78 protein-coding genes and 1 pseudogene (2 of these 79 only partly in view) are annotated in these 115,343 nt (G+C 47.6%); 48 read left to right on the plus strand and 31 right to left on the minus strand.

Annotated features, from left to right (window positions below):
* Positions 1-566: the 3' portion of an SDR family NAD(P)-dependent oxidoreductase gene (locus tag FSB84_RS17575; protein WP_192909875.1), read on the plus strand. Its footprint begins 184 nt before the window's first position; 566 of the gene's 750 nt are visible here — the last part of the coding sequence; the start codon falls outside the window, past its left edge; it ends in the stop codon at positions 564-566.
* A gap of 7 nt (positions 567-573) precedes the next feature.
* Here FSB84_RS17575 and FSB84_RS17580 read toward each other — a convergent pair whose 3' ends face one another.
* The 10 genes from FSB84_RS17580 to FSB84_RS17625 all read right to left on the minus strand — a co-directional run bounded on the left by FSB84_RS17580 (position 574) and on the right by FSB84_RS17625 (position 9,407).
* The gene (locus FSB84_RS17580) at positions 574-1,380 is read right to left on the minus strand and encodes a DUF4350 domain-containing protein (RefSeq protein WP_207234178.1); all 807 of its coding nucleotides are present in this window, start codon (positions 1,378-1,380) and stop codon (positions 574-576) included.
* 10 nt (positions 1,381-1,390) lie between these two features.
* Positions 1,391-2,440, minus strand: coding sequence for a Gfo/Idh/MocA family oxidoreductase (locus tag FSB84_RS17585; RefSeq protein WP_130539230.1), 1,050 nt, complete (start codon positions 2,438-2,440; stop codon positions 1,391-1,393).
* 41 nt (positions 2,441-2,481) lie between these two features.
* Positions 2,482-3,261, minus strand: a complete 780-nt coding sequence (locus tag FSB84_RS17590) for an L-fucose dehydrogenase (RefSeq protein ID WP_130539231.1) — start codon at positions 3,259-3,261, stop codon at positions 2,482-2,484.
* A 35-nt stretch (positions 3,262-3,296) separates the two neighbouring features.
* The gene (locus tag FSB84_RS17595) at positions 3,297-4,154 is read right to left on the minus strand and encodes a fumarylacetoacetate hydrolase family protein (protein WP_130539232.1); all 858 of its coding nucleotides are present in this window, start codon (positions 4,152-4,154) and stop codon (positions 3,297-3,299) included.
* Positions 4,155-4,190: 36 nt separating this feature from the next.
* A complete protein-coding gene (locus FSB84_RS17600) occupies positions 4,191-4,757 on the minus strand; it encodes a LutC/YkgG family protein (protein WP_130539233.1) in 567 nt (188 codons plus the stop codon).
* Positions 4,754-6,145: a LutB/LldF family L-lactate oxidation iron-sulfur protein gene (locus tag FSB84_RS17605; protein WP_130539234.1), complete on the minus strand. Its 1,392-nt coding sequence runs from the start codon at positions 6,143-6,145 to the stop codon at positions 4,754-4,756. Before FSB84_RS17605 ends, FSB84_RS17600 begins: the two co-directional genes overlap by 4 nt.
* A 48-nt stretch (positions 6,146-6,193) precedes the next feature.
* Positions 6,194-6,934 carry a (Fe-S)-binding protein gene (locus FSB84_RS17610; RefSeq protein WP_130539235.1) on the minus strand — a complete coding sequence of 247 codons (741 nt, stop codon included), beginning with the start codon at positions 6,932-6,934 and terminating at the stop codon, positions 6,194-6,196.
* A complete protein-coding gene (locus FSB84_RS17615) occupies positions 6,934-7,698 on the minus strand; it encodes an SDR family NAD(P)-dependent oxidoreductase (protein ID WP_130539236.1) in 765 nt (254 codons plus the stop codon). The genes FSB84_RS17610 and FSB84_RS17615 overlap by 1 nt, the downstream gene beginning before the upstream one ends.
* 78 nt (positions 7,699-7,776) lie before the next feature.
* Positions 7,777-9,063 (minus strand): L-fucose:H+ symporter permease, encoded by a 1,287-nt coding sequence (gene fucP / locus FSB84_RS17620; RefSeq protein WP_130539237.1) that lies wholly within the window; start codon positions 9,061-9,063, stop codon positions 7,777-7,779.
* An 11-nt stretch (positions 9,064-9,074) separates the two neighbouring features.
* Complete coding sequence (locus FSB84_RS17625) at positions 9,075-9,407, minus strand: L-rhamnose mutarotase (RefSeq protein ID WP_130539238.1); 333 nt, start codon at positions 9,405-9,407, stop codon at positions 9,075-9,077.
* Between the two features lie 273 nt (positions 9,408-9,680).
* Between FSB84_RS17625 and FSB84_RS17630 the strand changes: the two genes are divergently transcribed.
* The 14 genes from FSB84_RS17630 to FSB84_RS17690 all read left to right on the plus strand — a co-directional run bounded on the left by FSB84_RS17630 (position 9,681) and on the right by FSB84_RS17690 (position 37,137).
* Positions 9,681-12,791, plus strand: a complete 3,111-nt coding sequence (locus FSB84_RS17630; protein ID WP_207234179.1) for a SusC/RagA family TonB-linked outer membrane protein — start codon at positions 9,681-9,683, stop codon at positions 12,789-12,791.
* A gap of 11 nt (positions 12,792-12,802) precedes the next feature.
* Positions 12,803-14,317, plus strand: a complete 1,515-nt coding sequence (locus FSB84_RS17635) for a RagB/SusD family nutrient uptake outer membrane protein (RefSeq protein WP_130539239.1) — start codon at positions 12,803-12,805, stop codon at positions 14,315-14,317.
* A 10-nt stretch (positions 14,318-14,327) separates the two neighbouring features.
* Positions 14,328-15,062, plus strand: a complete 735-nt coding sequence (locus tag FSB84_RS17640; protein WP_130539240.1) for a hypothetical protein — start codon at positions 14,328-14,330, stop codon at positions 15,060-15,062.
* A 147-nt stretch (positions 15,063-15,209) separates the two neighbouring features.
* Positions 15,210-16,565: a glycoside hydrolase family 2 protein gene (locus FSB84_RS31120; RefSeq protein ID WP_225979809.1), complete on the plus strand. Its 1,356-nt coding sequence runs from the start codon at positions 15,210-15,212 to the stop codon at positions 16,563-16,565.
* Positions 16,562-17,692, plus strand: a complete 1,131-nt coding sequence (locus FSB84_RS31125; protein ID WP_225979810.1) for a DUF4982 domain-containing protein — start codon at positions 16,562-16,564, stop codon at positions 17,690-17,692. The genes FSB84_RS31120 and FSB84_RS31125 overlap by 4 nt, the downstream gene beginning before the upstream one ends.
* Positions 17,693-17,816: 124 nt before the next feature.
* Positions 17,817-20,369, plus strand: a complete 2,553-nt coding sequence (locus FSB84_RS17650; RefSeq protein WP_130539241.1) for a glycoside hydrolase family 95 protein — start codon at positions 17,817-17,819, stop codon at positions 20,367-20,369.
* Between the two features lie 5 nt (positions 20,370-20,374).
* Positions 20,375-23,638: an alginate lyase family protein gene (locus FSB84_RS17655; protein WP_225979811.1), complete on the plus strand. Its 3,264-nt coding sequence runs from the start codon at positions 20,375-20,377 to the stop codon at positions 23,636-23,638.
* Positions 23,638-25,491 (plus strand): alpha-L-fucosidase, encoded by a 1,854-nt coding sequence (locus FSB84_RS17660; RefSeq protein WP_130539242.1) that lies wholly within the window; start codon positions 23,638-23,640, stop codon positions 25,489-25,491. The genes FSB84_RS17655 and FSB84_RS17660 overlap by 1 nt, the downstream gene beginning before the upstream one ends.
* A gap of 10 nt (positions 25,492-25,501) precedes the next feature.
* Positions 25,502-28,051 (plus strand): sialate O-acetylesterase, encoded by a 2,550-nt coding sequence (locus tag FSB84_RS30675; protein ID WP_158643982.1) that lies wholly within the window; start codon positions 25,502-25,504, stop codon positions 28,049-28,051.
* Between the two features lie 210 nt (positions 28,052-28,261).
* Positions 28,262-29,827 carry a glycoside hydrolase family 28 protein gene (locus tag FSB84_RS17670; RefSeq protein WP_130539243.1) on the plus strand — a complete coding sequence of 522 codons (1,566 nt, stop codon included), beginning with the start codon at positions 28,262-28,264 and terminating at the stop codon, positions 29,825-29,827.
* A gap of 127 nt (positions 29,828-29,954) precedes the next feature.
* Positions 29,955-33,062 carry a SusC/RagA family TonB-linked outer membrane protein gene (locus FSB84_RS17675; RefSeq protein ID WP_130539244.1) on the plus strand — a complete coding sequence of 1,036 codons (3,108 nt, stop codon included), beginning with the start codon at positions 29,955-29,957 and terminating at the stop codon, positions 33,060-33,062.
* Positions 33,063-33,085: 23 nt separating this feature from the next.
* On the plus strand, positions 33,086-34,807 hold the full coding sequence (locus FSB84_RS17680; protein ID WP_130539245.1) for a RagB/SusD family nutrient uptake outer membrane protein: 1,722 nt from the start codon (positions 33,086-33,088) through the stop codon (positions 34,805-34,807).
* Between the two features lie 23 nt (positions 34,808-34,830).
* Positions 34,831-35,973: a glycoside hydrolase family 88/105 protein gene (locus FSB84_RS17685; protein ID WP_225979812.1), complete on the plus strand. Its 1,143-nt coding sequence runs from the start codon at positions 34,831-34,833 to the stop codon at positions 35,971-35,973.
* 150 nt (positions 35,974-36,123) lie between these two features.
* Positions 36,124-37,137: a LacI family DNA-binding transcriptional regulator gene (locus FSB84_RS17690; protein ID WP_130539246.1), complete on the plus strand. Its 1,014-nt coding sequence runs from the start codon at positions 36,124-36,126 to the stop codon at positions 37,135-37,137.
* On the opposite strand, the gene FSB84_RS17695 is transcribed toward FSB84_RS17690, so the two are convergent.
* Both FSB84_RS17695 and FSB84_RS17700 read right to left on the minus strand, forming a co-directional pair.
* The gene (locus FSB84_RS17695) at positions 37,138-38,394 is read right to left on the minus strand and encodes a glycoside hydrolase family 88/105 protein (protein WP_130539247.1); all 1,257 of its coding nucleotides are present in this window, start codon (positions 38,392-38,394) and stop codon (positions 37,138-37,140) included.
* 18 nt (positions 38,395-38,412) lie between these two features.
* Positions 38,413-39,957, minus strand: coding sequence for a hypothetical protein (locus tag FSB84_RS17700; RefSeq protein WP_207234181.1), 1,545 nt, complete (start codon positions 39,955-39,957; stop codon positions 38,413-38,415).
* 177 nt (positions 39,958-40,134) lie between these two features.
* Between FSB84_RS17700 and FSB84_RS17705 the strand changes: the two genes are divergently transcribed.
* A complete protein-coding gene (locus FSB84_RS17705) occupies positions 40,135-42,189 on the plus strand; it encodes a glucosidase family protein (RefSeq protein ID WP_130539248.1) in 2,055 nt (684 codons plus the stop codon).
* Between the two features lie 227 nt (positions 42,190-42,416).
* On the opposite strand, the gene FSB84_RS17710 is transcribed toward FSB84_RS17705, so the two are convergent.
* From FSB84_RS17710 to FSB84_RS17730, 5 genes are all read right to left on the minus strand, one after another.
* The gene (locus FSB84_RS17710; protein ID WP_130539249.1) at positions 42,417-43,457 is read right to left on the minus strand and encodes an alkene reductase; all 1,041 of its coding nucleotides are present in this window, start codon (positions 43,455-43,457) and stop codon (positions 42,417-42,419) included.
* A 90-nt stretch (positions 43,458-43,547) separates the two neighbouring features.
* Positions 43,548-45,953, minus strand: a complete 2,406-nt coding sequence (locus tag FSB84_RS17715; RefSeq protein WP_225979813.1) for a glycoside hydrolase family 3 N-terminal domain-containing protein — start codon at positions 45,951-45,953, stop codon at positions 43,548-43,550.
* Between the two features lie 20 nt (positions 45,954-45,973).
* Complete coding sequence (locus tag FSB84_RS17720; RefSeq protein WP_130539250.1) at positions 45,974-46,789, minus strand: SMP-30/gluconolactonase/LRE family protein; 816 nt, start codon at positions 46,787-46,789, stop codon at positions 45,974-45,976.
* Between the two features lie 29 nt (positions 46,790-46,818).
* Positions 46,819-48,969 carry an alpha-galactosidase gene (locus FSB84_RS17725; protein ID WP_192909876.1) on the minus strand — a complete coding sequence of 717 codons (2,151 nt, stop codon included), beginning with the start codon at positions 48,967-48,969 and terminating at the stop codon, positions 46,819-46,821.
* Positions 48,970-48,983: 14 nt separating this feature from the next.
* A complete protein-coding gene (locus FSB84_RS17730) occupies positions 48,984-49,850 on the minus strand; it encodes an AraC family transcriptional regulator (RefSeq protein WP_130539251.1) in 867 nt (288 codons plus the stop codon).
* 688 nt (positions 49,851-50,538) lie between these two features.
* On the opposite strand from FSB84_RS17730, the gene FSB84_RS17735 reads away from it, so the two are divergent.
* Entirely contained in the window at positions 50,539-52,197 is a 1,659-nt protein-coding gene (locus FSB84_RS17735; protein WP_130539252.1) for a UxaA family hydrolase, read from the plus strand.
* A gap of 38 nt (positions 52,198-52,235) precedes the next feature.
* Positions 52,236-53,417 (plus strand): mannonate dehydratase, encoded by a 1,182-nt coding sequence (uxuA, locus tag FSB84_RS17740; protein WP_130539253.1) that lies wholly within the window; start codon positions 52,236-52,238, stop codon positions 53,415-53,417.
* Between the two features lie 74 nt (positions 53,418-53,491).
* Here the strand turns inward: uxuA and FSB84_RS17745 are convergent, their stop codons facing one another.
* On the minus strand, positions 53,492-53,884 hold the full coding sequence (locus FSB84_RS17745) for a winged helix-turn-helix transcriptional regulator (RefSeq protein WP_130539254.1): 393 nt from the start codon (positions 53,882-53,884) through the stop codon (positions 53,492-53,494).
* Between the two features lie 74 nt (positions 53,885-53,958).
* Here FSB84_RS17745 and FSB84_RS17750 point away from each other — a divergent pair, with 74 nt between their 5' ends.
* A complete protein-coding gene (locus tag FSB84_RS17750) occupies positions 53,959-54,699 on the plus strand; it encodes an SDR family NAD(P)-dependent oxidoreductase (protein WP_130539255.1) in 741 nt (246 codons plus the stop codon).
* Between the two features lie 72 nt (positions 54,700-54,771).
* On the opposite strand, the gene FSB84_RS17755 is transcribed toward FSB84_RS17750, so the two are convergent.
* The 3 genes and pseudogenes from FSB84_RS17755 to FSB84_RS17765 all read right to left on the minus strand — a co-directional run bounded on the left by FSB84_RS17755 (position 54,772) and on the right by FSB84_RS17765 (position 59,889).
* The gene (locus tag FSB84_RS17755; protein ID WP_130539256.1) at positions 54,772-57,102 is read right to left on the minus strand and encodes a TonB-dependent receptor; all 2,331 of its coding nucleotides are present in this window, start codon (positions 57,100-57,102) and stop codon (positions 54,772-54,774) included.
* 172 nt (positions 57,103-57,274) lie between these two features.
* Positions 57,275-59,179, minus strand: a pseudogene (nagB, locus tag FSB84_RS17760) (glucosamine-6-phosphate deaminase); the annotation flags it as partial.
* A 125-nt stretch (positions 59,180-59,304) separates the two neighbouring features.
* Positions 59,305-59,889, minus strand: a complete 585-nt coding sequence (locus FSB84_RS17765; RefSeq protein ID WP_130539258.1) for an RNA polymerase sigma factor — start codon at positions 59,887-59,889, stop codon at positions 59,305-59,307.
* Between the two features lie 134 nt (positions 59,890-60,023).
* On the opposite strand from FSB84_RS17765, the gene FSB84_RS17770 reads away from it, so the two are divergent.
* From FSB84_RS17770 to FSB84_RS17780, 3 genes are all read left to right on the plus strand, one after another.
* Positions 60,024-61,025 carry a FecR family protein gene (locus FSB84_RS17770; RefSeq protein WP_130539259.1) on the plus strand — a complete coding sequence of 334 codons (1,002 nt, stop codon included), beginning with the start codon at positions 60,024-60,026 and terminating at the stop codon, positions 61,023-61,025.
* Between the two features lie 280 nt (positions 61,026-61,305).
* On the plus strand, positions 61,306-64,818 hold the full coding sequence (locus FSB84_RS17775) for a SusC/RagA family TonB-linked outer membrane protein (protein ID WP_158643983.1): 3,513 nt from the start codon (positions 61,306-61,308) through the stop codon (positions 64,816-64,818).
* Positions 64,819-64,843: 25 nt separating this feature from the next.
* Positions 64,844-66,454, plus strand: coding sequence for a SusD/RagB family nutrient-binding outer membrane lipoprotein (locus FSB84_RS17780; RefSeq protein ID WP_130539261.1), 1,611 nt, complete (start codon positions 64,844-64,846; stop codon positions 66,452-66,454).
* Between the two features lie 170 nt (positions 66,455-66,624).
* Here FSB84_RS17780 and FSB84_RS17785 read toward each other — a convergent pair whose 3' ends face one another.
* Both FSB84_RS17785 and FSB84_RS17790 read right to left on the minus strand, forming a co-directional pair.
* Positions 66,625-67,176 (minus strand): ORF6N domain-containing protein, encoded by a 552-nt coding sequence (locus FSB84_RS17785; RefSeq protein WP_225980106.1) that lies wholly within the window; start codon positions 67,174-67,176, stop codon positions 66,625-66,627.
* 263 nt (positions 67,177-67,439) lie between these two features.
* Positions 67,440-69,344, minus strand: a complete 1,905-nt coding sequence (locus FSB84_RS17790; RefSeq protein WP_130539262.1) for a CocE/NonD family hydrolase — start codon at positions 69,342-69,344, stop codon at positions 67,440-67,442.
* 63 nt (positions 69,345-69,407) lie between these two features.
* On the opposite strand from FSB84_RS17790, the gene FSB84_RS17795 reads away from it, so the two are divergent.
* The 3 genes from FSB84_RS17795 to FSB84_RS17805 are packed head-to-tail and all read left to right on the plus strand — an operon-like array spanning position 69,408 to position 71,647.
* On the plus strand, positions 69,408-69,884 hold the full coding sequence (locus tag FSB84_RS17795) for a nuclear transport factor 2 family protein (protein WP_130539263.1): 477 nt from the start codon (positions 69,408-69,410) through the stop codon (positions 69,882-69,884).
* 27 nt (positions 69,885-69,911) lie between these two features.
* A complete protein-coding gene (locus FSB84_RS17800; protein WP_130539264.1) occupies positions 69,912-70,913 on the plus strand; it encodes a N(4)-(beta-N-acetylglucosaminyl)-L-asparaginase in 1,002 nt (333 codons plus the stop codon).
* Between the two features lie 14 nt (positions 70,914-70,927).
* The gene (locus tag FSB84_RS17805; RefSeq protein ID WP_130539265.1) at positions 70,928-71,647 is read left to right on the plus strand and encodes a copper homeostasis protein CutC; all 720 of its coding nucleotides are present in this window, start codon (positions 70,928-70,930) and stop codon (positions 71,645-71,647) included.
* A 94-nt stretch (positions 71,648-71,741) separates the two neighbouring features.
* Here FSB84_RS17805 and pyk read toward each other — a convergent pair whose 3' ends face one another.
* The 5 genes from pyk to FSB84_RS17830 all read right to left on the minus strand — a co-directional run bounded on the left by pyk (position 71,742) and on the right by FSB84_RS17830 (position 77,295).
* Complete coding sequence (gene pyk, locus FSB84_RS17810; RefSeq protein WP_130539266.1) at positions 71,742-73,235, minus strand: pyruvate kinase; 1,494 nt, start codon at positions 73,233-73,235, stop codon at positions 71,742-71,744.
* Positions 73,236-73,286: 51 nt separating this feature from the next.
* The gene (gene pfkA / locus FSB84_RS17815; protein WP_130539267.1) at positions 73,287-74,270 is read right to left on the minus strand and encodes a 6-phosphofructokinase; all 984 of its coding nucleotides are present in this window, start codon (positions 74,268-74,270) and stop codon (positions 73,287-73,289) included.
* Positions 74,271-74,675: 405 nt separating this feature from the next.
* Positions 74,676-75,785, minus strand: coding sequence for a DUF2911 domain-containing protein (locus tag FSB84_RS17820; protein WP_130539268.1), 1,110 nt, complete (start codon positions 75,783-75,785; stop codon positions 74,676-74,678).
* Positions 75,786-76,073: 288 nt separating this feature from the next.
* The gene (locus FSB84_RS17825) at positions 76,074-76,649 is read right to left on the minus strand and encodes a hypothetical protein (RefSeq protein WP_130539269.1); all 576 of its coding nucleotides are present in this window, start codon (positions 76,647-76,649) and stop codon (positions 76,074-76,076) included.
* 70 nt (positions 76,650-76,719) lie between these two features.
* Positions 76,720-77,295, minus strand: coding sequence for a hypothetical protein (locus FSB84_RS17830; RefSeq protein WP_130539270.1), 576 nt, complete (start codon positions 77,293-77,295; stop codon positions 76,720-76,722).
* Positions 77,296-77,547: 252 nt separating this feature from the next.
* On the opposite strand from FSB84_RS17830, the gene FSB84_RS17835 reads away from it, so the two are divergent.
* The 14 genes from FSB84_RS17835 to FSB84_RS17900 all read left to right on the plus strand — a co-directional run bounded on the left by FSB84_RS17835 (position 77,548) and on the right by FSB84_RS17900 (position 100,631).
* Positions 77,548-78,147 carry an RNA polymerase sigma factor gene (locus tag FSB84_RS17835; protein WP_130539271.1) on the plus strand — a complete coding sequence of 200 codons (600 nt, stop codon included), beginning with the start codon at positions 77,548-77,550 and terminating at the stop codon, positions 78,145-78,147.
* Positions 78,148-78,229: 82 nt separating this feature from the next.
* Positions 78,230-79,384, plus strand: a complete 1,155-nt coding sequence (locus FSB84_RS17840; RefSeq protein WP_158643984.1) for a FecR family protein — start codon at positions 78,230-78,232, stop codon at positions 79,382-79,384.
* 277 nt (positions 79,385-79,661) lie between these two features.
* Positions 79,662-83,147 (plus strand): SusC/RagA family TonB-linked outer membrane protein, encoded by a 3,486-nt coding sequence (locus FSB84_RS17845; RefSeq protein WP_158643985.1) that lies wholly within the window; start codon positions 79,662-79,664, stop codon positions 83,145-83,147.
* A gap of 17 nt (positions 83,148-83,164) precedes the next feature.
* On the plus strand, positions 83,165-84,547 hold the full coding sequence (locus FSB84_RS17850; protein WP_158643986.1) for a RagB/SusD family nutrient uptake outer membrane protein: 1,383 nt from the start codon (positions 83,165-83,167) through the stop codon (positions 84,545-84,547).
* A gap of 88 nt (positions 84,548-84,635) precedes the next feature.
* Positions 84,636-85,586 (plus strand): ABC transporter ATP-binding protein, encoded by a 951-nt coding sequence (locus FSB84_RS17855; protein WP_130539275.1) that lies wholly within the window; start codon positions 84,636-84,638, stop codon positions 85,584-85,586.
* Positions 85,587-85,604: 18 nt separating this feature from the next.
* Positions 85,605-87,908, plus strand: a complete 2,304-nt coding sequence (locus FSB84_RS17860; RefSeq protein WP_130539276.1) for a Gldg family protein — start codon at positions 85,605-85,607, stop codon at positions 87,906-87,908.
* Between the two features lie 20 nt (positions 87,909-87,928).
* Positions 87,929-89,251 (plus strand): thioredoxin family protein, encoded by a 1,323-nt coding sequence (locus FSB84_RS17865; RefSeq protein WP_130539277.1) that lies wholly within the window; start codon positions 87,929-87,931, stop codon positions 89,249-89,251.
* A gap of 32 nt (positions 89,252-89,283) precedes the next feature.
* Positions 89,284-90,639 (plus strand): MutS-related protein, encoded by a 1,356-nt coding sequence (locus FSB84_RS17870; protein ID WP_130539278.1) that lies wholly within the window; start codon positions 89,284-89,286, stop codon positions 90,637-90,639.
* Complete coding sequence (locus FSB84_RS17875; RefSeq protein ID WP_225979814.1) at positions 90,636-91,913, plus strand: MutS-related protein; 1,278 nt, start codon at positions 90,636-90,638, stop codon at positions 91,911-91,913. Before FSB84_RS17870 ends, FSB84_RS17875 begins: the two co-directional genes overlap by 4 nt.
* 337 nt (positions 91,914-92,250) lie before the next feature.
* Entirely contained in the window at positions 92,251-92,847 is a 597-nt protein-coding gene (locus FSB84_RS17880) for an RNA polymerase sigma factor (protein WP_130539280.1), read from the plus strand.
* A 36-nt stretch (positions 92,848-92,883) separates the two neighbouring features.
* Positions 92,884-94,164 carry a FecR family protein gene (locus tag FSB84_RS17885; protein WP_130539281.1) on the plus strand — a complete coding sequence of 427 codons (1,281 nt, stop codon included), beginning with the start codon at positions 92,884-92,886 and terminating at the stop codon, positions 94,162-94,164.
* 259 nt (positions 94,165-94,423) lie between these two features.
* Positions 94,424-97,726 carry a SusC/RagA family TonB-linked outer membrane protein gene (locus FSB84_RS17890; RefSeq protein ID WP_158643987.1) on the plus strand — a complete coding sequence of 1,101 codons (3,303 nt, stop codon included), beginning with the start codon at positions 94,424-94,426 and terminating at the stop codon, positions 97,724-97,726.
* Between the two features lie 73 nt (positions 97,727-97,799).
* Entirely contained in the window at positions 97,800-99,254 is a 1,455-nt protein-coding gene (locus FSB84_RS17895) for a RagB/SusD family nutrient uptake outer membrane protein (RefSeq protein WP_130539283.1), read from the plus strand.
* Positions 99,255-99,281: 27 nt separating this feature from the next.
* Entirely contained in the window at positions 99,282-100,631 is a 1,350-nt protein-coding gene (locus FSB84_RS17900) for a TlpA family protein disulfide reductase (RefSeq protein ID WP_130539284.1), read from the plus strand.
* Between the two features lie 126 nt (positions 100,632-100,757).
* On the opposite strand, the gene FSB84_RS17905 is transcribed toward FSB84_RS17900, so the two are convergent.
* The 3 genes from FSB84_RS17905 to porW form a co-directional block, all read right to left on the minus strand.
* Positions 100,758-103,166, minus strand: coding sequence for a transglycosylase domain-containing protein (locus FSB84_RS17905; protein ID WP_130539285.1), 2,409 nt, complete (start codon positions 103,164-103,166; stop codon positions 100,758-100,760).
* A gap of 177 nt (positions 103,167-103,343) precedes the next feature.
* Positions 103,344-104,132 carry a hypothetical protein gene (locus FSB84_RS17910; protein WP_147122253.1) on the minus strand — a complete coding sequence of 263 codons (789 nt, stop codon included), beginning with the start codon at positions 104,130-104,132 and terminating at the stop codon, positions 103,344-103,346.
* Between the two features lie 275 nt (positions 104,133-104,407).
* Positions 104,408-106,459: a type IX secretion system periplasmic lipoprotein PorW/SprE gene (gene porW, locus FSB84_RS17915; protein ID WP_147122255.1), complete on the minus strand. Its 2,052-nt coding sequence runs from the start codon at positions 106,457-106,459 to the stop codon at positions 104,408-104,410.
* 138 nt (positions 106,460-106,597) lie between these two features.
* On the opposite strand from porW, the gene FSB84_RS17920 reads away from it, so the two are divergent.
* The 9 genes from FSB84_RS17920 to FSB84_RS17960 all read left to right on the plus strand — a co-directional run.
* Positions 106,598-106,993 carry a hypothetical protein gene (locus FSB84_RS17920; protein WP_130539287.1) on the plus strand — a complete coding sequence of 132 codons (396 nt, stop codon included), beginning with the start codon at positions 106,598-106,600 and terminating at the stop codon, positions 106,991-106,993.
* Between the two features lie 12 nt (positions 106,994-107,005).
* The gene (locus FSB84_RS17925; RefSeq protein ID WP_130539288.1) at positions 107,006-107,455 is read left to right on the plus strand and encodes a bactofilin family protein; all 450 of its coding nucleotides are present in this window, start codon (positions 107,006-107,008) and stop codon (positions 107,453-107,455) included.
* 123 nt (positions 107,456-107,578) lie between these two features.
* Positions 107,579-107,986, plus strand: a complete 408-nt coding sequence (locus FSB84_RS17930) for a hypothetical protein (protein WP_127124657.1) — start codon at positions 107,579-107,581, stop codon at positions 107,984-107,986.
* A complete protein-coding gene (locus tag FSB84_RS17935) occupies positions 107,979-108,608 on the plus strand; it encodes a SprT-like domain-containing protein (RefSeq protein ID WP_130539289.1) in 630 nt (209 codons plus the stop codon). The genes FSB84_RS17930 and FSB84_RS17935 overlap by 8 nt, the downstream gene beginning before the upstream one ends.
* A gap of 31 nt (positions 108,609-108,639) precedes the next feature.
* Positions 108,640-109,140, plus strand: coding sequence for a hypothetical protein (locus tag FSB84_RS17940; RefSeq protein ID WP_130539290.1), 501 nt, complete (start codon positions 108,640-108,642; stop codon positions 109,138-109,140).
* Positions 109,141-109,202: 62 nt separating this feature from the next.
* Complete coding sequence (locus FSB84_RS17945) at positions 109,203-109,781, plus strand: RNA polymerase sigma factor (protein WP_130539291.1); 579 nt, start codon at positions 109,203-109,205, stop codon at positions 109,779-109,781.
* 52 nt (positions 109,782-109,833) lie between these two features.
* Positions 109,834-111,012: a FecR family protein gene (locus tag FSB84_RS17950; RefSeq protein ID WP_130539292.1), complete on the plus strand. Its 1,179-nt coding sequence runs from the start codon at positions 109,834-109,836 to the stop codon at positions 111,010-111,012.
* A gap of 182 nt (positions 111,013-111,194) precedes the next feature.
* Positions 111,195-114,587 carry a SusC/RagA family TonB-linked outer membrane protein gene (locus tag FSB84_RS17955; RefSeq protein WP_130539293.1) on the plus strand — a complete coding sequence of 1,131 codons (3,393 nt, stop codon included), beginning with the start codon at positions 111,195-111,197 and terminating at the stop codon, positions 114,585-114,587.
* A gap of 11 nt (positions 114,588-114,598) precedes the next feature.
* On the plus strand, positions 114,599-115,343 hold the 5' portion of the coding sequence (locus FSB84_RS17960) for a RagB/SusD family nutrient uptake outer membrane protein (protein WP_130539294.1). The gene runs 692 nt beyond the window's last position; only the first 745 of its 1,437 coding nucleotides appear in the window; the start codon lies at positions 114,599-114,601; the stop codon falls past the right edge of the window.

Here is a 115,343-nt window from a genome sequence, read left to right on the forward strand (position 1 = left end):
CGGATTCTTCCAAACCTGCAGACAATGAAATGCTGGTGAAGGAAGCCGTTAATACATTCGGTGGTTTGCATATCGCGTGTAACAATGCGGGTATCGGCGGTCCGTCTGCGCCTACCGGTGAGTATCCTGTGGATGGTTGGGACAAAGTGATTGCCATCAATCTGAGTGGTGTATTCTATGGAATGCGGTATCAGATCCCGGCCATGCTGCAATCCAATGGTGGCGTGATCGTGAATATGGCCAGTATTCTGGGTTCGGTTGGTTTTGCAGGATCACCTGCATACGTAGCTGCCAAGCATGGCGTGGTGGGCCTCACCAAGGCCGCCGCTATCGAATACTCAGCCAAAGGGATCCGCGTAGTGTCCGTTGGTCCGGGATTCATCGAAACACCGCTGCTGGCAAAGATGTCTGAGGAACAAATGAAAGGTCTGGTAGCCCTGCATCCGATCGGAAGGCTGGGCAAGCCGGAAGAAGTGGCCGAACTGGTGCTCTGGCTCAGTTCTCCCAAAGCCAGTTTTGTTACGGGAGCTTACTATCCTGTAGACGGCGCTTACCTTGCTCCATAAACGAAATTTATTTAGCCTGCTTCAACAACCAATTGGCAAGGTCGGTGGCGGCCTGCGGGTTCTCATATTCCGCGGGCAGTCTTTTGCCATCGATATACTCATTGTAGATCCAGGGATCGCCAATGGCCAGTACTTTCCCTTTTCCATATTCCGAAACAGCCATGATCACATGGCCATTGTCTGTGAATACTGACCTGGCGGGCTTTTCAACGGTAAGCGTGCTCAGCTCTTTCAGGAAGATCTTCTTTGCATTGGGAAGCAAAGGATGATTGGCAGGAACATTGAATGCGCCCTGTTCGTATTTGTTGTTGAATACGAGATGATACCTGTCTTCATTGAAATGGATACCGAATTTATTGGCAAGCTGATTGAAATGTTTGAACTCCGCGTTGCCTGAATCATTGGCCAGCATCACCAGAACGCCTCCTTTCTTCACCCAGTCTGTGATGGCAGTGATATGCTCCGGCTGGATATAATTCGGTTGTGTAGTTTCTTTCTCCGTATCGGCATCCACAATGATATAAACGCTGGCCTTTGCCAGGTTCTCCCTGGTGGGAGCCACAGGAAGCGAGTCCGTAATGGCGCCTGCAGCGCGAAACCTTTCGCCCCACATACTGAAGCCGCTGTTGGCGGGATCTTCCCATGTGTAATGGAAGCGCACCATATTACCGGACGCATCCTTTTTGTATTCATTGTTGAAATAATAATCGAGCAATACCGTTTTTGCCTGCGCGCCTTTGGGCTGTGCTACTGAACAGGATTGCATCGCCAGCAGTGAAGCTGCTGCAAGGAGGAGATTGCGAAAAGATTTCATACTAGCTGTTTTATAATGCGATGATTCTTTTTTCATCCCGGCTTTTGTAAGCCGCTTCAATGATTCGGATCACATTGGTGCCTGCGCTGGCAGGAACGAATTTGTCTTCGAAGATGTTGTTCTGAATGGCGTCGTACAGGCCTTCATAGAAAGCGCCATAATTTCCCGCTTCCGATCTTATCATCAGTTTTTTCGGCTGTCCGTCTATGTTAGTATGCAGTAATCCTGCTGATGCGGGATCTTCCACACCCCAGGTATCGTCTTCAGGAAGCAGTCCGGCATTGAGCTTTATTTCCTGCGGATCAGCCCTGGGTTTGAGGAAGGAGCCGCTGGTGCCATGAATGGCGTAGGCCGGCACAGGTTCCATCACTACATAACCGCTCTTCAATCTTACCCTTAACTGAGGATAGAAGAAGATGATCTCGAAATAATCATCCACCTGCGATCCGGGGCGTTGATGGGTGATGTCTGCAAAAAGCGCATCGGGCATCCCGAAGAGCACGAGTGCCTGGTCAATCACATGGGGGCCGAGATCATAGAGCACACCTGTGCCCTGTACGGCAATCTCCTTGTGTGGCTTGGGGCTAAGCACCAGGTTGTAGCGGTCATAATGGATCTCCGCTTCCACTATTTGTCCGAGTGAGCCTTCTTCGATCACACGGCGCACGGTTCTGATATCACTGTCGAAGCGTCGGTTCTGGTATACCGATAGTATCCTGTCCTGCTTCACTGCCAGCTCTTCCAGTTCGATGGCTTCGGCAACGGTAACGGTGAAAGGTTTTTCCACCACTACATGTTTGCCGGCGAGCAATGCTCTTTTTGTATAATCGAAATGGGTGATATTGGGCGTGTTCACCACCACCAGGTCGATATCAGGATCGGCCAGGATGGCTTCATAATTATCGTAACTGATGATGCCGGGATAGAGATCGGCAGCGATCTTTTTGCTCCTTTCCCATACTGCACAGAGCTGGTAATGGGGGTTACGATGGATAAAGGGCGCATGGAAGATCTTGCCCGACATACCGAATGAACAGAGTGCTGTACGAATTGGTTGCATACGACTGCTTTTGAATGAAGTTGCAATATAACGGAATCCGTTTAGAGCGATCTGTCGAGATGCACATAACCTCCATCCACATAGAGCAGTTGCCCGGTGGTATGACTGCTTCTTTCAGACAAAAGGAAGGCTGTGGTATTGGCGATCTCCTCGGCCGTGGTCATGCGGTTGCCTAACGGAATGTTCTGAACGATGGAGGCCAGTTTTTCTTCCGGATTGGGCAGACTGTTGATCCATGTCTGGTAGAGCGGGGTAAAACATTCCGCCACCACGATGGCATTCACACGGATGCCGAAGGGGAGCAGCTCCACGGCCCATTCGCGGGTGAGTGCGTTGCGGCCTCCGTTGGAAGCGGCATAGGCAGAAGTGCCGCCCTGACCGGTATCGGCAGTTTTGGAACTGATATTGACGATTGCTCCTTTGCTTTCCTTAAGTGCCGGCAAAGCATAATGCGCCATGAGGAAATAATGTACGAGGTTCTTGTGCAGCGATGCCATGAAAGCCTCATAGCTGCCGTTTTCAAGACTAACGCCGTCATTAACACCTGCATTATTCACCAGGCCGTCGATGCGGCCAAACTGGTCTAAAATGGCTTTTACGGCCTGCTCGCTGGAAGCAGGATCGGTGAGCTCGGCTTCTACCTGCCAGGCTTTGCCGCCACTGGCGGTGATGGCGTCCACCACTTTCTGGTTATCGGCGGACTTGCGTCCGATGATCACAGGTATGGCGCCTTCCTTTGCCAGCACCAGTGCGATGCCTTCGCCAATGCCTTTGGCGCCGCCGGTAACGGGAATTATTTTATCGGTCAGTTGAAGATCCATATTCATTTTTTGTAGGGCTGGGGTAAGCAGCCCTGTTAGTATTTCTTCCAGGCTACCGCCGTTTGTTTACTCGTTCCCAATCCATCAATTCCCAGTTCCATCACATCGCCTTCTTTGATATAAACAGGATTTGGTTTTTGTCCGAGTCCTACACCTGCGGGTGTACCGGTAGAGATCACATCTCCCGGCAGCAGGGTCATGAACTGGCTGAGATAGTGCACTAAAAATGGAACTTTGAAAATGAGGTTGCTGGTATTGCCGTCCTGCATCATCTTCCCATTCACGGAGAGCCACAAACGAAGATTGTTCACATCCTTTACTTCATCTTTGGTGGCAATCCATGGACCGAGTGGAGCAAAGGTATCGCAGCTTTTTCCTTTCACCCACTGACCGCCGCGCTCCAGCTGGAATTCGCGCTCACTGTAATCGTTATGCAGGCAGTAACCGGCAACATAATCCATTGCTTCGGTTTCTTCCACATAGCTTGCTTTTTTCCCGATCACCACACTGAGCTCCACTTCCCAGTCGGTCTTCACACTGTTGCGCGGTATCATCACATCATCATTGGGGCCGCAGAGGGCGGTGGTTGCTTTGAAGAAGACCACGGGTTCGGCAGGTGCTGCCATATTGCTTTCAGCGGCGTGGTCGGCATAGTTCAGCCCGATGCAAATGATCTTGGATGGTCTGGAAACGGGGCTTGCCCAGCGAACTTCGGCAGCTACTTCAGGCAGGCTGGGATTCTTGTCCAGCGCAGTTTTCAGGTTGGCGATACCATTGCCTGCAAAGAAGTCTTCATCAAAGTCTCCCACAATCTGGCTTACATCGTACCGTTTGTTATCGATCACAACGCCGGGTTTTTCCTGGCCGGGATTTCCAAAGCGGATCAGTTTCATTGTTCTATCTGTTTAGTAGTGTTTGATTCAAATTTTTTATCCGATGAGCAGTACCAGCAGGCTTTTTGCCCCGTGTGCGCCGATGACGAGGGATTGCTCGATATCGGCGGTCTTTGACGGGCCGGCGATGAAAACGCCGAAACCTTCTCTGGTGGTATCGATCTGCGCACAGGCTGTATGCATTGTGTTCACTATTTTACTTTTTTCAAGCACCAGTACAAGATGCTGGGTGATAAAGGGAAGGGCTCTGCTGATACAATCCGATTCCTGCAGCCAGATGGCGCCATTCTCGGCCACGCCCAGTCTGCCTTCCAGCACAGCCACTTCAATACCCGCGGCATCATGCAGCAAAGCCTGATTGCTGTTGCGCGAATGGTTCACAAAATCGGCGATGCGCGTCATATGCAGGTATTGCTCCTGTACAGTGGCTGCTATCGGATTTCTATCTTTTAATCCGATCACAGCGCCACCAACACGTTCCAGCGATCCAATAAATTCTGGTACCAGGTCCTCCGCAGATGGAAGGTACTGAAAGGAGGCGGGCGCAGCAACCGATGCCGGCTTGTTTTTCCTGATAGCGTCCAGTATCTGTTGCCTGCTCACTTTTGTTGTTTTTTATTTTGTTGTTGCTGGTACCATTCGCGGAAACTTTGTTCCGGTACTTCCGGCAGTTCCCTTTGTTTGCCCCAGGGGTTGATCCGTCCATTTACAGACAATCGGGGGAACCATTTGAGGAACTTACGGGCCAGCTTACCCGAAATGGAATATTTTTTAGGCGATGCCAGAACATTGCCCATGATCTTCATCGCTGCTTTTTTGGCAAGGGGTGCATGGCCTTCGCGGGTAAGTACCTGCCGCCACTGGTAGAGCTGGTTATGGATATCGATCTTCACCGGGCATACATCCGTGCAGCTGCCACAGAGTGTGCTGGCGAAGGGGAGATCGGCATATTGTTTCATATTGATGTTCGGGGCCAGTATCGCGCCGATTGGTCCTGCTACTGCATTGTGATAACTATGACCTCCGCTTCTGCGGTAAACGGGACAGGTATTCATGCAGGCTCCGCAACGGATGCATTTCAGTGAATTGCGGAAGGCTTCGCGGCCCAGTTGGGTGGTGCGGCCATTGTCTACGATGATGATATGCAATTCCGCGCCGGGCGCAGCTTTTCGGAAATGACTATTGTAAGTGGTGATGGCCTGGCCCGTGGCGCTTCTGGCCAGCAGTCGCAGGAACACACCGAGATCATTCGTTTTCGGGATCACTTTCTCGATGCCCATACAGGCGATATGTACTTTGGCGAGATGTGCGCCCAGATCTGCATTGCCTTCATTGGTGCAAACCACGAAAGCGCCGGTTTCCGCTACTGCAAAATTCACTCCTGTGATGGCGGCATCGGCTGCCAGGAATTTCTGACGGAGATGCTCACGCGCAGCACTGGTGAGATACTGCGGATCGGAAGCGCCTGCTTCCGTACCGAGATGTTCATGGAACAATTCGCCCACTTCCTCTTTTTTGATATGGATGGCGGGCAGCACGATATGGCTGGGCGGTTCTTTTCTGAGCTGAACGATGCGTTCGCCGAGATCGGTATCCACCACTTCGATGCCATGTTCCTCCAGGTATGGATTAAGATGACATTCCTCCGTGAGCATGCTCTTGCTCTTCACGATCTTCTTTGCATGGTGCTTGTTCAGCAATTGCAGCACGATCTCGTTATGCGCTTTTCCATCGGCTGCCCAGTGCACCTGTACGCCATTGGCGATGGCCTGCTCTTCGAACTGTTGCAGGTATACATCCAGGTTAGAGAGGGTATGGTTTTTGATGGCGGAAGCCTGGTTACGCAGCTCTTCCCAATCGGCAACAGTATGCGCAATGCGGTCCCTCCTGGCTCTCACGAACCAGAGCGCTTCATCGTGCCATTGCATCCGCTCCGTGTTTTTGACGAAGTCCTTCGCTGCATCGGGATGTGAGTGATGGGTGAAACTCATTCTCTTTATAATTTCATTTCAGTGTATTCAGTGACTGGCCACAGCTTATTATTTTTCTTCGCCTGCAAGTATTTCAGCAATATGCATTACCCTGATGGGTAGTTGCTGCCGCCTGATCAAACCTTCCTGGTGCATGAGGCAGCTCATATCCGTTCCGGTGAGTACTTCAGCACCGTTCAGCCGATAGTCGTTCAGTTTTGAATTGCCCATTGCAACGGAAACAGCTTCTTCGGTAACACAGAAAGTGCCGCCGAAACCGCAGCATTCATCGCCCCTGTTCAATGGCACCATTTCAATTCCCTGTACCAGTTGCAACAGTTGCAATGGCTTGGAAAAGCAGGGGAGCATTCTTTCGCTGGACGAGCCGAGCTGCAATCCGCGCTGTCCGTGACAACCCTGATGCAGCGCCACTTTTCCTGAAAAGCAGCTGTTCAGTGCCGTTACTTTCAGCACATCGGTCAGGAATTCGCAGAGCTCGTACACGCGCTGGCGTATAGTGGTGGCCGTTGCTTCAACTTTCTCATCGTGCAAATGGTCTTTCACATGCAGAACACAACTGCCGGAGGGGCTTACAATATAATCGTACCCCGAAAAATTCTCCACGAAATTCCTGTTGCATCCTTTTGTATAATCTTCAAACCCTCCATTGGCCATTGGCTGACCGCAGCAGGTTTGACCGGATGGGAATTCAATATCCACGCCCAGTTCTGTGAGCAGCCGGAATGTGGCAATGGCTACATTGGGGTAGAACTGGTCAACATAGCAGGGTACGAATAAAGCTACGCGCATCAGCTGTTCAGTTTTATGAAGCCGCCATCGATAGGGTAGTCGCAACCGGTGATGAATCCGGCTTCGTCACTGGCGAGGTATAGCACCAGGCCTGCGATCTCATCGGGAGAAGCCATGCGTCCGATGGGCTGTGTCCTGGACAGCTTCTCAAACATCTCTGCTTCCTGGCCGGGGTAATTGTTTTTGAGGAACCCGTCAACAAATGGCGTGTGCACACGGGCGGGCGATACGGAATTGCAGCGGATATTATCTTTCACATAATCCTTGGCAACGGAAAGTGTCATGGCCATTACAGCGCCTTTGGCGGTGGAGTATACGAAACGATCACTCAGTCCCACCCAGGCCGCAATGCTGGCCATATTGATGATCACACCGCCCCCGGCTTCTTTTATCAGCGGGATGGAGGAGTACAGGCAATTGTACACGCCTTTCACATTCACGTTCATCACGCGGTCGAAGTCGGCTTCCTTTGTATTGTCGGCCTTCCCGATATGCGCAATACCTGCATTGTTCACCAGGATCTGGTGCGGGCCGATGACCTGGAAAGTATCGATCACCTCCTGTTGATTGGTTACATTACAGGCATGTACATGCGCTTTTCCTCCTGCGTCGGTAATGGCCTTCAGTGCATCGGCGCCACTGTCTTCACTGAGCTCTATGATATGCACGGTGGCGCCCTGCTTTGCAAAGAGAGTGGCGATGGCTTTACCGATTCCGCTTCCTCCGCCTGTAACTACTGCCTTTTTGTTTTTTAATGAGAACATGTTTTTCGATTGAAAAATGAGCCTGAAATTAATATGATAACATAATAGAACTGTCCTGTTGCGTCCTGTGACGGACTGTTATGCTTTTTTGATCTGGTGGCCTTTCCAGCCGAAATACGCTACCACAATGAAACAGATCAGCGGAACACTGTATCCATACTGGATATTCTTTGTAATATCAGCAATACGCGCCAGTCCCAATGGCAATAATGCGCCCCCCACGATACTCATAACAATCAGTGAGGACCCAAGCTTGGTATCTTTTCCCAGGTCTTTGATGCCCAGGGAAAAGATAGTAGGGAACATGATGCTCATGAAGAAGGCGATACCGATCAATGCATATACGGTGATCATGCCTTCTGCAAAGATGGCGACCAGGGAAAGCAATACATTGATGATGGAGTAGATGGTAAGCAGCTTTGCGGGCGTAATAAAACGCATAAAGAATGTGCCTGCAAAACGACCACCCATGAAAGCGAGACCATAACCCAGTCCCAGATAATTGGCGGCAGCTGTTTCAGAGATATTGGCAGCTTTTGTGGCGATCACGATGAAGAAACTGCTTACGCAAACCTGTGCGCCTACATAGAAGAATTGCGCCACTACAGCCCATGTGAGATGACGGTGACGGAAAGCATGTAACGGATTGCCGCTTCCATCTTCATTCCCTTCTTCTTTATTGTCCGGCATTTTGGTGAAGAAGATCAGAACGGTCACCAGCACAATCAATATTCCCAATATCAGGTAAGGCAATTTCACACTGTCGGCTTCCGATTGAAGGTAGGCGTTCCTGGCTTGTTCGGTCATGGAGGCCAGTTGTGCATCTGTATATTCAGTGCCGGAGAGTATCATTTTCCCGCCAACGATTGGGGCAACCATCGCCGCCAGTCCATTGAAAGATTGGGCGAGATTCAGTCTTTGAGTAGCCGATTCGGGAGGTCCCAATACCGTAGCGTATGGGTTGGCGGCAGTTTCAAGGAAAGTGAGTCCGCAGGCGATCACAAAAAGTGCACCGAGGAAGAACCCATATTCACGTGTGTTTGCAGCGGGGATGAAAAGGAAAGAACCGATGGCGAAAAGTATCAGCCCAAGTAATATCCCTGACTTATAGCCATACTTGCGCATCACGTAACCGGCAGGCAATGCCATTACGAAGTAGGCGATAAATACCGAAAAATCAACGAGGGATGATTGAAGATTATTAAGTCTGAATGCTTTTCGCAAATGCGGGATCAGTATGGGATCGAGATTATGCACAAATCCCCAGAAAAAGAAAAGGCTGGTGACCAGGATAAAAGGCAGCAGCATTTTCTTACCGGCGGATGCGGCAGTAGTTTTTACAGTTGATAAGGAAGCAATCGCCATGTATGTACAGTTTAGAGTTGAAATATTTTATTCATCTTCATCCATTTCTCCCCCGCTTTTGCAGTGGGCAATGCCTGCTGGTAGGTCCACATCAGTTCTTCCCAGCGTTGCACTTCCGGGTTGGTTGCATCGGCAGCATTCTTCTTTTCAAAGGAGAACTGCTCATTCACTTCCATGATCATGAATAAACGATTCTCTACCCTGTAGATCTGAAGATCATTAATGCCAGCTTCTTTGATGGATTGGATAATGGCAGGCCATACTGACTGGTGGTAAGTTTCATATTCGGCGATGAGACCGGGATCGTTTTTGAGGTCGAGTGCAAAGCAATGTCTATGGCTCATTTGGATGCAGTGTTTCGATGAATTATAAACTCAATATTCATCTATTTTGGTAAATATTCCACCCCAATGCCAAAATAGCTTACTAGTATGGCAATTCCAGCAAATTGACCCTGTTGCCAAAATAGATTACTACTATGTCAATTGCCTCAATTCTGCTCATTTGGTTCCTGACTTATATTGCAATCGTTTAAAACTAAACATTTTCCGGGGAGTGTGTTTACTGGTTACCCCCCGGATAAAGGATTACCACTTCAATCAAAATGTGACTGCTGTATGAAAAAGACCTGCCATGCTTCAACCCCGGCATGCTCCAACCTTCGCCGGGCTGTTATGCTGCTATTTATTCAGTTGCTCTGGATGTTGCCATTGATGGCGCAACAGATCACCCTTACCGGAGTTGTGAGAAACTCCAAAGGGGATGCCCTGAAAGGAGTCAGCGTTAACGTAAAAGGATCTTCAACAGGTACCACCACCAACGATGATGGCGCCTTTTCTCTCCATGTTTCAAAAGACAATGTAACGCTTGTTTTCTCATTTGTTGGCCACGCCACCCAGGAAGTATCAGTGGGTAAGGACCGCGTCTTCAATATCGAATTGAAGGAAGGTAGCGGTAACCCGCTTGACGAAGTGGTGGTGATCGGTTACGGAGGCACCATGCGCAAACGCGACCTGGGCGGCTCCATTGCTTCTGTTGGCAAGAAGCAGATTGCCGAGCGTCAGCCGGTAACACTGTTCGATGCCTTGCAGGGACAGGCTGCCGGTGTACTGGTTACCAATGATAACGGCGATCCTGCCGGTCAGGGTACCATCCAGATCCGCGGCGCCTCTACCATCAACTCTGGTAATGGTCCGCTATATGTGATCGATGGCGTACTCAATGAGAACGCCAACTTCGTGAACCCCGCCGATATGGAGTCCATCGAAATACTTAAAGATGGAGCTTCCATTTCCATTTACGGTGCCCGCGGCGCCAACGGTGTGATCATCATCACTACCAAAAAAGGTAAGGAGGGTAAACCCATGGTGAATGTGGCTTTCAATCACGTGATGGGTAAACTGGCGCATAAGCTTCGTACCACTTCTGCCGATGAGCTGAGGGAATACCGGAAGCTCCGTGGTGATGGTAACCCTACCAACCTGGATTCCGTAAACCCTTACCTCAATTCAGATAATGACTATCAGGACCTCCTTTTCCGTACAGCCAATAAGGATGTACTGTCTCTGAGTATCTCAGGTGCACAAAAGGGAGGAGCCAATTATTATGGAAGTATCAACTATACAGATGACCGTTCCATCGTGATCAATAGCTGGATGAAACGTCTCCAGGCAAAAGTGAATGTGGGATATTCCGCCAATAAAAGATTTACCATTTCGCATAGCCTCGCCTTTTCATACCAGACCGGTAACAATATCCCGGTAGGAACTTCGGCAAGGCAGGTTTGGGAGCGAAACCCCTGGACCAGTATCTACAAACCAAATGGCGAACTGGCCAGCTACGTGGAATCGAAAAGGAACCCCGTGGCCTATGCACTGATCAATAAGGATAACGATAATGATTATACGATGCAGCTCAACAATACGCTGAGCTACCAGATCATGCCTGATCTGAAGTTCACCATCTTGCTGAACGCCATCCTGGAAAATGAGACCAATAAAAGTTTCATGTCTGCCTTCCTCACATCCGGAGGTACTGGCGATGCAACAGGGAGCAACTATTTCCGAAAAAGATTTTACTGGGAAGCGCAGGCTTACCTGAATTATAAGAAAACGCTTGGTGATCACGAATTCACCGGTTTGCTGGGTGTAAGCACCAACAGGAATAAATGGGACAGCTATCTCATTTCCATGTACCGCTATCTCAGTGAAGAGATCAATGTATCCAATGCCGGTATTGTAGACCTGACCAAAACCAGGACTCTCGCTTCTGCCAATGCCGATGCATCTGTCTTCGGCCGTATCGGTTACAACTATCTTGGTAAATATATCTTACAGGGTTCTTTCCGCCGTGATGGTTCTTCACGTTTCGGTGAGAGGAACAAATGGGGCAATTTCTTCTCCGGATCAGTTGCATGGCGCTTTTCACAGGAGAAATGGATGGACTGGGCTGCTGGCTTTGTGCAGGATGCCAAACTCCGCCTCGCGGTTGGCCAGGCGGGTAACGACCGTATCGGCGACTATGCATCTTTTTCCAATATGGTGTTTGGTCAGCAATATTATGCCGGACAAAGTGCCGCTTCTGAATCTACAGTACTTGGAAACAAGGAAATCCAATGGGAGAAGACCACTTCCTACAATCTCGGCCTCGAAGTCACTATGTTGAAGAACAGGTTGAACCTGACTGCTGAATATTATATCAAGAGAACTACCGACCTGCTCTGGCAAAAAGAACTGGCGAAAGAAACCGGCAAGTACACCGTGCCTACCAACCTGGGAACCATCAGTAATAAAGGCCTGGAGTTTGTGTTGAGCGGCACCCCTGTATCTACAAAGAATTTCAGCTGGGATATCAGCGGTAATATCTCCTTTACAGATGGTTTCATCGATAAACTCGTCGGTAGTTCCTCTGTGATTGAAGACCAGTGGTTGCTGGTGGAAGGCGGAAGGATCGGTGATTTCTTCCTCTGGAAAAATCTTGGCGTTTACCAGTGGAATGAATCCAATGCATATAATGAAAAAGGAGAAAGACTAAATGTAGTGCTGGGCTCCAATGGCATGCCCAATGGATCTTATACCGATGCTACCGGTAAAGCATATTCGGGAACTATTTACAGCAAATCCCGCAATGGCAACAAACTGGTGGGTGGCGATACTGAATGGCTTGATGTGAATAATGACGGAGAGATCGATGACCTGGACAAAGTGATCGCTGGCAATGGTATACCCGATTATTTCTTCGGCTTCAACACCACTTTCCGTTATAAGAATTTCAGCCTGAACGTACTGTTCAATGGACAGATCGGTAACGAGATCTACAACTATGTGCGTAACGACCAGAACCGTAACAATTCCACTTATTCTCCTCCTATCTGGGATGCGATCAAAAATGCCTGGTGGAAACCCGGTGATGTGGCTATCTATCCACGTTTTGCTGCAAAGGATGAGAGAGGTGGTATGAGCCTTGGCTACAACAGCCTTTACCTGGAAGATGGTTCTTTTATCCGTCTTACCAGCGCTCGTCTCAATTATGCACTGCCTTCGCAGATTGCCAAAAAATGGAGGATGAACAACGCGAACATTTTCATTTACGGTTCCAACCTGTTGACATGGACCAACTACTCCTGGTATGATCCGGAATTCTCTTCCGATGGTTTGAAGATCGGTGTTGACAATGGTAAGTATCCAAAGAGAAGGGAAGTAGGTATGGGCCTCAATGTTAACTTCTAAACTACAGTAAAATGAAAAGATTATTTCTCAATATATCAATGTTGGCAACCATCGCAATTGGCGGAAATGGTTGTGCCAAGTTCCTGGATGAAAAACCACTTACGGAAGTGGAAACAAACAAATATTTCAAATCTGCCAAAGATATCACTGCTGCGATGGCCGGAGTATATGCATCTTTCCAGCAGGAGATGACTGGCGCAGGTAGCGGTAGCACCTGGGGTAAATATGTGTTTTGGGGAGAAGCCCGCGGCGATAACTATGATCGCACGCAATATAATTTCGCACATGCGGTGGAGATAGCTTCCAATGGTCTTAGCTCCAGCAATGCAGCTGCCAACTGGTCCGGGCTCTACAGGACCATTGGCCGCGCCAACAACTGTATCAAGTATATTCCGCAGGTCCCTCAATTTGACCGTACCGCTACCAAGCAGGTCATAGACGGAAACCTGGCGCAGAGCTATGCGATGCGCGCCATGTGTTATTTCTGGATCGTAAGGATCTGGGGCGATGCACCCATCTGGCTGGAGCCCTACACTGATGTGGCAGAAGAACCCAACAGGGCCAGGGAAAAAGCAGAAGACATTTACACGAAAGTGATCATTCCCGATCTTCTGAAAGCGTATGATCTTATTCCCAAGACTGCAACTCCGTCTCAATGGCATATTGGTGAAGGCGCCATCTGTGCAATGCTGGCTGATGTTTATATGACCAGGAAAGATCCGGACAATGCAATGGTCTGGTTCAATAATCTCTTCAAGGCAAAAGCGCCTTCCGGAAAAGTATTCACCGGTCAGAGTGCGGCTGATCTTGTTCCGCAGGCCGACTGGAAAAAGGTTTTCCTCAATGCAAATACCAACGAGAATATCTGGAGCATTCACTGGGATTTCACCGTGAATGGTTGCGCTTGTTTGCCCAACTCCCTCTATCACAGCAATAGCCCGCTGCAGATAGATTCTGCTGTGATGACTGACTGGCAGGCGATCCAGGCAACAGACTTCCGTGCAAGGCAGACGGTGGATTTTGCAGCCTCTTTGCGCGACAGGATGCAGAAATATTATGCAGTACCTGCAACAGGCACCATCGATTGGGGAGCAGCCAAAACAAAAGAATTGCCTGTATACCTGGTGATGTATCGTCTTACCGATATGATGTTACTGTACGCAGAAGCAGCCAATCAGAAAGATGATATGGCCACTGCACTCAAATGGCTGAATATTGTTCGCACACGTGCCGGTCTTCCTGCATTTTTAGAAGGTGCGGATACATTATCAACAAAGGCAAAAATGGAAAACCTGCTCCTGAACGAACGTCGCTGGGAACTGTTCGGCGAAGGAAAACGCTGGTTCGACCTTGTTCGTACAGGAAAAGCGATCGAGGTGATGGACCCTGTTCTCAGACGCAGGCAAACAAGGCAGTGGGTGCCCATCGTTGGATGGGAAGGTGGTACTGATAAACTTCTCTGGCCGATCCACCGCACACTGATCGAGAACAATCCTTTGCTGAAACAAAATTTCCCTTACAATTAATTGTGCCGTTATGAAATTCACCAAGCTCAATATACTCATCGCGGGCTGTCTGGTAATGGCTATGACCACCAGCTGCAAAAAGCTCAGCCTGCAAAAAGATTATGACCGTGATCCGCACACACTGGATCCCAAGCTCTATAAATCGGCAGGACTTTACCTGACGGAACGCGCCACAGGTGTGAAAGCCGCCAACGATACCATCTTCGCATGGATGCTCAGAGGAATACAATATGCAGAGATCGATCTGGCGGAATACGAGAAAACAGGAAAAACTTTTGTGCTGATGCATAACGATGCTATCCGCAGGGTTTCTTCAGGCACTGTACAGAAGGATTGTTTCTTCGGAGCCAACCTGGTCAATGGCGCACCTGCACAACGCTGGTCAGATTATCCGAAAGAGTTCGTCAGGAATTATCTCCTCTATCTTATCGCTAATTCAGTACAGGACCATTACACTATTATCCATCCGGACGAGAACCAGGAAGTAGCTACCATGGCGCCGGAAGGAGCTTTCAATACTTTACCCGCAGGTATTACCAGGCATACGGATTTTCCATTCACGCCGGACAATAATCCAAAATCAGTACTGCGTTTTAAAGTACTCAACTCTTCACCAAGCAATACATCGGATTATCCCATTGTATTGAACGATATCAGGAACGTACGCACCGGCAGCCTGCAGGCTACCAACGGGGCTGTACATGTGATTGACAGGTTCCTGCCCATGACATTGGTTGCGCAATAAAGGCAATGTAAATGCAGGCCTGTAAGCATATAGAAGGCATTGACAACAAAACCAGGTTTCTCGTAAAGAGATCCTGGTTTTGCTGCTGATCCGGGTAATCGTATTTTCAAGGGCAGAATGTATTCAATGAAAACAGTTGTATCAATAATGAAAAGGACCCTGGTTGTTTTTTTAGTGATGGCCATGCTGACCGGCAGCACGAAAGTGAAAGCGCAACAGTCGGTAAGACTGAACCATAACTGGGAATTCCTGAAACAGGACCTCGGCGGTATCTGGGAAGCCATCCGCCCCGTTGGTAAAGGCAATCCTGAAAGCGTTCCCCTTTGGACATCCGTAACATTGCCGCATTGCGTGAATGCCTCTGATGGCGTAGACCCGGATCAGAACTATTACCAGGGACCCGCCTGGTACCGAACACAATTGACTATCGCTAATCCATACCCGAAAGGAAGAACGATCCTTCATTTTGAAGGCTCTGGTCAGAAAACTTCTGTATATGTATATGATCAGCTGGTGAAAACACATGTAGGAGGATATGATGAATTCAAAGTGGACATCACCGATGCTGTGGAAGCATTCAGAAAAAATCCTGCTTACCAGAAACAATTCAGCGGAAAGATCCCGGTGAGTATCAGAACAGATAATTCCCGCGATCTGGAAATGATCCCGAGCAGCTTGTCTGATTTCAATATTTATGGAGGGATCTACAGGTATTTGAACCTGGTATATTTGCCGGCTGTGTCTTTTGATAAAGTGCATGTAAAGGCAGAAGTGGATAAGGAAGGGAAGATGGGAAAATTGACCATCAACACTAACTTGTATGAACCAACGAAATCTACGGGGAATAGTAAAATTCTGATCCGCCTGATGGACCCATCGGGTAAGGCAGTCAGTCTTAAAACTGCCGTTGAAACCTCTGCATCGGATCGCGATGCCGGACTGGGCGGCCCAAAAGAGATGGTTTTTGAATTTAAGAAACCACGTTTATGGTCAACCGATAACCCGGAACTGTACACTGTGGAAGTCATCCTTCAAACGGCTTCTGCAGAAATAAAGGAAACTGTAAAGACTGGTTTCCGGAATTTCGAATTTGTGGAGCAGGGCCCCTTCCTGCTCAATGGAAAAAGATTACTGCTGCGTGGTACCCATCGCCATGAAGACCATGCCGGTGTGGGAGCGGCCATGACGGAAGAGATTATGCGCAAGGAAATGATCATGATGAAAGAGATGGGCGTCAATTTCATCAGGCTTGGCCATTACCAGCAGAGCCGCATCATCCTGCAACTCTGCGATAGTCTCGGTATTGTTGTATGGGAAGAAATTCCCTGGTGCCGCGGCGGTCTCGGTGGTGAAGTATACAAAGAACAGGCGAGAAGGATGTTGAAGAATATGATAGCACAGCATTACAATCATCCTTCTGTGATCATCTGGGGCTGGGCAATGAGAACGACTGGCCCGGCGATTTCCCGGAGTTCAATAAAGATTCTATCCGCGCCTTCATGAAGGAACTGAATGATCTCAGTCATAGATTAGATCCTTCCCGGAAAACGGCCATCCGCCGCTGCGATTTCTGTAAAGATATCGTGGATGTTTATTCTCCTTCCATCTGGGCAGGATGGTACCGCGGCATTTATACGGAATACAAAAGCGTATCCGAAATGGAAATGAAACGTGTGAAGCATTTCCTGCATGTGGAGTGGGGAGGTGATTCACATGCCGGAAGACATTCCGAAAGTCCGGATAACGCATTGATCAAAGTAAAAGCCGGTGGCGGCGCAGATGAACGCGCTGGCGATGCATCGCTCTACGGTGGCGCAGCGCGCGTAAGCAAGGATGGCGACTGGAGCGAGTCCTATATCTGCAATCTGATCGACTGGCACCTGAAAGAACAGGAGACCATGCCCTGGCTCACCGGAACCGCGCAATGGCCTTTCAAGGATTTCTCCACGCCCGTTCGTCCTGATAATCCTGTTCCCTACATGAACCAGAAAGGAGTAGTGGAGCGCGATTTCACGAAGAAAGAATCTTACTACGTCTTCCAGTCTTACTGGGCTTCAAATCCAATGGTCCATATCTACGGTCATAACTGGCCGGTGAGATGGGGCGATGAAGGAGAAGAAAAAATGATCAAGGTATATTCAAATTGCGATGAAGCAGAAGCCTGGCTCAACGGTAAGAGCCTGGGTGTGAAAAAAAGGAACAACCAGGATTTTCCTGCTGCAGGATTGAGATGGAATACCACTTTCAATAAAGGCATCAACACAGTGAAAGTTGTAGCGAAAAAAGGGAAAACGATATTGTACGATTCCATTTCTTTCCAATATCAAACAGAAAAGTGGAACAAGCCGGCGCAGGTAAAACTGGAAAAGCTGGAAGAGTCCAATGGCATCATTACCATTCAGGCAACATTGCAGGACGCCAATGGCGTTCAATGCCTGGATGCCGCCAACTGGATCCGTTTCAAACTCGCCGGGGATGGACAGCTGATCGATAACCAGGGCACCAGCTCAGGATCGAATTATGTACAAATGTACAATGGCCGTGCCATCATCCGGGTGAATACCAACAAAGGAAAATCAGTGCTCAGTGCTACAGTTCCAACTGTGCCTTCGGCATTTATCGAATTATAAATTTACGCGGGGTGTCTACAGTCGCTCGCCTACCGGCGAGTGACTTTTATTCAGTCGCCTCCGGCGATGCGGTCTTCGCCGGAGGCGAGCGACTGGGCACGCCAAGATCAATACTCATTTGCCAATGAAACGCATTATCATCTTTTCGCTCATCTTTCTTCAGTCTTGGCTTGCATCTGCGCAGTATGATCCTGCCCTGAAACTCTGGTACAATACACCTGCCACCATCTGGGAAGAAGCTTTGCCACTCGGTAATGGAAAAACAGGCGCCATGGTTTTCGGCAGTGTTCAGAAAGAAAGATTTCAGCTCAATGATAACACGCTCTGGAGCGGATTTCCCGAGCCCGGCAATAATCCAAACGGCCCAACAGTTTTGCCACAGGTTCGCGAAGCCGTGTTCACAGGAGACTATGAACTGGCCGCCAAACTCTGGAAGAAAATGCAGGGACCTTATTCCGCCCGCTACCTGCCGCTCGGAGATCTCTGGCTTACATTCGATCACAAGGATTCGGTCACTGAAAAATATCATCGTGAGCTTGATCTCAACAATGCCATCTCTACCGTCCGTTACACAAAAGATGGCGTGGAATATACACGCGAAACTTTCACCAGCTTCCCCGCAAAGGCAATGGTGGTTAGACTGACAGCGAACAAGAAAAATGCATTGAACTTCAGGGTTGATCTCAGCAGCAAACTTCGCTTCACTACCAAAGCTGAAGCAAACAATTTGCTGGTGCTGAAAGGGAAGGCGCCGAAGTTTGTGGCCAACCGGCCATCTGAACCTAAACAGGTTGAATATGATGATGAGAAAGGAGAGGGCATGACTTTCGAGATCCAGGTGAAACTGGTGAATGAAGGTGGTAAGCTTAGTGCAACAGGCGATCAACTGACAGTGAGCAATGCCAGCAGCGTTACCATTTATCTCACGGAAGCCACCAGCTTCAATGGACTCAACCGCTCTGCTGCATTTCAGGGAAAGAACCCTTCTATTGAGGCAATGAGCAAGATGGGAAAGGTTTCTTCCATCTCATATGATGTGTTGAAGAAAGCGCATATAGCCGATTATCAATCACTGTTCAATCGTGTAAAATTGAATTTAGGTGTTGATGCCGAATCTCTGAAACTGCCTACCGATCTGCGTTTGAAAACATTCAGCAAGCGTGGTGGCGATAATCCGCTGGTGAGCCTCTACTATCAGTTCGGTCGTTACCTGATGATCGCTGCATCGCGTACGGGTTCCAGGCCCACCAACCTGCAGGGCATCTGGAACGATCATGTACAACCGCCATGGGGTAGTAACTATACCACCAATATCAATACGGAAATGAATTACTGGCTGGCGGAGAATACCAATCTCTCTGAATGTCACCAGCCATTATTCGATTTCATGAAAGAGCTGGCCGTGAACGGTGCCGTTACTGCCAAAGTGAATTACAATATCGATGAAGGATGGGTGGTTCACCACAATACCGATCTCTGGGCCAAAACATCACCGCCCGGTGGTTATGAGTGGGACGAGAAAGGCATGCCGCGCTGGAGCTGCTGGCCCATGGCCGGTGTATGGTTTGCCACGCATTGCTGGGAACATTATCTCTTCACCGGCGACCTGAAATTCCTCCGCGAACAGGCATACCCGTTAATGAAAGGCGCGGCGCAATTCCAGTTGCACTGGCTGATCAAAGACCCTGCGAGTAATTATCTTATCACCAATCCCAGCACATCACCGGAGAATACATTGAAGAAAGATGGAAAAGAATACCAGGTGAGTATGGCCACTACCATGGACATGAGCCTGCTCCGGGAGCTCTTCACTGCATTGATCAACGCAGCCGATCTGCTGAAGACTGATGCAGCCTTCAAAGCAGAACTGGAAAAAGCGAAAGCGCAATTATATCCTTACCATATTGGCCAGTACGGCCAGTTACAGGAATGGTTCAAAGACTGGGATCAGCCAACTGATAAGCATCGTCACTTATCCCATTTGTTCGGATTATATCCCGGCAGCCAGATCACTCCTTTGCAAACGCCAGAGCTGGCGGCGGCGGCCAAACAATCGCTGATCCACCGGGGGGATGTAAGCACCGGATGGTCCATGGCCTGGAAAGTGAACTGGTGGGCCAGGTTGCAGGATGGGGAACATGCATACAAGATCCTGAGCGATGCTTTTACGTATATCAATCCCCGTGAGATCCGTGAGACCATGGGTGGGGGCGGCACTTATCCGAATCTCTTCGATGCGCATCCTCCTTTCCAGATAGACGGAAATTTCGGCGCTACTGCCGGTATCACGGAAATGCTGCTGCAAAGCCACGATGGCCGCATCAGTCTCCTCCCGGCACTGCCTGCTGCATGGCCTGCCGGATCTGTACGCGGCATCAAAGCCCGCGGCAATTTCACTGTGAGCCTGCAATGGAAAAATCAAAAACTGGAAAAAGCGATCATTTATTCCGGCTCCGGCGGTAATTGCCGTATCCGTACATCCATCCCTGTTAGAGTAGTTGAAGTACACGCCAAATCAGCCAGTGGCAATAATCCCAATAAGCTGAATGTATCCTACGGTATTCCGCCTTATGAGGTGGTAAATAAATCAGCTATCACACCACTGCCTGCTTCCACGGAGTTTGTTATCGATTTCAATACTGTAAAAGGAAAAACCTATACGATCCTTCCTAAATAAGTTGTATGAAACATTTGTTGAAAAATATGATTGCGGCGCTTTCCCTGTTCTTACTGGCACTGGCTGTACATGCCCAGCAGCCTGTATTTCAGCAGGTAGGGCCGGGTGTATGGAAAGCCGTGATAGGTAAGCCTGAAGCCTATAACCTGATAACTGCCTCCGGTGCTTTACCAAACAAAACAGCACTCGGAAAAATGGAAAAGGTAAATTTCCCCTTACCGCTTTCAGAGATCAGCGCAACTGTACGTGATGGAAAGACCTATCTCCGTTTCCCGCTGGCAAAGCAGGAACAACTCTTTGGTTTCGGATTGAATTTCCAGACCGTGCACCAGCGGGGAAAGATCCTGCAATTGCATGTTGATCATTTTGGAGGAAAGGACAATGGCCGCAATCATGCGCCTACACCATTCTACGTTTCCGGCAACGGATATGGCGTGTTCATCAACAGCGCCCGCTACCTCACGGTATATGCAGGTTCAGGCGTGCGAAAAGACAGTAAGCATTTTCCCGAAGCGCGCGACAGGAACACGGATAAGAACTGGCAGGCGCGTCCCTATTCCGATGCAGTGGAGATCCTGGTGCCTGCTGCCGGTGTGGAAATATATATATTCGGTGGCCCCAAATCCATCGATGCAGTGCGCCGTTTCAATCTCTTCAATGGAGGTGGTTGTCTGCCTCCAAGATGGGGACTGGGTTTCACGCAACGCGTGCAAAGACTCTACAACGAAAAAGATGTAAAGAAGGAAGCAGATGAATTTGAAGCGAAAGGATATCCCCTGGATTTTATCGGCCTGGAACCGGGATGGCAGAGTAAATCCTATCCCTGTACCTTCGAGTGGGACAGTACGCGCTTTCCGCGCCCTGCTCAGTTTGTGGCAGATATGGGCAAACAGAATATCCGCGTCAACCTCTGGCTCAATCCATATGTGAGCCCCGAGGCCGGTATCTATGAATCCATTCGTCCATATACCGGTTCTCATACCGTTTGGGTAGGAGCTGTGCCCGATCTTAATACGCAACAGGGCAGGAGCATCCTTTTCAATCAGCTCAAAAAAGATCAGGTAGACATTGGTGTTAGTGGTTACAAAATAGACGAAGTGGATGGCTATGATCATTATCTCTGGCCTGATATTGCCACTTTCCCTTCCGGTATTTCGGCTGAACAGCAAAGACAGACCTATGGCCTGCTGATGCAGCGCTACAGTACCGATCTATACCGTAAAAAGAATGAACGCACATTCGGATTGGTGCGTGCTTCCAATGGCGGCGGCGCATCTTTCCCGTATGTTATCTACAATGATTATTACAACCACGAGGATTTTATCACGGCCCTCATCAACAGCGGATTTGCCGGCGTACTCTGGACGCCTGAAGTGCGCGCCAGCAAAACCGGTGAAGAATGGCTGCGCCGATTCCAGACAGTAGTGTTCTCGCCCATGGCCATGATCAATGCATGGGCCAGCGGCACCAAGCCCTGGTCTTATCCCGAAGTGGCGGAACAGGTGAAAACTTACGCTACGCTGCGCATGCAGATGATGCCTTACTGGTACTCTGAATTTGCGCGATATCATTTCGAGGGTACGCCCGTGTTTCGCGCCATGAACCTGGAAGAAGGATTTTCACAGGAGATCAAAGAAGAGAAGATCGACTATAACCTCGAGCATAACCCTTACGCAGAAGCGCTTTCCAAGGAATGTAAAGACCAGTACATGGCAGGCGAATACCTGCTGGTAGCACCGCTCTTTGCCGGGCAAACCACCCGCAAAGTGATCCTGCCACGCGGTAAATGGTATGATTTCTACACAGGAGATTTTGTGGGTGATGGTCAGGTGATCACTGTTTCTCCCGGTTTGGATAAGATCCCGGTCTTTGTAAAAGATGGTGGTATCATCCCCATGATGCCTGCACGCTTACATACGCCTGCCAAAGGAGAAAAGGTGAATATCGAAGTCAGGCATTATGGTACAAAACCCGGCAGCTTCAAACTCTATGATGATGATGGGGAAACCTTCGATTATGAGAAAGGAGCTTACTCCTGGAGAACAATCTCCATTCAGAAAAATGGAAAGGGAGAATTGTCAGGCTCCGTCTCCGGCCCAGAAAAAAGTAAACCCAATACCATTGGAGAGGTAAGCTTTAAATTCATGACGCATGCTTTCGATGCTGTATCTCTCAAAGAAAAAGCTATCGAAACACTGCGTGAACAGGTGATCCGTGAGGCTGACAAAGCACTGGATGAAAAGCCTGTGACTGTTACTTCATCCCGTTCTTCCCGCAGTGCAGGCGGGCCGCATGATTTTTTTTCTGAAGGGGATTACTGGTGGCCGAACGAAAAATTTCCTGACAGTCCATATGTACAGAAAGATGGTATGACCAACCCCGATAATTTCACCGCGCACCGTCATGCGATGATCCGTCTCAGCAGGCTGGTGGGCTCACTCGCATCTGCCTGGCTCATTACCGGAAAGGAAGCTTATCGTCAACAGGCATTGCTGCATTGCAAAGCCTGGTTTGTGGATCCTGCCACGCGCATGAATCCCAACCTGCTCTTTGCGCAGGCCATCAAAGGACGCGCAACTGGAAGGGGCATCGGCATCATAGACACCATCCAGCTGATGGAAGTGGTACAGGCGCTGATGCGCATGGATACCGTTGCCGGCGAAGACCGCGAACTGATCAATCAGATCAGGAAATGGTTTGAAGCCTACCTGCAATGGCTGACCACGCATCAATATGGAAAAGATGAAATGAATGCAGCCAATAACCACGGCACCTGCTGGGTGATGCAGGTAGCAGCCTTCGCGCGTTTTACCAATAACCAGCCATTATTGAATTTCTGTTCTGAAAGATATAAAACAGTACTGCTCCCCAACCAGATGGCAAACGATGGCAGCTTCCCCCTGGAGCTGAAGCGTACCAAACCTTATGGTTATGCGCTTTTTAATCTCGATGCCATGACAATGACCTGCGAGATCCTCAGCACAGAGAAGAATGATCTCTGGAACTATACAACATCCGATGGCCGCAATATCAAAAAAGGGATTGAATACATGTATCCCTTCATTGCAGATAAAAGCAAATGGCCTTTCAAACAGGATGTGATGCACTGGAATGAATGGCCGGTTGCGCAGCCTGCACTGCTGTTTGGTGCGCAGGCATTCCATCAGACTGCCTGGTTCAATACCTGGCGCGGCCTGGATCATGCACCCACAGTAGATGAAGTGATCCGTAACCTGCCAGTACGTAACCCGATAATCTGGTTGAACTGATGAAGAAATTATTGTCCATAGCTGCCATCATGGCCACTACCGCCATCTCTGCACAAACCGCCGGAGATGAAGATGCCGAAATGTTCAATCGTGCAAAGGTCCGTGATCAGAAAGCCATCGAAGAAGCCAAAGCAGGCTGGTGGACGAAAAGCATGAAGACCCATGATCAACGCATTGCCTGGTGGCAGGAAGCGCGCTTCGGGATGTTCATCCACTGGGGCGTTTATTCATTGCCGGCAGGAGAGTGGGAAGGGCGCAAAGTGAGCGGCTATGCCGAACACCTCATGCGTAAGGAAAAGATCAGTCGTGCTGATTATCTTCAACTGGCCCATCGTTTCAATCCTCTATTGTTCAATGCGGCCGAATGGGTGAAACAGGCGCAGGATGCAGGAATGAAATACCTTATCATCACCGCCAAGCACCACGATGGGTTTGCTATGTATGATTCTGAAATTGGTGATTTCACCATCACACAACAATCAGCATTCAAACGTGATCCCATGGCTGAACTGGCCGCAGCCTGCAAAAAAGCAGGACTGAAATTCGGGTTCTATTATTCGCATGCTTTCGATTGGGAGCATCCCGATGCGCCGGGAAACGATTGGGAGTACAATAATCCCGGTGGCGATAAACTCCTGCACGGCGGCAGCAACTGGTATGATGTTCATCCCGAACTCTTGCCGAAAGCGCAGCAATACGTAGATCAGAAAGCGATCCCGCAGATCAATGAACTGCTGACGAAATATCATCCTGATATTCTTTGGTTCGATACACCGCATAAATTGCCGCTCTCTGAAAATATCCGCATCCTCAAAGCCATCCGCGAAACAGATCCCAATGTGGTTGTGAATGGCAGACTGGTGCGTGCAGCAGGCGCAGTGCTTGGAGATTATAGGAACACAGCCGATCGCCCGGCTGAATTCTTCCCTGTTACCGGCAACTGGGAAGCCATTCCCACTACCAATGAATCCTACGGTTACCATCAATTCGACAGCTCGCATAAACCGGTGGCGCATTTCATCAGATTGCTGGCCAGCGCTACAAGCCGTGGAGGTAACCTGCTCATGAATATCGGACCAAAAGGTGATGGCGCATTCGATACAAAAGATCAAAACATATTAGAGGGAATTGGAAAATGGATGAAGGTAAACAGCGAGTCCATTTACGGAACTGCTGCATCTGCTTTGCCATTGCAGAACTGGGGAGTGATCACACAAAAACAGCAAAAGCTTTATTTGCATGTGTTCAACTGGCCTGCTGATAAAATGTTGTACCTCGGCGGTTTCAAAGGCCAGGTGAGCAAAGCATACCTGCTGAGTGATGCATCAAAAAAAACTTTACCGTTCCAGCAGAAAAATAAACAGCTTCGTATCAGTCTGCCTGTTAGTGCACCGGACAAAACAGATGCAGTGATCGTACTGGAAACAAATGGAAAAATAGAAGGCGATGAAGGATTTTATATTGCGCCAAACATAGCGTTATCAAGGCTCCTGGCCTTCGATGCCAAACAGGAAGGCAAGGGATTCAAATTCGGTGATGGAAAAACAGACAAATATTATGTGGAAGGATGGAAGAAGAAAGATCAGGCCCTGAGTTGGGATATTACCACTTCAGAAAAATCATCGTACAAAATTCTCGTTAAGTATATTGCAGGGAAAGGCAGTTACCTGTTGACGCTGGGTAAATCCATTTTCGAAAAAGAGATAAGTGAAAAGAAAGGGGTGGTAACAGACGAAATTGGAACGGTCACCATTCAGCCCGGATGGCATCAGCTCAGGATCAGCCCGAAGCAGACAGAAGGAAATGAGTTGATGAAATTACTGGAAGCACAACTGATAAAAGTAACACAATAAATCCCGAACCATGAAGCAAGTTAGTAGCCTGGTTGTATTCTGTATCCTTAGCTTGACAATGCAGGCACAGCAGATCGATCTTCCTTATGTGATGTCTGATGCTGAAAAACAAACGGAAGTAATGCTCAAAGAAGCTGCCGCCGCCAGGAAAATAAAACCTGAGCTGGTTTCTCCCAGGACCCTGGAAAACGGACAGCTTAAAATGGTAGCGAGCCGCGACTGGACCAGTGGTTTCTTCCCCGGTGTTCTCTGGTTCCTCTATGAGTACACAGGTAAACCTGAATGGAAAGAAAAAGCGCATGCTTATACAGCTTTCATCGAAAAGGAAAAACAGAACGCAGTTACCCACGATATGGGCTTCAAAGTGTATTGCTCATTTGGAACAGGCTACCGCCTTACCAACGATCCGAAATACAAAGCAGTGATCATGGAATCGGCGCGCACACTGGCCAGCCGCTTCAACCCGACGGTAGGCTGTCTCCGCTCCTGGGACCATAGCAAAGACAAATGGGATTTCCCCGTGATCATCGATAATATGATGAATCTGGAGCTGCTTTTCGCGGCCACTGAGCTGAGCGGTGATTCAGCCTATTACAGGATTGCCGTTTCGCATGCCAATACTACCATGAAAAATCATTTTCGCCCTGATTACAGTTCTTATCACGTAGTGGCTTACGATTCACTTACAGGAAAAGTGGAAAAGAAACAGACACACCAGGGCTATAGTCATGAATCCGCCTGGAGCCGCGGACAGGCATGGGCCTTATATGGCTACACCATGTGTTATCGATTTACAAGAGATAAAAAATACCTGGAGCAGGCTGAGCATGTTGCTAAATTCATCCTGGACCATCCGAGGCTGCCGAAAGATAAAGTACCGTATTATGATTTCGATGCGCCCGGCATTCCCAATGAGCCACGCGACGCGTCGGCTGCAGCCTGCATTGCATCCGGTTTGTATGAGCTGGCGCAATACAGCAAAAAAGCTCCTGTGTATACCGCAGCTGCCAATACGATGGTGGAGAGCCTGACTAAATCCTATCGTTCACCAATAGGTGAGAATAAAGGATTCCTGTTGTTGCACAGCACAGGTTCCAAACCCGGCAACAGTGAAATAGATGTGCCATTGAGTTATGCTGATTATTATTATATGGAAGCATTGCTCCGCAGCAAACATATGCACAATAAAATGTTTGCACTGCCTAAACCTGTTTTGAAATTACCAGCCATCATAGCCAGCAATATGGTTTTGCAGCAGCAGACCAATACACCGCTCTGGGGCAGTGCTGCGCCCAATGCCACCATTGCTGTTCAGACCAGCTGGAATATGAAAAAATATACAAGCCGGGCCGATGCAAAAGGAAACTGGAAACTGATGGTGTCCACTCCCAAAGCCGGAGGACCTTACAGCATTACTATCAGTGATGGTAAGCCGGTAATGCTTAAGAATGTAATGATCGGAGAAGTATGGCTTTGTTCCGGTCAGTCGAATATGGAGATGCCGGTGAAGGGATTCAGGAACCAACCGATCCTGGCTGCGGAAGAAACCATCCTGGAAGGAAAGAATAATAATATCCGTCTCTTCCGTGTGGAAAGAACTACTGCACTTGAGCCTGTGAAAGATGTTACTGCTGAATGGGAAGTATCGTCGCCAAAAGGTGTGAGGGATTTCAGCGCAGTGGGATACGGTTTTGCAAAGATCCTGCAGCAGCAGCTGGATGTTCCCGTTGGGATCATCCAGGCCACCTGGGGCGGAACGCCCATCCAGGGCTGGATGAGCGAAAGCAACCTGAAAGAATTTCCTGAGTCGCCGCTTCCTGCTCATCGTACGGTGATCAATAAGAACCATCCTGAGGTTTTGTACAATGGGATGATCCATCCTTTGATCGGTTTCGCCATCAAAGGCGTGCTCTGGTACCAGGGGGAGACTAACAGAGCCGAATATGCGCTCTATGAAAGAATGATGCCTTCGATGGTTCAGCGCTGGCGTGAAGGATGGGGGAAAGAATGGGCCTTCTATTATGTGCAACTGGCTCCCTACAAATATCCCAGCTATGCAGTGGAAGCTCCTTATATGCGTGAAGCACAGGAGAAAGCGGGAGCACAGATCCCCAACTCAGGCATGGCTGTTTGTATGGATGCAGGCGATTCCCTCACTATCCATCCTGCCAACAAAACTGTGGTAAGCCGCAGGCTCGCGTACCTGGCGTTGGGTAAGACCTATGGCGTGGAAGGGATCAGTTATCAAAATCCATCTTTCAAATCCATGAAGCTGGTGAACGATACTGTACGCATTGCATTCGACAATGCTTCCAATGGATTGACAAGTTTCGGAAAAGAGCTGAATGGTTTTGAAATAGCAGGCGATGATCAGGTGTTCCATCCTGCCAGGGCATGGATCACAAATGATGGCGTGTATACCCTCTGCGATCGGGTGAAGATGCCTGTAGCAGTTCGTTACGCATTCAGGGATTATATCATTACTAACCTCTACAATACAGATGGATTGCCCGTTGCGCCTTTCAGAACAGACAACTGGCAACCGGCAGGTAAGAAATAATAGCTAACGTGTTAGCATACCTGTCAAGGTAAGTTTCTCGCAGTCAGCAATCATTCAACCAGTGGCTGTTCCCGTTCCCGGGAGCAGCCCTTTTTTTTTCTGCTAATAAAGCTTAATACGTGGTTAATTCCCTGCTACCGGGGCCGCGTATAATTGTGTTAGTTACATCCTGAACCAGCTCCATTTCATCTGGAAAAATTGATTGCGCTCATGAAGCACGTTTTTTTATTGCTTGCTGTACTGTTCCAGGGTATGATCTTACATGCCCGTCAGCATGATCTTAACATCACCGATTATGGCGCCAAATCAGATGGCGTTACCCTCAATTCTCCTTTTATCCAGGCTGCTATCGATGCCTGCGCTGCCAAAGGCGGTGGCAGGGTGATAGTGCCGGCAGGCAGATTCCTTACAGGCACCATTGCCCTGAAAAGCAATGTGACACTGGTTTTACAAAAGAACGCATTCATTGTAGGCAGTACCAATGTAAACGATTACCTAAACCTGGATCCTTTCACTGATGGATTGGGCGTAGATGTCGGTTATGCATTGGTGGTAGCTGTTGACCAGCAGAATATCGGCATAGAAGGGGAAGGCGCTATCGATGGTCAGGGTAAGCAATTGAAAGAAATCCAGATCGCAACAGATAAACGACCCGAGGGAGAGCGCTGGGGCAGGAGACCTTTCCTGCTTCGCGTGGTGCGTTGCAGCAACGTGAGAGTGCAGGGTGTAAAATTATTGTTCGCGGCAGCCTGGACTTCTCATTACTTTCAATGTAATCGATTGCACATTGAAGGAGTGAAAATCATTTCCCATGGCGTTGCACACAACGATGGAATGGATATCGATGGTTGTCAGCATGTGACCATTGCCAATTGTGATATTGAGAGTGGCGATGATGCCCTTTGCTTCAAAACCACCAGCAGCACCATGGCCTGCAGGGATATCGTTGTGTCAAACATGAGGCTTAAGAGCGGTCATGGCGCTATCAAAATGGGCACGGAATCCATGGCGCCTTTCGAGAATATCAAAATTTCCAATTGCTATATCTACAACACCAATAATGGAGGCATCAAATTGCTGACCGTGGATGGAGCGCATCTCCGCAATATCGAGATCAGCGATATCACTATGGTGGATGTGAAAACGCCCATTCTCCTCCGCCTGGGATCGCGCCTCAGCGTATTCAGGAAAGGGAAGGATACACAACAACCTACAGGCATATTCGAAAACGTGGTCATTCGAAATGTGAAGGCGGAAGCTTCCGCCAATGCACAGCTCAAACCACCATCGGGTATACTCATCACCGGTGTGCCGGGACATTATATCACCAATGTTACCCTGGAAAATATTTCCATCCGCCTCGCCGGTGGCGGCACTGCCGAACATGCAAGACAGGTGGTTCCGGAAGCGATCGACAAATACCCGGAAGTGAAAACATTCGGCCCCCTGGTGCCTGCCTATGGAATATGGGCCCGTCATGTGAAAGGGTTGAAGCTGAACAATGTTTCGTTTACACTTGACAGTAATGATGTACGTCCTGCCTTCATTTGTGAAGACGGCGAAGCTATCACCGTCACCAACTGGAATATCCCCGCCACTACCGGTGCTGAAGCCGTGATCCGGCTGGAGCAGGTAGGTAGTGCACAGATCCGCAACAATAAAGTACAAGGTAAAGCTGCCGCCTTTGTGCGCGTAGAAAGATCCAATGGCTCCAATATCAAAGTAGGAAAGAACCGTCTCAATGGAATTGAACCTGCCCGATATATTCACCATTAATGATTGCTGTATGCGCAAAAATCAAACTAATCAACAACATGATGCTCCGCCTTAGCGGAACCCATCTCTGCATGATGCAGAAAGAGATTGCCTAAAAACTATTGATCCAGTAAAAACTTGCCAAGCTATGAGTTTTAAAAATCTTATTCCATTTTCCTGTATGATATTGGCGATGCTGTTGTGGCAGCCTTTGTCGGCACAGGATGCCGCAACGGTGGCAGTAAAAGGATTTGTCACCAACGAACGCGGGGAGCCGCTCCAGGGTGTTACCGTCCAGGGGGCGGGAAAATCCGTACAATCCGGTACAGACGGAGCTTTCACCCTGGAAGTGCCCGCAGGTACCGTTATCAGTTTGTCTTATACAGGATATGCAGATCAGAAGGTTACTGTCCGTAATGGTCAAACGAACCTGAAGATACAATTGCAAAACAAAAAGGACCTCGATGAAGTAGTGGTAGTAGGATATGGAACCAGGAGGAAATCCGAAGTAACGGGCTCCATGGTATCTGTAACGGAACAATCCATCCGTGATATTCCCACACCCAACCTGGCTTCGGCTATGCAGGGCCGTGCGGCGGGTGTGGATATTCAGAAAGTGAATGGTAACAGCAAACCCGGCGCCGGCGTTTCCATTCTCATCCGTGGCTCGCGTTCAGTACGTGCGGGCAACGATCCACTCATTGTAGTGGATGGAATTCCCTTCAGCGGCAATTTCAATGATCTCAATCCGGATGATGTTACTTCGGTGGAGATCCTGAAAGATGCCTCTGCCACTGCCATTTACGGTTCCCGTGGCGCCAACGGCGTGATCCTGGTCAGCACCAAACGTGGTAAGGCCGGCAAAGCAGTGATCACTTACAGCGGTTATGGCGGCACTGTGAAGCCACTCGGCAAATACAAGATGATGGATGCAAAGGAATTCTTTGAATTCAAGAAATGGGCTTACTACAATGGAAGATTCATCAGCGGCAACAACAGGAAATATACCGGACCGGACGATCCCAATATCCTGACTTCAGAATTCAGTGCCGAGGAACTGGAAAATATCGAGAGCGGAAAATCCACTGACTGGCAGGACCTGGTATACAAAAATGGTTTCATCACTGATCACCAGTTGGGTGTTTCCGGAGGATCTGAAAACACACAGTATGCCATGTCTGGCGGGTACTACAAAGAAACAGGCGTGTATCCCACACAGGCTTTCGAGCGCTTCTCCCTCAAAATGAGCATCGATCATCAGTTCAACAAAATGTTCAAGATCGGATTGAGCTCACTCAATACATTTGCAACAACCAATGGTGAGAATTTCAACCCGATGGGTCAGGCGCTTCGCGCATCTCCATTGGTATCTCCCTATGACGCGGATGGCAAGCTCCGAAATGATTTCGTGCCGGGCAGCGCTTCACAGGTATGGAACCCGCTGGCGGATTTTCTTCCGGGAGCCAGGCAGGAAAGGAAAAAAAGGAATAGTTCCTTCAACGTTCTCTACCTGGATGTGAACCTCGGTAAATGGGTGAATGGATTGAAGTACCGTTTGAATGGCGGGGTGGAGCTGAGGTCTGAGAACTATGGCAACTTCTATGCAAGCAAAACCACCAACAATAGTGGCGCCCCTTCAACATCGCGCAACAGGAATGCACAGTTGAGCAACTGGACCATGGAGCATTTGCTGAACTACGACCGCACTTTCGCCGATAAACACAAACTAAGTCTTACAGGCCTCTTCAGTGTGCAGGAACAAAAGAATCAGACATCCACCTTCGACAACAACGATATCCTGGACGATGCGCTGGAATACTTCAATCCCGTATATGGCTCCAACCTCACCGGCTCCGGTAACATGGAGAAATGGGCGCTGGTTTCTTACATGGGACGATTGAACTACACTTATGATGACCGTTACATGCTCACAGGAACTGTGCGTACCGATGGTTCTTCCAGGCTGGCGCCGGGCAATAAATACAAGACCTTCCTATCCGGAGCTGTTGGCTGGAATATCCATAACGAAGAGTGGTTCAATGTTAAACCCATCAGTAACCTGCGTTTGCGCGCATCTTACGGAGAAGTGGGCAACGCATCCATTGCGCCTTACCAGACGCTGGCGCGCCTGAGTGCCCTCCGTATGAACTTCGGTGAATATACCTCTACAGGTGTTTATCTCACCGATGTAGCCAATGCCAACCTGAGCTGGGAATATACAGCCACCACTGAACTGGGCCTCGACTTCGGTTTACTCAATAACCGCATCACCGGTACTTTCGGCGTTTACAAACAACAGACAAGGGACCTCCTGCTGCCACAGACTCTGCCGCATACTTCCGGGATCCTGAATACGGCGCTCGCCAATGTTGGCGCTACAGAGAACAAGGGTATCGAGTTGCAGGTGAGTGCAGCTATCCTCGTTCCAAAATCAAGGAACGAATTCGGATGGACTATCGATGCCAACGCCACCATCAACCGCGGTAAGATCACCAAACTCAGCGAAGGCGCCACGCAGGATATCAGTAACAACTGGTTCGTAGGCAAACCTATCGGCGTGATCTACGACAAGGTGAAAGATGGGATCTGGCAGAACACGAAAGAAGATACTGCCCTGGCCCAAAAATATAAACAAACCCTCTCCGGTTCAGGTTCCGTGATCGGCACTATCCGTTACCGTGATATCAACGACGATGGAAAAATGGACGATAATGACCGGGTGATCCTCGGATCAAGCCAACCTAAATGGACAGGTGGTATGACCAACCGCTTCAGTTACGGCGGCTTCGATCTCACCGTTGTAGCCTTTGCGAGAATGGGCAGCACCTTCCGCAGTACCCTTACAGGCGGCGGCTTTGCCAATACTTACCAGGGAACTTACAATAACGTAAAGACACGTTTCTGGACCCCTGATAATCATGAGAACGAATTCCCCAAACCTAATGCCGACAGAACAAATACCCAGAACAACAGTCTCATGGGTATCTTCGACGGGTCTTTCCTGAAAATCAGAACTATCAGTCTCGCTTACACGCTTCCGCCCAATATGCTGAAAAAACTGGGCGTAAGGAACCTTCGTTTTTACTCCACCGTGGAGAATCCATTCATCTTCTTCTCTCCATTTGTTGACCATCCTTTCGGAGGACTTGATCCCGAAACAGGTGGTGATGCAGACAGTCCGTCTGTAAGTGGACAATTGAACGTGGATACACCTCCCAACTGGAAACTGATATTTGGTCTTAGCCTGTCATTCTAATTCAACCCAAAATGTTTGATTGTATGAAAAAATATATCATCTGCGGCTGTCTGCTGGGTTCCCTGCTGGGTGGCGGCTGTAATAAAATGCTGGAGGAAGAGCCCAAAGCGATCCTCACTCCGGAATTCCTCAAAACTGAAAAAGGTGTAAAGAAAGGGCTCGATGCTGCATATGCTGGTACCCGTTATGTGTGGGGCAGCCAGGACCTTTTTGTATACGTAACCGGTGGCACAGACGAGTTCATCAAGGGCACTGACGGAAATACCGATCTCAATAGTTATACCAGCAACTTCACACCCGGACAGAGCAATGGCAACCAGGTATGGATGCAGTGCTACCGTTGGATCAATGCCTGCAACGGGATCATAGAAAATGCTCCGCAGGCCACTATGCCACAGGCCGACCAGGACAAGGCAGTGGCTGAAGCAAAGTTCCTTCGCGCCATGTTCTATTCTGCATTGGTGCAATTCTGGAGGGATGTGACTGTGAGCACTACCTATATCACCACATCTGTTACTACCGCCAAACGTAATACGCTGGCAGAAGCAATGACCCTGATCATCCAGGATCTGAAAGACGCTATTGCCGTTCTGCCCGCCGGCCCTAAATCTGCGGGTGTGCTTCCCGGTAAGGCCAATGCCGCAGCTGCCCGTCACCTGCTGGGAAGGATGTACCTGTTCCGGGCCTCCACGCCTGCTGCCCAGGCATCTGACAAGGAAGATGCATATCAGACATTGAAATCGCTGATCGATGAACGGAATACGGTGGGAATAAGCCTCCTGCCTGATTTCGGCGATATATTCAGGGAAGGCAATGAAGCCAATGCGGAAGTGCTGTTTGCCGTACAACATACCAGCAACTATGCTTTCAATGGCCCGAACAACAGTACGGTGGGCGACAATGTGATGAATCATATGTTCATTGGTCAGTACGATAAGCGCAGCACCATGGTGAGAAGTATGGATTATGGCCGCCCTTATATCCGCGTAGTGCCCACTTTCTGGGTTACCGATACTGTTTTCAAGGAAAGAGTGAACGATACACGTTATGGCAAAACATTCCAGACCGTCTGGTATGCCAACTCCAACAATGCCGGTGATTACGATAAATTCGCATGGCCCAACCCGTTACCTCCCGGCGCTCCGGCCGATGCAGTGCCCGGTGGCAGAAGGATCAAAAAGAAAGGGGATACATCCATCTATATGCCAGGCGTGCCTGTAACGTCAGCACAACGCAATGCTGCGCCTTATTTGTTGTATGGCAACAAGAACTGGGACAATACCCTGGCGCCAACTGTGAAGAAATATTTCGATAACAAGCGCGCCGATCTCAACGATCAGTCGGTCAGGCCATTGATCGTATGGAGGCTGGCAGAAACCTATTTGCTCGCTGCGGAAGCTGCCATCGGCACCAGCCGTCCTCAGGAAGCTGCGGATTATATCAATGCGATCAGGAGAAGAGCTGCTTATCCCTCCGGTGATCCTGCACTAATGGAAATCACCGCTGCAGATGCTACCATTGATTTCCTGCTGGAAGAACGCACACGGGAACTCCTGGGTGAGAACACCCGCTGGTGGGACCTGGTCCGCACCGGCACGCTCATAGAACGCGTAAAAAAACACAACGCAGAAGCTACTCCCAATATCCAGGACAGACATACACTTCGTCCCATTCCGCAATTACAATTAGACAATACAAGAGGGGAGAAGTATAATAACAGCGTATACTTCCCCAACTGGAACTAATGAACAGAATAAACACCATGACTATGCGAAAAAGTATTTTTAAATACATGCTGATCATTTGCGTGGGCGCATGCGCTGCTTTCAATGCAAGCGCACAGGGCAAAGAAGAAACGGATCTGAAGAACTGGCCGAAAGGGAGCTCTCCGAAAGAGATCGGAAAGAAAGTGGCGGAACTATTTGTTGTTACGCCTCATCCGAATTTCGGTCGAACTACTCCTCCGGCCAGGATCACCTACCCTGAGATCTGCGCCTGGTATGGTTCGCTCACCTTCGCAAAAGCAAGCAAGGATAAAGAGCTCACCAAAAAGCTCGCAGTCCGTTTCGAGCCATTGTTCGGAAAGGAAGATACACTGGTGCCTTTGCCGGACCATGTGGACCATACCGTGTTTGGTGCTGTGCCATTTGAACTGTACATGCAAACCAAAGAGCCGCGCTATCTCGCCATGGGTAAGCATTTTGCTGACAAGCAATGGGGACCGCCCGAAGGATTCAGGGTAAAACCGGAGAGCCATGTTTATCATGCAAAAGGCCTCACCTGGCAAACGCGTATGTGGATAGACGATATGTTCATGATCACCGCTGTTCAAAGTCAGGCCTATCGGGCTACAGGCAATAAAGTATATATCGAAAGAGCTGCAAGGGAAATGGTAGTGTACCTGGATTCTTTGCAAAAGCCAAATGGCCTCTTCTATCATGCTCCCGATGTTCCTTTCTACTGGAGCCGTGGCAACGGCTGGATGGCTGTAGGCATGGCGGAGTTGTTGCGCTCATTGCCGAAAGACAATCCCAATCGTGAGCGCATCATGCAGGGGTACAAGACCATGATGGCTTCCCTGCTCAAATACCAGGCGCCCAATGGGACCTGGAGGCAATTGATAGACGGCGAGGACTCCTGGAATGAAACTTCCGGAACAGGTATGTTCGCTTTTGCCATGATCACCGGTGTGAAAGAAGGCTGGCTCTCAGACCCCGCTTACAAGGCTGCGGCCCGCAAAGCCTGGCTGGGGCTCGTCAGTTATCTCAATGAAAAAGGAGAGATCACCGAAGTATGCGAAGGCACCAATAAGAAGAACGACCGTCAATACTATCTGGACCGTAAAAGGATCACAGGCGATATGCACGGACAGGCGCCGGTTCTCTGGTGCGCTACGGCATTGCTCAGATAGAATTTATTGAGAATCATAACATGCAGCTTGTCAGAAACTTATAGTTTCCGACAGGCTGCTTTTTTGCTGACCCACCGGAAATTCTCCGGAAACGTTTCCGGAATCGGTACATTATTTATATTTGGCTGGCCCATCTTATAAAACTGTACTATGGCAACCGTAGATCTGAAAAGGCTGGCTAAGGAACTGAACCTGGCGGTATCCACCGTCAGCCGTGCATTGCGTGATAGTTATGAGATCAGTGCAGAAACCAAACAAAGGGTTTTTGAACTGGCGCGTAAGCTCAATTACGTGCCCAACCCCTATGCCAGCAGTCTGCGGAAACACAAGAGCAAGACCATCGCGGTGGTGATCCCCGAGATCGCCAATAATTTCTTCGCCCTTGCCATCAATGGCATCGAAAGCATCGCACAGGAAAAAGGCTATCATGTACTGATCTATCTTACCCACGAGCAATACGCAAGGGAACTGAGCATCTCACGTCACCTGCAAAGCGGCAGGGTGGATGGATTGCTGGTGAGCCTGTCCGGAGAGACTAACAACTATGATCACCTGCAGGAACTGAAACAGACCGGCGTTCCCATCGTGTTCTTCGACAGGATCTGCGAAAGCCTCAACAGTGCCAGGGTGATCACCAATGATTTCGAGAGTGGCATGAAAGCCGCTGACCACCTCATCGAGCGGGGATGCAGGCGCATCGCTTATCTTTCCATTTCCCATAATCTCAGTATCGCCAATAAAAGAATGGACGGTTATATCAGGGCGCATGAAAAACACGGGCTTCCTTTCGATCCAAAACTGGTACTGCAATGCAGCGCCAATGATAATGATGGAAATTACAAAGCCATTCTCAACCTGCTGAAAAAGAAGAACAGGCCCGATGGTATTTTCGCTTCAGTTGAAAAGCTCGCTATCCTGAGCTATCAGGCCTGCGATGAACTGAAACTGAGGATACCGGAAGATGTGAAAGTATTGGGCTTCTCCAACCTGGAAACAGCGGCCTGGCTGAATCCTTCACTCACTACCATTACACAGCCTGCTTTCGAGATAGGAAAAGAAGCGGCTGCTTTATTGTTCAAGACAATAGAAAAAAAGAGCATGAATTTCTCGGAAGAAAAACTCGTGCTCAATTCCACTTTAATTGTGCGTAATTCAACAAAATAGTTAGCGGCGTTTGCCAATGTCTACCAGCTTATCTTTAGCGCGGACCATTTCAGCTCCTGCCATGAGAAAGGCGCCGAGGCCATGTGTATCGTTGGTCTCTTTTGGTCTTGTGTAGTAATACCTGATGTCTTCTTCCACTGAAGTGCCGATGCAGATATCTTCCACCTCGCCGTCTGCCGTTACTTTTTTAGCGAGCGCTTCCCATCCGTTCTGTGCAATGGAGATGAATCTTTTGTTGATCCATCCTTCATTCACGGCTTTCGCTGCCGCATACACGAACATGGCGGTAACGGATGCTTCTGCGTAGGAATCTGGTTTGTCGATCAGTTGATGCCACATGCCATTGAGATCCTGGTAGCGGCTGTAGCCAAGGATCTGTCTTTGCAGGAGGCGGATCAGTTCTGCTCTTTCGGGGTGATTGGCGGGCAGGTTGTTCAGCAGTTCCACCTGCGCCAGCGCAACCCATCCGTTGCAGCGTCCCCAGTGTGCCACACCATTCATGTTCTCATCGTTGTAGAAAGTATGGAAGTAAAGGCCTGTGGTGGAATCATAGATATACTTGTTGTAGAGTTTTACCTGCTGGATGGCGAAATCAAAATACTTCTTATCGCCTGTGAGCTTGCCCATGCGCGCGAGATAGGGAACGCTCATATAGAGATCGTCTGCCCAGAGTGTCATCTTGCGGGGACCGTTGCGGGCCAGTGTGCCGTCTGGGAATTTCGATTGTACATCGATGATATGATGGCCAACACGGTTGAGGTAGGTGAGGAAATCAGGACGTTTATCGAAAGCATATACATCGATGAGGCCGGCAGCCATGGAGCCGCAATCATCCAGCGAGCCCATCCGGAACACGGGACGGTACTCAACACTGGTGGTGCCGGCATCATATTGCTTTTTGAAATAGTCCAGGTTATCGAATATGAAGTTGAAATTCCTGCGGGGATAATCGCTGTATGTTTTATCGTTAAGAACTTCTGACATGCGCACCATGCCCACGGCCAGCACGCCATTCACGTATTGCCACTTGTTGAATTTGCTCTCAGCCTTCACGTTGATGCTGGTGTCTTTCCCTTTGGTGCTGGTGAAGGTTTCACCGGTTTTGCCATTGACAAACTTAAAGCTGGTGCTGCGGATGATATTGTCTGCCACCTTTCGCAAAATGCTTTCAGTTTCAGCATTGGATGGTTTGGGTTGGGCCATAACAGCGCCGCTAAGGCAGCAGAGTGCGAGGCAGAACAATGCAATTCGTTTCATGTAAGATGCTTGATTGTATTATTTCTTTTTTTGTCTGGCTTCCAGTTGCGCTTTGTAAAGAGAAGGCGGTTGCAGTCCATCCTTGTTCAAGCCTTCCCATTCGCCATCCATCCTGTCTTTGAAGCGGCCCGCTCTTTTTTCTCCATTGAGACCGATGCAATAGTTCTTGCCTGAGGCCCAGGGATTCTGCACGGCGGCACCGCGTACTTTACAGTTCCAGAGCACCTGTGTTACACCTGCCCAGCCATGACCACTCCCGTAATTGCCGCGGTCCTGCACATTGATCTCTCCGTCCGTGGTGATATTATCGTACAGCGTTCCAACGGCCCAGCGATGGTGTGGTCCGATGTCTGCGTGCGTAATAGTGGAACTGCAATTGTAGAATACATTCGGGCCAAGTGTTTTGGCGCCGGTCACATAATCGTGACGGCCATCGGCAGTAACGCAGTTGAGGAACAGGTTCTGTTGTCCATCGTTGTTGAAGCTATATCGTCTTCCTCCTGTTACTTTCGATTTATGATCGAAACAGCGGCTGTTGGTAACCGTGATATTCTTTGCAGCTGGACTGAGGTTCACACAGGCGTAAGAGAAATAGCGGGCAGTTACTTTCGATACCCATCCGTTCTCTATCTTATCCATATGTATCGCATCCCAGGAATGATCTTCAGCAGTGTCGCTGCTGGCGGGGGATTCGCAGTAAAGATTCTCGATGCCGATATGTTGTATCCTGCCATTGAATGTGTATTTGAAGAGCGCGCCGCCGCCGTAATCCGCATCGATGGGCATCATTACCGGATTGTCCAGTTCTACGGTGTTTCCATTCACACTGAGGATGGTCCTTTCGAAACTCAGGTTGTATTCCTCGCTTCTCCATTGTTTGGTACCGTTGCGGGCCACGATCTGGTCCATTTTCAGGTCGCTGATCCAATGGTCATTGGCTGCGGAGAAAAGGATCACATGATCTCCTGCCTTGAAGGCTGATGCATCTGTTACATTGAAGCTGGTAGCGCCGGTGGGCACATATTTATCAGCAATGTTTACGCGTGTGCCCTGAACTTCGGTGATCTTTCCATTGCCCTGTACATCTATCAGTGGTTTTTGATTGGCTGCAGTAGCGATAAGTCGCGTACCATTTTCTGTATTGCCTTCACCCCGCAATACAATGCCGCTGGCTTTGATTAAGATAGAGCCGGGGATCCTGTACTCTCCGCGTTTCAGGAGGATGGCGCCGCGGAATCCATTGACATCAGGTTTTTGGGCAGACAGTTTATCGATGGCTGCCTGAATTTGTTCCATCGCATTTGCTGATGGCGATACAGTGGCTACTGCCGGTATTTCCGGAATAGGCTTATCGCCATGATAATAGCCTACGGCGCTGAAATCAGGAATGAAATTGCCCTGTTTATCCGCTTTGTATTGAAGGGATCCGTCTTTTTGTTGTTTAACGAATTTCGATTCCCAGGCAGGCATGCGGGATGCTGCAATGGAAAATGCGATAGCGGATACGGAAGCTGCTATGGCAACTGTAACAACAATGCGCTTTTTGTACGGTGATGAGGTCATGCAATCGGGTTTACTTTCTTGTATAATATTCCAACAAAAAATGAACAAATGAACACCGATGCCAGAATTGTTGAATAATTGGCCAATTACGGACCGAAGGAAGGGCTGAGAAACGAATGCAATCCGATAATTTAGCAAAACCTATTCAATCAGATTTAGCACTGCAACGAAAAATATATGACAAAAAAACAAACGATACAATTGCTTGTAGTTAGCCTGTTATCTCCTTTTGCCCTGCTGGCGCAACCGGCTCCTGTGACTGAACAGCAGGACAGGTGGGAGATCCGCTCCGATGGCAGCATTACCTGGCAGGTGAACGGACGTTTGCCGCACAACGATCATGTGGAAATGAGCGGAGAAAAAGTATCGCTCTGGTTAAGATATGGCGTGGATGCAGAAGGCCGTCCTTCACTGGATCGCACCATGGTATTCCCAACTTTCCGGATGTTGCCGGTAAGGACCATTGCCAGCATGACCTACAATGTAACCGACAATGATCTTCCCCGTGTATTGATCAATGATAAACTGCTGCGCCCCGGTGTGTACAATGCTTCCGTGATGGAAGCGCTTCCGGAACAAGTGACTTCCGTACGGATGCTGAAAGGTATTTTATCAATCGAAAGCAGGGTGGGGAAAGATAAGAACCTGCTGCTTCGCCGTACCATTTTCCCTTCCGCGAAAAAAGCGATGGTAGTAGAAAACTGGAGTTTCATCAATCTCGGCAACCAGCCTGTGAAAATTGAGATGGAATATTTGCGCAGGGAAGTGAAGCCTGCCAAAGAGCGCAGCACGCCGGCACAACATAGCTTTTTGGTGACCACGCAGAATGCCGGACAGATCACGCTGCAGCCAAACCAGGAAGATATTTTCAGCCTGATGTACCAGGCCATAACGCCAGGGAAATCGGAAGAGAAATATGTTCTGGAAGAATACAGTCAGCGTGCGAAAAGAGTGGATGAGATCCAATCCAAACTGCAACTGGAAACACCCGATAATCTTCTGAACACCGCTTTCAATTTTGCCAAGCTCCGCGCAACGGAAAGTATCTATCTCACCAAAGGCGGCTATATGCACGGTCCTGGCGGACTTCGCTACTATGCTGCTATCTGGGCCAATGATCAGGCAGAGTATGTGAATCCATTTTTCGCTTTTCTGGGAGATGATATCGGTAACAAATCCGCCATGAATTCCTATCACTGGTTTGCGAAATACATGAACCCGGAATACAAACCCATTCCCAGTTCCATCATTGCGGAAGGGGATGCTTTCTGGCATGGGGCAAAAGACAGGGGGGATATGGCGATGATAGCATATGGGGCTGGCCGTTATGCACTTGCCAATGGCAATGTTGATTCTGCCAAAGCACTCTGGCCGCTGATCGGGTGGTGCCTTGAATATCTCAACAGGAAGATCAATGCCAATGGAGTAGTGGCCAGTAATTCCGATGAACTGGAAAACCGGTTTCCTGCCGGCGATGCCAACCTGCATACCAGCATTCTCTATTATGACGCATTACGTTCTGCCGGGATGCTCTGTAAAGAACTCAAACTTCCCGCTTCGCAGATAAAAATGTATGCCGCGCGTGAAAAAGCGATCCGTGCCAATATCGAAAAACATTTCGGCGCCACCGTGGAAGGGTTCAAAACCTATCGCTACTATGCCGGCAACGATACACTCCGTGCCTGGATCTGCGGACCACTCACCGTGGATATATTCGACAGGAAGGAAGGCACTATCGCTGCACTGTTCTCTCCACGTCTCTGGACGGAAGATGGACTGGCTTCACTGGCAGGCAATAAAACATTCTGGGACCGATCCACGCTCTATGCGCTCCGTGGTGTATTTGCCGCCGGCGAAACACAGAAGGCGCTGGATTTTCTTCAATATTATTCCCGCAGGAGATTGCTCGGCGAGCATGTGCCTTATCCCGTGGAAGCCTTTCCGGAGGGGAATCAGCGGCATTTGTCTGCTGAAAGCGGATTGTATTGCCGCATATTCACCGAAGGGATCTTTGGTATGCGCCCTGTTGGATTCAATAGTTTCGATTGCAGCCCCAAGCTGCCTGCCGCCTGGCAGGAGATGGCATTGAAGAATATCCATTCTTTCGGTCATGAATTTGATCTGAAAGTAAAGAGGGGGGAAGCTGGTAAACTGGATGTGATCGTTACTGAAAATGGAAAAGAGAAAAAGTATACAGTTAAAGAAGGAGGCACTGTTAAGGTGAGTCTCTGATCATTCTGATAAAACAACACTACAGCGGGGCGTCTCATTTGAGGCGCCTCTTTTGCTTTGGAAGACCTGTACAACGCCCAGGGTTTTAATCTGTGGCCCCTTCCGGCAGCATTTATGCGCATAAAGAGGATAAAACATATTTCCACGAAGGATGACCGTATCCCGAAAGTTGAATAATTATGGGCGCATTTCAGGGAAATGCGAGCCCCTGAAAAAAATAATAGAAGCTAGTTTTCCAATTCTCCAATAAAAGGATAATCAGTATACCCCTCTGCACCGCCGCCATACATCGTTTTGAAATTCGGTGCGTTCAATGAAGTGTTTTGATTGAATCGTTCCACCAGGTCAGGATTGGCCAGGAATGATTTTCCGAATGCCACCAGGTCCGCAGCTTTCGATTGCAGCAATGTTTCTGCTGACTCAGCGGTTTGTCCATTCGCGAGGATGAGGATACCACTGAATGCTTCGCGGATAGCAGTCAGTGTTGCAGGAGGAATAATTGCGTTAAGGGAAATATGAAGATAGATCAGCCCGAGTTTGTCCAGTTCTTTGGCGAGATGCACATAGGTGTTGTGCACTTCCTCCTTGTCATAAACAGGCATGTCGTTGATGGTGGCGAAAGGTGAGAGGCGGATACCGGTCCTTTCTTTCCCGATGGCATCGATAGTAGCTGCTGCTGTTTCCAAAACAAACCTGGAACGGTTGACAAAATTACCGCCATAGGCATCTTTGCGGGTATTGATCAGTGGGTTCAGGAATTGTTCTAACAGGTATCCATGAGCGCCATGCAATTCCACTCCATTGAAACCAGCTTCCATAGCGTTCTCTGAAGCCTTTGCAAATTCATCTATCAATTGTTTTATTCCTGTTGTTGAAAGTGGGGTGATGGTATTTCCCTGGTGAATACCGGTTACATGTATCCGCTTTGCACCTGCCGGCAGATTGCGGATCGTATTGATCTGGCCGGTATGCATAAGCTGAACGAAAATGGAGCCGCCTTTTTCATGAACAGCCCTGGTAACCTGCTTCCAGCCTTCCACCTGTTCCGGGCTGTAGATGCCGGGTGTTTTGTAATATCCCAGTCCTTCAGCAGATGGAGCAGTCCCTTCCGTGATGATCAGCCCTGCTGTTGCCCGCTGCGCGTAATATTCGGCCATCAATGCATTGGGCAGATAGTCTTTGGCCCTGGAACGCGTCATGGGGGACATTACCATATGATTGCGGAGATGCAGGCCATTTTTCTGAAAGGGCGACAACAGCATTTTCATCTTTCGGATTTTAATGGAAAAGTAGAAAAATAAACAGCCGGACAAGCGATTTGTTTGCTCATCCGGCTGAATACTTTTCGGAGGGTCCTGCTATCTCACCGTGAAGGTTTTCCTGAGCCTTATATCCGTAGAGGAACTGCCGATCTGAATTTCGAATTCTCCCGGCTCTACAGTCCAGTTCATGTCTTTATCCAACAGGGCCAGGTCATCCGGACGGAGATAGAAGCTGACCGTTTTCGATTCTCCTGGTTGCAGGCTGATACGTTCAAATCCACGGAGCAGGGTCTCATATTGTGTTACGCTGCTGATCTTGTCTTTCAGGTAGAGTTGCACCACTTCATCGCCTTTTCGTTTTCCACTATTGGTGATGGTGACTTGAACGGTGATATTTGATTGCGCGCGCAGACTATCCGGGCTTATGCTGAGATCACTGTAGGCGAATTGTGTATAGCTCAGTCCATGCCCGAACGGATAGAGCGGACCATTCACGGCCGTTTTTCCATAACCGTTAGGTCCGTCGCCGGGTTGACCTGCATGCGAGCCGGGCTTATAGGGAAAGTTCAGCTCCAGTTGTCCGGTCGTTTTGGGGAAGGTCACAGCCAGTTTACCGCCTGGATTGTAATCACCGAAAATGCTCTCTGCGATTGCTTTGCCTCCCGTGGCGCCGGGGAACCAGGCTTCGATAATGGCCGGCGTATATTTCTGTGCCCAGTTGATACTGAGTGGACGCCCATTGATCAATACGAGGATCACCGGTTTTCCCGTGGCTTGCATGGCTTGCAGCAATTGCAACTGCCGGGCCGGAAGATCAAGCCCCGTGCGGGTTTTGCTTTCGCCCACCATTTTCTCATCTTCTCCCAATGCAATCACGATGGCATCAGATCTTTTTGCGAGCGAAACAGCTTCATCGATAGAAGCCTGTTCTGATCTAGTAATGGGGGTTGGCAGTATCTCACTCTCCGGCCAGTTGGGATCGGTGATGTTGCAGCCTTTTGCGTATTGTACCTTGAAACGGTTGTCTGCATATTGCTGCAGGCCTTCCAGTACAGAGATCACATGCACATTGGATGGGCCATAGCGGCTGATACTGTGATTGGTTTCAGCGGCAAGCGGCCCGGTAACGAGAATATTCTTTATTCTGGATGCATCCAGGGGCAATGTATTGTTGTCGTTTTTCAGCAAGACCAGAACTTCCCTTGAAAGCTGTTCCTGCATGGCGCGGGCTTCGGTATCGAAGACGATGGTGTCTGCAGCGGCGGGATTGCTTACAAAAGGATGATCGAATAATCCCAGTTTGAATTTCACACGCAATACGCTGGCTACGCGCTGATCGATGGTTTGCATGGAGAGCCTGCCTTCGCGGATCAGTTCGCGGAGCGGAAGTACATAATCTTCAGGTTTGGTGAAATCGGTACGCACATCCAATCCGGCTTCCACTACCTGGCGGATAGCTTCCTTGTAATCACCGGCCACCATATGTTTTTTGTAGAGGAATTCAACGGCGCGGCTATCTGAAACAACATAACCATTGAAGCCATATTGTTGTCTGAGGAGATCCGTGAGAAAATAGCGGCTGCCGGAAACCGGCACACCATCATAATCGTTGTAGCTGCTCATCACGCCCAGTACATGGGCTTCCTGCACCACGCGGCGGAAAGGGTAGAGGTGTAGCTGGTGCAGCTCACGGGGAGCAATATGCGGATCTGTTCTGGCATCGCCATCGCGGCCGCCCTTGGGCATGCTGTAAGCGGCAAAATGCTTGATGGTGCTGGCTACTCCCTGATGTTGGATACCAAGCGCCATCTGTTTACCGAGCTCGGCAATATGGAAGGGATCTTCCCCATAGCATTCCACCACGCGTCCCCAACGCGGATCCCTGGCCAGGTCCAGGATAGGGGCATACACGTTGGTATAGCCTGTGGCGGCAGCTTCGCGGCCCACCACTTTACCGGCGCGATAGACCAGCTCTTTGTTCCAGGTGCTGCCAATGGCAATGGGCGCAGGCAGCAATGTGGCATGATCGTGATTGAGGCCATGAATACCTTCATTGGTAAAATCAACGGGAATGCCTAAGCGCGTTTCTTCCACAAACCAGCGTTGCACGGTATTGATGGCATTGGCATGTTTGCTTTGCGGAAAGGAATATTGTGTAACGGCTTTCTTGTTATAAGGGAGGCTGTTCAGGTGCTCATCGATATTGGCGATGCCATCTTTCCAGAGGCTCTGCTTCCATTGCGGCGTGGGCAGTTCATCTTTCAATACCCTGCCAAAGCCATAGAGGGTTACCATCTGGCAGGTCTTTTCATCGGTATTCATCTGTCCGATGAGGTCGGTAATCCTGCTTTCGATGGGTTGTTTGGGATCTTCATAAATATCTTTCTTTCCATTCTTATTGAAATCGATCCAGTCCTCATTATAAATGGATGCTTGCTGTGCCTGCAAAAAAAATGGTACTGCAACAAAAGGCAGTACCATCAATAGAATATTTTTCTTCACTATTATTTATTGTTGATGATTTATTTCAGTTGATAAGCGGCAACGGTCTTTCCGTTGAATGTTGGTACGTAAACGATCTTCTTCACGGGGTCATAACCGATATCTGCAGTATTTTTCTTTTGCTGGTGCGTTTCCAGCATGGTGTCTACTTTCCCATCTTTGTGTACATAGAAAATATAACCTGCCCATGCGGTAACAATAAAGTCGCCGTTGCCAACGAGCTCCACGCCATCTCCGCCCTGGGGCAATATGGCAATCTCAGTGATGTTCTTATTGGCATCTGCTTTCCTGAAATTCTTTCCTGCTGCGATGTAGAGGTCGGTTCCCACGGCTCTCAGTCCGTTCACGCCTTTCTGATCGGCAAGGTATTCGGTGGCGATATCGTTTTCCAGTTTCCATATCAGTCCTGTGCGGGAATCGGAAACGTATACGATGCCTTTGTCATCGATGGTAACATCATTGAGTGCTTTGGCGCTGTCCAGACTGATCTTCTTTTCTATTTTTCCATTTTTTACATCGATGATAACGATCTCGGTAACGTCTGCAACATAGAGGCGGTTGCCGTGCAGGCCCAGTCCTTTCGGTGCATTCAGACCTGTGATCCAGTTGCCGTCCCATTGTTTTCCGTCGGGGCTCATCTTTCCTACTCCGCCCTTTCCATCCACTGCCCAGCCTGGTCCGTCTATCAGGGATACATACATGATCCTTTCTTTGGGTACATGCAATACGGATTCAGGAATAGCGATAACAGTATCGGTTTCCCAGAGCTTTTCCAGTTGTTGCGCCGAAGCGGCAAAAGAAACAAGGATGAAGGCGATGAGGAAGAACTTTCTCATATTGAAGGTTTTTAAATTGTTACAGGCAATCATTCCGCAATGATCTCGAAAACATTGCTGGTTAAGGCCAATCCCCTGGGTGCAATATTCAGGCCAATGCTCATCAGGTATTCGCCGCTGTATTGTTTTTCATTTTCAGGGTTGTTGGATTTTGTACCTGGATACAGGTTGATCTCCCTGATACGGTAATTCCTTTGAGGGTCCAGTCCCTGCAAACGCACACGGGTAAAGATATTTTTTCTGCGCGGTGTTGTGAAATACTGGAAGAGGATGGCTTTGTTTTGTTGTTCGTTCACATACATCAGCACTGCGCGGTCCTCTTCGTAAGGCGATATCAGCCTGTATTGATCACCCTGTTGTATAACCGAACTGATCTGCTTGTAGGTTTTGATGGCGTTGTTGGTGAATTCGATATCCTGCTGTGTGAAATTATTGGTGCGGATATCATAACCGAGCCTGCCCATCATGGCCACATCTGTTCTGAATTTCAGACTTTGATTCTTGCCCATGCTGGTCACATGCGCTGAAATGGTATTGGCGGGGAAGAAGTAGGAATAGCCCCATTGAATGAAGATCCTTTCCAGGGCATCGGTATTATCGCTGGGCCAGAATTCTGTGAAGTATTTCATGGCGCCATAATCCGTACGGCCACCTCCACCTGCGCAGAGCATGATGGGCAGTGTGGGATATTTGGCGCGGATGCGTTCCAGTACCTTGTATAACGATCTTGTATACTCGATATACAGGTGAGATTGTTTTTCTTTAAGGTAAGGGGACCATGCATTGGTGATGCTACGGTTACAATCCCACTTGATGTAGGCGAGCCTTGGATTTTGTGTAAGCAGGTCATCCACTATTTTGAAAACGAAATCCTGTACTTTGGGATTAGTAAGGTCCAGCACCAGTTGATTTCTGCCGTAATGTTCCTCCCGGTTCGGCAGCTTCAGGATCCAGTCGGGATGTGCTTTGTAGAGATCGCTCTTTGGGTTCACCATTTCCGGCTCCAGCCAGATACCGAAATGAAGGCCGCGTTTTTCTGCTTCATCCACCAGGTAACCGATACCGTGAGGGAGTTTTGTTTTGGTGGGCTGCCAGTCGCCCAGGCCGGTCTTGTCGTCATTTCTCTCGAAATTATTTCCAAACCAGCCATCATCCAACAAGAAAAGGTCCACACCGATCTTCTTTCCTTCATCAAACAGTTCCACCAGCCTCTTCTCATCAAAAGTAGTATGGGTGGCTTCCCAGTTATTGAGCAGCACCATCCTTTCCCCTTTTCCATTTAACACTGCATAATTACGTGCCCAGCGATGAAGATTGCGGCTGGCCCGGCCTTTGCCCTGGTTGCTCCAGGTGACAATCATTTCTGGTGTGGTGAAGGTTTCGTTGGGAGCGAGATAATATTCCGATGCGTAGGAGTTGATACCGGAGCGGACTCGCAGTGCATTCCGCTGGTCCACTTCAAAACTAAACTGGAAATTGCCGGTCCAGTTCAATGTTCCGGCAATCAGTTCTCCAGTGTTTTCGTCAGAAGGTTTATCGAGCGACAGGAAAAAGAATTGGGTCTGGTAGAAATTGGTCCTGGTGCCGAGCTTACTCTCCAGTGACTTGATGCCATGTGTCAGTTTCTCTTCCACCATATTCACTTCGCGGGCCCAGTCGCCATGAAACTGTGTAAGCCAGTATTGATCAGCATCGAAGTGCAGCATGCCCGATGCATACTGCGTGAGCATCACCGGTTTTTTCTCCTGGTGTCTGATGATGGCCTGACAGCTGAACACATCCTCATCTTTCCAGGCAGTGTAATGCAGCGTTACTTCCACGGGGTATACCGGATCCTTCATCAGGATATCGGTAGTGCTGATATTTCCCTTTGTATTACTGGTATGGCTAACATACCGGAGCTCCAATGATGGATTGCCATCGTTATGCACCATGCGGATAGCAGGTTCGAACTGGTTCTCCATACCGGCAGTGAGATAGGCCTCTCTGCCTCCTGTGAGCTTGCCGATACTGGCCTGATCTGTTTTTTTACCGAAGTACGACTGCAGCACACGCTGATTGCCGGCTACAGAAAGGACCAGGCTGGCGTTCTTTGTTTCGATAACGATGGGGGATATGCGCTGTGCCTGGAGCTGGATGCAGGTAAGGGCAGCCAGCAAAAAAGCCGGGAATCTGATCATAAGGGTTTTGCATGTTAGGCCATAAATTCTTTCTGATAGTTCAGGGGGCTTTTGCCCGTGATCATCTTGAAGTATTTATGGAAGCTGGTGAAATTGTTGAATCCGCTTTCATAGCAAAGCTGCTTGATGCTGAGATTGTTTTCGATCAGCAGTTTGCATGCCTGTCCAACCCTGATCTCGATCAGGAACTGGGAATAGGTTTTGCGTGTTCTGGATTTGAAATACCTGCAGAAGGAATTCGGGCTGATATTGGCAACAGCGGCAATTTCTTCCAGTTGTATCTTTCTTTTGAAATTCTTGAGTGAGTAATCGTAAATGGCGTTCACGCGGTCGCTTTCAGCTTCCACCAGTTCCTGTTTGAAGCCGATGGAGGAGAGTACATTCAGTTGTTTGCACTCGGCGATGGTATTGAGTGCTTCTATCAGCAGCATGATGCGCAGGGAGCCATCGGAGCTGAGCAGGAGCTCCAGCAATTCTGCAACTTTTTGTCTTGTTTTGCCGGTGATCTGCAAACCTCTTCTCGCTTTTTCCAGGGCTCCTTTGATATTCACGTTCTCGGGTAGTTGCAGGAACTGGTCTCCCCAGAAATTTTCAGCAAAATGCACTACACGAACGTCTGCCTGCAGTTTGTTGCCTTCTTCGAAGTATTTATCATCGAACCTCCAGTAGTGCGGCAGTTGCGGGCCTACCAATACGATATCACCGGCTTTGAAGCGCTTGATATTGTCGCCGATGAATTGGGTGCCTTCGCCTTTCTTAAAATGGATCAGTTCAATTTCAGGATGATAATGCCAACGGTTATTGATGTAAGGAACGATGTCCTGTCTAACACTGAAGGAATGCCGTGGCGCTTTTGATACTTTCAATAATTGCGGTCTCATTTCAAAAGGGTTTAAAGGTTAAACCATTCCGGTGTCACAAAATTCGTTCTGCCGGTTGACAAAAGGCAAATTTCCTTCTGTTCATGAACAAGATGCAATGCTGGAAAGTTAGTTCCGGCCATCGTTTGAGCCGGTTGCTGACCGCCAGTGGTAAGGCGGCAATGGAAGTGGAAGTTTTCTCGTGTCATGGCAAGACGGTTTTGGTGCTGGTCCGATGTAATAATCTCTGTGTACAAATTGAAAAATTTTTAATCATAATCGAGCCTTTACCCCCGATTTTATTTATGCAAACGTTTCCGGGGGAAAAGTGCATAAACCGTTAATAACCTTGATTGTAGCTGTGTTTCACGGTTTTCGGGATTGCATGGATCATGATAATCAGGCGCAATGCAACAAGTAAAACTGTTTATGCAACTTTTGCATAGAAAATGGATAAATAGAAAAGTAGAATAATATTTAAGGCGCTGAGAAATGCCAAAAAAATCGCATAATGGATAGCGTTAGGAAGGAATTCGCGGGGAGCCGGGATTTCATGCAGGTTTGCTTGCTTTTCATTGAGCTATTTTAGCATTCCGGGAACGATTGCGGAACAGGGTGCCAATTTAGCTTAGTATTAGGATAATGCTATGTGTTTTTGAAAGTGTTGATAGTTATTTATTTGTGCTAAGAATACTTTTAAGTACCAATTATGCAGGCTACTCACACATATCTACAGATACACCCCGATGATAATATCCTTGTTGCCCTTCAGGACTTACCCAAAGGAACCGAGATCAGGCACAATGGCCACCAGTTTCGGTTGATCGAACCTGTGGCGGGAAAACATAAGTTTACAATGAGCGATCTGGCTCCCGGAGACCAGATATTCATGTATGGCGTACTGGTAGGAAAGGCAGATAAGCCGATCCCGCAGGGATCCGCACTCACCACCGGCAATATCCATCATGCTTCCAGCGATTTTACACTGGGAGAAAGGAAACTGCAATGGAGCAAACCGGATGTAAATAAATGGAAAGACAGGCAGTTCATGGGCTACCATCGTGCAGACGGAAGCGTGGGCACTGCCAATTACTGGGTGGTGATCCCGATGGTATTTTGCGAAAACAGGAATGTGGAAGTGTTGAAAGAAGCGCTGGTAGACAAACTCGGTTATAGTAAGGTGAAAGCCTTCGATCATGATGTAGAGATGCTCGTGAATATGTACCAGCAGGGCGTTTCAGAAGATGAGATCCTGGCAATGGAACTGTCCGGGAAGCCCGCCAGCCAAAACAATAAGAAAGTCTTTAGGAATATCGATGGCATAAAATTCCTCAACCATGAAATGGGTTGCGGCGGCACGCGTATGGATGCGGATGCGTTATGCGGACTATTGGCAGGTTACGTTACACATCCCAATGTGGCTGGTGCAACCATCCTTAGCCTCGGTTGTCAGCACGCACAGGCAAGCATTCTGAAAAAAGAGATCATGAAACGTGATCCCAATTTCAGTAAACCCCTGATCGTACTGGAGCAACAGAAAGAAGGGACCGAAAATCAGATGCTGACAAAGGCCATCAAAAGAACATTCGCCGGATTAATGGAAGCGAACAAGAATGAACGTAAGCCGGCTCCACTCAGCAAACTCTGCATCGGACTGGAATGCGGTGGTTCGGACGGGTTCTCCGGCATCTCGGCAAACCCTGCCGTGGGCTATGTTTCAGACATCCTGGTAACGCTGGGGTCTTCTGTGATCCTCTCCGAGTTTCCTGAGCTCTGCGGTGTGGAACAGGAACTGAGTGATCGTTGCGTGGATGAGTCCACAGCCCTGAAGTTCATGGACCTGATGCGCGTTTACAATGCCAAAGCGGAAGCGGATGGATCAGGGTTCTATGCCAATCCATCGCCCGGAAATATCCGTGATGGCCTGATCACCGATGCCATCAAGTCTGCCGGCGCCGCCAAAAAAGGAGGCACATCACCGGTCACCGATGTGCTGGATTATCCCGAACGCGTGAGCAAACCCGGACTCAACCTGCTTTGTACGCCGGGCAATGATGTTGAAAGCACCACTGCGGAAGTAGGCTCCGGCGCCAACGTAGTGCTCTTCACTACCGGACTGGGAACACCAACCGGAAATCCTGTTGCACCCGTTGTAAAGCTGGCTACCAATACAACGCTGTTCAATCGCATGCCTGATATACTTGATATCAATTGCGGCACCATCATCGAAGGAAAAGAAACCATTCCTGCCGCTGCTGACAGGATCATGGAATATATCATCGATGTGGCCAGTGGCAATGTACAACCGAAAGCAGTCCTGCTGGGTCAGGATGATTTCATTCCCTGGAGAAGAGGTGTTTCACTCTAGTCACTATCTTTGAACTTAATATCAATCAGCATTCTTCTATGAACGTTGCTTTACCAAGAATGGAACAATCCTTCCGCTGGTTTGGTCCATCAGACCCTGTGAGCCTTGCGGATATCAGACAGGCCGGAGCTACCGGCATCGTTACTGCACTGCACCATCTGCCTAACGGCGTGGTATGGACGAAAGAAGAGATCCTGGCCAGAAAACAGATCATCGAAAAGGCAGGTCTGGTCTGGAATGTAGTGGAAAGCATTCCCGTGCATGAGCATATCAAAACTCAGAAAGGCGAATACCTCACTTATATCAAAAACTATCAGGAAAGCATCCGCAATCTTGCAGAATGCGGTATTCATATCGTTACCTATAATTTCATGCCGGTGCTGGACTGGACGCGTACAGACCTGGCTTATGAAGTGGAAGACGGCTCCAAAGCCCTTCGTTTTGAAAAGGCTGCGTACATTGCTTTCGATGCACTGATCCTGAAACGCGCCGGAGCGAAAGTGGAATTCAGTACAACAGAACTGGCGGCTGCAGAAACAAGATTAGGCAGCATGAATGCCGATGAAAAAGCATTATTGCAGCGCAATATCATTGCAGGTCTTCCCGGCTCCGAAGAGAGTTTCACACTGCAACAATTCCAGCAGGCGCTGGATCAGTATGAAGGCATTGACGCGGCAAAACTTCGTTCCAACCTCATTTTCTTCCTCTCTCAAATTGCTCCTGTAGCGGAAGAAGCGGGCGTGCAACTGGCCATCCATCCGGATGATCCTCCATATCCGATCTTCGGCCTGCCACGTGTGGTGAGCACTGAAGCAGATGTGAAAGCATTGTTCGATGCAGTGCCCTCCAAAGCCAATGGCCTTTGTTTCTGTACCGGTTCATTCGGCGTGCGGGCAGACAATGACCTGCCGGGCATGGTGGAGCGCCTCGGTAGCCGCATCCATTTCATTCACCTGCGCAGCACGCAGCGTGATGCTGACGGAAATTTCTATGAAGCCAATCACCTGGAAGGGGATGTGGACATGTACAATGTGGTGAAGAATATAGTAACAGTAATGCAAAACCGAAATGCGCCGATCCCTATGCGACCGGATCATGGTCACCAGATGCTGGACGATCTGAATAAGAAAACCAATCCCGGTTATTCTGCTATCGGAAGATTGCGAGGCCTGGCTGAACTGAGAGGATTGGAGTTGGGAATTGTACGAGGATTGAAATAAAATTGTTTACCAATTGATTTCGCTATTGCCAGTCGCTCGCCTCCCGGCGAGCGACTGGCACACGCTGATTAATTCTAACTTGCTTTCTTCAGCTGTTTCTTTTTTTGTGGCGTGGTTTGCTGGATAGCCCGATGCCTGTTACCCCAGGCGCTCATCTGCCTGAGCATCGGTGCTGTATCCTTTCCCGTTGCAGTGAGCTCGTATTCCACTCGTGGCGGTACTTCCGGGTAAATGATACGGCTTACCAGTCCATCTGCTTCCAGCTCCCGCAATTGTGCTACCAGCATCCTTTCTGAAACGCCATCGATACTTTTCCGTAATTCATTGTAGCGCATCCTGCCTTTCAGCAAAGTGAAAAGAATGGCAGGTTTCCATCTTCCCCCGATCACGGAAAGGGTATAACTCATACCGCAACGCGCCAGCATTACTTCTTCATTGATGGAATTGGTGGAGTTGGTTTTGCGCATACTTACTATTTTGTTAGTACTTAACAATTTTAGCTGTACCTGCAAATATAGCAAGACTGATCTAGTTTTGGGTCATGAAAAATCTATTAAACCAAACAGCCCTGGTAACAGGAGGGAGCCGCGGTATCGGAGCGGCCATAGCGAAACGTTTAGCAAAGGAAGGAGCCAATGTAGCAATCACCTATAACTCTTCTCCCGAAAGAGCGGAATCGGTAGTGAATGAGATCAAAGCGGCAGGCGGCAATGCTGTAGCCATCAGGGCCAACAGCCAGGACCCGCAGGCGGTGATGGACGCGGTAGACAAAACAGCCGCTGCATTTGGCGGCCTGCACATACTGGTGAACAATGCCGGAGTGGCGATACTGAAACCGACGGAAGAATTCACGGTGGAAGAATTCGATCTGCATACATCTGTGAATGTGCGAGCTGTGTTTGCCGGATCGAAAGCAGCTGTTAAGCATTTGCCACGTGGCGGTCGTATCATCACCATCGGAAGTTGTATGGCTGAACGTGTTGCGGGGCCTGGAGGAGCGGTATATGCTATGAGCAAGAGTGCGCTGATCGGTCTCACCAAAGGAATGGCAAGAGAATTGGGCCCTAAAGGGATAACGGTGAATCTCGTTCATCCGGGACCGATAGATACGGATATGAACCCTGCCAACGGCGAAGGCGCCGACTGGCAGCGTTCTCTCAATGCATTGAACGAATTCGGCACTGTGGAGGATATTGCAGGACTGGTGGCTTACCTCGCCAGCCCGGAGAGCCGGAATATCACCGGAACGGGTATCACCATCGATGGCGGAACGAATATTTAGTACAAACAGCAACGCCAATCATTCCGATTGGCGTTGTGTACTTTCTATAAATCTGAATTTCTATCGGCCGGACTAGAACTGGTAGCCCAGGCTGAGGTTGAATCGGGCGCCGTTGCCCTGAACATATTCAAGATCTGCTGCCCTGTATTGACTTCTGGGCGGATAATAGGATTGATTGAACAGGTTTTCGATGCCCAATCCAATATTGAATGATTTGTTGATCCTGTAACCTGCATTGAAATTGAACCAGATCACTTCTTCCACAGGTGCTTCACTTAATCCGAATTTTCCGGTATCAGGCCTCACAACAAACCTGTTACGGCTGCCTGTGTAAACTGTGGACAGTTGCATATTCAATGCAGAAAATGGTTGATAAGCGATAAAGCCTGTTGCTTTGGGAGGCATGATCCTTTCTCCATTCATGTACACTTTTGTGCCGTCTTCTTTTTCAGTTTTTCCTTCTACATAAGAATAACTGCCACCCACGCGAACACCTTTGGTGATGCGGGCTTCAGCCTGTACTTCATATCCATGTATTCTTTCCGGTTCACGCTGTGTCACAAACATACCGTTCTGTTCCACCAGGTTGGCGCCGAGTTTGGATGTACTCACAAAATATGCTGCCTGAATGTTCACAGGACCGATCTGGCTGCTGAAACCTGCTTCGTAATTGTTGGTGATAACGGCATCGGTGGTGATCTGATCCAGCGTATTCTCCGTGGCAGAACGCAGGATGCGGCCGAGCTCGTTCAATCCGAATGCCTGTGAGAAGCTCACGAAAGGGTTAAAGAAGTTGAACTTCGAATACCTGATACCGGCATTCCACATGGTAGAATTGTAGTTGAGTTTTCCTCCTTTTACAAATACGCTGCCTTCGCCATTCTTGCCTTTCGCGATGGTGTTGAAGTCCTTCACTTTGATGCCGGCATTCTCATAGCGCACACCACCCTTGATCACGAAATTCATGATATCGACCTTCATTTGAGCGAAGGGCGCCATGTTCAGCATATTCATATCGGGAACAAAAACGCGGCCATCTGTGAGCACCTGGTTGGTCATGTCTTTCAGCAGATCGAAACCATAAGTGATATCACCTGAAATCTTTTTCCATTTCCAGGGTGTGTTGAGGTTGGCGCGAATTCCTCTTTTTTCAGATTGGATATATGTCTGGCCTGGTCCGTACCAGCTATTGGATTTTTCCACGTAGCGGTTCAGGCTCTGGAAGCGATGATCGTATAACATTACTTCGAGACTGCTGTTGAATGGCAGTTTGGTTGCGCGATAATTTACATAGAGGTTGTGGCTATGTGGTGTTCCGGCAGGATCTCCGGGGTCGATGCCGCGTACGCCGATGGCAGGTGTTTCGTTCCATTTGCCGGCCTGGTTGATGTAGTCGGCATGCTGACGGCTGCGGAAGAAATTGATGGAGGCTGTTATTTCCTGGTTATCTGTGATCCTGTAGCCAAGTTTTCCGAAAAGGTTCAGCAGCCTGGTTTCGCTGAGACCATCGGCCTGAGCAATTACGTTGCCGTCTGCGTCTTTAAGAGCACCGGTTTCATTGTACACGCCACTTACCACATAGCTGAATTTTTTGATGGCGCCATGCAGGGTCTGCGATACGCGATAACCAACGGTATTGCTGCTATGTGCAATATTACCGTCCATGCTTATGCGCGTTTCTCCGCTGATGGGCTTTGAACCTTCGGGTTTTTTAGTAATGAAGTTGATGATACCGCCGCCGGACCCGTTTCCGTAAATGGAGGTAGCACCCTTGATCACTTCAACGCGCTCGATCACTGCAGGATCGATGGTGCGGAGATCGCGGCTGCCATTCATCAATGGGGTAGACTGCGGGATACCATCTATCAGCACCAATACCTGGCGTCCGCGAAGTGTTTGCCCTGAGTTGGTAGCTTTATTGGTAAAGGTGCCGAGACCAGGCACTGTATTGCCGAGGATGGATGTGATATTGGGATTGATAGCGGCCTGTTCCCTGATCTGCTTTGCCTGCAGGATGGTAACAGAGCTGGGTACTTCCCTGATACTTTCCACTTTTCTGCCTGCTGTTACTACCACTTCATTGAGGAAGCCTTCTGCATCGAGCGATACATCAACACTGGACTCTTCGCCTTCGCGGATGTTCACTTTTATATTTTTTGTAGCGTATCCGGCAGCGCTGACCTGTATCTCATGATGACCAGCCGGGATGGAAGACAGCAGGAAATTCCCTTTTTCATCGGCAGTGGTTGCTGCGCCTTTTTTCAGGGAAATGGTAGCGCCGGGGAGCGCTTCTCCTTTCTCCGAATGCACAAAGCCTTTCAGGGAGCCAAAGCCTTTGTCCTGGGCCTGTAACTGAACCAGGAACGATAAAAAGAATAGAGCCAATGCTAAAGATCTGTTCATACAATTTGCCTGTTTTGGGCAGACAAAGGGAAGAAATGTTCAGGTAGATGAGTGTTGAAATCCGATGTATCGGTTTTCGATATCAGAAATTTTTCTGAAGCAACAGTTTTTCCAAATGAAAAGAGGCGGCCACCAGGGCCGCCTCTGTATCGAATTCCATTATTTCATTATTCTAGTAATGCCATCTTACGAAAGCCTCCATGGCTGCGTATTTGGTAAGACCCAGCTGTGCATACAGGTTTGCCGTATTGGAGTTGCGGTCCTCAGCACGCTGCCAGAATTCGCGGCTGTCTGATCCCTGGAAGGGGACCATATCTTTCTGCGACTGGTGGATGAATATGCCGAAACGTTTTTTCATTACCTGCTCCGGGCTCATGGGCACTGCCATTTCGATCTCGGCAATATCCCATTCCTGCCATGCGCCCTTGTAGAGCCACATCCAGCAATCTTTTACCCAGGGCTCATTCGCTTCTTTCAGTCTGCGCATTGCTTCGAATACGATCTCGAGACAAACCTTGTGCGTTCCGTGCGGATCGGCGAGGTCGCCTGCGCAATAGATCTGTTGCGGCTTCAGTTTGCGCAGCAGTTCAATGGTGAGCAGCACATCTTCTTCGCCCATCGGTTTTTTCTCGATAGTGCCTGTTTCGTAGAAGGGGAGGTTCTGGAAATGATAGTTGTCGTCGCTGAGACCAACGTAACGGCAGGTTGCCTTTGCTTCGCAACGGCGGATCAGGCCTTTGATGGCGCGGATATCAGCTGTATCGATCTCATTTGATTTCTTATTCTTCAGGTAGGCTCTTGCCTGGCTGAGGATCTCATTTGATTTGGTGGCGTCGATGCCGAACATCTCTTCAAATCCAACGGCGAAGTCCATGAAGCGGGTCACAAACTCGTCGGTAACCGCGATGTTGCCGGAAGTCTGGTAAGCTACATGTACATCATGTCCCTGATCGTGCAGGCGTTGGAATGTGCCTCCCATGGAGATGATATCATCATCCGGGTGGGGGGAGAAGATCACACAGCGTTTTGGATAGGGCTCGCTGCGCTCGGGATGGTTAGGCAGGCTGGCATTGGGTTTGCCGCCGGGCCATCCGGTGATGGTATCGCGCATCATGTAATAAACCTTGAGGTTGATCTCGTAGGCATCGCCTTCTTCCACCAGCAGTTCGCTGAGTCCATGATCGCGGTAATCGTTATTGGTAAGACTGAGAATGGGTTTGCCTGCTTTGAGGGCCATGTTCACAACGGCTTTGCGCACGAGGGCCGGCGTCCAGTCCATTTCACCGGTGAGCCAGGGGCTCTTGTAACGGGTAAGCTCAGCCGCTGCAGCTTCATCCAGCACAAAGCTCACTTCGTTGTGTTGTTGCAGAAGTGAAGCGGGGATCTGTTCGTCCACATGTCCTTCCGCTGCTTTCTGCACAACGGGCGCTTTTGCAGGGCCCCAGGCCATCAGGATCACGCGGCGCGCCTTCATGATGGTGCTGATGCCCATGGTGATGGCGAGACGCGGCACTTGTGAGAAAGTAGGGAACTCATAAGAGTTGGCAATACGGGTGGAGTTATCCAGGGTAACAAGACGGGTCTTGCTGAAGATGCTGGAGCCGGGCTCGTTGAATCCGATATGTCCGTTATTACCGATACCCAGGATCTGCAGATCGATACCGCCGGACTGCTCTATCAGTTCTTCGTACTGAATGCAATGGGATTTGATCTTGTCCTTGGGAATCTCTCCGTTGGGAATATGAATGTTCTTCGGGTCGATATCGATATGGTCAAACAGGTTTACATGCATAAAGCGATTGTAACTCTGCAAAGCATCGTGCTCGATCGGGTAGTATTCGTCGAGATTGAAAGTGATCACATTTTTGAAGCTCAGTCCTTCTTCCCTGTGAAGGCGTACCAGTTCTGCGTACAGGGATTTGGGAGTGGATCCTGTGGCCAGGCCCAGTACACAATTCTCGTTTTTTGCTTGTTTACTACGGATCAGTGAGGCGATTTCCTGTGCAACGGCCGCGGAACCCTGTTTCAGGTTGCCGTGGATGCTCACCGGAATTTTTTCGAATGAATCAACCATAACTCTTGTGTTTTTTGAAGTTGCACGAAATTAACAGCTAATTTCAATATTTATGCAACAAAATTTAATGCAAACGCTTGCATGAAATGTATGAACGTGCTGAATTCCAGTGTTAACGAACGGTAGTATCAGAGCAGGAAACTGAGCAGGCTGTAATGTCTGAGCAGGATATTCTTCATGGCTTTTACGGCCTGATAGAGCAGGTTGCGGGCTACCTGGTAATTGATGTTCATGATCTCGCTGATCTCTTCATAGCCGAGATTCTGATAGAATTTGAGGTAAACGATCTCTTTCTGACGGATGGTCAGTTGATTGAGGGCCTGCACCACCCTGGCAGTTTTTTCTTCGGACTCCTGTTTGCCGATGATGAAATCCTCATAGCTGATCTCGAAAACGGAATTCTCTGTAAGTTCAGCCTGGAATTGTGAAGTTGATCTTTTCCGAAGTGCTTTGAGCAGTTTGTATTTCATGGCCTTCAGGAGATAGGCCTTTACGGAGATGGAAGGAGGTGGATTCTTGCTTTGCCAGAGCTCGATGAACAGTTCCTGGATGCAATCTTCCAGAACGGCTCTGTCTGCGCAAATCTTATGGCCGTACCTGAACAGATCAGGGTAATACTGACGGAATAACCAACCCAGCGCCTCACGGTCACCCTGGATAAAGGTCTGCCAGTAATGAATATCCGGCCGGTGTTTCATTTTCTCATTCTCCATTAGTTATGGTGCAAGCAAGCCCGGTAAACCTACCGGTAAAAATGCTTAAAACCAATTTTTGGTTAAAAAAAATTAAAAAAACTTCATTACAGATTTGTAATAATGGACACTTATTTCCGGTATAACGCTGTGTTATGGATAGAAACTTTTCAAATATTGAAGATATAATCGCAGACGAGCGATTCCAGGCCTGGTATTTCAGAAACGATGGTAAAAACCGTAACGACTGGGAGTCCTGGATGGCCGGCAATCCGCAACAGGCAGCCCTGGTTGCAGAAGCGAAGGAATACCTGGATCAACTGGTGATTGCTGAGCAGTCGCTTCCCGAAGCACAACTGGTCCAGGCCGAACAACGGTTGATGGCAGGCCTTGCCGCAATGGAAACACCTGTGATCAGCACTCAACCTGTAACCGGAACCGTGAGAAAAATGAAACGCTGGATTGGCGTAGCGGCCGCGGTGGTTGTGCTGGCAGTTGCAGGTCTTCTCTATTTGTACAATACAGCGCAGGATATGGTGCAGACCTCATTCGGTGAGTTGAAGGAACAACAATTGCCGGATGGTTCCAAAGTAACACTGAATGCCAACAGTACCATTACCTATTCCAAAGGCTGGGACAAAGGCACTGAGCGCGAAGTGTGGTTGAAAGGCGAAGCTTATTTCCATGTAAGTAAAACGCCTGCCAAAAGTAAATTCGTGGTACATACAGATCGCTTCGATGTAGTGGTTACCGGCACGCAGTTCAATGTGGTGAACAGGTCTGATAAGACCAATATCATGCTCACTGAAGGAAGCGTTACACTGATAACGCCTGATGGCAAAACCCATAAGATGGTGCCGGGTGATTTTGTGGAAGTGAACAACCGGGAATTGCAAAAGAAAACGGGCCGGGAAGAAAATGTACTGGCCTGGAAAGACAAGAAACTCATCTTTGAAAATACACCGTTGCATAGCGCACTCGAAAAGATAGAAGAGCATTACGGGATCAGGATCACGATTGGCAATGCTAATATCGGTAACAAACCTATCAGCGCTATCTTACCCAATGATAACCTGGATGTATTACTGCAGGCGTTGGAAGCTACCAACGAATTCCATGTGATACGGAAGGATGGTGAGATCATTATTACGGAGTAAACAGCTTTTTTCGGATCAGGCCTTCTTTTATTGTCATTCAGTTCAATAAAGCTTCATTGAGATGTTGTGAAAGCATCCGATGCCGGTTGACTATTGTCTGAAAGTTAGTAAGAACGGGGTTCTTCACAGATCAAAAGGATGCAGGCCTGCTGTTGGGGACACAGCAGGAATTGCATCCGGGGTTGGGTGGTTCGTCCTCACCACCTGCCCGGGTCAGTGCAAAGTCGGCCTGAATATAAAACCCAAAACCAGTACATCACTATTTAAAAAACGCCGCATTATGAGAAGTTTTCAGCGTAGAACTGGATCTCTGGCCATTGTGCTGGGCATACAACTGGCGTGTTTACCTGCTAGTTTTTCGCAGGAGTCGTATGCCTGGATGGACAAGCACAAGAATAACAGACAATCGTCTTCGGCCAATACTCAACAAGATGATTCCAGCCGCAAGCAGCAAACCTTGTTCAAAGTCTTAAAGGATCTCAACAAAACCAAAGGAGTCTATTTTCTTTTTGCCGACCAGAGTTTCGGAGAAAAAATGGTAAATCCGGTAAAGAATGAAAGCGCAGACATCGAGAAGATACTGACGCAGGTACTGGAAGGTACCGGACTGAAATATAAAAAAGTAAATGAAAAAACTTTTGTGATCCTTTCCGTAAAGGAAAACACAAAAAACGAATACAACCTGGCGCCGGTTACATTCTCCGGCAATGACCGTTCACAGGATGCCCAGTCTGCAGAAACAGTGAAAGGGCGGGTAACGGATTCCACCGGAGCGCCCGTTGCGGGCGTAAGTGTAACGGTAAAGGGCACACGCAGAGGTACCACTACCAGCTCCAGCGGCGATTTTTCGCTGGAAGCCAATAAAGGGGAAACCATCGTTTTCTCTGCCGTGGGCTACAATCCCCAGGAAGTGCTGATAGGGGACCAGACATCTGTCAATATCTCCCTGGTGGCGTCAGGTGCGCAATTGAATGAAGTAGTGGTGACGGCTCTGGGCATCAACCGTCGCTCTAAAAGCATTACTTATTCCACACAGAAAATAAACGGGGAACAACTCACCACAGTGAAAGATCCCAACCTCATCAACAGCCTCAATGGTAAAGTAGCTGGTCTAACCATCAACAGAAGCGCATCAGGCGCCGGTGGTTCTGTGAAAGTGGTGATGCGTGGTAATAAGTCTACCCAGAACAACTCGCCGTTGTATGTGATAGATGGTATTCCGATGTACAATACATCCCTGGGGCAGCCAGACAATGCATTTGGCGAATCAAATGGATCGGGTAGCCCCGGCCGTGATGGTGGCGATGCCATTTCAAATATCAACCCGGAAGATATTGAGTCCATGCAGGTGTTGAAAGGTGCTTCCGCAGCGGCTTTGTACGGAAGCCAGGCTGCCAACGGAGCGATACTCATCACTACCAAGAAAGGTCGTTCAGGTGCTGCCCGCATCACGCTCACCAGCAGCCTTACGCTGGACCGGGTAATGCTGAAGCCCGAAGCGCAGTTCGATTACGGTCAAACCTATGCGCCGGACGGCTCAGGCAATGAAGACGGATGGGGAGAAAAAAATGGAAAAGGCGACTTTACCAATGATTTCTTCCGCACAGGAATTACCTGGATCAATGGCATCAACCTTACTGCAGGTTCTGACCGGGCGCAAACCTATTTCTCTTATTCCAACACAGAAAACAAGGGAGTGATTCCAACCAATCGCTTCAACCGGCATACTTTTACTTTCCGTGAAACCGCCAAATTCTTCAATGATAAATTCACGGTGGACGGGTTTGTAACGCTCACCAGGCAGTCAAGCGATAACCGCCCTGTTTCCGGATTCTATAATAACCCGGTGATTGGCGTTTACTACTTCCCGCGTAACCTGGATTTCAACGATTACAAAAATAATTTCGAAGTACTCAGCGGCCTCAGGGCATTGAATGTACACCGCTGGTGGAATGTGGATTACGATAAAGGCAAACTCGGAGGTAACTTTTCTCAAAATCCTTATTGGATCCTTGAACGCAACAGGCGTGAAGATAGTCGTGATCGGGCTTTCAGCTCTCTCGCACTCAAATATGCGCTTACTCCCTGGCTGAGCATTCAGGCAAGAGGTAACTATGATATGGCTGTAGACGATTATGAGTCACGCATGCATGCCAGTACCAATACTACACTGGCTGATTACAATGGACGCTTCATTTATTCAAGAAGTAAAGATAATGTAGCGTATGGCGATGTGCTTGCGCTCCTGAATACAGACCTTACGCCTGATCTTACGCTGAATGCAACAGTGGGTGCATCTATCAACGATGCAAAGGTTACTGATCAGCTGGTGTTGGATTCATACCGGGCGGCTGACCCTTCGGGAAATCAATTCGGGTTATCCATTGCCAATGTATTTACAGCACAGAATATCCTGCCTGTCAATCCGAACCGTCAGCAATCGGTTGTAAAGTATCAGACACAATCTGTTTTGGGAAGCGCTTCACTGGGTTATAAGGATTTCCTGTTCCTTGACCTCACAGCACGTAACGACTGGTCTTCAACACTGGCATTCACACCCAATATCAGTTTCTTCTATTATTCTGCCGGAGCCACAGCTGTAGTGAATGAAATATTGCAACTGCCTGCTGCAATCGATCTGGCAAAATTCCGTGTGAGCTATGCTAAGGTGGGTAACAGTGTACGCGCTTTTGCCACCAGACCGCCTGATTATACTCAGAGCCCCAACAGTAGTCAGCTTGTAAAAAACACGCAGGCTTCATTTCCTGGCAAAAACCTGAAACCAGAAGACAACCGTTCGCTGGAGTTTGGTACCGAATGGCGTTTCCTGAAAAATCGTCTCGGCATCGATATCACTTATTACAAGAATGATAACTACGACCAGTATTTTGAAACGCCCGCACCTGCAGCTTCAGGTTATACCACTTATTTCCTCAACCTTGGTCATATCCAGAATAAAGGCTGGGAGATCATGTTGAATGCTGTACCGGTAAAAACAAAAGACCTGGAATGGAGTACCGCGGTGAATTTTGCTTCCAACAAGAACAAGGTGGTGAAACTAAGTGAAGAAGGTATTACCAGTGGTGTTGGTCAATTCAACCTGGGACTTTTCGATAATACTTTTGGTCCGGTTGTGCGTGAAGGCGGCAGTTTTGGCGATATCACTTCCAATGTTGCCACCAGGGACGAGAAAGGAAATCTCATACTGGATGATGTAACCGGCGCACCGATCCGCATGCAGCAACAAACCATCAGACCGGTGATCGGAAATCCAAACCCCGATTTCACAGCAGGTTGGAACAATACGATCAGGTATAAGAGACTCTCTCTTAATTTTCTCTTCGATGGCCGTTTTGGTGGAGAAGTGATGAGCCTTACACAGGCTGAGCTGGATGCATTAGGCTTCAGTAAAGCCTCTGCCGATGCAAGGGAAGCAGGTGGTGTATATGTAAAGGGGATCAAGCAGAATGGAACAGCATTCGAAGGAAAAGTAAATGCCAGGGATTACTATGGAGCCATCGGTAAGAGGGATGGTATTGGCGAATTCTATCTGTACGACGCTACTGCCGTCAGGCTGCGTGAATTATCTATCGGCTATGCGGTACCGTTAAAGTGGAAAGGTATCAGGGAACTCAATGTTTCTCTTGTAGGTCATAATCTCTTCTTCGTAAAACGCGACGCTCCGTTTGATCCGGAAGTGAGTATGAGCACCGGAAACAGATTGCAGGGCGTGGATGTTTTTGGACTGCCTACTACCAGGAGCATGGGTCTGAATGTAAAAGTCGGTTTCTGATCATTCTTTTAAATGCTTGAAAACAATGAAACGTAATCATATCTTCTTTAACCGGTTCTTTGGAGTGATGGCTGCCATCAGCCTCACAGCAGCCTCCTGTACAAAGAATTTCGAGAAAATAAATACTGATCCCAATGGCTTGTGGGAAAAAGACCTGAAGGGGGATTTTGCCCTCTATGGAAGCCCCTTCAACCAGATCCAACTGAGTATCCATCAATACACGCCCGACTGGCAGTACCAGCTTCAGCAGAATCTCAATGCTGATATCTGGAGCGGTTATATGATGACGCCGGTGAACTTCGCCAACAACGTCAACAATACCAACTATGCCATGGTGGATGGATGGAACGACAGGATCTGGCTCACTGCCTACGGAAATGTAATGAGTCCTGCGCTGGCAGTTATTGAAAGGGCGAAGGCCGATAACTTTCCCAACTTCGAAGCCTGGGGACTCATCCTGAAAGTAATGGCCATGCATCGTGTCAGCGATTTTTTTGGTCCCATCGTTTACACAAAATTCGGCACCATCAATTCCGATGGAAGTGTAACCTACGATTCACAGCAGGAAGCCTATACTGCATTCTTCAAAGACCTTGATGATGCACAGGCCAAACTGAAACCTTTTGCTGAGGATGCAAATGCACCACTGGCATTCGGAAGATTTGACCTGGTATATGGAGGCAGCTATGTGAAATGGATGAAATTCCTCAACTCGCTTCGCCTGCGGCTTGCCATCCGGATCGCAAAGGCTGATCCTGGCAAAGCAAAAACAGAAGCAGAAAAATCGCTTTCCAATTCCTTTGGCGTGATCGAGACCAATGCTGAAGATTTCATCATCGATAGTAAGACCATCACCAATCCGCTAAATATCATTTCCAACAACTGGCTCGATATCAATATGGGTGCACCGATGGAATCTTTTCTTACCGGTTATAGCGATCCCAGACTACCCATCTATTTCCAGCCAGCTACGGACCCGGCATTTGCCGGACAATACAGAGGCATACGCAGCGGTATCCAGATGCTGGATGAGAATACTTATCTGAATTTCTCAAGGTTGGGTAATCTCGGTACCAAAACACCGATGCTCACCGCCGCTGAGACCTGGTTCCTGCGTGCAGAGGCGAAGCTGAATGGCTGGACCGATGCTGGTGTGGCTTCTGTGAAGGAAGCCTATGAAAAGGGAATTCAGTTGTCGTTTTCTCAATGGGGCCTGAGCAATGCCGCTTTCGATGCCTATAAGGTGAGCACAGCGAAACCAAAACCATATGTAGATCCGAAGAACGCAGTGAATAATGTACCTGCAGGTTCTCCCGTACTCAGCACCGTTAGTCCATTGTGGAATGAGGCCGGAACAACCGCTGAAAAGCGCGAGCAGATCCTCACTCAGAAATGGCTGGCCATCTATCCTGAATCCTGCGAGGCATGGGCCGAGTTCAGGCGTACAGGTTATCCCAAACTCTTCCCGGTTGTAGTGAATAATAGCAATAACGTAGTGCCGAATGGCGAGTTCATCAAACGTGTGAACTTCGTGATCAGTGAAAGGGAAAACAACCAGGGCGGCTACCAGGGAGCTGTTCAGAAACTCGGCGGAGCTGATAATATCAATACACGCCTCTGGTGGAATGTACCATAATAGTTGTCCGTTAATGTATAGAATAGTATAACCTTAGACCAAACGATCAATAGGGTAAGTCAGGCTGTCCTCTTCGCGGGACGGCCTCTTTTTTTTACATGTGGAAGTGGTCACAATTTGTGACCACTTGACAAACTGGCGCATCTGAAAAAGCAGGAGGTAAGAAGAAATCACGGTTTGAATCCGATCCTTGGCCGGTTCTCCCATTTGTGTTTAGCCGCATTTTCATCCAGCAGATTTTCCATTGCTTCAAACAAAGTATTAAGTTGAATATCATGAGTACCCAACCTTTCTTTGAGGGATTTCATTTCCTGAAGGGCATCTAACTGTTGAATACTTAATCTCTTAACAGCAATGAAGGTTCTCATGATTGTAATTTTCATCTTAATAGCCCTTTCGGAATGAATAACACCGCTGAGCATTGCAATACCATGCTCGGTGAAAGCAAACGGGAGATTTTTAGCGGGGCGATGGGCTGTGGCCTGCGCAATTTCAACCTGAATCCCAATACTTGCATTTCGTGGGGAACTGGTCACAATTTGTGATCTCATGTCAACATGGCCGGATTTTTTAGTTGGAACCTGTGACCTCAATTGATTCCACTCTTCCGCAGTCAATCTGAACATGAAGTCGTCCGGGAAACGCATAAGATTCCGTTTCACTGCCTGGTTCAACACTCTCGTTTCTACTTCATACAACGCCGCTAAATCAAAGTCGAGCATCACACGTTCCCCCTGATCGTGTAGATCCTGTGTTGAATACTTTCAATTTCTACCATCATTTCAATTTTAGGTTTACGATCATTCTCACAAAACAAAACCTGCACGACCATATCATCGTGCAGGTTTCACAACCTCTTCACAGGTAGATTTTCTCATGAGAATAGTTTACGAAAGCAAACTAATTCATCTCAGCGAATTAAAAATACCTGTATCGGGTCAAAATTCGGTTCTGTATCTACGTTAGAAGAAGTGTAATAATGTAATTATGGAATTACTGGTAATATGATAGAACTGCTGTTGACAGCATCGTGATGTATTTTGATAGTTGCCTTTTTGAAATCTGCATCATCGCAGGTGTAGATGTTCACGAACTGTTGCGGATTCCTGTCGAACAGCGGGAACCAGCTGCTTTGGATCTGGATCATCAGTTTATGTCCTTTTTTGAATGTGTGTGCAATATCGGGCAGCTCAAATTTAACGCGCTCCGGCTTGCTGGGTTTGAACGCTTGGGGAATGGCAAAGCTGTTGCGGAACCTGCCACGCATGATCTCACCACGAACCAGCATCTGGTAGCCACCCATGGGATAATCACCTGAACCTGCATTTCGACTGTTATTCACCTGTGAGCCGGGATATTTGAAATCATCGGGGAATACATCGATCACCTTTACCACATAGTCTGCATCGGTAGTGGAAATGGACGTGATCAGGTCTGCGATCACGGTGCCGCCAAGTGTTAGGTCCTGTTCCAGAACCGGCGTTTCAAAACTGAGTACATCCGGTCTGCGACTGGCAAAGCGCTGATCATCGATCATATAATCGCGGGTGCGTACATAATGAACATCTTCTGTATAAGGAACAGGTGATTGCGGATCGCTGACGTATTCGCTGAAACTGTTTTTACCGGTGGGCTTGTCCCACCCGAGTTTGCCATTCGGCTGAAGATAGAGAGCCTTATCAGTCTTTGCAACAGGTGGCCATTGGTTGAACTGTTTCCATTCATTTTGGCCGGTGAAGTAAACAGTGGCTTCTGCCAGTTTGGATATATCGCCTTTACCTTTGAGATGATAATTGAAATAAGGTATTTCGATCTCATTCTGAAAAAAGTGGGAAGTGTTATCGCCAAAACGGATATTACCGAAGCGGGCGCCATCCTGTGAAGCCCATTGACCATGCCACCAGGGGCCCATCACGAGCTTGTTATTGTTCTTCGCTTTCTTTTCGATGGCAGCATAACTGCGCCATGCGCCGAAGCAATCTTCCGCATCGAAACTGCCACCTACAATCAGTGTTGCCGTGGAGGAAGGGATATGTTGTACATGATTGCGGACATCGCGTGCTTCCCAGAAGGCATCGCGGTTGGGATGCGCAAAAAGATCTTTCCAGAACGCAACTGTATCGCCAGTGAGCGCCATGAAATTTTTGAGTGCGCCGATACGCAGGTAAGTATCATAATTATCATTCGATGGGAGCTTGATCTCCACATTCGGTCTTTTAATGGTGGGCAGGGGACGAGGGTATCCGAAGCCGGCTGTAACATAGAATGCAAATGCATCTATCAGGGCGAAAGCGCCATTGTGATGAAAATCATCTCCCAGGAACCAATCGGTTACAGGCGCCTGAGGACTGGTGGCTTTCAGGGCGGGGTGACCGCTTAAAGATGCCATGGTGGAGTAGAAACCAGGGTAAGAGATACCGAAAATGCCAACATTGCCATTGTTGTTGGAGAGGTTTTTGATCAGCCAGTCGATGGTATCGTAGGTATCGCTGGCCTCATCAATGTCCTGGCTGGTCTTCTTATCCGGATTGAATGGCCGTACATCAACAAATTGCCCTTCGCTCATCCACCTTCCACGTACATCCTGGAATACGATGATGTAATTTTCACGGGCGAAATATCTAAAATCCCTGAACCATAGATTGGGACTGAACTGATCTCCGTAGGGGGCACAGGAATAAGGCGTACGGGACATCAGGATAGGGTGCTTTTCCGTTGCGTCTTTGGGAAGGTACACGCTGGTGAAAAGTTTTATCCCGTCCCGCATGGGGATTTGAAACTCTTTTTTGGTATAATTGTTCAGTATCCAGGCTGAATCCTGCGAGAACTGTTGCGCGAAGGCAGCCAGCAAACAAAACTGGCAAAATACCAGTAGCAATAATTTTCTCATGGTAAACCGTATTTTAGTGGCTTAAAAGTAAACAATGTTGATCAACACAATCCGGAGAAAAGTATGCAACGGTATGAACAACTCATAAAAAAATTCTATACGTGTTTTCAGCAGCGCGATTTCGCCTGCATGAACAGCGCTTATCATCCGGATGCCACTTTCTACGATCCGGTTTTCGGGAACCTCAATGCAGACCAGGTAAAAGCCATGTGGGAAATGCTAACCGGCAGGGCAGAGGATCTGCGTGTGACCGTGAGCGATATACAGGTGGATGCTGCTGAGAAATATGGCTCCTGCCGCTGGGAAGCTGAATATACTTTTTCAGCCACCGGCAGAAAAGTGATCAATCATGTAAAAGCGCATTTCAAATTCCAGGACGGACTGATCATCGAGCATATGGATGATTTCGATCTCTGGAAATGGAGCAAACAGGCGTTGGGCTTCAGCGGGCTCCTGCTCGGTTGGAGCGGGTTCGTTCAAACGCCGATCCGCAAAAAAGCAAAACAGGGTCTCCGGAAATTCATGGAGTCCAAACGATAGAGAAAATACAGACCTAAACAACATCACATGAGTACACGCAGGAAATTCCTGTTCAGTTCCGCCGCGGCCTCTCTTGCCACACTGGCCGGAAAAAAAATGTTTGCTGCCATTCCTGAAAACACAATAAAGAATGATCCCATCGCGATCTCTACCTGGGACTTTGGAAGGGAAGCCAATGCCGAAGCCTGGAAAACCCTTTCCAGTGGCGGCTCTGCGCTGGATGCAGTAGAGGCTGGCGTAAAGATCCCTGAAGCAGATCCCAATAATAATACAGTTGGATATGGCGGTTTTCCCGATCGGGAAGGACATGTTACCCTCGATGCCTGCATCATGGATGAACAATACCGTTGCGGCTCCGTGATGTGCCTTGAGCATATCAAACATCCAATTTCTGTAGCCCGGTTGGTGATGGAAAAAACACCGCATGTAATGCTGGTAGGGGAAGGTGCTCTGCAGTTTGCCCTGGCCAATGGTTTTCATAAAGAGAACCTGCTGACACCGGAAAGTGAAAAAGCCTGGAAAGAATGGTTGAAAGAATCGAAATATGAACCGGTGATCAATATCGAGAACCAGCAGCATTTGCCCGGCGGCCCTTATAATCATGATACCATTGGAATGCTGGCTATGGATGCGAAAGGCCAGCTTAGCGGCGCCTGCACTACCAGTGGAATGGCATTCAAAATGCGGGGCAGGGTGGGCGATTCTCCTATCATCGGCGCTGGTTTGTATGTAGACAATGCGATCGGAGCAGCCACAGCAACAGGTGTGGGGGAAGAAGTGATCCGCATTGTGGGATCATTCCTGGTAGTAGAGCTGATGCGCCAGGGATACACTCCCAAAGCGGCCTGCAAGGCAGCGGTGGAGCGGATCGTAAGCAGGAACCCTGCAAAAGCGAAAACCATACAGGTGGGTTTTCTGGCAATGAATAAAAAAGGAGTTTACGGCGCTTATGCATTACAGAAAGGATTCACTTATTCTGTAAAAAATGGAAAAGAAGAAAAGATAATGAAGGCGGAAAGTAAATGGTAAAAGCAGAACAGAATATGGCAATACTTGAAATATGTGCTTATAATATCCAGTCTGCCTTCATAGCGGAGAAAGCAGGGGCCGCACGTGTAGAGCTTTGCGCCAGCGCGCCTGAAGGTGGTGTTACGCCTTCACGGGGAACCCTGAGACTGACGAGGGAAAAATTATCCATCGATTTATATCCGATCATCCGTCCGCGCGGCGGTGATTTTTTGTATGATGAAGATGAGCTGGCCATTATGAGGCAGGATATTCTCTTCTGCCGTTCCATCGGTTGTGAAGGGATATCTACCGGTGTGCAGCTGGCAAACGGAAACATCGATACAGAAAGGATGAAGCGTATCATCGAATGGGCTTATCCGATGCTTGTGACCTGCCATCGTGTGTTCGACAGTACGCCGGATGCCTTCCGCTCCCTGGAAGAGCTGATCGGTTGCGGCTGCGAGCGTATCCTTACCAGTGGGCATGCGCCTTCTGCGCCGGAGGGTACAGCTTTACTGGCAAAGCTGGTGGAGCAGGCTGCAGGGCGGATCATCATCATGCCCGGGGCAGGTGTGCGTGCAGGTAATATCAAAGCCCTGCAGGATGGAACGAAGGCGACTGAGTTCCATACATCGGCAAAGAAGCTGGCTACTTCTGGTGTGTCATATCACAACCCTGCCATCAGGGATACAGGAGATGTGTTTGTGGCGGATGAAGAGGAGATAAAGAGAATAATAATGGAATTGGAAAAATAATCAGGTTGTGTCCTGTCACTCGCCGGGAGGCACTCTGATACAAAAAAAGCCGTTCAGTTCTGCTGAACGGCTTTTTGTATAATAACGCAAATGCTTAATCGATCTTTGTGATCTTGATCACGTTTGTGGGCAAATGCTGATCAACAGGTACTGAGCCTGTGTTCACCACTACGTCTCCCGCTTTGGCAAAGCCACGTTCTTTGAGGATCTTGATCTGGTCGAAGATGATATCATCCAGGCTTTCTTCCTCATCGTAGAAGAAGGCGCGCACGCCCCAGCTAAGGCTGAGCTGGTTCACCAGAGAACGTTCTTTGGTGAAGATGTAAATCAATGATTTTGGACGATAACTGCTCAGCATGAAAGCGGTGTAGCCGCTCTGCGTCATACCGATCAGGCCATCAGCCTGTGTATCGTGCGCCAGTTTACAGGCATTGTAACAGATGGCGTCGCTGAGGAAGCTGGGTGAATGCGGTTGCGGCTTCAGGTCTTCTTCGCGGTTATAGCGGTATTCTGTTCTTTCCACTTCGAGGATGATGCGGCGCATGGTTTCCACCACCAGCGGGGGGTGTTTACCGGTAGCCGTTTCTCCGCTGAGCATAACTGCGTCAGCGCCTTCGAGTACGGCATTGGCCACGTCTGTGATCTCGCTGCGGTTGGGTTTCACGCGATCGATCATACTTTCCATCATCTGTGTGGCAACAATCACGGGCTTGGCGCGGTGGATACATTTGCGGATGATATCGCGCTGGGCCATTGGCACTTTCTCTACCGGCAGTTCAACGCCAAGGTCGCCGCGGGCCACCATCACGCCATCAGATTCGATGATGATATTACGAAGATCCACCAGGGCCGAAGGCATTTCGATCTTGGCGATCACTTTCGATTTTGATTTCTTTACGGCCAGTCTTTTCTTCAGGTCTACAATGTCTTCCGCTTTGCGAACAAAGGAAAGTGCTACCCAGTCAAGTTCATGCTCCATGATGAATTCCAGATCTGCAATGTCCTTTTCGGTCATGGATGGCAGTGAGATCTTCGTGTCCGGGAGGTTCACTCCTTTTTTGGGAAGGAGAGTTCCGCCGTAGGTCACTTTTACTTTCACGTCGCCGCCGGCCGTGATCTCAACCACCTGTACTTCCAGTTTACCGTCATCGATAAGGATCTTGTTGCCTACTTCCACATCTTCGTGAAGGTTGGGGTAGGAAACATAGATGGAGTCTTTCGTTCCAACTACTTTTTGCTTCGACTGGAAAGTGAGGATATCGCCGGGGGCGATGGGGAGCGCGCCATTCTCGATCTCACCTACGCGGAGCTTGGGGCCCTGGAGATCACCCAGGATGGCGATATTGTAAGGTTCCTTTTTATTGATCTCGCGGATAAAGCCGATGATCTTTGCTTTATCAGCATGGTCTCCATGAGAAAAGTTCAGACGGAAGATGTTCACACCTGCTTTTACCAGTTCCAAAAGCTTCTCATAGGTATCACAGGCGGGACCAACAGTGGCCACAATCTTTGTACGGTGTGTGCTATGTTCCTTACCTGCAGCTTTGTTCATATCCTGGTGCAGGTATTTTTTTATGTCTCTGGCCATTTGTTTGTTTTAGATTTTTCTCGGATGCAATAATTATGTTCAGGGGTTCGCTTAGCTGGCAAGGATCTTCACCATCTTGATCCAGTCTTCACCGATGCGTTGTTTGCTTTTTACAGCTTTTTCCAGCAGGGTGTACTGCATCTTATTGTTGACGATGCCTACCATTACGTTGTGTTTACCTTCCATAAGGCATTCCACGGCGGAGTATCCCATACGGCTGGCGATAAGCCTGTCCATACAGGTTGGCGCGCCGCCGCGCTGGATATGCCCAAGGATGCAAACGCGTGTATCGGACTGGGGTAAGCGCTCTTTGATCACTTTGGCTACTTCATTGGCGCCGCCGAATTCTTCGCCTTCGGCTACCACCACCATGTTCACGAGTTTTTTACGTCTTTCTTTTTCCTGGAGGGAAACGATGAGTTCTTCTATATCGGTTTTGCGCTCGGGGATGAGGATATGTTCAGCGCCGGTTGCGATGCCGCTGTGAAGAGCGATATAGCCAGCGTCACGGCCCATCACCTCAATGATGAAGAGGCGGTCGTGTGCATCGGCAGTGTCGCGGATCTTATCGATCGCTTCCACGGCTGTGTTCACTGCAGTGTCGAACCCGATAGTGAAATCGGTTCCTGCAATGTCTTTATCGATCGTACCGGGAATTCCGATACAGGGGATGTCGAATTCGCGGCTGAAGATATCGGCGCCACGGAAAGAGCCATCTCCTCCAATCACCACCAGACCGTCGATGCCCAGGGCCTTGAGGTTGTCGTATGCTTTCTTGCGGCCTTCGGGCTGCATGAATTCCTTGCAGCGGGCCGTTTTCAAAACTGTTCCTCCGCGTTGGATGATATTGGCCACGCTGCGGGAGTGCATGGGAACAATATCATTTTCGATGATGCCGGCATAACCGCGCATGATACCAAATACTTCCAGCCCATAATAAAGACCAGTTCTCACAACAGCACGGATGGCGGCATTCATCCCAGGTGAATCGCCACCGGAAGTTAGAACTCCGATTTTCGTTACCTTCTTTGCCATGAATTTAATTCTGTTAGCAGTTTGTTATTAATCTTCGAAAAAGAGACAAGAATTCTTAAAAACTATCTACGTTTTTGCGAAATGAGGTTCAAAAATAAGGTTTTGTTTCCGATACGCAAACGCAAGAACCTGAATCCAAAGGAAGTATTGACTTTCATTTGAGTTGCAAGCCTGAAACTAATGGTTGTAAGTTTCGGCTGCGAAAGGTTTTGAATTTGTCCGAAAAAAGTACGCAAAAACTCGCAACTGCGGAAAGCCGCGATAGACGGACTTTTGCCGGTTTCCGTTTATTGCCGGAAACAGTTGATGTTTACTTTTCCATAAAAGAAAACGGGATGAACATCGGTCATATTGTTTTGACGGATGTTCATCCCGTTTTGAAACCTTTTTTTATTTCACTGAAAATTAATTGACGTCTTTTCCTTCGTTGAGCATTTTTATCAATCGTTCTACATTGATCTTATTGCCATTGTCGGGCGACTGAGGTAATGCTTTGTTGGCGTATTCCAGGGCTTTTTTGTAATTGCCGAGAGCAGAGTAGCCTCTCGTAAGTCCCATATTAGTGGTAAAGGTATTGGGATGTTTATCATAGTTGAGCTTAAAAACGTCGAAGGCTTCCTGGTTTTTCTTTTGCGCTAACAGTTGTCTTGCATAGTTGTGAACCTCTGCGGGAGTACCCAGCGTCAACGCGTCTTTCATGATGGCCTTTGCTTCATCCTGCTTGTTGAGTTTGGAGAGAAGCTGCGCTTTGGTGCTTAGGTTCCTGAAATTCTTTTCGCCAATGAATGCGCCATTGATGGAATGATCCGCCCATGTAAGCGCCTCTTCCAGATTGGTATTGTGCATCAGACAGAAATTAGCTGCCTGGTTGAAACTCTGCCATCCCGGATTGAAACTTTTCTCTCCTCTCAGTTCTTTTCTGAAAGAAGCTATTTGAAGGTTCACATAATCCGTTTCAATATGAATAGGGATGATGAGTTTTTCCCAGCTCAGTTCCAGGGTGGCACCGGTTTCAGTTTCGTTGGTGAACTGATACTGCAGCCATTCCACTTTTTTATCTGAAGGAACTGGTTTTACGGTTACGCGTAATGCATCTTCTTTCGGATCATAGAAGAAGCTGCCCCAGCTGGTATAATTCTTTGAAAAGATAACAGTGCTTTCATTGGGATCATAGGCGATGAAAAGTGCATATTTTCCGGCAGGAAGATTTTGTCCTTCCACTTTTACATCTGTAGAGAATTCTATTACTGTGTTTTCATTGGCGCCTGCCCGCCAGGGTGCGGATTTGCTGGTGCCGAAACCGAGATCTGCAAAACCTTTGTGCACCAGTCCACCCCAGATCTGCCCGTCTCTTCCTTTTACTGCGGGACGATCATAGTGAATGGTTACATCAGTGATTCCGATCTGTTCTCCCACCATGGCTTTTTTGTTTCCGCCATCGGGTGACGTTGTGAGCTGGGCAATAGAAGTGGAGGCACACAGCAAGGCTGTGCAAGCAAGTATTGGTATTCTCATTGTATACAGTTTTAGTACCTACAAGCTAATAAATAGACATGGTAATAAAACTGAATATTCTACCGGACAGGAAAAAAGAATGGATGAAAGGCAGTAATAAAGGGATGATTTGATGGCGGCTGAATCCCTTTCTGGGAGCGGGTTTGAGGAGCTTTGGAGATCAGTGGTGATTTGTAACCTTTCAACTGTTGGCGTATGTATACAAACAACGGGTTTCGGTGTAAAAGTGAAAGGACGCTCTTTTGAAGAGCGCCCTTTTCGGTAGATCACTGTATAACCGTCCTTGAATTATTTTGCTATCCAGATCTCGAACTGGATATTGGTATTAACGTTGTTGATTGTCAGTATCTGGATCAGTCCGGTCAGTTTTCCATCCTGGCTCCGGAATGCATAGGTTGCATCTTTCTGAATTGGGGTGATGCTTTTTTGCTCATTGGTGCCTTTCTTCCAGTTGTCCAGGATCAGTTGTACCGGGAAGCCATCTTTGTATTGGTCACGGTATTGCTGCATTTGATTGCTGGTGATGGTTGTTTTCCGGAAGCTAATGGGAAGGCGTGTTGTCCAGTTTCCCTGTTCAGTTGGTTTAGGGAAATTATCAGGACTGAACAGTCCGTATGTGTCGGCATGATTATAGTATCCGAATACAATGCTTTCCTGGTATTCTGAATCACCGATGAGGCTTTTGGAACTGAGTCCATCCATTGCTTTGATGGAATACCAGTTGGTGTTTTTATCGCCATCAACCTGATTGTATTCCAGATATCCTTCTGCATTACTGACGGTTGTTGGAACAAATTCACCCTTGTCCTTTTTGCAGGCGCTGAGCGCCAGCAGCACAATTGCAAATGATATTATCTTTTTCATTTTTCTTTTTTATGATAGAGTAGGTATTATTGAGGTTTCTGTATTGAGCATACAAGTGCTATCCTTATTATTATTTTGCAATCCAGATCACAAACCCGATGCTGGTGAAAAAACTATTCACACTTGTGATCATCATCAGAGCAGTCAGTTTACCGTCGTTGCTGCGAAAAGCATAGGTTTCTCCTTCCTGGGGGTGAGTGATATAATTGCGTTCGTTATAACCTTTCTTCCATTCCTCTACAATCAGTTGCGGAGGAAGTTTTTCCTGGTATTGGTCAGCCCATTCCTGCATCTGAACTATCGTGAGATTGGTCTTCCTGAATTTAATGGAAAGCCTGGTTTGCCAGTTTTCCTGACCGTACATTTTGGGAAAGTTATCAGGACTATAAATTCCGTATTCATCGCCCTTGTTGTAAAACCCGAAAACAATATTTTTCTGTATGTCTGCACTCTTGCTGATGTTTGGCAAGCTCAATCCAATCATTTCGCTTGCAGAGTACCAGTTGGTGTTGTTGGGCGTATTGGCTTCCTGGTAATACAGGGTTCCCGATCCATTTTCAACTGTAGTTGGATTGTATTCAGCTTTTTCTTTCTTACAGGAATGGAGTGTAATCAGCACTATGGCGAATGATAATATCTTTTTCATTTTTCTTTTTTTAGAATCGAATGAGATTGGTTGTGGTTTCAGGAACAAAGATGGGGAGAGGAAGCGGGAGGGGGAAGGGCCACTTAACGGATGGGGGAGTTTGGTTAATGGATGTGCAAAGCAAATCAGTCATTATTTCCAGGTAGTCTCTTTAGTCAGTGCAATCCCCAGAAAGAATTCCAGTCATGCTTTTAATCCCTATTTAGATATTTTTTGATAGTTTGCAGCATTGAAATATCAATGGCTTACTGATTGGTTACCGTTAACCCATATGAAGAAAAGGAACTGCTGAACCGTATTGCCGGTGGGGATGAGCAGGCATTCGAAATAATACTAAAGCAGTATTACCCCAAACTGCGCCCCTTCATTTATAAATATACTTCTTCATCCGGCGATATGGAAGAAGTGCTGCAGAACTGTTTTCTGCGCGTTTGGATCAACAGGGATAAATTACCATCCATAATTCATTTCAGTGCCTGGATCTATAAGGTTGCTTCCAGGGAGTATTTACTTTACCTGCGACAAAAGATGAAAGAAAAGCAGCAGATTTCATTGGAGCTGGCGGAAAGCCTGGCCGATAAAGTTGTGGGCAATCCTGAGGAGATGGTGCAGTTCCGGCAAGTGAAAGCCGCTCTCAGGGAAGCTGTAGAACTGTTGCCCGAACAAAGGAAGAAGATTTTCAAAATGAGCCGTGATGAAGGGATGAAGATCGCCGAGATCGCAGCTGCTCTTTCCGTTTCCACCAGCACAGTGAAAAACGCGCTCACTACAGCCTTGAAGCAGATCAGGGAATACCTACTTGCCAGAGGCTATCATATTCCCCTTATTCTTCTGAGCATTATGCTCGCCTGAAAATTTTTTTTTGTTCAGGATAGTACTGTTTCCCAATTTTTGTTTCTTATCAGTTATGGCTGAGCAACGAATACAATACTTATTGAAAAGATTCCTGCAACAAGAGCTGGATGAAGCCGGCTTGAAGGAATTGAAAGCAATGACCGATCCTGCGAAGGAAGAAGCGATGCTTGAACAGATGGCCTCAATGATGGAAATGGAGCCAGGTGATACCGGAAATGATGAAGAGATGGCCAGGGTACTGAAAAATGTGTTGAATGCTGACCGTGACGTTACAATTCCGGTGGTACGCAGGATTGGCTGGAAGCGCCGACTCGCCTGGGTAGCAGCTGCATCACTGGTGTTGTTTGCCAGTGCATATTGGTGGTTATCCGATGAAAAACAGATGCCTCCCCGGGAGCTTTCCGATTCACGTTCCGGCATTCAGCCGGGGCGCGATGGAGCTATCCTCACCCTGGCAGACGGTTCTCAGGTAATCCTCGATACGGTACGAAATGGTACTGTTACAACGCAGGGAGGCGCCAGGGCCATGATAGAAAACGGCATATTGAAATATGATGGTTCAGGGAATGAGCTTGTTTACAATACAATTACTACACCGAAAGGAAGACAATACCAGGTTGTATTACCGGATGCCACTATTGTGTGGCTGAATGCGGGTAGCTCCCTGCGGTTCCCTGCTGCATTCACCGGAGCAGATCGGTCAGTACAGTTGACTGGCGAAGCATTTTTTGAAGTTGCAAAGAACGAACAGAAGCCATTCAGGGTATCCATCCCCGGTAGAATGGAGATTGAAGTGTTGGGTACAACTTTCAATGTGCAGGCATACACTAATGAAGAAAGCATCGATGCCACCCTGATAAGTGGAGCAGTAAGTGTGAAAGTCACCAAACAAAGTCTTGTGTTGAAGCCAGGACAGCAGGCGCAGAACCGACAGGATAAAACCGTTACTGGTTCGCTCCGGCTGGTTCAACAGGTGGATACTCAAAAAGTACTGGCATGGAGAACGGGGAAATTCAATTTTGAAAATACCCGGCTCGTAGAGGTGATGCGTCAACTGGAACGCTGGTATGATATTGAAGTTGTTTACGAAAATGGAACACCTGATATAACACTCATGGGTAAACTTTCCAGGGATATTCCGCTGAAAGAATTATTGCCGGGACTAGAAGAATTAGGCGTACATGCCCGGCTTGAAGGAAGAAAGCTGATCATAATGGCTTCCACTAACCATTAAACCACGCTTTGATAGTTCATCAAAGTGTTACTCCCAGGGCAAATACTGCCCGTTTTAAACCGATCCTTTTCAAATACCGCTATAAACAAAACCGCCACGATTGGAGCCGTGGCGGTCAACGATGTAGTTGGTAAAATGGCTTGACAACCGATTTTATTCATCAACCAATCTTTGCAAAATTATGCAAAAAAACTGCTATTGGCCATATCCGTATGCGGAAAGGCTTGCGCCTGACCCTCCGCATTGGAAAAGGGCCATCCACCAAACTTTCAGGGTTATGAGACTGACCACTTTATTTTTGATCCTGGGCTTCCTGCAGATTCAGGCTTCCGGTATCGCTCAAAAAGTTTCCATCGAGGGAAAAGACCTCAGCCTGAAACAGGTTTTCAATGCAATCGAATCACAGACAGGATATGTAGTTCTTTACAATAAGGAGCTGGTGTTGAATGCGAAAAAAGTATCACTGTCGGTGAAGGATGTTTCCGTATCTGCCGTTCTCGAACTTGTACTGAAAGGCCAGGAAATAAAATTTGTGATCAGAGGTATGACTGTTTTCCTTTCTTCAAAACCAGATCCCGGAAAAAGGGTACCTGAATTGGATTTCACCGGACTGTTGAATGCGCCGCCAGTCCGGATCCTGGTAATAGATACTGCCGGGAATCCATTGGCGGGCGCTTCGGTAACGATCAAAAAAAGCGGGAAGTCCGGGATAACGGATGCCACTGGTACCATCCGGTTGAATGTTGTTGCCGGTGATCTGTTGCTGGTTTCGTTTGTAGGATATGAAGACACACATTTTTCCATCAGTCAGTCTGCCATCGATCAGGATGGGCAGGACCCGTCACACGCGCTGAAGGTCGTTTTGAAACCTTCTGTTTCCAGGCTGGAAGAAGTGGAAGTGACTGTGAACACCGGTTTCCAGAAATTGCCGAAAGACCGGGCTACAGGCTCTTTTGTATTGATCAATAATGAAACCCTGAACAGGAGTGTGGGATCAAATATACTCGACCGGCTGGATGGTGTAACCAGTGGACTTAACTTCAACAAGAATGTAGTTGGCAGTTCTGGCACGGGTGGACTCAGTATCAGGGGAAGAAGCACCATTTTCGCCAATGCTGTTCCGCTTATCATCCTCGATAATTTTCCCTATGAAGGAGATATCGCAAACATCAATCCCAATGATATCCTTTCGGTTACCGTACTGAAAGATGCGGCTGCAGCATCCATTTGGGGAGTGAAAGCGGGTAATGGCGTTATCGTAATCACCACTAAAAAAGGACAGGCGTCACAAATGCCAAGAATAAGTGTGAACGCCAATCTTACCGTATCCGAAAAACCCGGTCTGTTTTACGGGCCCCAATTGACTTCAAGTCAATGGATCGATCATGAGATATTCCTTTACCACAAAGGCCGTTACTCGCAGCAAATTGCCAATGGCTATAGCGCACTCAGCCCGGTGTTGGATATTCTGGAAGACAGGAAGTATAACAGGATCTCTGCAGGTGATTCTGCATTGGCCATCGATGCGCTCAGGCAATATGACGTAAGGAATGATCTCAAAAAGTATGTTTATCGTCGTGCATTGAATCAGCAATATGCCGTGAATGTGAGCGGAGGAGGAACGAATAACCGTTATTATGCTTCTGTAGGATATGATAAGAATATGGGAAACAGGAAATCGCTCAGCTATGACCGGCTGACCCTGAACGCAAACAATACATATCTCTTCCTGAATAACAAAGTGGAATGGAATACCGGAATTATTTTCTCCAACAGCAAAAGTTATGATCACAACAACGTGTATGTGAATCCCAATTCCCCTTATATCAGACTGGCCGACGAGCAGGGGAATGCGCTGCCGGTAGCAGATAATTTGAGGAGATCATTCACAGACACCGCCGGCGCGGGATTATTGCTCGACTGGCGTTTTTTCCCTTTGAATGAATTAACACCCACCCAGGAAACAATACTCACGGATTACCGGGTAAATACCAGCATTTCTGCTCAATTATGGAAGCCGCTAAAAGTGAGCGCTTATTTCCTTCACCAGAAAGGAATCAGCAATTACACGAAGAACAATTCAATTGAATCTTATTATACCCGTAACATGATCAACCAGTATTCGATCATCGATTATGTTGCGCATACGATCCAGCGGCCAATCCCGATAGGCGCTATCATAGATAAGAGTATCAGCACGAAGACCATGACCACTGGCCGTTTACAAATGGATTTTCACCAAATGCTCAACAACATACATGAGCTGAATTTTCTCGCCGGTATGGAGATCAGGGAGAGCAAGGCTGATGAAGAAACAAAGAAATTGTATGGATATGATCCGGAAATTACAGGCGCTTCCAACGGGACTATGGACTTTAGTAAGATCTATAAGTATTCTTATGGAACAGGACAGGGGAGAATTCAGGAAGGAACGAATACATCCTGGATGCTCGACAGGAACCGTTCTTATTATACCAATTTTTCTTACTCCCTTCTCTCGAAATATATCCTTTCCGGCAGCGCCCGCTGGGATGAATCGAATCTATTCGGAGTGAAAGCCAACCAGAAAGGCGTTCCGCTCTGGTCTGCAGGTTTATTATGGAATATCCACCAGGAATTGTTCTACAAATTTGATCTGATACCAATGTTGAAGGCCCGTATTACTTATGGTTACAATGGCAATGTAGACAAAAGTGTTACAGCTTTGCTGACTGCACAGGCCATCACAGGCGCATTCAATACTTTCAATCAGCCCTATATGAATATTTCCAATCCGCCTAACCCATCACTCCGCTGGGAAAAAGTTGGTGTGACTAACCTGGGGATCGATTTCGGTTTCAAAAATCAGGTTGTTACCGGATCCATCGAATATTATCTGAAGAATAGTACCGATCTCATTGCAAATAATGTTGTGGCGCCACAACTTGGCTTCGATAAACTAAAAACCAATTCTGCCAACCTGCGTACGCAGGGGGTGGATCTGGTTTTGAATGTTCAAATGATGAAAAGAGTGGTGAACTGGGATACCAAATTGCTTCTTAGTTTTTCGAAAGACAAAGTGACTTCCTACAAGATCAAGCAGGGTAATAATTACGACATCATCACAGGCAACTACCTGAACCCGCTGGAAGGTTATTCATTTTATGGGATGTTCAGTTTTCCCTACGCAGGCCTTAATAGCAGCGGTGATCCTGTGGGATACCTGGATGGAAAGGAAACCACGGACTATATCGGGATCTGGCGTTCTTCCAATACAGCCAATATCGTGTATAACGGAACGATGATGCCAGTATATTATGGCAGTTTGCTGAACAGCTTCCGATACAGGAATTTCTCCCTTTCTTTCAATATAACTTATAAGCTGGGGCATTATTTCAGAAGGAGATCATTCAGCTCTTCCTCACTCAACTCAAGCTACAGGCAAGCCGACTATGATCTGCGCTGGCAGAAGCCCGGAGATGAACTTTGGACAAATGTGCCGGCTTATGTTTATCCCGATGTTTCGGGCCGCGAAGTTTTGTACACAAATTCAACTGCACTGGCTGAGCGGGCAGACCATATACGCCTGCAGGATATTCGCTTCAGCTATGCAATGGACCGGAAACAGGTCTCGGGCTTCCCTTTTGCCAGGATCGATGTATTTGCATATGCCAGCAATCTTGGCTTATTGTGGCGGAAGAACAAGCATGGCCTGGACCCAGAAGGCTCCCTGAATTACGTGACGCCGATAAGCATCAGTTTAGGAATCAAAGCAGACCTCTAATGAAAATGAATTCAATCATGAAATCCAGCATAAACATCTTTGCAATACTTCTGCTGATATTGACTACCTCATGCGGAAAGGGTTTCCTGGAGAAGAAACCCAACTCAAGTATCGTTATTCCATCTACCCTCAGCGATTTTCAGCAATTATTAAATTCCTCGTCAGTAAACAGGTCGTCCATTCTTCCGGCAGTGTCGGCCGATGAATATTACATGGTTTCGCAGGAAGCCCTGGATGCAAGCACACCGATTGAGCGGAATGCTTATGTGTGGAATAAGGATATCTATGGTGAAGAAACCCGGATTGCCTTCTGGAACAATTCCTATCAATCGGTATTCATCGCAAACAGTGTACTGGCGCAACTTCCGGGAGTTCCGCCTCAGCAACAGCATACAGAAGCGTACAACAATGTTGAAGGACAGGCTTATTTTGTCAGGGCATTTGCTTACTTCGATTTGCTGAAAAGTTTCTCGGCGCCTTATGATGCAGCAACAGCATCAGCCGATCGCGGCGTTCCGCTGAAACTTTCACCCAATATCGATGAAACTCAGCCCAGATCTTCCGTTCAGGCTTCTTACGATCTGGTGATCGGAGATTTGTTGAAAGCCGCCTCATTACTGCCTCCCAAGGTGCAGCCTACTGTCAGGAATCAGGCCAGTAAAGCAGCGGCATATGCGCTGTTTGCGAGATTGTACATCAGCATGCGTAAATATGAACAGGCTGAATTGTATGCAGACAGTTGCCTGAACCTTTACGATACTTTGGTTGATTACAATACAGTAAGTCAAACATCCAACAATCCATTCACCAATACCGTTGCCGAATCGATCTTTTTCAGTTTCGTAAATACACAGCCTGCCGTTATCGGGCTGCACAATAATTCTGTGCTGATGAGTATCGATACTGTATTGCTCGATTTTTACGCTCCTTATGACCTGAGAAGGAAAATAATGTACAATACGGATCCTGCCACGAAGTTGACAAAAACAAAAACTTTCTATTCGAATTCAGGCCATCCTTACGGCGGTCTCGCCACAGATGAAATATATTTGATCAAGGCAGAATGCGCTGCCAGAGCCGGCAATAAAACTATTGCACTTCAATATCTCAATGACCTCCTGGTCACCCGGTTTGCCACCGGGTTCTTCACTCCTCTGGGTGCTGCGGATGCATCCGAAGCATTGCAATTGGTGCTGAAAGAAAGAAGGAAAGAGCTGGTATGGCGTGCGGGGCTGCGATGGGATGACCTTCGCCGTCTCAACAAAGAGGGGGCAGGCATTACACTCAAAAGAATTATCGGTGGACAAACTTATACCCTTCCTCCCAATGATCCCCGCTATGTTTTTCCAATCCCTGACGATGAAATAACGCTTGGCGGAATTGAACAAAATATAAGATAAACGATCCGGACAGGTTGCTTTTATGAACCACATTGCCAGTGGTAATGCCGGAGGCTTGCCTGTTTGTTGAATACAAATTGAATAAATCATGAATTCATCTATCGTAAAGGTGCAGCACCTTTCACACCGTTATGCCATTCAATGGGCCATCAAAGACATCAATTTCGAATTGAGCAGGGGCGGCGTATATGGTCTGCTGGGCGCCAATGGCGCAGGCAAATCTACCATCATGAATATTCTTTGTGGCGTGCTTCGCGCATCACATGGAGATGTGTTCATTCGTGGCGTCAACATCAGGAAACAGCCGCTGGAAGCGAAGAGATTTATTGGTTTCCTTCCGCAGCATCCGCCGGTGCTGGGTGATCTGACCGTGGAAGAGTACCTCCGCCACAGCGCACATATCAGGCTAATGCCTGCCGATTCTGTGAAGGATGCCACCAATGAAGTGATGGAGAAGGTAGCGGTTACGCATTTCCGAAAGAGACTGATCAAAAATCTTTCCGGCGGTTTTCAACAACGCGTTGGTATTGCACAGGCCATCATCCATAAACCGGACCTTGTGGTGTTTGATGAACCTACCAATGGCCTCGATCCAAACCAGATACTGGAAGTACGAAAACTGATCAAAGAAATAGCAGAAGAAAGAACAGTGCTTTTGTCTACACATATCCTGCAGGAAGTACAGGCCCTCTGTGATCATGTCTGGATGGTGAATGAAGGCCGCTTCGTTTTTGCAGGTTCAATGCAGGAATTCGACAATCAAATTCAGCCGAGTTCCATCATCATCAGTTTAATGAACCCGCCATCCCTGCAACGTATTGCCAGCCTGGAAGGCGTAGTAAAAGTGGAACAACTTGCTCCGCAGCGATTTCGACTGTTGTTCAACGATCCCACCCGTGTAATGGACGCAGTGGTAAGTCAGAGCAATACACAGGGCTGGCGGCTGACGGAGCTGCAAATGGAAAAGAACTCGCTTGAAAATATTTTTGCTTCCCTCTCAGGAAAGACTATTGAACAGGAAGGAGCAACAAATTCATAATCCCCATAGAAAAAGATCATGAAAACAACATGCTATTTAGCCAGAACAGAGATACAGAAATTATTTTATTCACCAGTGCCCTGGTTGGTACTGGTTATCTATTGCTTCCAGTCTTCACTCATTTTTACTGGTATATGGTCCCAGCTCCTCAAGAACCTTTCGCTTGGGTATGATACCAGCGCCATTACACTCAGGAATTTCTCGGATGAAATGCGAGGCGGTGCTTTTCAGAAAATATCGAATTACCTCTATCTCTATATTCCGCTCATTACAATGGGGATCATGAGCCGTGATATCAGTTCTGGTTCCATCAAACAATTGTACTCTTCCCCCATAACCAACTGGCAGATCATCATGGGAAAATACCTGGCGCTGCTGGTATTCTGCCTGGCCATTACCGCAGTAACAGGGATCTTTTGCCTGTATGCATTCTATAGTATCGAAAATGTGGAGGTGGGGCTGGTATTAACGGGATTGCTGGGCATGTTCCTGCTGATGTGTGCTTATTGCGCAATCGGCTTGTTCATGTCTTCACTGACCTCATATTCAGTGGTGGCTGCCATGCTTACCCTGGGCATATTGTTCATACTGAACAATGTTGGCACTGTAGGATTGGACTATGCCATTGTCAGGGATATCACTTATTGGTTATCGTTAGGAGCGAAATCAACCTATTTTATCTTTGGCCTGATCTCTTCGAAGAACCTGCTTTACTTTTTACTTGTTTCCGGCATGTTCCTCGGCTTCACTTATATCAAACTGAGTTCCGCCAGGCAGTCTGCCACAAAGATGGGTAACTTTTTGAAGTACCTGGCCGTATTCCTGGGAGCCAGCCTTACAGGCGTTATTTCGTCCCTGCCATCCATGCAGTTCTATTTGGATACCACCAGGTCGAAGATCAATACCCTCAGTAAGGCAAGCCAGGAAGTGCTCTCGTCATTAGATGAACAGCTTACAGTGTATACCTATTCAAATATGCTCGATAAAGGGAGTAATGCACACCTTGCTTTACCCAAATACGTGAATTACGATTTCGACCGCTTCGCAAATTATGTACGGTTCAAACCCGATACCAAAATAGAATATGAATATTATTATCACAAGACAGACAATGAGCACCTGGAAAAACAATATCCATTTCTGACAGATGAAGAAAGACTGGAGAAGCTGAAGGAGATCAATGACTGGAATTTCAAAATAATACCCTTTGCATCTCTTCAGCATAAGGCAGACCTGTCTTCTGAAAATTACCGATTTGTGCGTATGCTGGAAACCAGGTCAGGGAAACGCAGCTTTCTGAGAGTTTTCGACGATAATTGGGTGCTGCCATTTGAATCTGAGATCACAGCCGCTATCAAAGGTTTGGTAACCACGCTGCCGACTATTGGCTTTGTTTCAGGACATGGAGAACGCGACAGCAGGAATGAGTTCGACAGGGGTTACAACAGGATAGCAGAAGAGAAAGCTTTTCGTTATTCATTCATCAACCAGGGATTTTATTTTGCAGATGTTTCACTGGGGAACGCTGTTCCCGACAGTATTTCGATTTTGATCATTGCCGAACCAAGGTCTCCCCTGAGCGATACCGATAGAAAGCACCTGGACGAATACATCGCACGTGGAGGCAATCTGCTGATTTGCGGCGAACCGGACCAGGTGGAATGGTTGAATCCCCTCACCGGTTCACTGGGTGTTGAATTTTTGAAAGGCACCCTGGTGAAGCCCGGTGATAAAAGTGATCCCACACTTTCTATTTTAAGACCCACAGCTGCATCGAAGCAATTTTCTTTTCATATGGAAGAAATGCTGAAGAGCAAGAACGATGTACTTGTTTTCCCCGCGGCCGGTGCACTGAAGGTATCGCGTGATCATGGCTTCAGTGTTATTCCTCTGGTTACATCCGACAGCACCGAAGGTTGGCTTGAACTGCAGACCACCAACTTTGTAGATGATGCGCCTTCTTTCGATCCCGCCACTGAAATCAAACAGCCTTACGAAACTGTAGTGGCATTATCGAGAAAAGTAAACAATAAAGAGCAAAGGATCATTATAGCCGGTGATGCCGACTGGATCAGCAATGGAGAGATACTGAAACAACGTCCGAAGATAAGGACAGCCAATTATTATCTCATCAAAGCAGTTTTTTACTGGCTAAGTGAGGGCAAAGCTCCGATCGATACAAGAAGAGCACCACCCACGGATAATTCGCTCACCATTACGAAAGCTGGCTGGGCCTGGCATAGCTTCCTGTTGAAATGGGTGCTGCCACTTGCTATCGTTGCATTTACCGCTGTTTTTCTGTTGAGAAGAAAACGTAAATAAGATCATAAAAAAATGTAATAATGAAACTTTTCAAATACCAACAAAATACTTGGCTGGTGGCCTTTGCATTGATCGGCCTGGTAGTTTCCTGCAGTGATGCTGGCACGGGTTCAACCTCTTACGGGAATATTTCCATCGCCGATCTTCCGGTGAAAGAAGAAGAGCAGGAATACCTCGCAACATCACAGGTGCATTTCATAGCAAATCCCGACTGGCAAAAAGTGATAGCGCTGGCAAAAAAGGAAAAGAAAAGCATTTACCTGTTTGGATACAGCAAGGGCTGCCCGGGTTGTGAGATGATGAAAAAAAGGGTTTTCATTTCAAAAGACGTAGCTGATCTGATCCATGCGAACTATATTCCGGTGATTGCCGATCTCAGTTCCACATCACCAGTGAAGAATGACTGGGAAAAAAAGGTGGATGAATTCAAACAGCAGCTCCGGATCAATTCCTTTCCAATCAATATTATATTTGATCCGGAAGGCAGGCCCCTTACGCGTTTTGGAGGTGTGGGATCGGATCCTGCAAAAATGATCGGGGCAATTCAATCGTCAAAAGAAGAGAAGAACCAGTATTATGTACAACTCAGCCGGTTCAATGCCGATAGCGCCAGCGAATTGTCAGCACGAAAAATGATCATGTTCTCCAGGTCCGTATTTGATGGTGATGTGACGGACTCCCTGCTTCGAATATATCTGCGCAATGAAAAAGATCTATTCACTGCCGAAAAAATACAATTTATAGGGGAGCTGCTGGGATCTCCACAGGACACTGCAGTGAAGGTTATCCTGGACAATCGTGAAAAGATCAGGTCACTCGAAAATGGCTACAAAGCCATTCGAAGAGCCATGATCCTCCGGATCAGCTCCAGGTATTCCTTCATCTCCAATATGCAGGAAGATGAAATGAACGGAAAGAAACACCCCGATGAGTTCTATGCCAGGCAGATCAGGGAATATTTCCCCGATTATGCAGCATATGCAGGTGAGCTGGTGATGAATACCAGGATGCGGGCCATCTATAAAAGACAAAACTCCCCCATGTTTGAAGCATATAGTTTACAGTACCTGGATAAATATGGAAAGGAGATCGATTATGCTACCCTGTTACAGTGCGTGCAGGACCTGATAGATGTAGCAAAAAAAGAAGAAACGATGGCTGTACTGGATGGCTGGTGTGATTATTTGCTCAGGCATTACAGGAATGTGAATGTGATGGTGGCCAAGGCCTATGTGCTTTCAAAGATGGGTAAAACGGATCAGGCAAAATCCTTTCTGGCAAAGGAAAGAGCAGGTTTATCTGATCCGGGTCAAAGGGCATTTATCGATAGTTTAAAATTATGACCTGCTGAATGCAGTAGTAAAAGAATGCAATTATGAATTTTATTACCGATGAGCAAACCCTCAATGATCTGAAAATTTTTGCGAGGAGAGGTGAGGTATCAGTATATGCCTTGTTCAATCATACGCAAACGCCGGGCGGAGCCGCCATTCTTGAACAGCTGTTCCGTTATCCCTTGTCTGATATGAGTAAGATCGAACAACGGAGCAGAACCATTCAGTTTTTCGGCCAGTCAGGAATTCAGTTCCCATTCAGGGCAGAATGGTTCATATATGCAGAACAATACCTTGCCAATACGGATGAGCGTAGCAGAATGTCGGGAGAAAGCAGTGGCTTCCGGAGAACCGTTAATAAACTGATGGCCGGCGATACGGATTTCCAGGAATTGTCAAAAGGCATACATGCATTGACTGAACTGATGTATTGTGCAAAACAATTCATAACGGGAATCTGGGAACGAACTATCGATTCAGCATACCGGAAGGAACTGGAGTCCTTCCGGCAAATACTGGAAGAGGAAGACTGGCAGGAGGTTTGGGAAGAAGGTTCCCGTAAAAAGATCTCGTACGAGAAAATTGTTTCACTGGATAAACTTTTTCGTTTCAGGAAAAGAGACGACCTGAAAAAACTGCTTGGCTTCATTTATCAGCTGGATGTATACCTGTCAGTTGCGGGAATAGCTGCTGAAATGCAAATGTGCTTCCCTGTTATCATTCCGGCTGATGAGAACAAACTCATGATGGAGGAGGTGAAGCATCCTCTTTTGACCGGCGCTACTGGTAACGATGTTCAGATCACTGCGAAGCAAAATGTGTTTTTTCTGACAGGCGCCAATATGGCTGGGAAATCCACTTTCATGAAAACGATCGGCATTGCGATCTACCTGGCGCATATGGGATTTCCTGTACCGGCGAGAAATATGGAATTCTCCGTTCGTGATGGCTTGTTGACCACCATCAACCTGCCTGATAATTTAAGCATGGGGTACAGTCATTATTATGGAGAAGTGCTACGCCTGAAAAAAGTAGTGAATGAAATGAGCGGTTCTAAAAAAATGTTCATTGTTTTTGATGAACTGTTCCGGGGTACGAATGTGAAAGATGCTTACGAAGCCACTGTGGCCTTACTGGCCGCTTTTACCAAAAGGAAAGATTGCCTTTTTCTTATCTCCACCCATATTGTGGAAGCTGGCCATACATTACTTGAGAACAATGATGCCCTTCAATTTGGAAGGCTGCCTACAAAGATGAATGGCCACCAACCTGTATATACTTACAGGCTGGAACCAGGAATAACTGAAGACAGGCATGGCATGCTGATCATCAACAATGAGGGGATCCTGGATATTATCCGGGGGAAACAGCAAGAATCAATAAATAAGATGTCATGAGTTTTATTGCAGATCAACAAACATTGACCGACCTGAATCTTACCGGCCGATACAATACCCATTCCATTTATAACCTGTTCAACAAAACAGTAACAGAAGGTGGTGCATCCCTGCTGGATGAAATGTTCCAATATCCGCTTGTAAACGCTGATGAAATTAATCAAAGAGGGCGAGTGATCAGGTTTTTCCAGGAAGAAGCCCGTTTTCCTTTGAGCAATAACCAGGTGAAAGCGCTGGAGGATTATTTAAGCACGAAAGGAGAGAAGCTGGCATTGAATTCATATATACATTCGGGCCGGAGCTGGTTATGGAGAACTCTGGGGATCGATGATACCTATGATAACCACAGGATGGTTTTGTTGTCCAGTATCGGGGCATTGAATAAACTTCGTGTTTACTTCAATAACCTGCTGGAAAAACCAACCGGCGAACTTTTTGATCAGCGTATTGGAGAGATCTGCGCTGCTTTCAATGATCAGCGTCTGGGCTGGCTGAAGGAAGCGGGTGATATCCAAAATCATTCTGTACTCAAACTGGCCCGTTTTGATCACTGCCTTCGCCATACTTTTTATCAGCAAATGCAAAAATTGATGAAGCTGTTGTTCGAACTGGATGTATATATTGCTGTAGGAAAAGTGGCATCTGAACGGGGATTTCAATTTGCTACAGCGTTGCATGCGGACGATAATCTGCTCGTATTCGAAGATTTGAAACATCCTGCACTTGAAAACGGGAAAGGCAATGGCCTGGCATTGAACAGCGATCGGAATGTTTTATTCCTTACAGGCGCTAATATGGCCGGCAAATCCACTTTTATGAAATCTGTAGCCATTGCCGTTTACCTGGCGCATATGGGTTTCCCCGTTGCAGCCCGGCAGATGCGCCTCTCTGTTCGGGATGGGATCTTTTCTTCCATCAATGTGCCCGACAACCTGGGCCAGGGCTACAGCCATTTCTATGCAGAAGTGTTAAGAGTGAAACAGGTAGCCCTTGAGGTGAGGGCCGGCAAAAAACTGTTGGTGATCTTTGATGAACTGTTCAAAGGCACCAACGTGAAAGATGCTTTCGATGCAACTTTTTCTGTAACGGAGGCCTTTTCTGAACGGCGTGAATGTTTGTTCGTGATCTCAACGCATATCATAGAAGTGGGTGAAGTGCTGCAACGGCAATGTAACAACATCCTTTTTTCTTACCTGCCAACTGTGATGAAAGGTATGACGCCAACTTATACCTATAAACTGGAAGAAGGATCACTGCAGATCGTCACGGCATGATGATCCTGAAGAATGAAAGGATCATTGAATCGATAGAACAAGACCGGGAAATAAGTATAGCCTGAGTTACTACTGGTGATCGGAGATCGGTTATCAGTTCGGAAATTCCTTCGATTCTAAAATAGGGTAAACCGAATTTTTTAATGTGTAAATAATGGAATAACATTATTTTGTATAAGAAAAAATAGCCATTCTGTTCCCTCTGAAATGAAAGGTTCACAGCAATGTGGGCCTTTCATTTTATGCAAAAGTGCACGTGTCCTTTTCATAGTTGCTACATTTGTCGTAATGATTTTATCTTGCTTTAAATTGTATTGGTGTCATTTAATACCAGGCTTTGAGTAATAATCCATACTACGATAAAGAACTTTTCAAAAGGATTGCTGAAGAAGATGCTTCTGCTTACCAGACTGTGTTTGAATTGTATTACGACAAGCTGCATTTCAATGCGCTAAAATTTCTTAAATCTGAATTTTGGGCTGAGGAAATAGTACAGGAAGTTTTCCTGGAATTATGGGATGACCGGAAAAAACTGGTGGAAATTGAGAGTCCCGCTGCATGGATGTACAGGATGGTGTCTAACAAATGTTTCAACCTGCTCAGGCGGCAGGAGCGGGAAATGCGTATTCAATATTATATTCAACTTTCTAAGAAAACAGCGAATGACTGTCAGCAAAACGGTTATGATTTCAACCTGATAAGAAGGCTGGTGCTGGAAGCCATTTCCAAGCTCCCGGACCAACAACGCCGTATTTTTCTTCTAAGACAGGAGGATGGACTCAGCTATAAAGAAATTGCTCAACATCTAGGCATCAGTCCCAATACCGTTCATACCCATCTTGCCCGCTCCATTCAATCTGTGCGGAATTACCTGTTAGTACACGGTAACTTCAACTTTTGGATCTTTTTCATAATTTTTTTCGAATGCTTGTAGACAATTTTAATTTCTCAATTGACTTTATTGGATAATATGGGACCACAACAGGATCATATCTCAAACTTATTGCAACTGTACCTTACGGACCGTGCCAATCCCGGACAAGTGGAAGAGTTGTTTGCCCTGCTGAAAGCCTCATATGATGATGCTGATTTTGATGATCAATTCCAAAAGGCAATGCAGGATTCAGGGCTTTCAGATTCTATTCCTGCCCGTGCTGAAAATAAGGCCGCTTCTTTTGAAATGCTCCTGTCTGCAAGGGAGTCGTTAAGAAGTGCATGGGAAAAGAAAAGTACAGGAGCGGTTGTGACTACTTTGCCAACCGGTAAACTGCGTTTTTTACACCGGATGAAGTGGGTTGCGATGATCATTGCGTTGATCGGTACCGGAACAATTGCCATTGTTTACTTTTCTGGAAGCGGCAAGAATGCAGCTTCGCATGAGCTTGCCCGACAGACAGCGCTGCCTGATGTACAGGCCCCTGAAAAGAGCCGGGCTTTTATTGTACTGGCTGATGGACAAACCATTTCACTTGATAGTCTTAACCAGGGCCTGCTGGCCAATCAAGGTGCGGTAAAGCTAGTAAAGCTTGATAATGGGAAGATAGCCTACCAGAGTATATCAGCGGAAAGCATTCAAGAGGATCAGCTCAATACCTTATCAAACCCCCGCGGAAGCAAAGTTGTTGAAGTGATACTGAACGATGGGTCCCATGTATGGCTCAATGCCGGTAGCTCTATTACTTATCCGGTTGCCTTTACCGGAAAGCAACGTAAAGTAATTGTTACAGGGGAAGCTTATTTTGAAGTAGCACAGGATGCCACCAAACCTTTTTATGTAAGCAAAGGGGATTGGGAAGTAAAAGTGCTGGGCACAAATTTTAACATTGATGCTTATGACGATGACCTGAAAATAAAAGTGACCTTATTGAAAGGTTCAGTCAAAGTATCCAATTCTGTCCCGGAAGATGCATCCGGCAAACAATCTGGCATAGTGCTGAAACCCGGACAACAGGCAATTGCAGCAGAAAGGCAATTGGCCGTTAACAATACAATCAATCTCGATGCAGTGATGGCCTGGAAGAATGGTTATTTCAATTTCAATCATGCAGACCTGCCGTCTGTTCTTCAACAGATCAGCCGGTGGTACGATGTAGAAATTGTTTATCAGGGACCGGTACCAACAATGAAATTTATCGGAGAAATTCAACGCGATTTCAATCTCTCAGAAGTGTTGGATGTTTTGACCAGAACCGATGTGCATTTTAAGATCGAAGGGAAAAAACTGATTGTAACACAACAGGAAAATGAATAAACCTTACCTGCCATAAACCTCTTTCTGTAATACCGGCCTTTATCCTGATTGTTTTTTATCCGGCAAGTTTTGATGGCCCAAATAAAACCGGAAAGTGTTGGAATCACTTTCCGGCGAATGTTGGGCTCCATAAATAAAAATAGTCCTGGCAGACTGCTTTATTTCTTCACCCAATCAACACGAAAGTATGACAAAAACTGCTTTTTGTGAACGGGTAGCCCGCGGGGGCAACCACCGTTTCACCAAAACACTGCTAGTTATGAAATTGACGCTCTTCTTACTACTGGCCTTTTCCCTTCAGATCTCAGCAAAATTGCATGGCCAGTCTGTTTCATTCTCTGGTAAGGGAATTTCTCTTGAATCCATTTTTCCGGTCATTAAGAAACAAACAGGATACGTTGTTTTCTGCAATGCAGAAGTGCTAAAGGCTGCCCGGCCTGTTACGATTGAAGCCACCAATATGCCCCTGGAAGACTTTTTGGAATCAATCCTCGATGAACAACCATTGCAGTATGCGATCAAGAAGAAAACGATTATCATATCAAAAAAATCAAAGGCAACCTCCAATTCCGTTATTTCGCCCCATATTTCCGGGTCAATTGCTCGTGTGGATTTGCTCCTGGTTCGTGGGATTGTTTGCAATGAAAAGGGGGAACCACTTGCAGGGGCCAATATAATGGCGAAAGGTTCCCGGAAAGGAGTTGCTGCAGCAGCGGATGGCTCATTTTCCGTCAATGCCGAAGTGGATGACATTCTTTTCATCAGTTCAGTAGGATATGAAGAAGCTGAAATTAAGTTGACGACTGCAACTACTGCCATTGTTTTATCTTCCAAACCTTCTTCAGCCAATCAAAATGCTGTTTTGGCTTCTGTTCATACCGATGTTCGTGGAATTGTCATAGTGCTGAAGCGATCCAACACGCCGCTGGACGAAGTTCAGGTGATAGCATACGGAACAACAACCCGGCGGTTCAATACCAGCTCCATGGGCAGGGTAGCTTCAGAAACGATCGCACGTCAGCCGGTCAGTAATCCACTTGCAGCATTGCAGGGACGCATACCTGGCCTCGACGTTTCCCTTACCAATGGAGTTCCGGGTTCGGCCGTAAAAGTGCGTATACGCGGCACCAATTCATTGACCAATGGATCTGAACCGCTTTATATTGTTGATGGAGTTCCGCTGGCTTCCGGAAACACTTCCCTTAACCGGTTAGGTAATCTAGCCGACTATGGCACGCCTACCTCATCGGGGCTTGCCACACCTGGTGGTGGATTAAGTCCCTTTCAACTCATCAATCCTGCGGAAATTGAAAGTATTGAAGTGTTGAAAGATGCGGATGCCACTACTATCTATGGCTCCAGGGGTGCTAATGGAGTTATTCTCATTACTACAAAAAAAACGGGAGCAGGAAAGTTGTCTGTATCAGGCAGCTTCTATCAGTCGATTGCCAAAGCTACCCGTTTCTGGGATTTGATGGATACAAAGGAATATGTGGCCATGCGTAAAGAAGCATTTCGCAACGATAATGTTACGCCCAATAAGACCAATGCTTATGATCTGTTATTATGGGACACTACCAGCTATACCAACTGGCAGCGCATGATCCTGGGAGGTACAGCAAGGGCCAGTGATGCCAACATCGCGCTTTCCGGAGGAAATGCACTTACTCAATTCTATGTTGGTGCAGGCTATCGACAAGAAAAAACTGTACTCCCTGCGGATGATTACAATAAAAGAGCAACGATCAATTCGACTATCACCCAGTATTCAGCCAACAGGAAACTGAGCATGCAACTGAAGTTGATGTACGCTTCAATAAAGAGTAAAACCCCGCCGGCATTTTCCGGTGTCAATCTTCCGCCCAATGCTCCGGCGCCCTTCGATGCGGATGGCAATCTGAACTGGGGACCCGATGGGGGCGAATTCGATAATCCATTTGCCATCCTGAAACGATCAGGGAATACGCAAACAGATAATCTCATCGGTAATCTTCAACTCAGTTATGCCATTACACCAGACCTTAAAGCAACTATCAAAACCGGATATAATGCTGTTTTTTTGAGTGAGACCAATCTTACGCCCATCTCATCATTCAATCCCAAACGTAATATGACTGGTTCATCTTCCTTCGCCAACAGCTCTGCCAGAGGATGGAATATGGAGCCGATGCTTGAATACAAGAAAAAAACCAGTCTTGGCAGTATCACTATATTGTTGGGGAGTACATGGCAACACGATAAAACAGCTGGTTCCTCTGTGTATGCCAGTGGCTATGTAATAGATGATTTTCTTACATCGATGAATGCTGCGAAAACCCTGACAGCTACTCCCGCCAGCTTTAATGAATACAAGTATGCTGCTGTTTTCGGGAGGATCAATTACATATTGAAACAAAAATATGTGTTGAACCTTTCCGCCAGGCGGGATGGCTCAAGCCGTTTTGGAGATGGCAATAAATACAGCAATTTCGGAGCAGTTGGCGTAGCCTGGTTGTTTACTGAAGAACCGGCAATTAAATCCTTGATGCCCTGGCTCAGTTTTGGAAAATTGAGGGGTAGCTACGGTACCACGGGTAACGACCAGATCGGAGATTACAGGTATTTAGATACCTGGATCCTGTCTGCCAATAATTATGAAAACAGGTTATCGCTGAGCCCCAACGCTCTTTTCAATGGAAATTATAATTGGGAAAGAAATAAAAAACTGGAGATTGGACTGGAATATGGTCTGTTCAATAACCGGATCATGTCTTCAATTGCCTGGTATCTTAACCGGAGCGATAACCAGCTGGTACAATATAAACTTCCGATCCAGACAGGGTTTACCAATGTGATTCGCAATTTCCCGGCCCTTATAGAAAACAGTGGAGTTGAACTGGAGCTATCGGCTGAAATAATAAAGAAGGCGAATTTCAAATGGGATATGGGTTTCAATATCACTTTCCCAAAGAACAGGTTAGTGGATTTTCCGGGCCTGTCAACCTCCTCTTATGCTACCACTTATGTAGTGGGGAAATCTGTCAATATCGTAAAAGGCTACCTGATGGATGAAGTGGATCCAGCAACCGGCGTTTACATTGTAAAGGATATGGATGGAGATGGTCGCCTGGGAACGGGCGATCGTACACTCCTGGGTAAAACAGATCCGGATTATTTTGGAGGCATCAATAATTCTTTCACCTATAAGAATTTCAGGGTTCAATTATTTTTTGAATTCAAACAAAAATTCGATGTAGCCCAGGGACGCGCTGCCAGCTATGCGGGGTCCATCGGAATGAACTATCCACGCATGTTGCTGGATAGATGGCAGGAGAAAGGAGATCAGGCAACTTACCAGCGTTATACCCAGGGTACCGGTGACGCTTATACGATGGCGCAACGGGTGGCAGGCTCCAACCTCGGCTATGCAGATCTTACTTACCTGAGATTGCGAAACTTTGAATTTTTCTGGGACCTCAAAAATATTTCGACAGGATCGATACATTCAAGGCATTATCGCTGTTCCTGCGTGCACAGAATGTTTTTACCTGGAACCGTGATCAGGATGTGGACCCTGAAATGACCAACAATCTTAATGGCATACCGCCTTTAAGGACTTTTGCTTTTGGTGTTCAATTTCAATTTTAAAATCAATCATGAAACATATCATTTTACATAAAAGATACTTATTGAAAGCAGTTGGCTACGCCCTGCTTCTGACAACACTTTCCGGTTGCAATAAGATCCTGCAGGTAGACCTGCCTGCAGACAGGATACAGGCAGATAAAGTTTTCGAAGATGAGATCTCGGCGGACGCTGCCGTAAATGGAATATATGCCCGCCAGGTAGGGCGGATCAGCGATAACACCTACTACTATATGCTTACAGGGGGGATGACAATGTGGGGAGGATGGTCATCGGATGAACTGAAATATTCAGGCACCAATATTTTCTTTCCATTGGTTGAAGCCAATAAACTCGATCCTGAATACAATACAATTTATCAGGCGATCTGGATGCCGGCCTATTCCGATATCTATCATATCAACGCCGCCATCGAAGGGTTGCTGGGTAGTCAGCGTATCGGCAATACCTTAAAAAAACAATTATTGGGAGAATGTTATTTTTTGAGGGCATTTTATTATTTCTACCTTACCCAGCTCTTTGGAGACCTGCCTTTGATAGATCATACCAACTATAATACAAATGGCAGCCTGGGGCGCACTCCGGCCAGGCTAATCATTCAGTTCATAGATGATGACCTTAAAAAAGCCCATGAAAACAGTAGTACTGAAAAAATAAATGGAAAATTGGCAAGGGTGAACCGTAGCATTGTGGAAGCCTTCATGGCAAGGTTCTACCTCTGCAATGAGCAATGGGATAAAGCATATTATTATTCTGGTAACAGTATGACCAACTCCTTTTTCTCTCTTGAAGAGGATCATAACAGGATATTCAAGAGACAGAGCCGGGAAACGATCTGGTATTTCGATAATACCCGTAATTATAGTATAGTTACCGGTGAAGGGTATACATTTGGCGTGCCTGGATTCATTTCTTCATATATGAGGAATGAAATGATCGATGCATTCGATACCACTGTTGATATCCGCTGGAAGAAATGGGTGCTAAGAAAAAAAGTAGGAGATAAGGAATATTGTGTGCCTTATAAATACAAGCAGGCGTCTATAGATGTGTCACTTAAAGATGAAGATTATGTTGTCCTCCGGCTGGCAGAACAATATCTTATTCATGCAGAGGCAAGCATACACCTCGAAAAAACTGAGGATGCGCTGGCGGGGATAGACTCTGTTCGGCGGAGGGCTGGTCTTGATCTCCTTTCCCTTCGCGCACCCAGGCCTGTTGACAAAAAAGCATTACAGCAATTACTTGAAGATGAAAAGAGAAGAGAGTTCTTTTGTGAGTGGGGGCATCGCTGGTTTGATCTGAAACGTTGGCCGGGATATACTAACCCGGGAGTAAAACGCGCAGATGAAGTCTTGTCGGTTATCAAGCCTGGTTGGAAAAGTTCCGCCATGCTTTTTCCCATCCCTGAATCTGAAAGGATGCTAAATCCCAATCTTTCCCAGAATGAGGGTTATCCTCAATAATTTTCTCAACTACTTTAAAATAGCATAATGAATTTTCGCTTCTTTTACTGCCTGCTGGCACTTATATACTGCCTGCCTGTTAGTTTAATTGCTCAACGAGCTTCCTTTAGACCGCTCGATATCGGAGACAAAGTACCTGATCTTCCGTTTCAAAATATCCGGAATACTGATAAGCAATCACCCCGTCTTTCAGATTACAAAGGAAAACTGGTCATACTCGACTTCTGGGCATCTAACTGTGCCGTTTGTATCGGCTCTTTTCCTGCGATGGAAAAACTACAGGAGATCTTCCTCGGGCAGATCGAAATTATTCTGATGAATCCATCGGAGACTTATGACAAGGTTAAAAGCAGGTTGGGACATTCGCCCAGGTTTAATAAAGAATCGGGGCTTTCTACCCTGATGGCCAGCTACCATGATTCTGCATGGAGGAGCTTGTTTCCTCATCAGTCGGTTCCTCATCATGTTTGGATCGATACTGCTGGCAAAGTGCTGGCAATTACGAGTGGGTACAATACGAACGAGGCCAATATCCGGAAGTACTTATCAGGCCAATCTTTGGAATTAGCCCGTAAACGCGATCTTATTTTAGAAGGTTATTCTGTAAATCAGGCGGGGCTTATAGAAAAGACCCATCCTGGCCAGCACTTCCGGATGAGTTCTGTATTCTCTGATTATGTGGACGGATCAGGAGGTGGCACAGGCTTCGCGTTCGATTCCACAACAAGAACAATTACATACAAGTATTTTGGCGTCACTGCCGGGTTCCTGTATCAGTTTGCATACCGTACGCCAACTGAATGGAAAAGACGTATCCTTTACGAAACTTCGCAACAAGACCGTTTACAATCTCCCAAAGATCTCAGCATTTTAGACGAATGGGAGAACAGGAATGTTTTCAATTATGAACTGAGGATTCCGTTTGAAGAAGAAAAGAATCAATATAAATATTTCCGGGAAGATCTTAATCGCTACATGGCGTACAAATTGGGGATCACAGGCAGCCTTCAAAAAAGGAAAATGAAAGCATATGTTTTTGTACGCAATTTTGAAAAAGCGCCGGCAAATGAGAATGGAAAGAAGGGATATCTGGATAAGCAACAAGGAAAGATCCGGTTCGTCAATTTCAATTTCTCCGGAGTAGTGGAGGAGTTTCGTAAAGTGCTTGAAAATGTTCAACAGGGAGTGGTGGTGCTTGACGAAACAGGACTGATGCGGAATGGCAACTATTTAGTTTCTCTCACCATTGAAACCGGCGACCTGAAAAATATCGATGCTGTACGTAAAAGCCTGCAAAAAAATGGCCTGGACATTTTGGAGACCGAAAGAGAGGTTGAACTGGTGGTTATAAGGGATTTGCCAAAATCAGACCTGTAAGTACCACATTTTCGCGTAAAAACAGAAGCCGCTTCCCTGAAGAGGCGGCTTCTGTGTGTTTATTAATTCAGCGGCGTTTGTCACATAATTTTGCCGATAAATAGTTTCTGCCTGTTTGCAGACAATCTATTGATCTTTCTTCCCTCCAAAGATCCTTTTGAACAAACCCGGCTTCTTCTTATCTTCTTTCGGAGTTGTTTTCGTTGAATCCTTCTTACCAGTTGGTACCTGGTTCTTCGAGTTCAACGCTTCCTGCAATACTTTCTGCTCTTCCATTGCCTGCTTGGACTCAGTAGGAATATTTTGCGTATCGGGAGTGCCTAAGAAATCATCAGCACCACCATTACCTACATTCTCGCCTTCGGCACCGGGAGGAGGTGTACGATCGATGATATTATAGTAATCATAGAAAGATTCTGTCTTCATATTCTCCGGCTGCACAAATTTGGCTGTCTTATCCAGCCCCAGTGTTTTATCCGCAAATGCTTTCTGGAAGAAATATTCCCAGATAGGACGGGCGGCTTGTCCGCCTTCGCCGAGACCGCTTTCCAGTTTGATAAAACGATCATCGCAACCGATCCACACACCGGCCAGAAGCTGCGGCGTAAAGCCCATGAACCAGGCATCGGAGTTTTCGTTGGTGGTACCTGTTTTTCCGCCCATTTCGGCTACACCTAATCGTGAGCGGAGGCCGGCGGCAGTACCGTAATCCACCACACCCTGCATCATGCGTGTCATGGTATAGGCAGTGGCCTGGCTGATCACTTCTTTACGCTCTGTATCGAAGCGGGCCAGTACATGTCCGTTCTTGTCTTCGATGCGGGTGATATAAACAGGTTTCGCGGAGAAGCCTCCTGTTGGGAACATGGAATAGCCCCACATCATTTCAAAAAGGGAGAGATCACTGGAGCCCAGCGCAATGGATGGATAGGGATCTACCTTGGTAGGAATATTGATCTGTTTCAGGAACTCGGCAAAACGTTGCGGAGTGGTTTGTTTGATAATATAAGCGGCCACTTCGTTCACAGACCAGGCGAGACCACTGGCCATGGTGCGTGTACCGGTCTTACCGCGATTCTTCGCTGGTACATAACCGAAACCAGGGAAGTATTGCTGTGTGGCTTCACATTGTGTTTCGGGAGTGAAACCATATTCCTCCACCGCCAGGGCATAGAGGTATGGTTTGATGGACGAACCCACCTGACGTTTTGTTTTCAGGTTGGCGTGATCATATTTATAGTTCTTGAAATCGATGCCGCCTACCCAGGCTTTCACCTGTCCGTTCTGCGGATCGGTTACCATAAAGGCGGTCTGCATCATTTCGTGGTGGTACTTGATGGAATCCATCGGGCTCATCACGGTGTCTTTCTCACGTTTGGGGTTCCACGCAAACACTTTCATCGGAACTTTGGTATTGAAGATCTTTTTGATCTCGTCATCGCTCACTTTATCAGCTTTGAGCGACTGATACCTGTCACTGCTTTTCATAGCGGCATCCAATACTTTTTCCTTGCCTTTCCAAACGGCATCAGTCTTGATATTACGCTGGGCCGAGAGCACACGTTGCAGCACAGGAAGGTGTTTCGCCACTGCTTCTTCTGCATAGAGCTGCATCCTTGGATTGATGGTGGTATATACTTTCAGGCCATCGGCATAGAGATCATAAGGTTCGCCGTCTTCTTTCTTATTCTCTTTACACCAGGCTTTGAGATCATTGCGCAGCACATCCAGGAAATAGGGTGCGATGCCATTGTTCTCATTCATCTTTTTATAATTGAGCTTGATGGGCTCTTTCTTGAAATTGGCGGCTACAGGAGCGGTAACATAATCGTTGCGGACCATCTGGTCTATCACGGTATTCCTTCTGTCGAAGGCTGCCTTATAATTGGTGCGTGGATTATAGGTGGCAGTAGCCTTCTGCATGCCGATCAGTACGGCAGCTTCAGGTACAGTGAGACGGTCTGGTTCTTTTGAAAAGAAAGTGCGGGATGCGTTACGGATTCCGTATACGTTATCGGAGAAAGAAACAGTATTCAGATAGAGTGCAAGGATCTCCTGTTTGGTGAAGTTGCGCTCAAGTTTGATAGCGATAATATTTTCCTTGATCTTTTGAATGATGCGGAGAAAGATATTGCTGGAACGACTGTCGAACATGTTCAGTGCCAGTTGTTGTGTGATGGTGCTGCCACCACCATCGCGGCCAAGTTTCAGGATGGCGCGGCTGAGGCTTCGTCCATCGATTCCCGAGTGGTCATAGAAACGTTCGTCTTCTGTAGCAACGAGGGCATCGATCACATTCTTGGAAATGTCTCCGAATTTCACATAGCTGCGGTTGCCGCGCTCCACATAATATTTTCCCATTGGCGTACCGTCATCAGCAAATACTTCTGTGGCCAGGGTGATGCTGGGGTTTTCCAACTGGGCCAGGGAAGGCATTTTGCCAAATGCACCAAAATTGATCAATACGAGGAGCAGAACAACTGCCAGGGCCCCGTAAATGAAAATGCGCCAAAAGATCCGTACAGCTCGGGTCATATAAAGAAAATTAACATTTTAAAACCGGATAAGGTCACCTAACCTTAGCAAAAATTGAACCCGAAAGATATATCAAACGAATTCAGGTGCAAAGGCGATCCGTGAAAATGAATAAAATATTGTTAATGCTACAAACCTGTCAGCAAATCATTGGTAAGCTGACAGGTTTGCGGATTATTAAAAACGTCCGGGGAATGATTCAGCCAGCCATTTCTTATAGGCGTCAATATCTTTTGTTTCTTTCAGCAACTCCATGTTCGGAGCGGTAATGATCATGAAGCTGTACTTCGCTGCAGGTAACCAGGGGATCTCATTGGGCGCCGCTTTGCGGGCTTTGTCCATATAATCCAGCGCTGCTGCTGCGTTCTCGAAGCTGTTCATCACCACCAGTTTCACAGAATCATTGAGCACTTCATTGTTGATATTGATCGGCTTGTTGTAGAATTTCGTTTTGTTGAAGCGATTGAATGCATTGCGCGTTTCAGTCACGTACACATGGTCCACTTTGGTCATCACTATCACCACAGAGTAGGGGAGATTGATGTCGAGCACATAGGCTTTTTTACCTTTTTCTACTTCTGCATCGTAATTCACGTGCAGCGTATCAAGTGGATTGATATAGGGCTTCTCTTTTTGCACCAGGCCGGGTACATTGGTGGAAGGCGCTACACCAGGCGCTTTGATGGCAATACTGTCTTTGTTCTTTGCAGCATCTTTCTGTCCTGCAATTTTGGAAGCAGCATGGTCTTTATCCGGAACGATCTTCTGTTCTTCCTCTTCCACTTTGGGAGGTTCAGGCTTCTTTGGTTGAACGGCCAGCTCATCGGATGGCAATGCGAGGCTGTCGTCCTTCGGCCTTTCAATCTGCAGTTTGGTGAGATAGTCTTCTATCTCTTTTCTTCTGCCCAGCACATCTATCAGGTTCTGCGCTTTGGCAGCCATGCCGGTGGAAGGGAACATGTTCACGATCTGCTGCAATACTGTTTTGGCGGTATCGTCCTGGCGCTCGTGAATATGATAGATGCTTTCGATATAGAGTAATTGTGGTGTCCAGTAGTTGGTGCCGTGAATGCTGTCGGCAGCTTTTTTCTGCTTCAGCGCTTCGGCAAAATTACCTTCGATGAAAAGATTGTAAATGCCTTCGTATTTGCGGGTAGCGGCTGTTTTTTCTGCATTCTCGGCAGGGTTGCCTTTCGGATAGCTTACGATCTTCTCGAAGTCGGTGCCTTCATATTTCTGTTTCAGTTCCTGAGCAACGGCATTTGCTTTTGCTGCATACCGAGTTTGGAATAGCAGTAATATAAATGGAAGAGGGCTTCCGGTTTTTTCACACTGTAGGGGAATTTCTGTAACCAGCCTTCCAATACGTCAACGGCTGCGAGATAATCTGTGATGCCTTCTTCGAGCACGATGCCCAGTTTCAACTGTGCCTGCTCGATAGAGTCGTTCGATGCAGCCATCTGTGTTTCGGTAAGCGGCACATTTTTCAATAACCCTTCATAAGAAAACTCGCTTCCTTCCTCTGCAGCTTTTCCCGGTTCCTGGTTGGGATTGAGAATGGCTGTTCGGCTATCGGTGGGCGCTGGTGCATTGCCGGGAGATGCTGCGATGGCGGCTGCCCTTCTCCAGTTGTCTACATTTTTTCTGTTGCCCCATTTGCTTTTGAAAGCGGTGAATCCTTTTCCCCTGAGCCCCTGGTTCTGGAAATACCATTCCCCTTTTGCGTCTGCGCCGCTTGCGCCGGCAAAGAGATCAGGAGCAGGTTGATTGGAATTATTGCTGTTCATGTTCACTGCAGGATTCACAAAAGCTTCGCCGGTATCTTCTTCTTTCAGCCCATGTTGTTTGCGGAGTTTCTTTGCCAGCTTTTTGATGATGGCTTCGCGCTCTGCTTCGGGCAGGGCTGCCAGTTGCTGGAGGCTGTCCTGCCTGGCGATAATGGTTTCCTGCTCCACCAATGTTCCCAGGGAAGACTTCCTGTCCGCAAATGCTTCGGGACTCAGCACCGGGTGATTGGGAACGGTGGCGCTATCATAATATGATTTCGATTCAGCATATTTCCTTTCTCCCCAGGCAATGTCTCCGAGCTGGATCCATGCTTTCGAGATCTGGGAATTATCGCTTTCAGGGGATTTGTATTTGGTGGCGAGCAACAGCAATTGTTTGGCGCCTTCCACATTATTCCTTTCGAGTTCGATCTGAGCAGCGGTGAAATAGATGAGATCGCGGTATCTCATGTATTTCTCGCGGCGGGCCATTTTGAGAAGTGCGTCGATATTCTCGTTGATCACTTTATCATCGCCTTTCTGCATACGGATGCTGTTGAGGCGTCCGTATACTTCGAGAACGGGATTCAGTGTGCGGTTCACAGCGCGACTGTAAAAATCGGCTGCATAGGAGAAGTTGCCTGCTTTCTCATAGAGCTGGCCGATGAGGAATTCCCATCTTGCCCTTTCTTCTTTATCGGCAGCCTTGTCCAGCGCATTCTCCAGGTGGATGGCGGCGCTGTCCCATATTTGCTGGTTATAAAAATAGAGTGCCTGCACTTCCCGGAGATCGGGCTGAAGGCGTGCCGGAAAATTGGGATCGCTTCTGAGTGTTTCTATGAGGCCGGCAGCTTCAGGCATTTCATCTTTTGCGATGGTAGTGCGGATCTGCCAGATAAAACTTTCATTCCTGCTGGGTGGACTGCTCCACACACGATTGGGCAGGCGTGTATCTTCTTTGGTGGAGATAGAGAAAGCGTTGCCTCCTTCGGTGGCATTGCTGCCGATGGGAATATCATATCCATCTTTTTCCTTGGGAGCGAATGCGTAGTTCACATATTGAAAAGTGAGATAGGCGGTATCGAATTCTTTTTTGTAATACCAGGCCTGTCCCATGATCATATATAAATTATCGATCCATGCATTTCTGAGATCGTGGATCAGGATTCCGGCATTGGCTTTGTAGAGAACGGAATCGATATCGCGGTCAGCGGAAATGGTTTCGAGATCGTAATTATAAAAGGAGAGGAGTTTGGTGTAATCGTCGCGGTGAGAAGCTTTGGCGCGGTCGAGGGCCTGTGTGAGCCTTTCGCGGGCATTGAAATGCCAGTTGAACTTGGTAACGCCGTTCTGGGTGAACTTACGCCAGAGCGTCCATTTCTTCTCTTCTGTTTTTTCAGAAGGAAGCTTTTTGTCCTCATATTTCTGAGGTTTCTTGAGATTGAACGACCATGCCTGTGCTGCCAGTTCCTGTTGCCAGGCATAGCAGATAAACAATATCAATACGATCCGGGATAATACCTTCATGAGTGACGCAAGCTAAATCCTTTAAAACTGATTATGAATATATTTATTATAAAGATATGCCTAATTTTTTTTGTTCACCGTGTAGTACCTGTTTCATTCTAAACTATTACCTTTAAAGCCAGAGAATTACTGAAATATATGGCCAAATTCGATGCCAATTCCACCTTGAAACGCCTGCAGAACCGCTACCGGCTGGTTGTGATGAATGATGATACCTATGAGGAGGTGGTGACTTTCAAATTATCCAGATTAAGTGTTTATATTGTTCTCAGCACAATATTTGTGCTGCTGACCGGTTTAACAGTAGCGCTGATCGTGTTCACGCCCCTGCGGATGTATATTCCGGGTTATGGAGATGTGAATGCCACGCGTGAACTCCGGGAACTGAAGGTAAGGACCGATTCCCTGGAAAAAGCGATGCAGTACAAGGACCAGTACCTGGAAAACGTCAAAGGCGTATTGCAGGGAAATGTGACCATCAAGCTGGATACGACAACGCTTGAGATCCCCAGGACTGAAACAATTGATGATTAAAACCTATATCGTATGTTCAATCAAAAATCCAAATCCGAAAATCCGGTAGAACAAAAACCATCTGCACCCTCCGGCCAGGCCACCATCATTGCAGCCGGCACCACGCTGAAAGGCGATATTACCAGCTCCGGTGATATCAGGATCGATGGTAATCTCGAAGGCAATGTTCATTGTACAGCAAAGGTTGTGATCGGTTCCAATGGTAGTGTAACCGGTGATATCAGCGGCGCTCAGGCCGATATCATGGGCAGGGTTACCGGCACCATCCGTGTAAAAGAGTTACTGCAACTAAAGGGTGGGTCCCAGGTTCAGGGAAATCTTCACGCCAACAAATTACAGATCGAGCCAAGTGCTAATTTCAATGGTCAGTGTCATATGACCGGAACGGAAAAGCCTGCAATGGCTGCTTCTTCCAATGGTCTGGCTGATAAAAAGACCGAGAAACTGGTAGCCCAGGCTTAATTTTTACTCCCGATATCAATACTGCAGGGCAGTTCAGGGAATGTGGCAGGCTTTGTGCCCTGCTGCCAGGCCATCATATTCCCTGTGCTGCTGTGAATACTTCTGTTCCTTACCTTTGCATCTATGCAACCACAATCGGCCGCAAGGGCTTTTTTACCTTTAACGATCATCTTTGTAATTACCAGCACATTGCTTCTCGTTCTCCGCTCCCTCTGGGAAAGCTGGGGGATCAACCCGGATGTAATGATGGTAGGTAATATCATTCTCTTCCTGGCTACAGCAGGAAGCTTCAGCCTGTATAACAAAGCCATTCGCAATAATAATGTGCAGGTATTCCTGCGCATGGTGTATGGCGGCATGTTCCTGAAGATGATGATCTGTCTGATTGCAGCATTCATTTACATCGTATCCGTAAAAAAAGGCGTGAGCAAAGGCGCTATCTTTGGATGCATGTTCCTCTATTTCGTGTATACGTTCGTGGAAGTGTCCATCCTGATGAAACTGAGCAAGCAACAAAAGAAGAATGTCTAAGAAAGAAGCTCCGCTGGAGTATCTGAGCCAATTCATTCCACCGGCAGCGGTGCCCAGGGTGCTGGAATACCTGCAACAATATAAGGTACACCTCACCATTACCCGTGAAAGGAAATCCATCCTGGGAGATTACCGGCATGCCACTCTTTATAAAACCCACCGTATCAGTGTCAACGGCAATCTCAACCCTTATTCATTTCTCATAACCCTCATTCACGAGCTTGCCCACCTGGTAACCTTTATCCAATACGGGAACCGCGTTCAGAGCCACGGCAAAGAATGGAAAGCCCTGTATGCAATGCTGCTGACGGATTTTATGGGCAAAGAACTTTTTCCGCCCGATGTTGAGCAGACCCTCCGGCGCTCCATGCACGATCTCCCCGCCAGCAGTTGCGCCGACGAAAACCTGATGCGTATCCTCAAGAACTACGATCCCCGCCAGGACGGCATTGTGATGGTAGAGCAATTGAAGGAAGGCCAGTTATTCGATATTGGTGAAGGCCGCATCTTCCGTAAAGGAAAAAAACTGAGAAAACGCTATCAATGCGTTGAAGTAAAAACAGGAAAAGTGTATTTGTTCAGCCCTATCTATGAAGTGAAAGAACTGAGGAATGCAGGTTAACTGATCAGGGCATCAAAATCAAGCCTGATATATGAAGAAACAGTTGCTGTTCAGTTTTCTTTTATTATTGGCCGTGCCCATGCTGGCCCAGATCCCACGCAATGGAGGTGGACATTTTGAATATGCCCATACCATCACACTCGACAATTCCCCGGCATCCATTCTGAAGGAACGTGCAAAAAAATTCTTCAGCCGGCCCATGCTGGTACATTGGGACTCCACTTATGACGCCAATATGGAAGGCCAGTCCGCCAGCGCAGGCGATGGTTATATCGAGATCGGCATCACCAGCGGCATGTTCGGTTCCCGCGCCAAAGTTGGTCTGCAATATGTTATTGTACCCGTTGATAACGGTTACCAGTATTCGATCAGACAACTGACCGTTCGTTATGATAATGGTGAAGTGTTTCCCCTTGAAGAAAAACCGCAACAAATGAAACACAAGCATTATGACCAGCTGGTGAACCGCACCCACCGCTATCTCCAGCGCGTGATAGGTTACATGAAAAGGGAAATGAACGGCTTCCAGTAAGCCCGCCTTTGCGGGCTTCCGCAATTTTTCTGTATCTTTTCCGACCAGAACACCCTGCCGAAATGAATGAACAGGAAATATTGAAGCAGCTCGCCCTTGGAAACCGGGAGGCTTTTTCCACCCTCTATACCCAGTACCATGGAGGGATTTACAATTATCTGCTGAAATTCAGTAAAGACCCCGCACTCACGGAAGACCTGGTGCATGATGTATTCCTGAAATTATGGGAAGCCAGGGAACAACTCGATATTCAAACTTCCTTCGCAGCCTATCTCTTCCGGATCGCACGTAATACCGCACTTACACAGCTTAACCGCATCGCCATTTACGATACCATTCGCAGTGAACTGCTGCGCCGCATCACCGGTGGCGGACAGGACCAGAGCCTGTTGAACGGCGTTGAGTCCAGGAATTTTGATGAGCTGTTCCTTAAAGCTGTCAATAATCTTCCTCCGCAAAGAAAGGAAGCTTTTCTGCTGGTGCGCCAACAGGGCATGACCTATGAAGAGGCGGCCAGCCAGATGCAGATATCGAGAAACACGCTCAAACAACACCTTAGCCTGGCGGTAAGATCCATCCGTGATTACCTGCTGGAGCATGGCAATATTTCCCTGCTGATGCTCTGGATTATTATTCTGTAAATTTTTTTTGAACCTCATCCACCCATTCCTTTCACCTATTAGTCCTTTTATTATGGAACGCATGAACAGTGATGTAAACAACCTTCTCCAAAAATATCTGAATGGCACCATTACGGAGCCGGAGGGGGAGGAATTGTTTGCCTGGCTCAAGGAGCATGCCCCTGAAGAGCAGGAAGGAATTGAAACGATATTGAAGGCTAATTACGATAGTTCTTTTAAAGAAGCAAAGCAGATCGGTGAAGATGCCAGTGAGAGGATCCGCACCAAACTGATGCAATCAGTGGACGCCCTGGAAAATGAAACCACTCAAACGCCTGTGGTATCCATCCGCCGCCGCTGGACGCGCTATGCTGCCGCAGCAGCCGTACTGCTGCTGCTGGCAGGAGGATCCTGGTGGCTGATGAACAGGAAAGATGCCACTGAGCAAGCCATCGTGAAAACGGAAGAAAAGAAAGAGAAGAAAGACGTGATGCTTACACTTGCTTCCGGTGAGCAGGTTTCACTTGATCATCGTCAGGGAAGTGTTATGAAACGCGATGAATTCAATGTGATCAACGACAGTGGATCGCTTTCCTATCTCGGAAAAACACCGGTAGTGGAATATCATACGCTTACCACGCCTGCAGGAAAACAGTACAACCTGCAACTACCCGATGGTACTGAAGTATGGCTGAATGCCACATCCAGCGTTACTTTCCCTACAGCCTTCACCGGCAATGAAAGGAAGGTATATGTTTCAGGTGAAGCTTATTTCATTGTAAAAGCGAACCAGCAACAACCTTTTGTGGTGGACATAAACAAAAAGGCGCTGATAGAAGTACTGGGAACAGAATTCAACGTGAATGCCTACACGAACGAACCAGAAGTGCAGGCCACTTTGCTGAGCGGAAAGATCAGGGTTAAAATAGATAAGGAAGCAGTGGAACTGTTGCCCGGAGACCAGGCAAGGATCAATAATGAAAAACTGGAATTGAAGAAAAATGTAAATACGGATTTGTATGTCGCCTGGAGAAAAGGAGTGTTCATATTTGATCATGCCAGCGTAGCGGAAGTACTGAGGCAAATGGCAAGATGGTATGATCTGGAAGTGGTGTATGATGGTGTTCCGCCGGGCGTCAAATTCAGTGGTACTATCAACAGGGAATCTTCTCTCGATGTGGCTGTAGATGTACTCAACAAGATGGGGCTGAAAGTAAGGGTGGAAGCAGGAAAGATCAGGGTGGCCCATTAATTACTTATCACTATTCGAAAATAATCAGAGCAACATCGGGTGATGGTGAGGGGTAGCTCATGGCTGCATCATCATTCATCTATCTGAATCCGCAAGGGTAGTGGCGGAGCTATGCGATACAATACCATCGATCATTATTCTTTATCCCTTCAGCATTATTTTCAGCAATTAACCAAAACGCTATGCTTCAATCAACACCAGAAAAGCTGACCGGGAAAACTGCTTATGCTCCCGGAATGGAACCAAAACCCGCAGGCAGGCAGCGGTTCTTACCGATCTTATTGATCATTTGCCTGGCGCCATTATTCAGTACGGCGCAGAAAGTTACGCTGAAAGGGGAGTTGTCGCTCCAGCAGATCTTTGCAGAGATCAAGAAACAGACAAATTACGCTGTGATCTACAATCCCGAGACCATCGATGTGAGAGGTCGCGTGGATGTGAATGCCAGCAACCAGCCTCTCGAAGCATTTATCAAGACCATCCTTATCGATTTTCCTTATACCTATAATATTTCCGGAAGCAATATCATTATCATTAAAAGGGAGATTGTGGTGCCTCCGCTTCCGGCTGCAGGCAAACGTGATATTCATGGCCTGATCACTGATGGAAAAACAAACCAGCCATTGGCCAGTGTTACTGTTATCATCAACGGAACAAGGCAGGCCACACAGACCGATGCCGCAGGTAAGTTCGTGCTCACGAATGTGCCTGATGATTTTTCGATCACTGTATCCAGTGTTGGTTATGAAAAGCTGGTCAGAAAAATAGGTAAATCAGAGCTCTATCTTCCTATTCCCTTAACTGTTGCTACCAGCGTGCTGGATGAAGCCGTGGTACAGGCATTCGGCACAACTACCAGGAGAAGGGCAACAGGTAATATCGTAAAAGTGAGTGGTGAAGAGATTGAGAAACTACCGGTGATGAACCCGCTGCTGGCCCTGCAGGGCAAGGTGCCCGGACTTACCATCCAGCCACTCGGCGCTTCTGCCAGCGGTATGATGAAAGTAGAGATCAGGGGCAGGAATAACGTCAATCCCAATTCACTTTCCGAACCTTTATATGTGATCGATGGCGTTCCCCAAACCGTTCTCGAAGTAAAAGGATCCACCAGGTATGGCCTGAATGTATCCGGAGGAATGGTGCAGTCGGGCGCATCTGCAACAAAAGGACAGAGCCCGCTCTTTGGTATGAACCCGGCAGATATTGAAAGTATCTCTGTATTGAGCGATGGTGATGCAACCGCTATCTATGGTTCAAGAGGCGCTAATGGTGTGATCATGATCACAACCAGGAAAGCGAAAGCCGGAAAAACAGCTTTCAACCTGAAAGTGGAACAGGGCATCAATAAAGTGCCACGTTACCTGGATATGCTTGATATAGACGAATACCTCGCTATCAGAAGAGAAGCATTCAAGAATGATGGCATCATTCCCACTGCCGCCAATGCACCTGACCTGATGGTGTGGGACCTGAACAGGAATGTGGACTGGCAAAAAGAACTGATGGGAAAAGGCGGCGGCTTTCAGAGTTACAGCGCCAGTATTTCCGGCGGTGATGCCAGAACTGCTTTCAGACTTAGTGCTTCCCATATGAATACCGTTGACCTTCAATCCATCGAAGGTCATAACAAGGCCACCAATCTTAGTTTCAGTGGAAGCCATAGCAGCCTGAACCAGAAACTAACGGTAAGCCTCAATGGAAATTTAGCCTTCAAGGATGTGAATGCGATCCTTGACCGTACTGGTGGCTTCCTGCTTCCTCCCAATGCGCCACCCATCTATGATGATAAGGGCAACCTGAATTATGCAGACTGGAACGCTATCAATCAGCCATTTGGTTATATGTTTGATTACCGTCTCATGCCGAATGATGTAAAAACAAATATGCTGATCGGTGGTTTCCAGTTGAACTATAAACCTGTCAAAGGGCTCAGCATCACGGGAACGGCAGGTTTGAACAATTCCACCCTGAACAATACATTGATAACGCCTATTGCCGCCCAGAACCCAATATTGAACCCAACCGGCAGATCGATTGTTGGAAGAACCGTTGCCAATAACCTGGAGCTGAGCCAGCAGACCAATTATGGTTTCTTTCTTGGCAAGGGAAAAATGGAATTGCTGGCAGGAGTTTCCTATCAGCAGACAACTACCACTACCAATACCATCAATGCGCTTGCCTTCAGCAGTGACGACCTGCTCAACAATGTATCCAACGCAGCTACTACCATAACAACGGAAGGGAAAAGCCAGTACAGATATGCTTCCGTATTTGGCCGGATCACTTACAACTGGGACGGAAAATATACCATCAACCTGAATGGAAGAAGAGATGGTTCTTCCAAATTCCGCAGAGGAAAACAATACGGCAATTTCGGATCGATAGGTCTTGCCTGGACCCTGGATCAGGAAGAATGGATGAAAAAGATAATGCCCGAATGGATAGGCATGTTCAAACTTTGGGCTAACTATGGATTGTCCGGAGGTGATAATGTGGCGGATTATGAATTTTTTCCTCAATGGAACAATAGACGCATAGGCGCAATCAGCAATACTGCACTTAACTACGATTACAATGGCATCAAGCCTTATCAGCAAGTAGTTCCAGTAAACCAGGAATTCCAATGGGATGAGAACAGGAAATTTGATGCAGGTATCGATCTTTCCCTCTTCAGGGACAGGGTGAATGTGACTGCTTCCTGGTACCTGAACCGTATCAGTAACGGCATCGTTCGCTTGCCCATGCCATTTTATACCGGACTGAACAATATCAATGCGAACTCTCCGGCTATTGTTCACAATTCCGGCCTGATCCTTAGTCTGAGCGCTGACCTGATCAGCAATGGAAAAGTGAAATGGAATGTAACCTTCAATTACTCCAGGAACCGTAATAAACTGGCAGCATTCCCTGGTATCGATCAAACAGTGTATGCATCGCAGTTAGTGGTTGGACAGCCCCTCAATATGCGCTATGTGACCCATTACCTGGGTGTTGATCCACTGACCGGTAATTATGTGTTCGAAGACAGGAATGGAGATGGAAGGATCATGCTCAATCAGGGAGTGGCTCCCGGAACGGGCAGTGATGATGCCTACATCGGTGTGAATCCCGATCCTACTTATGATGGCGGTTTTGGAACATCGGTCATGTACAAGGGGCTGAGCTTTGCCATGGGCTTTACCTACTCCAAAAAAATAGGTAGTCATCCATTCATGTCCATCGTACCGGGCAAGATGACCAATATGCCACTGCCGGCAGAGATCAGGGATGATCACTGGCAAAAGCCGGGCGATAATGCCAGCTATGCAAAGTACACTACCTCTGGCGGCAGCACACTTACAGGATCAGACAGGGGCTATGTTGATGCGTCCAGTATCCAATGTAACAGGGCATCGCTGGCCTGGACCTTACCGCATAAAACAATTAAGCGTGCAGGTATGGCCGGTTGCACCGTGGGGGTGAATGTGAGCAACCTTTTTACCATCACGCGTTTCAAAGCTGACCCTGCGCTCATGGCTAATTCCTATATTCCCCTGCCCAGGACTATCGCCGGATCAATTTCCTTCACATTCTAAACCCAACGGACATGCGAAAAAATAATCCCATTCAAAATATATCTCTCGCCCTGCTGATGGTGGCCTCACTTTCTTCCTGCGAAAAACTGATCACGGCGGATGAACCTACAGATACCATCACTACAGTAAAGATCTTTGATACGGAAGCAAAGGCAGAAATGGCCATTGCCGGAGCATACAACAGTATGATCAATGGAAACGGACAAGACGTCTATTCCTCAGCATATGGTTCATTCGCTGCCGGACTGGCTTCCATTGCCGGAGGTTATGCAGCAGGTGAGCTGATCAATTTCAATAATAGCCTTAACGCCAATGAATATGTGCTGGTCACCAGCAAGATGACGGCAACCAATACTACAATCCCGCGCTCACTTTGGTCGTCATGTTATTATGTGATCTATAATGCCAATACAGTGATCGAAGGTATCTCTGCATCTACTTCGCCTAAACTGCGCGATAGCGTCAGGAAAGAGATCATTGCCGAAGCAAAATTCATCCGCGCCTTCTGTTATTTCTACCTGGTCAATTTCTTCGGGGATCTGCCGATTGCGCTCTCCGGTGATTTCAATAATACCGCAAGCCTCAGCAGGTCTCCTGTGCAGGAAGTGTACAAACAGATCATGGCTGATCTGAAAGATGCTGAAGCAGGGCTGGCCGCGGATTATTCCGTGGGCCGTGGCAAAAGGGTTCGCGTGAATAAATATGCAGCTATCGCATTGCAGGCCAGAGTGCATCTTTTCCTGGGAGAAAATGAGC

The organism is Pseudobacter ginsenosidimutans (genome assembly GCF_007970185.1).
Taxonomy (GTDB): Bacteria; Bacteroidota; Bacteroidia; order Chitinophagales; family Chitinophagaceae; genus Pseudobacter; species Pseudobacter ginsenosidimutans.

Coding starts and splice junctions, on each gene's coding strand:
- FSB84_RS17580 (WP_207234178.1), bottom strand. CDS start 1,380: ATGAAATCTTTTCGCAATCTCCTCCTTGCAGCAGCTTCACTGCTGGCG.
- FSB84_RS17585 (WP_130539230.1), bottom strand. CDS start 2,440: ATGCAACCAATTCGTACAGCACTCTGTTCATTCGGTATGTCGGGCAAG.
- FSB84_RS17590 (WP_130539231.1), bottom strand. CDS start 3,261: ATGGATCTTCAACTGACCGATAAAATAATTCCCGTTACCGGCGGCGCC.
- FSB84_RS17595 (WP_130539232.1), bottom strand. CDS start 4,154: ATGAAACTGATCCGCTTTGGAAATCCCGGCCAGGAAAAACCCGGCGTT.
- FSB84_RS17605 (WP_130539234.1), bottom strand. CDS start 6,145: ATGAGTTTCACCCATCACTCACATCCCGATGCAGCGAAGGACTTCGTC.
- FSB84_RS17610 (WP_130539235.1), bottom strand. CDS start 6,934: ATGCGCGTAGCTTTATTCGTACCCTGCTATGTTGACCAGTTCTACCCC.
- FSB84_RS17615 (WP_130539236.1), bottom strand. CDS start 7,698: ATGTTCTCATTAAAAAACAAAAAGGCAGTAGTTACAGGCGGAGGAAGC.
- fucP (WP_130539237.1), bottom strand. CDS start 9,063: ATGGCGATTGCTTCCTTATCAACTGTAAAAACTACTGCCGCATCCGCC.
- FSB84_RS17625 (WP_130539238.1), bottom strand. CDS start 9,407: ATGAGCCATAGACATTGCTTTGCACTCGACCTCAAAAACGATCCCGGT.
- FSB84_RS17630 (WP_207234179.1), top strand. CDS start 9,681: ATGAAAAAGACCTGCCATGCTTCAACCCCGGCATGCTCCAACCTTCGC.
- FSB84_RS17635 (WP_130539239.1), top strand. CDS start 12,803: ATGAAAAGATTATTTCTCAATATATCAATGTTGGCAACCATCGCAATT.
- FSB84_RS17640 (WP_130539240.1), top strand. CDS start 14,328: ATGAAATTCACCAAGCTCAATATACTCATCGCGGGCTGTCTGGTAATG.
- FSB84_RS31120 (WP_225979809.1), top strand. CDS start 15,210: ATGAAAAGGACCCTGGTTGTTTTTTTAGTGATGGCCATGCTGACCGGC.
- FSB84_RS31125 (WP_225979810.1), top strand. CDS start 16,562: ATGAAGGAACTGAATGATCTCAGTCATAGATTAGATCCTTCCCGGAAA.
- FSB84_RS17650 (WP_130539241.1), top strand. CDS start 17,817: ATGAAACGCATTATCATCTTTTCGCTCATCTTTCTTCAGTCTTGGCTT.
- FSB84_RS17655 (WP_225979811.1), top strand. CDS start 20,375: ATGAAACATTTGTTGAAAAATATGATTGCGGCGCTTTCCCTGTTCTTA.
- FSB84_RS17660 (WP_130539242.1), top strand. CDS start 23,638: ATGAAGAAATTATTGTCCATAGCTGCCATCATGGCCACTACCGCCATC.
- FSB84_RS30675 (WP_158643982.1), top strand. CDS start 25,502: ATGAAGCAAGTTAGTAGCCTGGTTGTATTCTGTATCCTTAGCTTGACA.
- FSB84_RS17670 (WP_130539243.1), top strand. CDS start 28,262: ATGAAGCACGTTTTTTTATTGCTTGCTGTACTGTTCCAGGGTATGATC.
- FSB84_RS17675 (WP_130539244.1), top strand. CDS start 29,955: ATGAGTTTTAAAAATCTTATTCCATTTTCCTGTATGATATTGGCGATG.
- FSB84_RS17680 (WP_130539245.1), top strand. CDS start 33,086: ATGAAAAAATATATCATCTGCGGCTGTCTGCTGGGTTCCCTGCTGGGT.
- FSB84_RS17685 (WP_225979812.1), top strand. CDS start 34,831: ATGCGAAAAAGTATTTTTAAATACATGCTGATCATTTGCGTGGGCGCA.
- FSB84_RS17690 (WP_130539246.1), top strand. CDS start 36,124: ATGGCAACCGTAGATCTGAAAAGGCTGGCTAAGGAACTGAACCTGGCG.
- FSB84_RS17695 (WP_130539247.1), bottom strand. CDS start 38,394: ATGAAACGAATTGCATTGTTCTGCCTCGCACTCTGCTGCCTTAGCGGC.
- FSB84_RS17700 (WP_207234181.1), bottom strand. CDS start 39,957: ATGACCTCATCACCGTACAAAAAGCGCATTGTTGTTACAGTTGCCATA.
- FSB84_RS17705 (WP_130539248.1), top strand. CDS start 40,135: ATGACAAAAAAACAAACGATACAATTGCTTGTAGTTAGCCTGTTATCT.
- FSB84_RS17710 (WP_130539249.1), bottom strand. CDS start 43,457: ATGAAAATGCTGTTGTCGCCCTTTCAGAAAAATGGCCTGCATCTCCGC.
- FSB84_RS17720 (WP_130539250.1), bottom strand. CDS start 46,789: ATGAGAAAGTTCTTCCTCATCGCCTTCATCCTTGTTTCTTTTGCCGCT.
- FSB84_RS17725 (WP_192909876.1), bottom strand. CDS start 48,969: ATGATCAGATTCCCGGCTTTTTTGCTGGCTGCCCTTACCTGCATCCAG.
- FSB84_RS17730 (WP_130539251.1), bottom strand. CDS start 49,850: ATGAGACCGCAATTATTGAAAGTATCAAAAGCGCCACGGCATTCCTTC.
- FSB84_RS17735 (WP_130539252.1), top strand. CDS start 50,539: ATGCAGGCTACTCACACATATCTACAGATACACCCCGATGATAATATC.
- uxuA (WP_130539253.1), top strand. CDS start 52,236: ATGAACGTTGCTTTACCAAGAATGGAACAATCCTTCCGCTGGTTTGGT.
- FSB84_RS17745 (WP_130539254.1), bottom strand. CDS start 53,884: ATGCGCAAAACCAACTCCACCAATTCCATCAATGAAGAAGTAATGCTG.
- FSB84_RS17750 (WP_130539255.1), top strand. CDS start 53,959: ATGAAAAATCTATTAAACCAAACAGCCCTGGTAACAGGAGGGAGCCGC.
- FSB84_RS17755 (WP_130539256.1), bottom strand. CDS start 57,102: ATGAACAGATCTTTAGCATTGGCTCTATTCTTTTTATCGTTCCTGGTT.
- FSB84_RS17765 (WP_130539258.1), bottom strand. CDS start 59,889: ATGGAGAATGAGAAAATGAAACACCGGCCGGATATTCATTACTGGCAG.
- FSB84_RS17770 (WP_130539259.1), top strand. CDS start 60,024: ATGGATAGAAACTTTTCAAATATTGAAGATATAATCGCAGACGAGCGA.
- FSB84_RS17775 (WP_158643983.1), top strand. CDS start 61,306: ATGAGAAGTTTTCAGCGTAGAACTGGATCTCTGGCCATTGTGCTGGGC.
- FSB84_RS17780 (WP_130539261.1), top strand. CDS start 64,844: ATGAAACGTAATCATATCTTCTTTAACCGGTTCTTTGGAGTGATGGCT.
- FSB84_RS17785 (WP_225980106.1), bottom strand. CDS start 67,176: ATGCTCGACTTTGATTTAGCGGCGTTGTATGAAGTAGAAACGAGAGTG.
- FSB84_RS17790 (WP_130539262.1), bottom strand. CDS start 69,344: ATGAGAAAATTATTGCTACTGGTATTTTGCCAGTTTTGTTTGCTGGCT.
- FSB84_RS17795 (WP_130539263.1), top strand. CDS start 69,408: ATGCAACGGTATGAACAACTCATAAAAAAATTCTATACGTGTTTTCAG.
- FSB84_RS17800 (WP_130539264.1), top strand. CDS start 69,912: ATGAGTACACGCAGGAAATTCCTGTTCAGTTCCGCCGCGGCCTCTCTT.
- FSB84_RS17805 (WP_130539265.1), top strand. CDS start 70,928: ATGGCAATACTTGAAATATGTGCTTATAATATCCAGTCTGCCTTCATA.
- pyk (WP_130539266.1), bottom strand. CDS start 73,235: ATGGCCAGAGACATAAAAAAATACCTGCACCAGGATATGAACAAAGCT.
- pfkA (WP_130539267.1), bottom strand. CDS start 74,270: ATGGCAAAGAAGGTAACGAAAATCGGAGTTCTAACTTCCGGTGGCGAT.
- FSB84_RS17820 (WP_130539268.1), bottom strand. CDS start 75,785: ATGAGAATACCAATACTTGCTTGCACAGCCTTGCTGTGTGCCTCCACT.
- FSB84_RS17825 (WP_130539269.1), bottom strand. CDS start 76,649: ATGAAAAAGATAATATCATTTGCAATTGTGCTGCTGGCGCTCAGCGCC.
- FSB84_RS17830 (WP_130539270.1), bottom strand. CDS start 77,295: ATGAAAAAGATATTATCATTCGCCATAGTGCTGATTACACTCCATTCC.
- FSB84_RS17845 (WP_158643985.1), top strand. CDS start 79,662: ATGAGACTGACCACTTTATTTTTGATCCTGGGCTTCCTGCAGATTCAG.
- FSB84_RS17850 (WP_158643986.1), top strand. CDS start 83,165: ATGAAATCCAGCATAAACATCTTTGCAATACTTCTGCTGATATTGACT.
- FSB84_RS17855 (WP_130539275.1), top strand. CDS start 84,636: ATGAATTCATCTATCGTAAAGGTGCAGCACCTTTCACACCGTTATGCC.
- FSB84_RS17860 (WP_130539276.1), top strand. CDS start 85,605: ATGAAAACAACATGCTATTTAGCCAGAACAGAGATACAGAAATTATTT.
- FSB84_RS17865 (WP_130539277.1), top strand. CDS start 87,929: ATGAAACTTTTCAAATACCAACAAAATACTTGGCTGGTGGCCTTTGCA.
- FSB84_RS17870 (WP_130539278.1), top strand. CDS start 89,284: ATGAATTTTATTACCGATGAGCAAACCCTCAATGATCTGAAAATTTTT.
- FSB84_RS17875 (WP_225979814.1), top strand. CDS start 90,636: ATGAGTTTTATTGCAGATCAACAAACATTGACCGACCTGAATCTTACC.
- FSB84_RS17885 (WP_130539281.1), top strand. CDS start 92,884: ATGGGACCACAACAGGATCATATCTCAAACTTATTGCAACTGTACCTT.
- FSB84_RS17890 (WP_158643987.1), top strand. CDS start 94,424: ATGAAATTGACGCTCTTCTTACTACTGGCCTTTTCCCTTCAGATCTCA.
- FSB84_RS17895 (WP_130539283.1), top strand. CDS start 97,800: ATGAAACATATCATTTTACATAAAAGATACTTATTGAAAGCAGTTGGC.
- FSB84_RS17900 (WP_130539284.1), top strand. CDS start 99,282: ATGAATTTTCGCTTCTTTTACTGCCTGCTGGCACTTATATACTGCCTG.
- FSB84_RS17905 (WP_130539285.1), bottom strand. CDS start 103,166: ATGACCCGAGCTGTACGGATCTTTTGGCGCATTTTCATTTACGGGGCC.
- porW (WP_147122255.1), bottom strand. CDS start 106,459: ATGAAGGTATTATCCCGGATCGTATTGATATTGTTTATCTGCTATGCC.
- FSB84_RS17920 (WP_130539287.1), top strand. CDS start 106,598: ATGGCCAAATTCGATGCCAATTCCACCTTGAAACGCCTGCAGAACCGC.
- FSB84_RS17925 (WP_130539288.1), top strand. CDS start 107,006: ATGTTCAATCAAAAATCCAAATCCGAAAATCCGGTAGAACAAAAACCA.
- FSB84_RS17930 (WP_127124657.1), top strand. CDS start 107,579: ATGCAACCACAATCGGCCGCAAGGGCTTTTTTACCTTTAACGATCATC.
- FSB84_RS17935 (WP_130539289.1), top strand. CDS start 107,979: ATGTCTAAGAAAGAAGCTCCGCTGGAGTATCTGAGCCAATTCATTCCA.
- FSB84_RS17940 (WP_130539290.1), top strand. CDS start 108,640: ATGAAGAAACAGTTGCTGTTCAGTTTTCTTTTATTATTGGCCGTGCCC.
- FSB84_RS17945 (WP_130539291.1), top strand. CDS start 109,203: ATGAATGAACAGGAAATATTGAAGCAGCTCGCCCTTGGAAACCGGGAG.
- FSB84_RS17950 (WP_130539292.1), top strand. CDS start 109,834: ATGGAACGCATGAACAGTGATGTAAACAACCTTCTCCAAAAATATCTG.
- FSB84_RS17955 (WP_130539293.1), top strand. CDS start 111,195: ATGCTTCAATCAACACCAGAAAAGCTGACCGGGAAAACTGCTTATGCT.